This window comes from Erythrobacter sp. YT30 (genome assembly GCF_001542875.1).
GTDB lineage: Bacteria > Pseudomonadota > Alphaproteobacteria > Sphingomonadales > Sphingomonadaceae > Erythrobacter.
In genome coordinates this window covers 457,501-572,843 of record NZ_LMAF01000002.1, presented here as the reverse complement: position 1 = coordinate 572,843, position 115,343 = coordinate 457,501, and the positions used below count along the sequence as shown (strand labels likewise).

The following is a 115,343-nucleotide window of genomic DNA, read 5'->3' as shown; positions in this document are numbered from 1 at the left end:
CCGTTTTTTTTCCATTTGATAAGGACTGTGGCACGAATAAGGCGAAATGGTTTCACGAGAAAGCAAATTGTCACCGTTTGGTAGTGTAGCGGAACGCATCTGTGGCCGTTGACGATCACTCACCATCTCGGCGTGGGCGGAATGTCACCGCACGAAAACGAGCGCCCAAGAAGCGCAAGCCGCTGGATGAAACACGTCTGCGCGATCTGGCACTGCATTATGCCGCCCGGTTCGCGACCACAGGAGCAAAGCTCGAAGGTTATCTGGCGCGCAAGATCCGCGAGCGCGGCGTTATTGAGGACGAAGATGGACGTACGGTTGAGCTGGATGTCACTGGCCTTGTCACCAGGCTGATCGAACTCGGTTACGTCAATGATGATGCCTATGCACGGGCCAAATCGCGCGATCTTACCCATCGCGGATATGGCGCCAGGCGTGTGGAGCAAGCTCTATGGGCGGCGGGCGTTGAAGAACCGGTGCGCGAGGCACATGCACCAAGCGAGGCCGAAGCACGGCGTGCCGCAATTCTGCTTGCGAAGAAGCGGCGCTTTGGCCCTTTTGGCGCAGATCAGCCTGATGAGGAGCAGACTGATCGGATCGCAGTCCAAAAACTGCGAGACAAACAGATTGCGGCAATGCTGCGCGCAGGCCATGTCTTTGAGCATGTACGGTTCATCCTTGATGCATCGCGAGTGGATGAGATCGACGAATGGTTGGACGAGGCGCAAACGCAAGAGGCCGACGATAAATCGCAGGAGAGCGGGTTGTGGTGAGAGTTCTGTATCTTGGCGTTGCTTTCGCGGTTGCCGCGTGTTCGCCTGCTGAAAGCGGCGCGGCGTTGTCGCAAAACTCGCAAAGTTCACAAGCGGGCGCTGCCAAAACGGAGATACGACGCCATCCTGTTTCCGGCCTGCAGATCATCGACGTCACTGTGAAAAGCGGCGATGAGACAATCACTTTCGATACTGAGCTTGCCGACACAGCCGAGGCGCAAACGCGCGGACTGATGTTTCGAACCGAGCTTGCTGATGATGAAGCGATGATTTTCCCGACAGAAGTGCCGCAACAGCGCAGTTTCTGGATGAAGAACACGCCTCTTTCGCTCGACATTATCTTCATTGGCCCTGACGGAAAGATCACCAATATCGCCGCCGACGCTGTTCCCTATTCGCTCGAATCCCTGCCATCTGCAGGTCTTGCGAGCGCGGTGTTCGAGATTCGCGGTGGTCTTGCAGAGGAGTTGGGCATTAAGCCGGGCGATGAGGTGATGTGGGACGTTGATTGATTGCAGGCTGCTCGGTCACCAAAAGCGATAAAACCCATATTGGCGCGGGCCACCAATTGAGCTAGTGCGCACGCCCATGGGAATCTTCGGAAAAATCTTCACTTGGTGGGATGGTGCAACCATCGGCACGCAATTGTGGTCTTCGCGCAATGGAGAGCACGTCGGAACCGATGCGCAGGGCAACAAATACTATCGGTCTGCCAAAAAGTCGGATGCGCCATCAAATGGCTCTTACATCCAGCGTGAGCGTCGCTGGGTGATCTACGATGGCGCCAATGATGCGAGCCGCGTGCCCGCTGAATGGCACGGCTGGCTGCATGGTGCGTTTGACGATGTCCCCGAAAGCCATCTGCCGCCTGCCAAGATTTGGGAAGTCGATTACACTCCCAACGCCACCGGCACAGCGGCAGCCTATCGTCCGCAAGGCGCATTAGAGCGCGGCGGCAAACGAGCAGCAGCTGTCGGCGATTACGAAGCCTGGTCTCCGGGTGACGACGCTTAAGCCGGGCTAACCTTGCATCATGCGCTATTTGGCACCTGCCTTGATGATGAGCGGACTATTGGCGCTTACTGCGTGTTCAGAAGAAGCATCTGAGCCCAATGAGGTGGCTGCGGTCGAAGCTACGGCCAGCTCTGAGACTGCGCCTGCCGATCCTGCTAACAACACTTCTGGCAGCCAAGCTGCCGACGACATCGAAGCTGCTGCAGAAGACGGCACGCCAATGGAAGAGCGGGTTGCCACGATCGGCCTTCTCAATAAGCGCAACAATGTATCGATCGATCTTGAGATGCGGCCCGGCGAAACCCGTGAAGAAGGCCCTGTCATCGTGACGCTCGCCGCGTGCGAGCGCACCGCGCCTTGGGAAATGCCGCAGGAAACTGGTGCATTTGTGCAAGTCGATGTGCTTGAGCGCGGGCGGTCCAGTCACACCCGCGTCTTTTCCGGTTGGCTGTTCAAACGCTCACCAAGCTTGAACGTGGTGGAACATCCAATCTACGATGTGTGGGTCAAGGATTGCGCGATGCGCTTTCCTGGGGATGAGGCCTGAGGCGCATCAGTTCCGCCGTAAGCACTCGCGAAATGATCAAAAGCCTGACGCAAGGATAGGTTCGGATCACCGCGGGCCGCGGCAAGGGCTTTCAAATACATAGGTTGCGGCAACTCGGTTGCACCCATTGTCGCCAGATGATCGGTCATGAACTGGCAATCGAGCAATCTGAAACCCGCATGGCGCATCAGCGCAACGAGCCAGCACAAGGCGACCTTACTCGCATTGTCGGCGCGGCTGAACATGCTCTCTCCGCAAAACACCTGGTCAAACGACACGCCATAGAGGCCGCCAACCAGGCGGGGAGGCCCTGCATCGTCTTCTGCTCCGGCACGGCCATGCGCCCAGCATTCAATCGAGTGCGCATGGCCCGCGCGGTGCAGTTGGATGTAGCTTGCGATGATCCTTTCACTGATCCACGTTTCAGGATGTCCCGGGCGCGGATCAGCGCAGGCGCGGATCACCGCGTCAAACGCCCTATCGATGGTGACGGTGTAGCGATCTGAACGCAGGACTTTGCGCAAGGACTTGGAAACGTGCAGGCGATCCAGCGGAATGATGGCCCTGTCGCGCGGCTCCACCCAGAAGATTTCCTGGTCTTCGCGCTTGTCCGCCATCGGGAAAATGCCGCTGCGATAGGCAAGCAACAAAGTCTCAACAGGTATGGGGCTGCGCAACGGGGAATGCATGGCGGGTTCGTTGTATCAGCTTGGCGAACGGGGGCTAGTGCCAGAATGTCAAACACCTGTTGCACCCAGCGCCAAGGCGTTATAGAGGGCGCTGCTCCTGCAGGGGTGTAGCTCAGTTGGTAGAGCATCGGTCTCCAAAACCGAGGGCCACGGGTTCGAATCCTGTCACCCCTGCCATTTCCTTCTTAAGCGAAGATAGAGCTGCGCGAAGCGACCTTGGCTATGCGCATAGCCCATTCATAAAAATCTGTTTAAAAATTAACGAAAGCCGAACACCAAGCTCAGCTTTCTGGCAGCTGAGCCGTGCATAATCATCGCCGAACCGAAGCCAATCCTCGGTAAGGAGACAACGCCATGACCCAAGCAACCATCCGTTCTTCGCGTCCCGACAAATGGATCAGTCCGCGTCCTCCCATGGATCCGGCCATCCGCGCGTTGGCCTATGGCAAGGTCCGCCCAATGTACGAGCCAAGCTGGATTGAACGTCTGCTCGGAAAGCGCTAACAAGCACGCTGCCTGTCAGCCATTCCAACAACTCGCTCTTAGTATTCCTCGGGCTCTTCCGGGGTTTCGACATGGTGATCTTCGCCAGCGGACTTGTCCCCGCGCGCGATCTTGAACACCACGCCTGAAAGCAATGCCAGAGCCAGCAGGTTCGGCAGCGCCATCGCCGCGTTGGAGATATCGCCCAGACGCCAGACCAGTTGCGATGGCTGGGTCGCGCCGACGAAAATCGCCACACACCAGATCACGCGCCAGATGATGTGGAGGATCTTCTCCCCGCCGCGTGTTGATCCGGGAATGCGATCATAAATGAAGGTAATCGCGCGCTCACCGTAATAGCTCCATGTGAGCAAAGTGGTGAAGACGAACAGGATCAACGCCACGCTGACAACCAATGTGCCCAGCGGAACGCCTGCGATCAACGTCGGGAACGCGGCACTGTAGGCGGCGATGGTGGTCGCAACCCCAGCGGTTTCAACAGTCGAAAGATCCGATTGCCAGACATGCTCAACCGCTTGGCCCGCGCCAGTGAAATCGCCTTGTACCGTCAGGATCACAAGCGCCGTCATGGTGCAGATCACGATCGTATCGATGAATGTGCCCAGCATCGCCATGCGGCCCTGCTGTTCGGGATCATCGGTTTGAGCCACGGCGTGCGCGATCGGCGTTGAACCTTGCCCGGCCTCGTTTGAAAACAGCCCGCGCGCAACACCGGCACGGATCGCGATGATGATCGCCGCGCCGACAAATCCGCCTTCAGCCGCCTGATTGTTGAACGCGCCGGCAAAGATCAATCCGAATGTCTCAGGAAGATCGCCCGCGTTCAGGACAAGCGCGATGATCGCCAATACGATGTACGCCCCCGCCATGAACGGGATCACCTTTTCAGCGACGCTGCCGATTGATTTGATCCCGCCGATAATCACGACGAACACCGCAAGCGCGACGACAAGCCCGCCGATCCAGCGTTCAATGCCGAACAGTTCATAAAGACCCGTCGCAACCTCGTTTGACTGGATCGAATTGCCCGTCACCAGCGCAGAGAACAGCGTGCCAATGCAGAATATGATGGCAAGCCAGGTGTATTTTGGCCCCAAACCCATCATGATGTAGCTCATCGGGCCGCCACGTTTCACGCCATCGCTCGTGGTCTCGCGATAGCGAATGGCCAGCGAACCTTCAGCAAAGGCCAGCGCCATACCAATGAGCGCGGTAACCCACATCCAGAATACAGCGCCCGGTCCGCCCCAGGCAATCGCAAACGCAACCCCAGCAAGGTTGCCGGTGCCGACTTGCCCCGAAAGCGCGGTTGAAAGCGCAGCGAATGGTGAAATCTCGCCAGCCCCTTCGCCTTTGCGCCCGGCAAACAGGCCTTTGATCGCAGAGCCGAATTTGATGATCGGGTAGAATCTCAGGCCCACCATCATCCAAAGGCCGATGCCAAGCAGGATGATTGTCATTGGGGGGACGGGGATCCCTGCTATTTCAAGGATCTGTTCGCCTCTCCATTCACCACCCCAGATAAAGTCAGATACATTGACGACTTCATCGACGATTGTCGTCGATCCTGATTGTGGTGCGGCCATGTGTTGGAAATCCCCTGAATTCGTATTGTATGCTGACCCGCGTGCTTTGCGGCACGGTATCCCTCAAACCTGCATTGCTAAAGCGGCTGCCGCGCCTTGACTAGCCCTCAATCGTAACTCGGCGCGCCAAGTGCGTTGGTGTCACATTTTTGTTTGATCGCTCTTGTGCGGAGCGGGTGGCATGGTCTCGGAGAAAATCACTCCTTGCTTTCCGATCATGCGCGCAATAATAGCGAGGGCAATTCCACGCATCGGTAGTGTTTCAGCCCCCCGCAATCTTGTCCCGGGCGGCGATGGACCCTACCTCAAAGACTTTGGCGAGACGCGTTTGCAGCTCGCTCGGACAGATTAGAGGCTGCCAAGACCATGGCCGAGGAAAAGAAGACCAAGACGAGCATTCCGCAATTCGTGAACGAAGTGCGCTCGGAAACCCGCAAAGTCGTGTGGCCTACGCGCGAAGAGACGGTTCGCACTGCGATCTTCGTCTTTATTCTGATGGTGATCCTCTCGCTGTTCTTCCTGGGCGTCGACAGCGGTTTTAACGCCATCGTCAATTTCTTGCTGCGGCTTGCCTGACCGGCTGGCTGCTGGCTTACCCAAACATAAGAATTCTAAGGACACTCCATGGCTCGCTGGTACATCATCCACGCTTATTCGGGCTTTGAAAACAAGGTGAAAGAGGCAATCCTCGCCGAAGCAGATCGGCTGGGTCTGTCCGAAGGCGTCGAAGAAGTCGAAGTGCCGACCGAAACCGTCACCGAAGTAAAGCGGGGCAAAAAGGTGCAGGTCGAGCGCAAGTTCATGCCCGGCTATGTCCTTGCCAAGCTGAACATGACGGACGATGTCTATCACCTCGTGAAGAACACGCCCAAGGTCACCGGCTTTCTGGGATCAGGCAACAAGCCGCAACCGATCAGCGAAAAAGAAGCTGCGCGCTATTTCGGCGGTGTCGAAGAAGCGAAGGCCGCACCTAAGCAGGACATCAGCGTCGATTACGAAATCGGCGATCAGGTCAAGGTGCTCGACGGCCCATTCGCAAGCTTCAACGGAGTTGTCGAGGAACTCGATTTCGACAAAGCCAAGGTCAAGGTATCGGTTTCGATCTTTGGCCGCGCGACGCCTGTCGAGCTCGACTTTGAACAGGTTGAATTGGTGAAGTGATCGGTGCGCTCTAGCGAGCAGACCGAACGCCGACGGCACCTTCGATAATATCCCAAAGCTGGCCCGCCACTTTTTCAGGTGACGGGCGAGGCTCCATTTGCATCGCTGTGATCATCGTTGCGCGGACGGCGCCGATAATCGCGGCGCCTGCCAGCTCGCTATCGATCTCGGTTGGGATGTGGCCCCTGCGCTGGCCAGATCGGATATTGCGCGCAGCCTTGCCCACCATGTCGCGTTGAATTTCCCATTCCCTTTCGGTGACGCGCCTGTGCGCCAATGATCCGAAGACGGTTGGCGCAAAAGGATCGGCGTAAAGGAACGCGATGACCTCTTCGAGCCGCGCCCGTTCCCGCACAGACCAGGCAATGTCGGGATCTGTGGGCTTGTCGAGCACCAATGAATATCGCCGGTAAAATCGGTCAATCACGGCTTCGATCAGGCCGTCTTTCGATCCGAAATAATGATAGGCGAGGCCATTGGAAACGCCGGCCGCCTTTGCAAGATGGCTGATTTCAAACTCGCCGCCCGTTTCGATTGTCAGCTTTTCTGCCGCATCGAGGATCGCCTCGCGCCGCGCTGCTTTGCGGGTGCTGACTGCCTGGTTGGTTTTGAGTTCGTCCACCACATATCCATTTTTGAATTGAATTCAATTTAAGTGTGGAGTAGATCGTTGGGCAGCAGAACGCAAGCAGGGATTCGCGTTTTTGAGAGAGGACACCATGACACCAATCGACGCCGCAACCGAACAAACGCTCGCACCTTTCCTGGGTGGGCGTACGCTCGCCGAAACGTTCGAGCAGTTTGACCGCGAAGGCTACGTGATCTTTGAAAACGTGCTCGATGAAGCTGCAATCCAAAGGCAGATCGATGCGCTGGAGGTATGGCTTTCGAAGGACGTACGCGGGCGCAACAATTTTGAAGGCGCGGATTCCAATCGGATCTATGCGATGTTGGCCAAGGATCCTGTGTTCGCCGATCTGGTTTCGCATCCGCTGCAAATTGCCTTTGGTGAACGCGAATTGGGCCGCTCGTTCCTGCTCTATGCTTGCCTTGCGATCAATCTCCTGCCCGGTGAGACTGCGCAGCCCTGGCACTTTGATGATAGCCATTGCGGCCTTGCAAGACCGCGCGCGCCCTTAAGCATGTCGACGTTCTGGTCGCTGACCGAGACGACCGAGGCGAACGGCGCGACCGAGATTATTCCGGGCAGCCATCTGTGGGGTGAAGAGCGGCCCGAGGGCGCGTCAGGACCGCAAGACTTCCTCACCGGCAAGGTGGATGACGATCTGCCCGACGGCGCGCATCCCGATATGCTGAAAGCGACCATGCCCGCAGGATCGCTGATGATTGCCAAGGGGACTTTGTGGCACAGAGGCGGGGCAAACACGTCAGGCGATCGCCGACTGATCGTCACGCCGCAATTCTGCATGGGATGGTGCCGCCCGCTGGAGCAGCAATTGCTCGCCGTCCCACCGGAAAAGGCGGCAAAGCTGCCGTTACGCGTGCAGGAAATGCTCGGCTATTCGATCCACGAACCGTTCATGGGCTATGTCGATGGCATGCATCCCAAACGAGTGCTCGCCGACGCGTGAGGAGGGAGAGGCCCCGCTCCAAGCTGGTAGGACCAAGGGCCACGCTTTTAAACGGCGTTCCCGGTGAGTAGAGAAGCGGCGCGCGTAGCGTTGAAAGCCTCAAATACCCTGCGGGCCTGTCGCTGCAATCTCAGCAGTAATTTCCACCTCACCAGCCGGACCAAGGAGATGAAAATGCCTCGACTTGAGCTGGTGAAGTGGGAAGATGGAGCGTCGGTTACTTCGACTTGCGGCGTTTTGCTGAAGTAGAACCTGGACGCAGCGCTTCCAGTTCTTTCTCGATCAATTCCTTGCGGCGCAGCTCCTCTATGTCACGGCTCGCTGCTGCTTCGCTGATGCCTGGTGACACGTGATCGGTCGCGAATTCGGCACGCTTTTGCATCTTTGTGATCTTTTCGAGGCGCTTGTCAGTTTTTGACCCGCGCGCCGTAGTCGAATGCCCGCCAGCTGAAGCTGCCTGATCTTGCGCGCGTTGACGCGCATCTTCGCGCTTTATCTCAAGCTCTTCGATGGCTTCTTCAATTGCTGCAAGTTCGGTCTTTGCGATCTGGCCTTCGCGCTCAATTGACGAGAGAAGCTCGCGGCAGTCTTCGCGGGCCATCAGCGCCTGGCGGGCAAGCGATTCGTCGCCGCTTGCCATCGCTGTCTTGGCCTTGTCGCCCCAATCAGCCTCGCGCATCTCGTTTTGAACATAGTTCGCTTCCAAGTCTTTCAGGCGCCTTACTGCCTTTGCGCGGTCACCTTCCAAAGCCACAATCGATGCTTCGAATTCTCGCTGGAGATTGTTGAGCAGCTTTGCTGGGTCTGCGGCTGAATCCACCAGAGCTGTAACGTTACTCGAAATGATGTCCTTAAGTTTGATGGCTGCGTTTAGCACAAAGTCCCTCCTGGCATGTTCGATAAAACTGGTATCGAGATCCGAATAATAGTTACAGGTTAACAAGGAATTGTGGACGAAACGCTGGCTAATTTCTCACGCTGTATTATGCGCTGCTCGCCATACTAGCCGACGCTTGAACAAGGCGTGGGCGCGCTCCAAATAGCTTGCAATCGCGCGCCAAAACGCTATGTGCGCCGCTTCCCAACACATCGGGAACACCGTGCGGGAGGTTGGCCCATGGGCCAACTGCCAGACCGCTTAACATGATCCTTCGACAGGCTCAGGACAGGGCCCTGAAGGAAACAGTGCGAAAGGAGGCCCATCGTGGCCAAGAAAATCGAAGGCTATATCAAGCTGCAAGTGCCCGCCGGCACTGCAAACCCGTCCCCGCCAATCGGCCCGGCATTGGGTCAGCGCGGCGTCAACATCATGGAATTCTGCAAGGCGTTTAACGCCGCGACGCAGGACATGGAAAAGAACGCCCCGATCCCAACGACGATCACCGTCTATGCGGACCGCTCGTTCACATTTACCACCAAGACCCCGCCAGCGTCTTACCTTCTCAAGAAGGCCGCCAAGGTGAAAAAGGGTTCAGGTGAACCGAACAAGGACAAGGTCGGCAAGATCAGCCGCGCTCAGATCAAGGAAATCGCCGAAACCAAGATGGCCGATCTCAACGCGAACGATATCGATCAGGCGATGAAGATCATCGAAGGCTCCGCTGCCTCGATGGGCCTGGAAGTGGAGGGCTGAACCAATGGCTAAAATGACCAAAAAGCAAAAAGCTCTTGCGCAGCTCGACAACGAAAAGCTCTACACTGTCGATGAAGCCATCGCGACACTTCGCGAGCACAAAGCGAAGTTTGACGAGACTGTCGAACTGTCGATGAACCTTGGCGTTGATCCGCGTCACGCAGACCAGATGGTCCGCGGCATGATCTCGCTTCCTTCGGGCACGGGCAAGGATGTGAAAGTCGCCGTGTTCGCCAAGGGCGATAATGCTGAAAAAGCTGCCGCAGCCGGTGCTGACAAGGTTGGCGCGGAAGACCTGATGGAAGACATGCAGAACGGCAATCTCGACTATGACCGCGTGATTGCAACCCCGGACATGATGGGTGTTGTCGGTCGTTTGGGTAAAGTGCTGGGCCCCAAAGGCCTGATGCCGAACCCGAAGCTTGGCACCGTGACGCCGAACGTCGAACAAGCCGTTAAGGACGCCAAAGGCGGCCAGGTTGAATTCCGCGTTGAGAAAATGGGCATCATCCATTCCGGCATTGGCAAGTTGTCATTCTCTGATGACGCGTTGAAAGCCAATTTCGAAGCGCTGACGCAGGCCGTTGTCAAAGCCAAGCCGTCTGGCGCCAAAGGCAAATACGTTAAGAAAATCTCGCTCACATCGACCATGGGCCCCGGCCTCAAGATCGATATGGCAGAAGTCGAAGGCGCGTAAACGCCCGAAGGCTTCAACCAGAAGCAACAAAAGAGGGGCTGGCAGCACGACGCTGCCAGCCCCTTTTGCATTTGAGGCCTGTTCACGTCACACTCATTCGCCAAGCGTCACATTGTGATTAGGGCAGTCAGGGGAATTCTTCATGCGAGCGTTTGCGGTGGGTTTGGCAAGTCTTGTGACAGTCTTTGCGATGCCGGGGGCGGCCTTAGCGCAAAGCGCCGACGCACTGCCCATCTCCCGATCCGATCTGGAGACGAAAGCACGCGATGCCTGCAGCGGCGCCGTCACCCTTTCACCAACCGCGATCAGGCGCGCTGATCTCGACCGCGATGGCCGCAGCGACGTGCTGTTCGATTGGGCGCAGGTCACGTGCCAATCGGGAAGCGCGATGATGAAGAAAGGCGCTGGCTTTTGCGGCATGCACAATTGCAGCATCGATATCTATCTGTCTTCGCAATACCGCCCCGGCGACTGGCCCAAGCCCATTCTCAACCATCGCGAGATTGAGCCAACCCTTGTCGGAAACACACTGCGCACGTCCAGCCAGGGCGGTTCATGTGAATTTGCGCATGTGTGCAAGTGGGAATGGAGCTGGAACGGCACCGAACTGGAAAGCCGCGCGCTTAAGGCGGCCGATGATGCCTCAAGCCAGCCGATGGCAACCGCTTTGCCAGTTACCATTGCCAATCTCGCTGGCAATTGGGTCGAATTGGGCGATGGCTGTGCTAGTGACGTTGGAATGGCACTTAATGAGAACGGGGCGTTTTCAGCGTATGAGCAGAATGGCGATTGGCGCCTTCTCGGTAAGCGGATCGCGATTGTCGTTCGCGAAACCTACATTCTTGGTGATGCTGACAGTACAAGGCCAGTCACCGATCCCAAGCCGATCATGCTAACGGTTGAGAGTTTGACCGACGATCAGCTCACTGTCACTCGCACCAATGGCGCGCGCGTCGTGTTTCGTAAGTGCGGCTAATGAACGATCGCCGCAATTCAGCGCGACTGGCGACCTCGCCAGCAGACTGAAGCGTAACCAATTCCTGATTTCCGACGAACTGCCGGTGTGCGCCGACACACTGCAAGTTTCGGCCTCTTCAACAGCTTGAATTGGAACCGGAAAATCACATGTCAGTTTTAACCAAACCACGGCGCGCTATTTCCTTGGGCGCGATCCCTATTGATGGAGATACCATGTTCGATCCCAAATGGCTTGTGCTTGGCGTTTTTGTGGCCGCATTCGCCCTTCTGGCGAATTACGATACGCAGCTTGGCATAGCTGCAGGGACGCTGCTGGGCATTGCTGCCGTCATCTATTTCTGGGCGCGGCTGCGTTTGTGGATGGCCGATCATGAACCCGGCGACACGCGGCGCGCCATGGTGGAGCGCTTTCGCAAGCTCACCGATAATCGCCGCCGCGCCCGTGATAAGGAGCTTTCGGGCGAATAAGTCCCGGATTACAGGCAGAACTTGAGCGGCTTAGCCCGCGCTCCAAAGTTCCAGGTTAGATCCCGCCGGGCGTGAAGTCATAGCCGTTGGTGGCGAGACCATCGGTCAGGCTGTCGATCGCGCTCTGCACCGTTTCGCGGCTGGTTGACCGGATAACGAAATTGGCGCCCACTTTGCCTTCGCGAAAGAAGGGATAGGAGCCGATCTGGCAGCCTTCATGGGCCTGTTCGACTTCGCGCAGTAACTGGGCAATCTCGCTTTCCGCTACCCAGCTTCCCACCGTTTCGCTGACCAGTGGCGCGCCGCCTTCAAGCTTGCCGGTCAGCGCATCGAGCATCCCTGCCGTGATGTGAGGGACGCCAGCCATCAGGATCACGTTCCCTCGGCGAATGCCGGGCGCGCCAGACATGCGATTGGGGATCAGTTCGGCCCCGTCGGGCACGCGCGCCATGCGCAGGCGCCCCTCGCTCAGGCCGCCTTTGTCGGCATAGTATTTTTCGAGAATTGCGCGCGCTTCGGGATGGATGATCACCTCGACGCCCAGCGCCTTTGCGACGGCATCAACGGTGATATCATCATGCGTCGGCCCGATGCCGCCGGTGGTGAAGAGGTAATCATTGCCAGCTCGAAGCGCATTTACCGCCTCGACAATGTGATCTTCGTCATCGGAAACCACGCGCACTTCGGCAAGGCGGATGCCCTGCACCTGAAGCCACGTGGCGATTTGCGCGATATTCTTGTCCTGGGTTCGGCCAGACAGGATTTCATCGCCAATAATGACGAGGCCGGCGGTCCAGATTTTCTCGGAAGAGGTCATATCGCTGGTGATTAGGCAAACCGCCCCAAAGGCTCAAGCAAGAGTTTGATCGAATTGGGTGCGGAAGGGCGATCACTCAGCCGCTTCGAGTTCCTCTGCCTCGCTTGCCGCGTTGCCGCTTGATTGGGAGAATTCCAGCAATCCGTCATCCACCGGGCTTTCGCGCATTTGCTTGCGATCAACCACGTATTCCTGATTGAGCCACCAGGGGAAGCTCTTGCTGCTTTTCGGATTGATCAGTCTTGCGCGCTGCAGATAACCGCTGGAGAAGATGCCGTAGATGTCTTCGAGCTCAAGGTCGGCTTCCATTTCCGGGGTCAAAACGGGCTTCACGATATCGCATCCACGATCGCGCATCATGTTGAGGACGCGGCAGATGTAATCGGCGTTAATGTCCGCGCGCAAAGTCCAGCTGGCGTTGAGATATCCGAACACCACCGCGAGATTGGGCAGGTTCGAATACATGCAGCCCTTGTAATAAAACCGCTCTGAAAAATCGACGAGCTCGCCATCGACGCTGAATGTGATTTTCCCAGCGACAGCAAGTTTAAGGCCAGTCGCGGTGATGATCGCGTCGGCTTCGATGAATTCGCCTGATTTGAGGCGGATGCCGTTTGCTTCGAACGCTTCGATATGGCCGGTCGCGATCTCAGCCTTGCCTGAATTGATCGCTTCGAACATGTCGGCATCGGGCACCAGGCACAGCCGCTGTTCCCATGGATTATAGGGCGGGGTAAATGCGTCCTTGTCGTAATCCTTGCCCATCGCCTTTTCGAGGCCTTTGGTGAGGTTCTTCTTCACCTTTTCAGGCTTGTTGCGCGCAATCTTGTAGGTGAAATCCTGCATCCAGATATTGCGCGCCCGCGTGATCTTGTAGGCGAGGTTTTCAGGCAGGATCTTGCGCAGCGTGTTGGCGAACTTGTCCTTTGCCGGGCGCGATACCATCCAGGTGGGGGTGCGCTGGAGCATGGTGATCCGCTCGGCCTTTTCGGCCATGGCAGGCACGATCGTCACTGCAGTTGCGCCTGATCCGATAACGACGATCTTCTTGCCGGTGTAATCGGGATTGTCGGGCCAGAATTGCGGGTGCCACACATCCCCTTCGAAAGCGGACAGATCAAACCCGGCATCATGCGGTTCATCATAATCGTAATAGCCTGAACCGAGATAAACGAAGTTGGCGGTGACGCGGTGGCGTGATCCGTCTTCGTTCTCGATCTCGACATGCCAGCGCGCCTCGTTTTCGCGGAAATCGGCGGAAATCACTTTCTGGCCAAAGCTGATGTGGCGGCGGATGTCGCGTTCATCGACGATGCGGTTCAAGTATTCGAGGATTGCCGGCGCATCCGCGATGCTTTTTTCGTGCCGCCAGGGTTCGAAATCAAAGCCCAATGTGTGCATGTCACTGTCGGAGCGAATGCCGGGATAGCGGAACAAATCCCACGTCCCGCCGAGATTCTCGCGCCGTTCGACAATCGCAAAAGAGTGGTTCGGCGCTTTCATCTTCATGTGAGCAGCCATGCCGATGCCGGAGATTCCCGCACCGACGATGAGAACGTCGAAATCGGGTTTTTGTGTAATGGGCGCGTGTGCCGACATGGGGTCCTCTCTTTGGCAAGCTTTTGCTTGTTAACGCGCACGTAAACACACACTGAGGCGAAAAGCGAGTCTTGATAGCATTTTGCAACTGACTTTGACGGGGCATGCGGCTAGGCGCTGCGGCATGATCCGTTCTGCCCGATTTGTCGTTTCCGCTTCCTGCCTTGCTTTAACCGCTCCAATTCTGGCTCAAGACGAGCCCGTCGAGCAGTTCCAAGACAATGAAGAGAGCGAGATCGTCGTCACCGGCGAAGGGCTTGAACAGCCGCTTTCCTCTCTCGCCTATGCAGGGAATACGCTGGGGCGCGAAACCATCGTTTCGAGTGGATCGGGCCGCATCGAGGACGTGCTTGAAAACATTGCTGGCTTTCAGCAATTCCGCCGATCCGATAGCCGCTCTGCCAATCCATCAGCACAAGGGGTGACCCTGCGCGCACTCGGCGGCAATGCGACAAGCCGCGCGCTTGTCTTGCTTGATGGTGTGCCGATTGCCGATCCGTTTTTCGGGTTTATCCCGCTCAGCGCAATTGCGCCTGAAAGCCTTGCACAAATCCGGGTGACGCGCGGCGGCGGGTCAGGGCCTTTCGGCGCAGGCGCGCTGGCTGGCACGATCGAGCTTGAAAGCGCCGGGCCCCAGACGCTTGGCCCGTTTGCTGGCAGCGTGCTCGTCAATGACCGGGCTGAAACCGAGGCGAGCGCAAGCGTAACGAGCAATCTGGGCCGCGGTTTTGGCGTTATCAGTGGGCGCTGGGACAGGGGGCGGGGCTTTTTCACAACGCCCGATGATCAACGCGTTCCCGCAAGCGCAAGGGCAGCGTTCGACAATTGGCAAGTGGGCCTTCGCGCGGTCGCACCACTTGGCGATACAACCGAATTGCAAGCCCGTGTGAGCGCGTTCGATGACAATCGGACATTGCGATTTGAAGGCGCGGATTCTTCGCATCAGGGCCAGGACGCCAGCGTCAGGGTGATTGGGCGCGGGGATTGGGAATTTGATGCGCTCGCCTATGTCCAGGCACGCAATTTCTCGAACATAGTCATCAGTTCAACCCGCTTCACGCAGGTGCTGGATCAACGCAACACGCCATCGACAGGGCTGGGCGGAAAGCTTGAAGTGCGCCCGCCCATTGATGAAGCGCACACGGTTCGCCTCGGCGTCGATTATCGCCGCGCGGATGGCGAATTGCAGGAAGAAGCATTCAGTGCATTCACCGGAGCGTTGAGGGAACGCCGCCGTGCAGGGGGCACAAACAGCAATCTGGGCTTCTTTGTCGAAGACGATTGGCAGATAGGTCCGCTCATCCTGACGGGCGGCCTGCGCGCGGACTACACATCGATCGATGACGGTTTTTTCCGCGCGGTCGATGCCGCAGGTGCGCTGGTCAGCGAAACGATTGCAGAAGACCGATCGGATTGGGCGCTCAGTTGGCGCGCGGGCACGGTCTTTTATGCCTCACGCGATCTGGAGCTTCGCGGGGCTGCGTATACCGGGCTGCGGTTGCCAACGCTGAATGAACTCTATCGACCCTTTGTTGTCTTCCCCGTGGTCACGCAGGCCAACGCCGAGCTTGAAAACGAGCGATTGGAAGGCTTCGAAATCGGCCTTGATTGGAGAGCCGCGCGCAATGTGCAGCTGTCACTGACCGCATTCGATAATGAGGTTGAAAACGCGATTGCCAATGTGACGCTCGCGCCCAATCTGCGCCAGCGTCAGAACCTGCCCGCAATCGATGCGCAGGGGATTGAGGCAAGCCTTGCGGCCGATATTGGCCAGGTCAGCTTTGATGCCTCGCTCGCCTACACTGATGCCGAGATCGCTGGTGAGGGCGCTTCGATTGCGCTTGATGGCAATCGCCCACCGCAAACGCCCGAATTTGCAGCGTCGGCGACTTTGGCATGGCGACCTGCTGATGGCTGGCGTTTGGCGGGGACCTTGCGCCACGTGTCTGCCCAGTTTGAGGATGATAAGGAAACCGATCGGCTGGTGCCTGCGACAACACTCGATCTGTTTGCTGCCGCACCCATCACCAACCGCATCAGCGTGATCGTGCGCGGGGAAAATGTGCTCGATGAGACCATCGTCACGCGCAATGCGAACGGGGCGATTGATCTGGGCGTCCCGCAAACATTCTGGCTGGGCGTGCGTGTAGGCTACTAATCCTGACCCATCCGCCCAAAACACCGGCGCAAGAAATGATCTCAGACATGCTGCACTGCGACATAATGCTGCATTGCAACACGTATTGTTGCATTTTTACTACTCCACAGTAAAAGCGCACCGGGAGTCTTGTTAGGTAAGAAAGCGCTGATAGTCTCACTTTGTTAGAACACGAGCCGAATAAGGCCGGTCTAGAGGGAGAGAGAACAATGACACGTAAGCTTGTCGCTTATGCTGCCGGCCTTATGGCCTGCACGACATTCACAGCACCGGCATTCGCGCAGGACGCGGACGGACTGGAAGCCCCAGAGGTTGATGACAACGTTATTATCGTGACGGCAACCCGCCGGGCACAGGACGTTCAGGACATTCCGCTGGCTGTTACCGCGGTCGGACCTGCTCAGCTTGAGCGGCAAGGCGTCAACGAAATCCGCGATGTGACGGCGGTTGCGCCAAGCTTCTCAAGCACGACCGCGCAGATCGCATCAGGCTCCGTCGTGCTGCGTGTTCGCGGTGTCGGTACGACATCAAACAATATCGGGTTTGAATCGGCTGTCGGTATCTTCATCGACGGCGCTTACCAGTCGCGCCCCGGCGTTGCGCTTGGCGAGTTTGTCGATATCGAACGCGTTGAGGTTTTGCGTGGCCCGCAAGGCACTCTGTTCGGGCGCAACACGTCGGCTGGTGCATTGAACATCACCAACAAACGGCCAGACCTCAGCGAATTTGGCGGCTTTGCCAACGCGACCTATGGCCGCTTTGATGAGCTTGGCGTGCAGGGCGCGATCAACGTTCCTGTGGTCGAAGACACTCTAGCGCTGCGTCTGACAGGCGCCTATCGCGAGCGTGATGGCGCTCTCACGGTAGTTGATGCGGCTGGCAACGAAATCGGCGATACAAATGACATTGATCGCTATCTGCTTCGTGGTCAGCTCGGCTGGGAAACCGATACTGGCTTCAAGGGCCGGATCATCGCCGATTATGCCAAAAACCAGTCCAGCTCCGGCGCGGCGGTGCAGGTGTTTGAAACGCCACTGAGCCCGTTCTTCCCAGCCGTCGGGCTGGGCGCTACCGGCGGTCAACCGACCAACAATTTTGCGCGCGATCCGTTCGATCAACGAGCAATCAAGGACGCTGCGCAGGATCGCACAGTCGCGCTTAACCGCATTCCGGTTGCGGATATCGAAAACTGGGGCATTGTCGCTGAAATCGAACATCCGCTTGGCGATAACGCCGATGTGATCTTCATCGGTTCGTATCGCGAGTTTAGCGGGATTGAGGCCTACGATTCCTCGTTCTCGGCGATCGATATTTTGAATGTCGATCTCGACACACAGATCGATACATTCACGGCTGAGCTTCGCATCCAGGGTGAGGCGCTGGGTGGCCGCCTTAACTACATGATTGGCGGCTATTATTCGGACGAGCAGATTGAGGCTAACAACCGCTTCACGCTCGGCGAGGATTTCGGTGAGCTGACCGGCTTCCTATTTGCGGGCCTTTCGGGCGGCGCGACGCTCGGGACGCTTGGTCCAGAGCCGCTCACAACGCTAACCGGCGGACTTGATCCGGCTCAGTCGAGCAGCCTCAACCAGTTTACGCAGAGCGCGGAAAGCTGGTCGATCTTTACGCACAACACGTTCGAAATCACCGATGGGCTCGAGTTTACGCTCGGCGCGCGTTGGTCTGATGAGAGCAAGTCGGGCGGGTTCACCCAAATTGAAAACACCAATGACGTGTGCCCTGCATTCGTCGCCGGATTGACCGGTGGTGCGCTGCCTCCGCTTGGGCCTTTAGAGCCGCTTGCCGTTTTAACAGCCTGTTTTGGCTTTACCGCGCCAGCAGACCTTCCTGAATCGGCTATTCTGCCAACACCGCAAACCTTCCAGGACACATTTAAAGACGAAGAGCTGATCTACACGGTCAAGCTTGGTTATGAATTCAGCCCGGAAATCAACGCCTATGCAAGCTTCACGCATGGCTACAAAGCGGGCGGTATCAACCTTGATACAACCGCTGGCGTTTTTGGCGCGGACCCAACCTTCGAATCTGAAGAAGTTGATGCTTATGAAATCGGCATCAAATCGCGCTTCCTTGATGATGCGGTGACTTTGAATATCGCGGCTTTCCATCAGGAATTCACGAACTTCCAGGTGCTCGAATTCACCGGCGCTGCGTTCCAGTCGTTCAATGTGCCGGAGGCGATTTCAACGGGTATTGAGATTGAAAGCGTCATTCGTCCAAACGACAACTGGACGTTCAATTTGGCGACGACCATTTTGGACTCGCGCTATCCCGACGATTGTAATGGCGATCTGGTCAACGTGACGGTGATTTCGCTGTGCGGCAATGACCTGACCAATGCCGCAGGGCTGACCGCGATTGCGGGCGTGCTCTATGAAAATGAACTGACCGACAACCTCGATTTCTTCATCTCGGCACAGGGCCGCATGGTTTCGGATGAACGCACGTCAACGCAGGCAATCGTTCCGCCCACTGTTCCAGCAGGAGCGACCGAAGCGGAAATTCGGGCTGCAGTTGAAGCGGCACCTCTGATTGTGGGCGATGTTCAAGACGCGAACGTCAAGATCAACCTGCGTGCAGGGATCGGCGATGTTGATGATGCATGGTCGATCGAGGCGTTTGTGCTCAACGTCACCGATGTTGTGACTCGCGGTGTGACGTTCAATAACGTGCTGCGCGGTACAGGCTCAATCAACGCCCGTTCAAGCTTCGTCCTCGAACCGCGCACTTACGGTGTGACGGTGCGGACGCAGTTCTGATCTGAGCTGGACAAACTTCCGGCCTTTGGGAGAGGGCCAATAGAAAAGGCGGCTTGCTTACACAGCAGGCCGCCTTTTTTTGGTTTCGGTCGAGATATCGACGCCGAAGGCGTCGCAAGGCCACGCGGCCGCTCCGCAGCGGGCGCGGCTTGCCGCGCGTCTAGCGAGGACGTGCCCCTGGATTGGGGCACGCAAATCACAAATTACATCGAACGCGCGATCAACATCTTCATGATCTCGTTGGACCCGCCATAGATGCGCGCGATCCGCGTGTCGCGGTACATGCGAGCGATGGGGTAATCGTTGATGTATCCCGCGCCGCCGTGGAATTGGAGGCACTTGTCGACGACTTCGCTTTGCAGCTCCGTCACCCAGTATTTCGCCATGCTGGCGGTTGCCACATCCAGTTTGCCTTCGAGCAATTTGGCAATGCAATCATTGACGAAGACGCGCGCCGCCGTACCACGAGCCTTAAGATCCGCCAGAGTGAACTGCGTGTTCTGGAAATCCCAGATCGTCTTGCCGAAAGCCTTGCGGTTCTTGACGTAATCGACAGTGACTTCGAGCGCTTTTTCGACCCCGATCATCGCCTGCATCGCGATGACGAGGCGTTCCTGCGGAAGCTCTCCCATCAGCTGGTAAAAGCCCTTGCCTTCAACGCCGCCAAGGATGTTGTCTGCTGGGATAAAGACATCGTCGAAGAACAGCTCGGAGGTGTCCTGCGCATCGAGGCCGACCTTGTCGAGCTTTTTACCGCGCTGGAATCCATCTGCACCATCGGTCTCGAGAAGCAGCAGCGAAATGCCTTTAGCGCCCTCGGCAGGATCGGTCTTGGCAACAACAATGATGAAGTCGGCGATCTGCCCGTTCGAAATCCACGTCTTGGAACCATTGAGGCGGTAGCCATTGCCGTCTTGCAAGGCGGTGGTCTTGATGCTCTGCAAATCGGATCCGGCATCAGGCTCGCTCATCGCAATCGCGCTGACGAGATCGCCCGAGACGAGCTTGGGCAGGTATTTCTGCTTTTGCTCATCGGTACCGTGGCGCACGAGATAGGGCAGGATAATGGTGTTGTGGAGGCTCGCGGCAAAGCCTTCGACGCCTGCTTTCGCCTGTTCGTTGATGACGACCATGTCGTGGCGGAAATCGCCACCATGCCCGCCAAAATCGCTCGGCACTGAAACGCCGAGAAGCCCGGCCGTACCAGCCTCACGCCAGAATTCGCGTTCTACCTGGCCATCCTCGCGCCATTTCTCGACCCGTTTTTGCGGGGCCTTATCCGCGAAGAATTTGCCCACTGCATCGGCATAGATCGAGATTTCCTCGTCATCCATGAAAGCGGGCTGCGGAACGTCAATTACTGGCATCTTTTTCTCTCCATTTGGCCGAAGCCACCCGCTCCCTCCACCCTTCCACCCGGAGCCTACCGGATACCATCGGGGTGGAAGGGTGGAGGGAGCGGGTGGCTACGGCGCGCGCCCTAAAGCGCGCTCCAAATCAAAACCTTTTACTTACCCTTCCAGTTCGGCGCACGCTTCTCGGCAAACGCCGCCGCGCCTTCGCGCGCGTCTTCAGATACGAACACCGGAGCGATAAGCTTCGCCTGATTTTTATAGCGATCTTCCATCGCCCAACCGCGCGATTCCTTCATCACTTGCTTGGACACTTTGACGGCAAGCGGGCCGTTAGCGGCGATCTTTGCGGCGAGTTCTTTCGCGCCTTCAAGCGCAGACCCTTCGGTCACGCGGTTGATAAGGCCAAGCTCATAGGCGCGCGGGGCATCGATAAAGTCACCCGTCAGGGCAAGCTCCATCGCGATCCGTTCTGGAATTTGATCAGGCAGCATCATTACCCCGCCAGCCGCCGCCACAAGGCCGCGCTTTGCTTCGGGGATGCCGAATTTCGCACCAGCATTCGCAACCACCAGATCACATGCGATCATCAATTCAAGCCCGCCAGCCAGCGCATAGCCTTCCACGGCTGCAATAAGCGGTTTTGCAGGAGGCGCTTCCACCACGCCGCCAAATCCTCTGCCAGGCACACTGGGGCTTTCACCGCGAAGGAAGCCTTTCAAATCCATGCCCGAACAGAACGTCCCACCAGCCCCTGTCAGAATGCCTGCGCGCAGATCATCTTCAGCGTCGAGCCGGTCCATCGCCGCTGCAATCGCTTCGGATGCGGCTTTGGTCATCGCGTTCTTGGCTTCAGGCCGATTGATGGTGACGATCAAAACGCCATTATCAACTTCGGTCAGGACTTCTTCACTCACAGGTGCACTCCCATTTTTATTAGAAACTGATTGTTGTGCGTGGAGTGCAGTGGGTTTACGGATACGTCAACCGCAAATTGGAGAGGTAGTTATGGGCGAAGCTTACATCATTGACGCAGTGCGCACGCCGCGCGGCATTGGCAAACAGGGCAAGGGCGCGCTCGCAGAAGAGCATCCGCAGCATCTGGCGGCGACTGTTCTGAAAGCAATTGCGGAGCGTAACGGTCTCGATACCTCGACAGTCGATGATGTGATCTGGTCCGTTTCCACACAGGACGGCATGCAGTCGGGCGATCTGGGCCGGATGGCAGCGCTTGATGCGGGCTATGATATCACCTCATCAGGGACGACGCTCGATCGCTTTTGCGGCGGCGGCATCACGTCGGTGAACTTGGCAGCGGCCCAAGTGATGAGCGGCATGGAAGACTGCATCGTTGCAGGCGGCACAGAGATGATGAGCCTTACCGCCGCGATGTCGAAAGAGAAAATGCAGGCAGGGATCAAGCCGCCGATGATGGGCAGCTATAACGAGCGCCTCCAGACTGTTCACCCGCAATCGCACCAGGGCATTTGCGGCGATGCGATTGCGACGATGGAAGGCTTCACCCGCGAAGAGCTCGATGAAGTCGGATACCGCTCGCAGAAGCGCGCTGCTGAAGCAATCAGCGAAGGGCGTTTTGACAAGTCGGTCGTTCCCGTGACCGCCGACGATGGCACCGTCATCCTCGACCGCGAGGAATATCCGCGCCCTCAAACAACGATGGAAACGCTGGCCGGATTGGAACCTGCCTTTACCAAGATCGCGGATGTTCCGCTTGATGCGAAAGGCACGACGTTCCGCGGGCTGATCAATCAGAAATACCCCGATCTCGATATCCAGCATTTCCACCACGCGGGCAATTCATCCGGCGTCGTTGATGGCGCGGCAGCGGTGCTGGTATGCTCAAAGGAATACGCGCAAAAGCACGGCCTGAAACCCCGCGCCCGCATCGTGCAGACTGCGAATATGGGCGATGATCCAACGCTGATGCTTAACGCGCCCGTTCCAGCAGCAAAGAAGGTGCTCGAAAAGGCTGGCATGACCCTTGAGGATATCGACCTGTTCGAAATCAACGAGGCCTTTGCGGTCGTCGCCGCGAAGTTTGTGCGCGATCTCGGGCTCGATTGGGACAAGGTCAATGTGAACGGCGGGTCTATCGCACTTGGCCATCCCATCGGCGCGACCGGCTCAATTCTGATCGGCACCATTATCGACGAGCTTGAGCGCCGCGATCTTAAAACCGGCCTTGTGACAATGTGTGCAGCCGGCGGCATGGCGCCTGCGATCATTGTTGAGCGCGTGGACGATTTCGTTGACTGACGCGCCCTCTGCTTTTGGGGACAACACGCCGGTCATTATCGGCGTCGGCCAGTATTCAGAGCGTGTCGATCAGCCGGGTTATGAGGCGCTGTCCTATATGGACCTGGCTGGTCGTTCTCTAGCGGGAGCGATTGCCGATAGCGGGGCGACAGGATCGGTGGCAGGCGCGATTGATACGCTTGCCGCGATCCGCGCGTTTGAAATGTCGCGTCCGGGTAAAGAGCCGCCCTTCGGCGCGCCTAATAATGTACCCGGAGCGATTGCGAAGCGCGTGGGTGCCAATCCTCCCCGGCAGGTTCTGACGACAACGGGCGGTCAGACCAATCAGAAGCTGGTCGGTGAATATGCCCGCGATATCGCGAATGGTGAATGCCAGTGCGCCGCGATTGTGGGTGCAGAGGCGATTTCGACCGTGCTTGCGCTTTCAGCAAAGGGTGAAACGCCCGACTGGTCTGAAGAGATTGGCGGCGAATTCGAAGATCAGGGCTTTGGCCTTGATGGCATGATTGAGCCCGCCCTGTTCGCGCATGGAGCAGGGGGCGCGATCCCGCTTTATGCCATCGCCGAAAATGCGCGCCGTCATGCGCTGGGCAAAAGCCTCGAAGAATACCGCCGCGATATCGGGGAGCTTTTTGCGCCCTTCACGCGTGTGGCGGCCACCAATCCCCATGCAGCCGCTCCTGTTGAACGCAGCGCCGAGGAACTTGCGACCATCACAGAGCGCAACCGGATCGTTGCTGAACCCTATCCGCGCATGACAGTCGCGCGTGATCAGGTGAACCAGGCAGCAAGCATCATCATTGCAAGTGTTGGCAAAGCGCGCGAATTGGGTGTGCCGGAGGATAAATGGGTGCACATCCATTCCGTCACTTCCGCGACCGAATTGGAACTTTCCGAGCGGCCCGATCTGGCGGCCAATCCAGCCTCGATTGCCAGTGTCGAGACGGCCTTGACGCGGGCGGGCAAGGGGGTGGAGGATATCGGCTTTCTCGATTTCTACTCCTGTTTTGCGATCCCCGTCTTCAATCAATGCGATCATTTCGGCCTGTCGCATGACGATCCGCGCGGCTTGACGCTGACGGGCGGACTCCCGTTCTTCGGTGGGGCAGGGAACAATTACTCCGCCCACGCCATCGCCGAAGCGGTAGAGCGCGCGCGCTCCAAACGCGGATCCTTTGCGCTGGTCGGTGCGAATGGCGGCTGGATGAGCAAATATGCGACCGGCATCTATTCAACCGAGCCTGCTGACTGGTCCGCCAATGATCGGTTTGAAGAGCTGGCCAAGGCGGATGACGCGGTCGCCCGTTCGAGCGAGCCTTTCGATGCCGCCACGGTCGAAAGCTATACGATTAATCACAGCAAGAAGGGGGCGACTGCCATCTGGATTGGCCGCAATGATGCCGGAGAACGCGTCGTTGGCAATGCGGATTTGAGCGATGAAGCCACTCGCATTGCTTTCGAATCGGGCGAGCCATTCGGGGCGAAATTGAGCGTTTCGCGGACCAATAAAGGCCTCAACTTGGCGCGGGTTTGTTCCTGAAACCCATCCGAAAATAGAGGGGAGGGGGATTTTTGACAAAACCACTCGATTTCCCTATATAGTTTCAATTGTAACTATATCCCTCTCGCAAAGGCAAACCAGACATGACCGTTCAAGCTCCGATCTATCCCGGTGATCTTTTCGAAAATCCCGCTGGCCTTGATGGCTTTGAATTTGTCGAGTTTTGCGCGCCGGAAAAGGGCGTGCTTGAGCCAGTGTTTGAAGCCATGGGCTTTACGCTCGTTGCAAAGCACCGCTCGAAAGACGTGCACCTGTGGCGTCAGGGCGGCATCAATCTGATTGCGAACTACGAACCACGCTCTGCCGCATGGTACTTTGCGCGCGAACACGGCCCGTCAGCCTGCGGCATGGCATTCCGCGTACGCGATGCGGCCAAGGCTTACGATCACCTAATGGAACAGGGCGCAGAACCTGTCGCGAACGAGGCAGGCCCGATGGAACTGCGCATCCCGGCCATTCGCGGCATTGGCGGCGCGATCCTGTATCTGGTCGATCGCTATGACGGCGCGGAAGGCAAAAGCCTCACCATTTACGATATCGATTTCGATTACCTGCCCGATGTCGATCCGCACCCCGAAGGCGCGGGCTTTAAGCTGATCGATCACCTGACGCACAACGTCTACACCGGCCGCATGAAGTATTGGGCCGATTATTATGAGAGCCTGTTCAACTTCAAGGAAATCCGGTTCTTCGACATCAAGGGCGAATATACCGGCCTCACCTCCAAAGCGCTCACCGCACCAGACGGCAAAATCCGCATTCCTCTGAACGAAGAAGGCGAAGGCGGCAAAGGCCAGATCGAGGAATTCCTGAAGGAATTCAACGGCGAAGGCATCCAGCATATCGCTCTGATCTGCGATGATCTGGTTGCATGCTGGGATCGCCTTAAAGAGTTCGGCGTGCCGTTCATGACCGCGCCGCCAGAGACCTATTACGAAATGCTCGATGAGCGCCTTCCCGCTCACGGCGAAGATGCAGAAGCGCTCAAAATGCGCGGCATTCTGCTTGATGGCACGACCGAGGGTGGCCAACCACGCCTGCTCCTCCAGATCTTTGCCGAGGCGCAAGTCGGCCCCGTTTTCTTCGAATTCATCCAGCGCAAAGGCGATGACGGATTTGGCGAAGGCAATTTTAAAGCCCTGTTCGAAAGCATTGAGCGCGATCAGATCGCGCGCGGAGTGCTTGATGCGGGCACAAAAGAGCCGGCACAATGAGCCACCCCGTCAATCTCGCCGGTGTCCACCACGCGGCCTATCGCTGCAAGGACGCCAAGGAAACGGTCGAATGGTATGGCCGCGTGCTCGGCATGGATTATACGACCGCTTTTGCCGAGGATCACGTGCCCTCAACCGGCGCATATGATCCGTATATGCACGTCTTCCTCGATGCGGGAAATGGCAATATCCTTGCGTTTTTCGAGCTGCCCAATCAGCCCGAAATGGGAAGCGATCCCAACACGCCGCAATGGGTCCAGCACCTCGCATTTCGCGTGCCCGATGAAGCGGCTTTGATGGCGGCCAAAGAGCACATCGAGGGACAAGGCATCGACGTTCTGGGCCCGACGCATCACGGCATTTTCAAATCGATTTATTTCTTCGATCCCAACGGTCACCGCGTAGAACTCGCCGCCGATATCGGCACCGATGAGCAATACGCCGAGCTAAAGCGTGTGGCCCCGCTGATGCTCGATGAATGGAGCAAAACCAAAAAGGCACCGCGCCACGCCGACTGGCTTCATGAGATTGCCCGCAAGGAGCATGGGGCTCAGGGTTAGAACCCGCTCCCCAAATTCCGTTCATGCTGAGCTTGTCGAAGCATTGCCCTTCTTCTGGCGACTGACACAAAAGAAAAGCAGCCCTTCGACAAGCTCAGGACGAACGAGGTTGGCAAAAGTGTTTTATAACGCGTAGTCATGCCGCTAGAGGGACGTCGAAAGGGCCAGAGTTGTTCGAGAATTTCATCCACGCAGGACTGAAATTTGTGGCGATCTGTGCCACGTTTTTTGTGGGATACTCTCTCTATCGGCAATTTCTCACCGAAAGACTTTTCCTTCAATCGGAGCTTTCGTCTTCGGGTATCATCATCGCTCTTACCGCTGTCGGATTTTCGTGGTTCTTGGTTGTGATTTTCAGGCCTTGGATGAATTTCGTGAACAAGCTTTTCGACAAGCCTTAGACTAATCGGTCAGCGGAACTTCAAAACTCCCAATCACCGCACCCGCGAAGGCGCAACCAGAACGGCGTTCGCCACCAACAAGTCTAGCCCGTCCAGAAAGGCCCGCGTGGTCGGGTCCTGAGTGAAAGCAATTGCCATCCCGTCGCCCGTTTCCTGCGCGATCATGTAAGGCTTAAAGGCAATCTGGCGGCGGTTTTCATCCCACACATATCCGCTTGCAATCAGTGATCCGCTCGCGGCATAGCGGATGACATTGATACCCGCCTCGCGATCAATCGGGGTGTAAATGTCGGAGCCACTGGCGAGCACGACCGGGCCTTCATCATATCCTGCCGAGAGGAAGTGATCGGTATCGGAAACGGTGTTGAGCAAAGCGCCGGGCAGCGTATCTGGCAGCGCAGTCTCGTCTTGAATGGCGGCGCGGTATTCTTCCTCGCTGGTGAATTCTTCTGCTTCTGCCAGATCTCCGTCCTCTTCTTCCTCCGCTTCGCTGGGCGTACGGCCCAAGGCGGCCTCGCGCTTGACTGCAAGCAGCGCATCATCGCCGCTTGAGAAAGCGCGCAGACTATCGCCCAGCGCCACCAGCACGCCGCCGCGTTTGACGAAGTTCGTAATTGTCTCGCGTCCTGCGCGGCCAAGCGCGGATGCAGGTCTACCATCGGGCACGACGAGCACGTCGTAATCGCTCAAATCCGCTCCGCCAAAGCGGTTTGAGCGGATCGGGGCGACAGGCAGACCAAGGCGCTGCTCCAAAACATATCGCGCCGCGCCCGCGCTCAATTGCGAGACACCATCATCCCACACCATCGCGATTTTGGGCACGGTCAACCGCACAAATGCATCGCTGCCCAGATTGGGGCCGTCCTCAACCCAGCTCGTTTCCATCGCGACCGTGTGCGCGCCAATTTCGCGGGCGAGCGCATCGAGCCGCGCCATGGTCTCAGGCGTGTTTGCCGCGGCGGGGAAGACCACGGTGCCGCGCGGGAAGTTGCGACCGTTCTGGACAAATGCTTCGTCAGTGACGCGCCCTTCCAACCCTTCGCGAAGGGCAAGCGTCACAAGCCGCGCCTGCCCGCTATCGGTCCATGGGACGGCGACGGCGAAGGCTCCTTGCCCCTCGGACTTCGGCGCGATGGGCGCGCCGGCATCGAGCGGCGATCCGCCCACATTGCTGCCGCACAGCGATACGTCCACGCCTGACATCAGGCCGACTGACCAGGCGGTGACGTCGTAGAGTTCGTGCGGCAGATCTTGCGAGCGGCGGCGCTCCTGCTCGACAACGAATTGGCGGGGAAGCGGCGTGTCAGTGTCGAGAAGGCTGCGCACGAGACGCGCGGCTGGCTGAGCCTGCGGGACTGCGAGATAGCCTTGCGGATAGCTTTTCCCGCAAGCTGAAACAGAACCATCGCGGCGCAGCACGGTGATACCTTGCGCAGCCAACTTGCGCCCCATGTTTTCCGCATTCCAACGGCGCTTTGACAGATCGATAATGTAGCTTCCTCGGCCCGCCGCCCCATTGGCATTCGCCGCGCGATAGTCTGCATAACTCCGCAGAAAATAGCCGGCATTTTGCGCCACAGCCTCGGCGGTCGAAAACGCAGCTGTGAACTGATTGCGCACCGTGTCGGCATAGGTCAGCATCGTCCCATCGCGGCGTTCCAGCACCAGCGCGCGGGCAGAGCCCTGCTCATAGGTGCTGCCAATCGCGCCCTGATGCGCGTTCCACGTATCGCCATAGCCAGGGTAGAACAGGTCATAGACCTCGCGCGTGAAATAGGGCTCACCCAAGGCATCGAAATAACCCGCATTGTTGCGCCCGATGATTTCGTATCCGCGCCGCTGCTCGGCGGTGATATTGGGGTTGATGGGATCGGCGGCCGGGCTGAAGAAATAGGTGTCGTCTCCGCCCATTTCGTGGATGTCCTTGACGACAACGGGGTGCCATTCGCGGATCGCCGCAACCTTGCCGCGCGTTTCGGGCTGGCTGAGAGTGAACCAGTCGCGATTCAAGTCGAACAGGTAGTGATTGACCCTGCCAGAGGGCCACGGCTCGTCATGTTCTGCCGATTGCCGGTCAGCTTGCGGCGTCATGCCCAAAGCCGTGCGGAAGTTATGGACAAACCGCGCGCGTCCATCGGGGTTTTGCAGCGGATCGATAATGACGATGGTTTCGCGCAGGATCTGATCAACGCGCGGATCATCTTGCGCGGCGAGCAGATGGTACGCCGTCATCAAGGCTGCATCCATGGGCGAGATTTCATTGCCGTGGACGCTATGGGCAAGCCATGTGACGGGCAGCGCATTGCCATTGCCGGGCCGTCCGGCAGCGATGGTTGCCAGATCGGCCTTGATAGCTTCGATGCGCGCCATGTTCTGCGGCGCGGAGATCACCATGTAATAGAGCGGGCGCCCCTGCCAGCTGCGCGCATATTCAACCAGATCAACCCTGTCCGCCGCCGCCTCATCCAGCGCCTTCAGATAGCTATAACCCTCTTCGGGGGAGGTAATGCGCTCGCCAGGTTTGTGCCCGACCGTCTGCTCCAGCGTGGGGATCGCCGGATCAAATTCGCCTTCCATAAACGATTGCGCTGAAACGGGAGCAGGGCTTGCAAACATCGCGACTATTAGAGCGCAAAAGGTCGTCACAAAGGTCGAGCGCATGCTTGGATTTTCCATTCGTGAGAGAGGCAAAAGGATTTTGGGTATTCGGCAATCGCACGCTTCTGGTCAAGCGGAGTTGACTGCGAAAAAAGCGCGTTTTTGCACGAAAGCGAAGTCTGGGAGACGAAATATGAGTCATTTCGATGCAAATCTGCAACATAATTGCCCAATTCGTGACGGTTTCGTTGCAGAACTGCGTCTCCAGCTTGACCTTCTTCGCAGTTGCAGCATGCTCTGTGGGTCGCAACATAAATTGAGGGGCTCTATGCAAACTTCCCATCTCTCCCGCCCGGTATTCTCCAAGGCACTTCTATTCGCCGCCGCCAGCGCCCTGCCATTCGCAGCAAACGCGCAGGAAGCCCCGTCCTCAGAAGGCACTAACGCTGAAGAGGGAACGCCGATCGTCGTTACCGGCTCTCGCATTGCGCGCGATCCGAATATTGGCGCGCCTTCCCCCATCCTCTCAGTCACAGCAGAAGAGCTCACGCGAACCGGCACGCCCGATCTTGCTGACACTCTTCGCGACATCCCTGCGCTTTCGACATCAACCACCGCAGATGGGTCGATTGATGGTGTATTCAGTGCTGATATCGGTGTTGGCCAGTCAGTCCTCAATCTACGCGGCCTCGGAGCCAATAGAACGCTGGTCCTTGTCAATGGTCGCCGCCATGTTGCCGGTGTTGATGGACAGCAGGCAGTCGACATCAATTCTATCCCGACCGCTCTTATTGAACGCGTCGAAACGCTAACAGGCGGTGCATCATCAATCTATGGTGCGGACGCTGTCACGGGCGTTGTGAACTTTGTTCTCAAAGACGACTTCGAAGGGCTTCAGGCCAATGTCCAAAGCGGCATTAGCGGCGAAGGCGATGCTTGGCGCATCAATGGCGACCTCACTTGGGGCGTCAATTTCGCCGACGGTCGCGGCAACTTTGTCGTTTCAGGCGAATATGCTCGCGGTGATGAGATCCAATTTGGCGATCGCGAGTTCTCCCGCAACAACGGCATTTTCGATGACTATCCGAACCCTGCCTTCAATTTCCAGGCAGGCGATCTTGGAGCCGACACGCCAAACTTCAACGGCGAAGGCTTCAATGTGGGCGACGCCATCCCGACCGATGGTTTCAGCTTTACCCCTACTGCGGCTGAGCAAGCATTGATCGACCGCCGGTTGGGTGCAACCTCACGCTTCATTGCCGGCGACCCGCGCTTTGCAATTTCGGCGGCGGGCGGTCTCGTCGCGCCCGGCGACTTTGGCACTGGCCCTGATAACAATGGCAATGGCATTCCTGATTGCGACGAATCCTTCGTCGGCAGGAATGTTGGCGGCATCATCGGTGGTTGTGCCACTATCGTCGAAGGCGGCGGTGTGCAGATATATCAGGATGGTTTGATTGGTCGCCTTTCAAACCAGTTCGGTGGATCGGGCATCCCCAACAACTTTGATGTGAACTCGCTCATCCCGGAAACCGAGCGCTGGTCCATCAATGCGAACTTCTCATTCGAGTTTTCTGATGAGGCGGAACTCTTTTTCGAGGGTAAGTACGTCTCAAGCACGGCAGAATTTCAGGCCCAGCCAAATACGTTCTACGATTTGCTGACTGTGCGTTCGGACAACCCGTTCATCACCCCCGAATTGCAAGGTTATGTCACTGAACTGCTTGGTCCGCAGCTGGGATTCACAAACCCCGGCTATGATACGCAGTTCGACAATGGCCTTACCGATGGTTTCTACATCAGCCGCGATCCTAGCGACCTTGGTCCAAACCGCGACCGGGAAGAATACGAGACATGGCGTTTTGTGGGCGGATTGCGCGGCGCAATAACCGATCACTTCAGCTATGAATTCTCTGCAAATTACGGCCGTTATGAGCGCAGAAGCCTCGATCGCAACCGGGTTATCACTGATCGGTGGTTTGCAGCCATTGATGTGGTTGCTGACCCTGTAACAGGTCAGCCGATTTGTCGCTCAGATATTGATCCTACTGCGCCCACGACAACGCCATTCGGTATTCCGGTGAGCGATCCAGGATTTTTCACCTTCAATCCCGGTGATGGAAGCTGCCGTCCGGCCAACATTCTGGGCGGACCGGGCGCAATCAGCCAGGAAGCGATCGATTTCATCACGACCACGCTGGATGATCGCTTCACTCTCGAACAGTTCGTAATCAATGCGACATTCACGGGCGACACGGGCGCGTTCCTTGAACTGCCCGGCGGACCCATCGGTTTCGCTGGCGGCTTCGAATTCCGCGAGGAAAAGAGCGCAGCGGTGTTCGATCCGCTGATCCGTGGGGTCGTGCCTGTAACAACTCCGCAGGCAAACGAAGGTGATTTGCTCAGCGATCTTGGTTTCCCGCAGCAATCGCTGGTGTTCGACCCGGAAGTTCCGGCGCTCAATGAAAGCGGCGAATTCACTGTTTACGAATTGTTCGGCGAGCTTCGTTTGCCGATCCTTTCGGGTGTTCCGTTCGCAGAAACACTCGAAGTGAGCGGTGCTGCGCGCTATTCGAACTACACTTCGGTGGGTAATACGTTCACATGGAATGTTGGCGGTCTTTGGGCTCCGACGGAAGATATCCTCTTCCGCGGAACCTATGCTGAGGCGGTTCGCGCTCCGAATATTACCGAGCTCTTCGCACCGGCGCAGGGTACTACTTTCCGCCCAGATGATCCGTGCGACGCCAATGAGCTTGCAACAGCAGCGGACCCGGCGCTGCGCCAGAGAAACTGTGAGGCAATCTTCGCGGAATTGGGCTTTGATCCAACTCTCGGCACCGGCTCTTACGCGTACACCGACCCTTTGACTGCGCGTTTTACAGGTACGCTTGCCGGCAATCCGGATCTTGAGGAAGAAACCGCCACCACTTGGACGGTGGGCACGCAGATCACTCCTCGGTTCCTCTCGGGTCTTGTGCTCAGTGTCGATTATTACAACATCGAGATTGAGAACGCGATCGACCCGGTCGGTTCACAGGACATCGTTGATAACTGCGTCGATTCAGCATCCATTGACAACCAATTCTGTGCAGCTGTCGACCGCAGGCCTGACAATGGCGGCTTCCGCTTCCTGCGTCAGTCGGTGCTCAACTTTGCCCGGCTTGAAACCGCCGGGGTTGAGGCAAGCATCCGGTATCGCTTCGATCTGGGTGAGCACACATTCACTCTGGCGGGCAGCGGCACATGGGTGGACAAGATCGACGAGTTCTTTGATCCTGCCGATCTCACCAATGTTGATCCGGAACTTGGCGAATTGCAGCGTCCCGAATGGTCGGGCCGTGGGTCGGTCACTTGGGATTGGTCCAGACTCAGCGTGACGTACGGCGTGACCTATCTCGACTCAATGGGCCTTCGCGCCGTTGAGATCGAGACCGTGGGCACCGGCAACACCTTTGCCTACACGCCAGAGAACGGCCTTTCGGACGAGGCGTTCATTCACGACATCTCGTTCAATTTCGAGGCGACCGATCAATTCTCGATCTATGGCGGTGTCAACAACCTGTTCGATCGCGATCCATTCGTAACCGAGCAAGCCTATCCGGTGAGCCCAGTGGGCCGCTATTTCTTCCTCGGTGCGACTTTCAATATGTAAGCAGCGTCGCCGAAGTGAACTTTCAAAAAGGGGCGAGCTTCACGGCTTGCCCCTTTTTCGTTTGTGCGCCAATTCTACGTTGAGGATGAAGGGGAGGGTCTGGCGTGATCCCAAGACGGCAATTCATGGGCGGCCTCGTGGTCGCGACCGGGGCACTTGCAGCGTGCAGCGAAATGGGCGTCGAGGGCGGCGGACAAAGCGCTTCATCTACATCCGCAGTGCCATTGTCCGCGCAGGATCTCGAAGATGCCCTCGTTGGCAGCTCCTATCTCGGCACCGGTGGAGGCGGGAGCCTTGCCGCCGCGCGTGAGCTTGTCGCGGCTGACCTTGCTGCAGGGCATACCTTCAGCGTTTTGACCGTTGCTGAACTTGGAGATGAGGACAGCGTCGCTTGCCCGTATGGCCTTGCGAGCCTTGCTCCCATGAGCGCCGAGATGGAGGCCAAGCTCGAAGCGACGGAGAACCGCGTAGACGAACCTGTACAGGCGGCTTTCAGCGTCCTTGAGGAGCATTTGGGCACCAAGTTATCGGCGGTTATCCTTGGCGAGATTGGGCCTCTCAGTCTTGCCGAAGCCTTATCGACTGCGGCGCGGCTGGGCGTGCCCGCGCTTGATGCCGATACGGTCGGGCGCGCCGTGCCTGAGATCAACCAGCACTCGGTTAAAGTCGCAGGAATTCCTCTAACGCCAATTGGTGCTGCGACGCCATTCGGTGACAAGATGGTCGTCAGTGAATTGGGCGATCCCAGCCGCGCGGAAGATGTGCTGCGCGCTGTCGCCGAGGCCAGCCAAGTGTGCGGCGTAGCCGATTCTCCCATCACCGGCGCGCAGGCGAAGCAAGAAGGCGTCTTGGTAAAGGACAGCCTCACGCTCGCCCGCACAATCGGTGCTGCGGTGCGAGTGGCCAAGGCTGATGGCAGCGACCCTCTCGCAGCGGCTCTGAAAGCTGGCGGCGGCTATCTGCTATTCACCGGAACCGTGAGCGATTTTGATTGGCGTGATGAGGACGGCTTCTTGAAAGGCGATCTGACGCTAACAGGGACGGGCGATTTCGCGGGCCAGCAATTTGTCACCCAGTACATCAACGAACACCTGATTGCGCGCCGCGATGGAGAGGTTGTGGCGACGTGTCCCGATCTTATCAGCGTGATTGATCTTGAAACATATGACGGCCTTAGCAATCCCGATTTTGAGCGCGGAATGCCCGTCGCCGCGATCGGTTTTCGCTGCGATCCGTTATGGCGCAGCGAGGCGGGGCTTTCCGTCTTTAGTCCCGGCTATTTCGGCTTCGATGTGCCCTATGTCCCGATTGAAGAATTGATCTAGCTAAGCGCTCGCGGCACCTCAAAATCCATAAATTCTACCTCCTGCCCCGTGCATTATCGAATTTGAGACGCCTCAAATCGCGCGCGCGCCTATGGCCGCAATCTGTAAATTGTGCATACGGACAGAGTGGATATGGCTGGCGCTGAAGACTTGGTGATGAATTGGCGATCTGCGCTGATTGGCCTGACGATGGCCTGTTCGTTGATTGCGCTTGCTTATCTGATGCGCCGCGGGATTGAGCGGGCAGCGATCTTCTGGCTTGCCGTGTTTGTGATTGCGGCGAACATTTCTGCCGTGCCGATGCTGATCGGCTTCGCGGGCGCGTATGACATATGGCCGGGGCTGACTTTCCTGCCGACGCAGACTGCATTGCTCCTCGGGCCGGCAATTGCTTTGCACGGGCGGTCCTTGATGATCGGGCGATCTGACAGACGACTATTGTGGCTGTTTGCGCCGGGAATTCTTTACCTTCTCTATCAGCTCTGGGCTTTCACGATGCTCGGCGATTATCGGGCGAAATGGGCGTTTAACGACGCAGTGCATGAGCCATATGTCTTCCCGGCGGCGATGATCCTGGCGTGGGTAATGGTGGGGGGCTGCCTAATCTATGTGTGGCGCCTGCGCGCACGATATCTTGAGTGGCTGAAGCACAACCGGTCCGACGATGATCGCTTCAGCCCCGCTTGGCTCACGCATCTTGTTGTGTTGGCGGCGGTGTCCGCGCTGTTCTGGGCGATTGAGGTCACCGCCGCACAAGTGCTCGATTACAATTACTTTGAAATCTTCATCTGGGATTTCATCGCCCTGTTTGCGGTCTTCATCATCACGCTCGAAGCCCTCGCAGGGATTGATCGCCCATTTCCCAAGATGGCGGAGGAAACCGAGGACGATCCCACGCAGGCCGACATTCCGGCAGGCCGCGATTGGGTGCTCGAGGGTGCACGGCTCAAGGCGAAAGTGCTCGAGGAGAAATGGCACCTCGAGGCCGGGCTAAGCCTTCAGACGCTTTCGCGCCGATTTGGCACCAATCAGGTCTATCTCTCGCGCACTATCAATCAGGGGCTTGGCGAGAATTTCAGCACATTCATCAACGGTCTGCGCGTCGAATACGCGAAGCAGATGATCGAGCGTGATGAGCAAAGCATGATCGAGATCGCACTTGCTGCAGGGTTCGGATCGAAAGCGAGCTTCAACCGCGCTTTCAAACAGCATTCGGGCCAATCCCCGAGCGATTACAGAGCGGCACGTCACGAGATTTGAGACGGCGCAAATCATAAAAAGCGAGGCAAATTTCGCGATTTGCAGCGCATAGGCGGCTGCGCTCAGCCACCAGACTGGGCAAAGGAGAAACACCATGCATCTCAAGCCATTTGCCACCCTCTTTGCTGCCGCCAGCCTAGCTTATTCCGCTCCCGTTGCAGCGCAGGATCATCCGCGTGACAGGTGGCTGAGCGCTGATGAGGTCGCATCGGATATCGCGCTTGCGCAGGAGGCCTATTCGCGCATTCATCCCGGCTACACTCGCTATACAACGCCTGATGAGATGCAGGCTGCGTGGGCGGACATCACGCAGCAGGCCAAGGAAGATAACGGGATGCGCGTGGGTGATCTCTATCTCGCGGTGCAGTTGGCGCTCACCCATATTCGCTGCGATCACACCAAGGCGGAACTGCCTGCTGCCTTGCGCGATGCGCGCGCTGGTGAGCCGCTATACCTGCCTTTCCGGTGGGAGCTGATCGAAGAGCGCGGCTTGATCGATGTTTCGATGGAGGGAAGCGGCCTTTCGCGCGGCGAGGAAATCATCGCTATCGATGGCCGTGCGCTTTCCGATGTCGTGAACACCATTGAGCAATACATCCCCGTCGATGGCTACACCAATTGGGCGCGCGCGGGCGAAGTTGCACAATCGCTCGAATTCATGGGCGGAGGCGTTGATCACTTCGGCGTGCTTCTCTGGGGCGCCAAACCCCACGCCGAGCTGACCCTTCGCGCTGCCGATGGTTCTGAACGGACAGTCACTGCCAACCGCGTAAGCTATAAGGAATGGAGGGCTTTGGGCGAGGCGCGGCGGGCGAACTTTGCCGATGCGGTGTCGTTTGATCAGGTTGGCGAGGACACTGGCTATCTACGGATCGACACCTTCGTGAATTACCGCCAGCCTGTCGATCCGCACACACTGCTCGCGCCGATCTTTGAAAGCCTTGCTGAAGAAGGACGCGACCGGCTCATCCTTGATCTGCGCAAGAATGGCGGCGGCTCCACCGATGCAGCGCAGGCGCTCGCCTCCTATCTCATCACTGACGCGCAGCCCTTGAAGCGATCCATGCAGGTCGCAACGCTCGACGTGTCGGGCATCAAGGAGCATCTGAGCACCTGGGATCCGCGCGCGCTTGATCCGGACCCGCGCGGCTTTGTCGCCAATCCTGACGGCACCTACACATTGCGCGACGGGATCATGGAGGACACCAAAGTCATCGTGCCCGCTGATGCCGCTTTCGATGGTGAGCTGATCGTTTTGACCAGCACCGCCAATTCATCGGGCAGCACCAATCTGCTCGCCGTGCTGGCCGAACAATCCCGCACCACCTTGGTGGGAGAGCGAACGGGTGGCAGCGCGGAGGGGCCAAACGCCGGCTTGCTCTTCACGCTCACCTTGCCGGAAAGCGGCATCAGAACGCGCATTCCGCTGTTCCGTTATCGCAACAATGTGGCGTCATTTGAGGAGGGGCTGGGAGTGACGCCTGATATCGCCGCGCCCATGACCGTCAATGCCTTTCGCGACGGCCGCGATCTGGCTCTGGAGAAAGCGAAATCCTTGGCCGAAAACCCACAGCCCAGCGGGCAGGCAGTCGAGCAAACGCTCACCGCATCCACTGCAGATTTTGCGCCTCTCACTGGTGAGGATTGGGCGGGTGAGCTTGAATACCTCAATTATGGCAGTGACAAGCGCTCCATCATCCCCGTACGCATGATCGTCAAAGAGCCATCAGGGCGATCCATGGGGTATGGCTTTCTCTATCCGGGCGAAGAGGACAAGAACGCATCAAGCCGCATCCGCATTTCGCGCGATGGCACCAGGATTGATGGCTATGCGATCACGCGCAGATATCCCGGCGATGATGGGCGGCTGATTATCGTGACGGAAGGAAGCGGGCGCGACGACAATCGCCCGGCTGATATTCGCCTGACTTATGAAATCGGCGAAAACACTTTCGTCCTTCGCAAGGATGTCCGCTTTGAAAGCGGCGAGTTCTTCAATCGCAACGAATACCGCCTGACGCGGCCCTAGGCTTTAGCTCGGTGCCGTGATCATGGCGGGATCGCCAGAGATAACAGGCCAATACCAGACCAGCGCGGACAGGCCGAGCCATGCGGAAAACATCAGCAGGTAAGGCCAACGGCGGGGCAGCAGCCTTGCCACCAGCAATGTTGTCGCCGCAGTGCCGCCCAGCGCAATCAAAGGCGCAATTGCTGCGGTTGTGCCTTTTCCTGTCAACGCTGCCTGAAACGCCATATTGGCCCATTGCGCGGGCAGGAGGACCAGCAGCCAATCCGGCAATGATCCAGGTTCGACCCATGCGGTGATCAGAAAAGCGGCCTCTCCCGCCACCACGAAAAGGGCAATCAGCCATCCCTTGTCGAGCGCGCTGCGAGCAAACAGCGCGCCCCTCGCTGTGAAGCTTAGAGTGGCGATAACAATCGCAAAGCCCAAGAATAATGGCTGCAGCAAAGGCGGCATTCCCAGCGCGCCCGCCAGTCCAATCAGCCAGACCCCGCCCAGCAAAGCGAGCACCACGCCGACCCACAAACGTCCTGACGCCGCAGCAGCAATCATCCCGAGACCCATCAGCCCCAGCGCCAGTATCGGCCCACCAGCGTCCAACAATGGCTGCAGCGTTTCTGCCAGCGCAAGCAAGGCAATCGTCGGTGCCGCGATCCCAAGCAAGGCGACAGTCAGCCAGGCAAGGACAGGCCAGGCAGCGCGGTGCGCGTTTGTCGGAGAGTTCATAGGCCGAACAGTGTCAAAGAAAGCTGCGGATACGGAGGTATGAATTCGCAGAGCCTAATTTCCTGCCAAATACAATGGAATTAACGCTGGCGGCGCCTTGTGACTGCAGCGTCTCCCAACGAGTAGGATGTCACAGCGTATGATAATGACAGAGCAATGGAGCAGAGTTTGTAAATAGGGCTTTCACCCAGGGTTTTGATGCTCGCAGCGGCTTTCTGGATTTGTCGCTTCGCTCTCAAAAAGGAGGCATAGCGAGTGGCGCAATGCGGTGGATCCGCTCGCGCATCCCCGGCCCAGCATAAACTGTTTGTGCGGCTAGACTTGTTGCGGCTCGATCCATTGGAGTGCTACCATAGTGAAATGACGCGAGTATCTTCTGCGCCCACAGCTCTTGCCGAAAAGAAGGCTGGTCCCAAGCGACGTTATTCGCCCGAGGTCAGGCGCTCCATGATCCTCGATACCGCAGCCGAAATGGTCGCACGAGAGGGCATCGCCTCTTTGTCGCTTGAGAGGATTGCGAATGACGCTGATGTGAGCAAATCTCTGATTTATCGCTATTTCGATTCACTCAGCGCCCTGCTGAAGGAATTGCTCGATCGCGAATTGAAGACATTGCGGCAGCGTCAGGCGGCTGGAGCCGAAAGGGCTGAGACATTCAGCGACCTTGTGCGCAATGTGACGCACGAATATCTCGACTACATCAAACAGCGAGGCCTGATTATCGAGCGATTGCAGGCCGATCCGACTATTTCCAAGATGCACGATCCGACCGATTACTTGCGGCAGTCTTCCGTCGATTACATTGCGGAAATACTCGATCAGAATTTCGGTATTCCGCTCGAAACGGCAAAGGCTCTCACCGATATCTCTTACGGGCTGCCGGCATCGGCAGGGGGCTACCTTTTGCGCAATCCGCAATTCGACAGCCAGGAGCTGGAAGATCTGACCGTTGCGATGATCATCGGGGCTGTGAACGGTGTGCGCCAAGACTACATGATGAGTATGCGCAAGCTGAAGCGTTAGTCGGCTCGCTCGCGCTCAATCACCGCCCGAATTGCACGGGTGACTTCTTCCGATCGTTCAAAGTGTGGCCAATGACCAGCGCCGCGAAGCTCAAGCTCCGTCAAATCGTCGCTGCTTTCTTGCATCAGCGCGGCGTAGCTCGGCGAAAAGACCCGATCTGCATCCCCCCAGATCAATTGAGCGGGCATTTCAAGCCTGGCTGAACTTGATGGCCAATAGCTTGCCTCGGTCACCTCGTCAGGCTTTGGCAAGTTGGCGCGATACCAGTTGATGTGGGCATTGAGCCTCCTTGGATTGCCTGTCGCGTCGCGGAACAGCTTTCCCAATTCGGGTGACATATGGCCCGCATTGACGAGCGGTTCATAGGCTCCGCTCCAAACCCGCTTATGACCACCTGTGGCGACAATTAGGATAGGATTGGCACTCTTGAGGCGTTCGACATAGGCAGCGCGCTCTCGTGCCGCTGGATCGCGCGAAAGCGCTTCAACCAGCGCAATCTGCGAGGGCGCTCCAACACCCGTTACGCTCAGAACACGCTCCGGGTTTTGCTGGGCCAATCCAAAGGCAAATCCTGCTCCCCAATCGTGTCCGACCAGATGCACGTTCTGGATTGCAAGGTGATCAAGCAACGCCAATACGTGCTCGGCCATCGCCTGCAGCTCATACGGCTCTGTCTTTAGGGGGGCATCCGAGCGACCGGCTCCCAGTCCATCGATTGCGATCACCCGATAATCGGCCTTGAGCTCCTCCATCTGAGTGATGAAGGAAAGCCAATAGGATGGAAAACCGTGAAGAAACAGAATGGCTTCGCCTTCGCCAGCCTCGACATAATGGAGCGAATGTCCGTCCTTCTCGAAATAGCCTTCGCTAAAGGTGAAGGCTGATTTGCTAACCGCGTTGGCGTGCACGACAGCTGGGTCTGGCGTGCTGCGGTCAACGTCCACCGGAGTACGGGACCAAAGAGCAGCGAACACAAACGCCAACGCGACAATCGCGATTGCAACAGAAGCGATGCGAAGAGCGATTTTCAAATCAGGCTCGTTTTATTCATGCGCACCAAGAAACCGGGTGGAAGGGATGCTGCCAACTTTCAGCATCCCTTCCGGAGAGAACTGATGCGCTGCCTCACTCAAAAGCGGAACGTAACATCGACGCCGTAGGTCCGAGGCTCAAGCACGACGACTTCGCGGAAGCGTCCAACAAGACGGCCCGCCGGCAAGACGCGCGTGATGTCGTCATTGTCGAACACGTTCTTGACGTAACCGCGGATTTCGAAATTGCCCCCATCCGGCACCAAGAGCAGTTTTAGGTCTGTCTGGCTGTACCCGTCGAATGTATCGACCGGCTTGTTAAAGACCGTTCCGGTGAATTCGCTCTGCAAGTAGTGGTCAATGCGAGGCGTTGCGGACCACGTCCCGACCGGAATCTCGTACTGAACACCAATCGCCAGTTTCACATCGGGTGAAAAGGGCAGTTCATTGCCGTCGAGGTCCTGTACGACGCCGACGGGCGTGACTTCGGCAACCACAACACCTGGTGCGGTGCCAAATGGATCGGTTTCGTCGATCGACTGGAAATCCTGAATTTCCGTGTTGAGGTAAGACAGAGCCAGGTCCAATTGCAGACCATCCGCCGGGCGGATGAGAAATTCTGCTTCCGCGCCCCACACAACTGCATCTGTGTTTACTGTCAGCGCGGCGGTTGCCGATGTTTGGCCGATCTGAAGGTCTTCATAGTCATAGTAGAAGCCTGATACGTTGGCGCTAAACGTTCCATCAGCGGTCGTTCCCTTCAGGCCGAATTCGACCGCGTTGAGGAATTCTGGATCAAAGCCCGATGTCTCTACCCCAACTTCATCGGGATTGATGCCGCCCGCCTTATAACCGCGTGACAGGCTGATGTAGCCGAGCACATCCTCCGAGAAATCGTGATCGAGCACAACCCGACCGGTGAAAACACCCCGTTCGAACTCGCCAAAAGTGAATTCAGGTAAACTCAGATCGGGTTGCGGGTTGAAGAAGATTTGTCGCGTTTGGATGGTCTTGTCATCATGGGAATACCTCAGCCCCCCGGTCAGACGCGTATTCTGTGACAAATCGAAATAGACTTCGCCGAAAATCCCGAAGCTTTCGGTCGTGACCGGATTGGACTCAATCACCAAGGAATCAAAGGTGTCAGGCAGGCCCAATTGCTGTTGGCGGGCGGCAATGGTGACGTGCGTAAAGTCCGCCGAAGAGGAACTCCGCCTGTCGTAATAGTTCCCACCGATCAGGAAATTGAATGGCCCAGCAAAGCTCGATGCAAGCCTTAGCTCCTGAAACCATTCACGCGCGTCTGACAAATCGCGGCGACCGGACAGAATTGCTTCTGTGGTGACGCTCGTGCCATCGCCGAAGAAATCAAACGTGATTGGACCTGTTAACCCGAGCGAAGGGACGAGCCGGTCGAAATCCTTGAACAGCTCTCGCTCGATTTCCTGATATCCCGTTAGCGAAGTGACAGTCAGGTTGCCGAAATCATGGTTGACTTCAAGCTGCGCGATCCACTCCTCAGAGAAGTATTCCGGATCGACGTCTTCATTGAGCACTCTGATATCGTCCGGATTGAGCGTGTCCGCAAAGTAGTTGACCGCAGTCGGACCGAAACCGGTTGCGATAATCCCCGTCAACGCTCCAAACGTGTTGAACAGCGTACCCCTTGAATCAGGAGCTTCGAACGCGTTGTTCAGCGGTGAACAGCCCAGCGTTGCATCGGTTTCGCACAAGACTTTCGTGCGCAATGCGCGATTGTCGTCCTCGCGGAAATACTGGACCACGAGGTCGGCACGCGTATCACCGAATTCGAATTTCGTGCTGCTCCGCAGCGAGAACATTTCACGGTCGTCGATGTCGTTACCGGTGAAAAGATTGGTGGCGTAGCCATCGCGATCCAGGAAAAATCCGGCAAAGCGCGTCGAAATGTTGTCATTGATGGGCAGATTGATCGCGCCGCGCAGACGCACGGAATTGAAATTGCCATAGCCAGCGGTCAGATAGCCCTCGAACTGATCTGTTGCTTTCTTCGTGATGATATTGAGGACGCCTGCCGTCGTGTTGCGCCCATACAGGGTCCCCTGCGGACCGCGCAGGACCTCGATACGCTCAAGATCGAAGAATTCGGCTTCGGTGGCTGGCGAGCCCAGATAAACCCCGTTCACATGTGAGCCGAGCCCGGATTCTGATGTCGCCGAAATAGCAAGGTTGCCGACGCCGCGCAGCGATGCACCAAACTGATCCACGGTAAGGTTCGGCACGGAGAAGCTGAGATCAACAGCGTCATCGATCACTTTGTCTTCAACTAGCTGACCATCGAAAGCGGAAATGGCGATTGGCACATCTTGAAGGTCTTGTTCGCGCTTTTGCGCGGTAACGAAGATTACGTTCTCCGAGGCGTTTTCGTCCGATTCGTCAACTTCGGCCGCACTGACTTGCGCAAAGGCAGGATTCGCAGCGAGGGCGGCTGCAATGGCCACGGCGCTGCTAAGTCTACGAATCTGAATGATTTGCGATGCCCTCTTGGACATATTTCCCTCTCCCTATAAGTGAACTTTTAGTCCTTCTGATGCGGGTGATATGCCATAATATGCAAATCGCAAAGCTTTTAATTTGACTTAAAGTCCATTTAGAGGCAGTTTGAGGATGTAAAGACCGCTTTTCGACGGGATCGCGAAGCGGATGATGGGAGAGAAACAATGCCGAATGTCGCGCTTTTGCGCATGCGCATGGCGCAATCAGTGAAGCAAGCGCTTACGATTGCTTGCGGCTCGCTGGCTTTGGGCGGATGCGGCCTTATGGGTGGCGGCGCCCCGTCCGAAGTTCGGCCTGATAGCGTTATCGAAGGTGTCGGAATGGTCGGCATCCATGTGAGCGACGTGGCTGCGGCGGAAGCGTACTATTCCAGCGCTGTTTCGACACAGACCATTGATGCGCCAGCAATTGATCCAGACGGCGCTTTGGGAGGCCTTCTAGGCAATTCAGATTTCACGGGCGAAACGCGCCTTGTTCGCAGCGCGAACACGCAATTGTGGCTTATGAATTTTGGAGAGCAGCCATCTTCGAGCTCAAGACCGGGTGCAGTGCCTGTTCAAGGCCCCGGCATCGCGCATGTTTGTTTTCAGGTCGCTCGTTCTACCAATTCCTATGACAAAATTCTCGCTGCCGGCGCATCACCCATAGGTGCTGCAGACTTGGTCCAACTGTCCGACGAAAACCCGGTTCATTATGGCTATGTCAGCGACAAAAACGGCATCATCACCGAGATTGAGGAAGTCGACGTTGCAGAGCTGGGATTGCCAACTCCGCCGAAAAATACACACCGCATTCGCCACGTATCGCTCGCCACGCCCGATCTAGAGGCAATGGTCGATTTCTACAGGGTATTTCTTGGCGGACAGGAGCCGCGCCATGTCGGGAGCTGGATCAATGTGTCGGGCGAGAACATCGACAAGGTTTCCGGGCTGAAGGATAGTGCGATTGAAATGGCGTGGTTTCAGGTGCGCAATCTGGAACTCGAAATATTCAAGTATCACAGCCATCCGACCGAGCGCCCGGCAGAGCCGCGCCCGATCGATGCGCCTGGCTACAACATGATTGTCTTTGACGTATCCGATCTTGAAGCTGCCAGAAAGCGGCTGGTCGATGCGGGCGGAGAGCTGGTCACTGGGCCAGCGCGCTTTGCCGATGGCGAGGCGATCTTCGGGCGTGATCCCGACGGCAATCTGCTGGTGCTGCACAAGGTCGCCGCATCCTCGCCGTTCTCGGCCAAAAACTTCGCAGATAACGGTATTTGATCAGGATCTCAGGAGCTGGAATGTTCGATCTGACTGGAAAGGTCGCGCTGGTCACAGGCGGCAATGGCGGGCTTGGCCTGGCTTATGGACGGGGCCTCGTGAAATGCGGCGCAAAAGTCGCTGTTTGGGGGCGCAATGAAGAAAAGAACGCAGCGGCAGTGGATGAACTGCGCAGCATGGGAGGCGAAGTAGAAGCCTTCACCTGCGATGTGACCGACGAGGCCGATATCAAGTCGAATTTTGCGGCGACGATTGAGCGGTTTGGCCAGGTGGACAGCTGCTTTGCCAATGCTGGCGGCGCGGGTTTTCGAGGCATGTCGCATCTGACCAGCCGCGAAGCATGGCTTGGTGCAATTGATCTCAACCTGATGAGCGTCGTTCACACTTTCAGCGCGGTGACAGAACATTTGCTCTCACGCAAAGCTCCGGGCCGCTTGATTGTGACCTCATCGGTTGCCGCTATGGTCGGCACAGGCGGCGCCGCAGGATATTCAACCACGAAGGCTGCGGTCATCGGCTTGATCCAGTCGCTCGCCTTGGAGCTTGGTCAGGCCGGCATCCGTGCCAATGCCATTTTGCCGGGTTTCATCGAGACCGAAATGTCCATGCAGACCAGTCAGGAATTCAAGGATGCACAGCGCCGTCGCTCGGCCATAGGCCGGATTGGCAAACTTGAAGACATGGAAGGCATCGCGGTCTATCTTGCCTCGGATGAAAGCGACTTCATGACCGGGCGCTGTGTGATCCTCGATGGCGGACACACGATCCACCCCCTATAAGTCGCCGGGAGAACTACATGCGCAGCCTTGTCCATTGGGTGTATACAGTATTCCTGATCCTGATCGGCTTGCTGCTCAGCGTACCTGGTGGCTATCTGGCCTATCTTGGCGGCAGCGTTTATTATCTTCTTGCCGGTCTTGCGACGCTGGGCTGCGCTTTTTTCCTGATCCGCCGAAGTGTGAAAGCGATATGGATCTATGGCGCAATTCTGGCGCTGACTCTGGTCTGGTCGCTCTTTGAAGCGCAGCTCGATTTCTTCGCGCTTCTGCCACGGCTGGCGGCATGGCTTGTCCTTGGACTCTATTTCCTGACGCCGTGGTATCGCCAGTCGCTAAAGCCCGTTTCCGATCCAGCACCGAAACCGCTCAACCGCTGGATCATCGGTGGCCCTACCTTGGCAGCGCTCGCCGTCCTCGCAGTCGCTGCGTTGCCTGAATACACTCAGAACGGCAGTGGTACTGTGCGCGAAATCGATGAGACACTCGCGTCCGATTGGGAGCACTACGGCAACACGCCGGGTGGCACTCGTTTTGCGGCAATCGACCAGATCAACACGGATAGCGTTTCAGGCCTCAAGGAGATCTGGCGCTACCGAACCGGGCTTGAGGAGGATTTCAAGGCCACTCCGCTCGCAATTGACGGCACGCTTTACCTCTGCGGAGCGGCCAATGTCGTTATCGCGCTTGACGGTGAGACTGGCGAAGAGATCTGGCGGCACGATCCCGGTCTGACCCCGCCCGATACGCATCAATACGCGATTACGTGCAGAGGCGTTGCCTACCATGAAGCAGCAGAAGACTATGATGGCGAATGCAGCGCCCGCATTCTCACAGCGACAATCGATGCAAGCTTGATCGCGCTCGATGCGCAGACTGGCGAGTTGTGTGAGGATTTTGGTGAAGGCGGTATCGTTGATCTACGCGTCGGGATTGGCGAGCACTTGCCCAAGGAATACTACCACACCTCGCCACCGACCGTGGCTGGCAACAATCTGATCGTTGGCGGGCTGGTGCTCGACAATCAGAAGCTGGGCCTCCCCTCCGGAGTGATCCGTGCCTTCGATGCCTTTACCGGTGAACTTGCATGGGCTTTTGATGTCGGCAACCCAGGCAATCGCGGTCTTCCTGCAGAAGGTGAAACCTACACGCCAGGCACTCCCAACGTCTGGTCGATCATGAGCTATGACCCTGAGCTGGATCTTGTCTACGCTCCCACCGGCAATGCCAATCCCGACTATTTCGGAGGTGCGCGGCGCGAGTTTGATGATCGCTATTCCTCAGCGGTAATCGCCATTGACGCGTCAACCGGCGAGGAGCGTTGGACCTATCAAACAGTCAAGCACGACATCTGGGATTATGACGTGCCCGCTCAGCCTGTGCTCGTCGATGTTGAACGTGACGGTGAACGCGTCCCGTCCATCGTCATTCCGACCAAGATGGGTGAGCTATTCCTGCTGGATCGCCGTGATGGCACTCCTGTCTATCCGATCGAAGAGCGGCCCGTTCCGCAGAGCCCTGAACTTGGCGAATACCTCTCGGAAACGCAGCCTTTCTCACCGCTTCCAAACTTCCACCCTTACCGGCACGAGGCCGACATGTGGGGGCTTACTCCGATCGATCAGATGGTGTGCCGGATCGAATACCGGATGATGCGCTATGAGGGCATGTATACGCCGCCCACGACAGGCGGTACGCTGATTGCGCCGGGCAACTTCGGCGGGTTCAATTGGGGCAGTGTATCTGTCGATGCCGATAACGGCCTGCTGGTGGCCGCGCCCATGTTGCTTACACACCGCCTGTTGCTGGTAACTCCCGAGCAGGTCGCTGAAGCCGGACCATTGGGCGGCAGGCTGCTTGGCGAAGAGCACCCCGCCGTGCGCATGACGCCTGACGCCGAAGGTCCAAGCGTCGATCCGGACGATCCCTACAATTACGAGCAAGTGCGCTATTATGGATTGCCCATGCCATTCATGTCGCGTCTTGGCACGGCCATCCCCTGCTTTGAACCGCCATGGTCGAGAATTGCCGTGATTGACCTCAACACGAAAGAGCTGCTGTGGAGCCGGCCGGCTGGCAATATGCGCGATGCAGGGCCTTTCAACATGCGCAGCGGATTGCCAATCGATGTTGGCACGGCAGTGAGAGCTGGCACTATGACGACGCGCGGTGGCCTTGCATTCCTCAGTTCCACCATGGACCGCACGGTCCGCGCATATGATGTGAGGACCGGGGACGTGCGCTGGTCAGCTGATCTTCCGGGCAACGGCCAGTCCACGCCAATGTCATTCGTTTCCCCGCAATCGGGGCGGCAGATGATCGTGGTCACAGTGCCCAACCCCTCGTGGCGTTATCCGCGCGACCCCGTTACCAACGAGTACCTTGATTCCCAAAGTGTTCGCGATGGCCAAGGCGGCTATGTTATCGCCTATGCGTTGGGAGATGACGCCGACACCGCTGCGGAGTGAGGATCGTCTATGGTCCTGAGATCGTTTTCATGGATCTGGGCAATCCATCGCGTGATGTGCACGAAGAGTGTTTTGCCGTCAGCCGGGCAATGGACCGTTCGATTTGGCCAGAACGCGATTGTCCAGAATTTTGCTGATCCGGTGACCTATGGAGTGCGCTTTGGCGCGCGGTATTGAACGCGCATTGCTTCGCTAGGGCAGGTAAGGACCAAACTCCTCGCCCCAAGACATTTGCGATACCAATTAAACCTTCAAAAACGCGGAGGTTTTGAGCGGTTCTCGATATCGTGCTGTTGCGCGAAGCGGCGGATTTCTTGCGACAAAATCATCAGGTTTTTGGGACCCGGACAAGCTTTGCACCGTTGGGTGTGTGCAAGCACAGTTGCACAGGCCGTGTCTGGCAAGAACTGCCGTGCAGCTAAAGCTAGACTTTGGTGGATCGTTGAGCGTTTTTCGTACGGGGCAACAAAAGGATTTTCGCAGTTCCCGCCTCCTTCTTTCCATACGAAATGGCCAATATGCTCGCTCTCGATGAGACCATGAAGACGGTAATATCGGCTAATCACGACTGAAGCTTAGTCTTATGCAATCCCCTCATTTTGAAAGACTTTGGGCGCTTGCACGCAGCGTCTATGACGCGCCGCAGGGTGCCGGGCGCAAGAGCGCCGCGCTTCTGGCGGGTGTAGCTGTGCACCTTGCGTTTGCCGCTGGCGTCGGGGCGATGGTCGTCGCGATGTTCTTCGGGATGAGCAGGAGTTTCGGAACCGTAGCTTGGCCTTATGCGGCAATCGTCAACGCTCTCTTGGTCCTTCAATTCCCCGCGCTCCATTCATTCCTCTTATCCGAACGCGGCCGCGCGATATTGTCCAATCTGGTGCCCGGAAAGTATGGCGGCACACTCGGGACATCGGCATTCGCTTTTCTGGCCTCCATCCAGCTCCTGATGCTGTTCACACTCTGGACGCCGTCAGAGATTATATGTTGGCGCGCCGAAGGATGGACGTTCTACGCGATCTCCGGGGCGTATGCCTGCGCTTGGATGCTGGTTGCAAAGTCAACCTGGGATGCGGGCATCGAAGTGCAATCGGGCGCGCTTGGGTGGCTCTCAATGCTGGCGAAACGCAAGCCCGTATTTCCCGACATGCCAACCACAGGCCTTTTCAAGATTATTCGTCAGCCAATCTACGTATCATTCGCGCTGACCTTGTGGACGGTACCCGTCTGGACCCCTGATCAACTGGTGCTCGCCATCAGTTGGACTGCCTACTGTCTTGCCGCTCCAATCCTCAAGGAGCGCCGCTTCGCCGCTCGCTACGGCGATGAGTTCCAAAGCTACAAACAATCCGTGCCCTATGCGTTGCCGCTGGGGCGAATGAAGGACGATGACAAATGAACAATCCGGCCCGAAACAACCTGGAACTCTATGACGAAGTTGCAGAAGACTGGTGGTCTGATGATGTGCGCTGGATCCGAACGCTCAAAAACCTCGTGCCAGGCAGGCTCGGCTGGTTTGAGAAGCATATAGATTGGAACAGCAAGACCGTTCTTGATGTCGGCTGTGCGGGCGGCTTTATGACTGAGGCGATTGCCCAAAAAGGAGCGAACGTCACGGGCATTGATCCGGCACAGGATGCAATCGCTGCAGCGCGGTCGCATGCCGAACAGTCCGGCCTGTCTGTTCGATACGACGTTGGTGTCGGAGAACAACTGCCCTATCCCGACGATAGCTTCGACGCGGTCGTTTGCGTCGATGTTCTTGAGCACGTGTCCGACCTTCAAAAGGTCATCAGCGAGATCGCTCGTGTGTTGAAGCCGGGCGGAATGTTCCTGTTCGATACGATCAACCGCAATCCGATTGCGCGACTTGCGACCATCACGATTGCCGAGGACGTGCTTGGCTTGTTGCCGCAAGGCACGCACGACCCAGAGATGTACATCCGGCCAAAGGAATTGCTTTCAGCATTCTCGAAAGTTGGGCTTGCGCCCGGGCCGATGACCGGCCTCGGCCCACGCGGCATTAATCGCCGCGGAGACCTCACGTTCGGCGCCCTGCCATTCAAGGCGATCCTCTACATGGGCGTCGCAGTGAAAAAAGCGAATGATGGATGATCTAGTTCGCACTGCTGGTGACAGCGCTGATGTTCGGGGCAACAGTTTTATATGCATTTGGATTTGCAGCTTTTGTCTTCTCGGCGCTTCCTGCTGAAACGGCGGGCCCTCTGATCCGGCGGGCGTTTCCTCACTTCTACCTATTTGTATTCGTTACTTCCGTGCTTGCCGCAGCAACGAGCGCGGCGGCGGATCAGACCGTTGCTCTTGTTTTAGGCGCAATCGCTGTCACGACACTTGTCGCAAGGCAAATGATCATGCCTGCTGTTAATGCAGCGACGGATCGGGGAGCGAGTGGTCGTTTCAAAGTGCTACATTCGCTTTCGGTGGCAATCACTCTGGCGCACATTGTCGGTGCCGGTTTTGCCATCGTCCTGCTCGCGGCCAAGGTCTGAAAGAGTGGGGCGAAGCTAACAATGGCTATGACAAGCACAGTTGAACTTACAGGGCTCAGGCTGCCAGTGGACCTTGGGACGTACGGCCCAGGAGATGTCGTCCCGGATGCGCATTTCCTCGACATGTCCCTGACGATTGATGCCTCGCTTGTGCTCGTCGATGGGGACTCGATGGCGAAGGTCTTTGATTACGATCCGCTCATCCGCGAGATCGAGTGTTTGGCCAGCGACGGCCACTACAAAACGCAAGAATGGCTCATGTCCAAGATCGCAATGGCTTGCGCCAAGTATGCTGCGATTGAGGCAGTGGAGCTCAAGGTATACAAGACGCCCGTGCTTGATGGGACGGGGACTCTAGGTGTGCAGCTTTCTATCGATCAAAACGGTCTCTCCAGATTAAGGGCAATAGTGGGATGATCGGATTTTGATGAAATCAGGCCGATAGGATTGCTGGTTGCTAGTCCGGTGAAACAGGCCACACGGGGCAGGTAGCCTCCTTCCGCCGCAAATCCAGCTTTCCGCTTCCTGAATACGTGTGCCCTTCGTTTGGGGGATCGACCCCATTCAGCTCGCCCCTGATCGCTGCGACAACACTCTCACATTGGGATGACCCGAATGAGGAGAGTGTTGATGACCTGCCTGACTGCAAAGAGACTGAGCTTGGTGGCCGTGGCAAGCCTTGCCTTGGGAGGCATTGCTGTACCCGCGCCCGCTGATGCTCAGGTCCGCGCGATGTTGCCAACGATCGATCAGATGGAACCGCTTCAAGCGCTGCCCATCGATGGAATGTGGGAAGTCCGCGAGATCGGCAAGCGCATCGTGATCGAAAACGGGCACGCCTATGCTGAAGACAGCTGGGTGCACATGATGCTCTTTCGCATCGAACCCGACCAGGTCGTGATCAAGAACATCCGCGAGCTCGCCGATGGTGGCTTTGTCGGACAGGACTTGCCGCTGATGGCGGGGGTGACGTTCGAATGGATCGATGAAGAAACGCTGCAGGGTCGCACCGATGGTTCAATCCCTGTCGTCTATCACCTCGACCGCGTCGATGGCTTTGATGCCGAATACTCGGACAATCCGTGGGACACGGACACGTCAGAAGAAGACGACGTCCCTCTGATGGAACTGCCCGAAAACGACAATGACGAAGAATACGTGGAGCCGTGGTGAGAGCCCCGCGCCCAATTGCAATGCCAATCGAGACGCAATTCAAGACAAGGAGAAAAGCCATGTTCAAGATGATGATGAAAGCGAGTGCTGTTTTCTCAATGGCACTGGGAGCGACGATGGTTGCACCTGCAGGACCGATCGGCCCAAGCCCAGCCTATGCCGGAGTATTCGGCAAGGACTGCGGGGGACTGGGACAAAAGACCTGTATCAGCTTCAACAAGGACAAGCGCTGCAACCCGGGACTGGTCGAACGCCGTCAGTCTGGTCGCAATATCTGCGTGCGTAAGACTGCGGACCGATCGAACGAGCGTGATTGTGGGGGCCTCAACCAGAAGACCTGCATCAGTTTAAGCAGAGAAAAACGCTGCAATGCCGGGCTCGTCGAAATGAGCCGTTCTGGCCGTAACATCTGCGTTCGCCCAACCACACCGCCGCCTGAGGAAAAGAATTGCGGGGGTCTGAACCAGACGACTTGCATCAGCTTTAATCCGGCCAAATGGTGCGATACGGGGCTCACGGTTCTGCGCCAGCCTGGACGCAATATCTGCATTCGCAAGGCTGATCTGCAACCAGGATCAGATAAGTGCGGCGGAGCCTATCAGCAGCGCTGTCAGAACATCAATCCGGCCAAATGGTGCGATGCGGGCTTCCGCAACAAGGTCCAGTTTGGCAAGCCAGATATCTGCGTTCCTGACCGGGTTCGTGATGGTCGGCCATGCGGCGGAGAAGGTGAGGTCGTTTGCAAGAGCATCAACCCTGCAAAGTGGTGCGATGACGGCTTGAAGAAAAAGATCCGCTGGGGCCAGCCTGATATCTGCATCAAGAAAATCACCAACAAGGATCGCTTGGACGTTGCAGGCGCCGTTATCCGCGAGATCGGCACTGAGAACCCGCTCGCAAGGCTCACCAAGTGTGTCAAAAACCCACGCAAGCTGGCGAGCCTAGAACTCGCGATCAGAGAGCGTTCCAACAATGGCGTGAACCGCTTGCTGAGCGAGTGCGGCGCGAACCCAAATGCGCTGCAGGACATGGGCAAGCTGGCTTCGCTCAACAACGGTGTGCAAGGCGGGAACGACAAGAAGTTCAAGACGCTTTCGATCACAGTGGGTGCAAGCGGCGCAGCCGGTGTTGCAGCCGCAGGCGGAGCTGGCATCCTGATTGAGCTCAAGAAAGGCCCCAATGCGCGCTGGTTCTTCACCGGCGGTGTGGGTGGCGGCCCGAAAGCCGAAGTGGTTGGCGACGTCACTGTGGGCCTGTCGCGTTCCACGATCCCGACCAGACGCATAGGCCTTGATCACGGGATCGGCGCGGTTGTCTCCGGTCACTACATCGTGGGTCTTTCAGGCGGCGTCGAGTTTGAAGGCAATTCGCTCGACTTTGCAGGGATCAGCTTTGGCGCCGGTGGCGGAGCAGGAGTTGGCGGAGCGGTTTACAAAACCGGTGCGATCTTCCCTTTCAAAGACCTTTGATCATACCCCGAAACGAGCCCGGCCAGCGTCTTCATTCGCTCGCCGGGCATTTGCCATGAATAGCCTTGAATCAACTCGCATTCGGATCGATCAGCCCTTCGCGAAGAGCATGGGCGATCAACTCGGCTGCGTTGCGCGATCCCGTTTTACCCATCACGCTGGTGCGGTGGCGATCGACCGTTTTGATACTGATACCCAACGCCTCACCAATCTCGCGATTGGTTCTGCCAGTGACGACCTGGCTCAGCACTTGACGCTCCCGATCGGTCAGCGGTTCCAGATCGACCCCATCTTCCAAAAGCCGGGTAAAGCGGCTGCACACAATTCTCCCGCCTTCAAGGATGCGCGGAATTGCGCGAATGACCTCTCCCATATCGTCGGCTTTGCAAAAGACACCGTCTGCCCCGATTTCTACAAGTTCAGCGATCTTCCCGCGCGCCTCGATGCCGGTAAAGATGATGACGCGGGTTTCAGGAGACCACCGGCGCGCTTCGAGAAGGACTTCGGTGCCGCCCGCATGCGGCATGGTGACATCGAGCATCAGCAGGCCCGGCCTGTGTTTACGCACTGCGACAATGGCGTCGATCCCGTTATTGACTGCTTCAACAATCTCGATCCTCGCGCCCTGAAGCGCGTCCTCATTGCCCAGCGAGGACGTCAGCGCATCACGAATTATCGCATGGTCATCCGCGATGACCGCACTTGTAACTGTTCCGAATGCCCCCATTCGCGCCACGCAGATATTGCCCCCAAGCTCTTCGCCTTTTTATTCGCGCATCGTATACGAAAGGTGGACGGGGGAAAGAGCGGTTTGAAATTCGTTAGAAAAGCGCTTTTGGCATGGATCATTTTGCTGGCGACTTTGCTTGCGGCTCCGGTGAACGCTGAAGCTGGGTTTCCGCTTGCAGTTGAACCGGGCCGCAGCCAGGAGATGGTCGAGAATTCCGCCCGCTATCTCGTCACCGCGCGAGATGTGGAGATCGGTTTCGAAGAGGCTCGCGCCCGCTATCACGATGGCGATTTTAGCGCCCAATTTCAGTCGGATAAGACCGGTGCGTTTCACGACTGGCGAGTTTGGGCTGCGCTACCTTTTGAAAGCGCAGCGCATTCGGGCTCGCAGCCCATGCGCCGGGTCATTGGTGTGGGCGGCGTATTTGTGCGTCCGCCGCGGGTGTATCTGGATTGCGAGGGTGAAACGCCGCGAGAAATCCTCGCCACGAGGACCGGGGAGGGCGGTCCCTTAAGCGCGCGCTATTTTACTTATGTGCGCTCGCAGAGCTTCACAATCGCGCCGGGCCAGAGCTGCCTCGCGCTCATCAACATGGCGAGCTCGGACAACCCCAATCTGGGCATTTTCCGCGAGGGCGAACTGGGAACGCGGCAGGTCGTTGCGGTGCTGCTCAAAGGTGGGGTGACGGCCACTTTGCTGATTATCGGGTTGATCCTCGCGATCGTCTCCTACCTCACATCGCGCCCTCTCGGCCTGCTTTTGGGCATCACTTACGCGCTCGCAATGGTCCAGAACGAAGCGTCGTTATTCACTACCACTTTCATGACCGATCGTTTTGCCGCTCGGGAGCTTTGGGAAAACATCACGCTCCTGACCATTTTCGCAATGGTCTACACCTTCTTCTATGGCTTCCGGGACGAACTGCGGCTGCGAAATGGTTGGTTGCGGTTTGGAGTGGCTCTCGCGCTTGTAGCACCCGTCTTCGCAATCGCGCGCAGTTCAAATGAAACACCCGATTTCATCTGGGCGCTCTATCTCGCCCTGTTTCTCTTTGCGATCACAGTTACCTTCCGGTTCGACATTGCGCGCCCCTTGAGGCTGATGGCTGGATTGGTCTTGCTCACCAGCGCGGCGGGCGCGTTTGTCACTGAACCCTACATTTTCGGGCGGTATCTCTCCGATCTGACGATCGAGTGGTTTCGCGACCTGTTTCGCCTTATCGCTGGGCTCGGCATTCTTGGGTTGCTGCTGGTCGACGTATTGCGAACACGGCGTGAGCGGGCCCGGATGGTGGCAGAGCGGATCGAAGCGCTTGAAGTGCAGGCCGAAACCGACCGCCGTCTTTTGGAAACCGAGCGGGAATACGTCCGTGCGCGCGAGGCGGCGACCCGGACAAAAGCGCAGCTCGCTGCAGCCAGCCATGATATTCGTCAGCCGATTGTCGGCCTTCGTGCGGCTGTACGCAGCGAGGCGGAGCGCCTCTCGCCAGGACTGCAAGATCGCTTGAGCGAGGCGATCGACTACCTGGAAAACCTGACGCGCGAATACTCCAATCGTGATGAGGTGCTGGGCGAAGCGCGGCTTGGCCCAGAGGAGACAGAACCTTATTCGCTTCACCTGATCACGAGTGCGGTCGAAAACATGTTCGCAGGTGAAGCAAAAGAGGCGGGAGTTGAGCTGGACGTTACAGGATCGGAGCTCCTCACGACTATCCCCGCCCTCGCGCTTATTCGGGTCACCAGCAATCTGGTCGCCAACGCGCTGCGCCATGCCGATCCAAGCAAGATCGAAGTGTCAATCACCGAGCAGAATGGCCATTGCCAGATCAGGGTGCGCGACGATGGAAACGGCATGGATGCAGCCACCCTATTGAGAGTTCAGGAAGCGGGAGCCAAGTCGGACACATCGGATGGAGACGGCCTCGGCCTTGCTATCATCCACGACTTAGCCGCCCGACACGGATTTGAATTTCACCTTCATTCGCAGCCCGGGGCAGGCACGGAGGCGACAATCACGCTTTCGAGTACTGGTGATCATGCGCATGAGAGCCGCTCCGTCTAACGAAAAATATCGTTTACGCGGCTGGTCAGACGATGCTCTTTGTTCCGAAAGCTTAGCGTGAAATCACACGTAGATCATCACAATGGACCGGCTGACATCGGGCGATGAGTTGAAACTTTGGAATGGGATATCAGGTGCTTGGTTGCAGTGCATGACAATGCGCGATCCTCGCTCCCTTTACGATCCATTGGGGGTAGTTAGCCTGAAATCATCAAGCTCTCGGACTCCCGCAAGAGCGACTGCCTGAAAGCGACAACGATTGCAGAGGAGACGGATGGCGGACACGGAGGTGGCAAGCCGAAAGCCATAAAGGTCTGATGCCAAAGTGTAAAACTCGGCGCAACTCGATGCTGCTCCCACAATAGCTCCCACAGGTGGAGGCAGTCGAACCGAAACTCGTCTCCGTTCGAGCGTCCGCTATGCGACCACATCCAAGACGTAGGCATCCAACTTCTTTGTCGCCGAAAGCGGACATCTCACAAGTAAAATCCTGCTTAGTGTGCGAGATGACTGGCGAAGGTGCCCTAACGTGAGACTTGCTTAGCGAAGTCTGGATACGGGTTCACTTTGCACCATCAACTCTCGCCAATCAGCGTAAAGGTTACTTGTTCCGGAGTCATTCGTCACTTGATTGGCTGAAGAGCTTGCGTCTCGACGCCCCGTGCTAATTCTATGCCATATCCTTTGATCGAAGCAGTTGATGGTTGGCCTGCTGCGCGGGGACGGTCTCTTTGAAGTCGGATTTCAACGGGGCCAGAACACCGACCATCTCGATCGAACTGAAGGCTTCCGACCGATCGATCCGTCTTGATAACCACTTGCAGCACGCCCCTAGCTCGCTGTGCGCAGTTAAACGACGGAGCCTCCCCCGAACATGCGCCATTCCCAAATACGCCTGCTCCGTGCTGTTGCCGCCATATCCATCTCGAGCCTCGCGCTGATGCCCTTTCAAATCCACGCTCAGACCGTTGTCGATGGTGAGGCTAACGGACCCGTGCGAACATCGCAGGCCGGCGATGTAGAAGTCACCGAGGATGGCGTCGTCAGGGTAGATTCCGGCCCTGCAATTATCGTCGACAGCAGTTCCGATGTCTTCAATGAAGGTGAAATCGCTGCCGGCGAAGACGATGGTGCGACCGGAATTCGCATTCAAAACGGAACCAGCGGATCGATCATCAACGACGGCGATATCGAGGTTCTGGAAGACTTCACGGGTGAAGACGATGACCAAAATGGGGTCGCCGACGGAACGATCGCACGCGCCTCGGACCGCCATGGGATCTACGTCGAACCGGGAGGGACCTTTAACGGGCGGATCGAAAACAATGGCGACATCCTAGTCGACGGCCTCTCGTCTGGCGGGATAGTAGTGGACTCGCGCCTCGCGGGAGACATTCTGCACGGGCCAGACGGCAGCATCTTGGTAATCGGAGACAATTCGGTCGGCATTGGCACACACGATGTCACCGGCGAGATCGAAGTCCGGGGCGATATCACCGTCATCGGTCGAGCGTCCAGCGCAATGGTCAGCGAAGGCCATGTCGGCGGTACCATCACCTTGCAGGGATCGATCGCTCAGCGAACCAACTTGGTGACTGATGACGATACCTCACTGTCGTTATCGCGCGATGATTTGCGCGCCGGAGCCCCAGCAGTTGCCATGCGCGGCAAAGTCGATAGTGGTATCATCGTGGCTGCACCGCCGGAGGATGCGGACGGGGAGATTTCGGGCGACGACACCGACGGCGATGGTATCGATGATAACGAGGAAGGAACCGGCTCCATTGTTGGTTTCGGCGCGGCTCCCGCGCTTGAGGTCGAAGGGGCTGACCCCATCATCATCGGCGCAAGCACCACTGGCTACGCTTTGCAGGTCGATAGCACAATCAACGGCAATGGTTCCAGCAGGACGATCGATGCGGTCGGGGTGAGCGTCGGCGGACACGGCGGAGTGGTCGATCTTGAGGGAGGGATTGGCGTAACCGGCCGCATATCAGCGACAACGTTCGACTCTGTGGCGACTGGAATACTCATCGGAAAAAACGCCCGCGTGCCCGAACCCAATATCGGCGAAGGCGGCGTCGTAAACTCCTCGATTTCGTCGACAGGCGACGGTGAATCCTACGCGGTAAGAGACCTTTCCGGTACGCTGACCAGCGTTCGTTCTAACGGTTTCATAACCGCCAACGGCTCTTTCGAAGACGTGACGGTGGCACTCGATCTCAGCTCCAACACTTCTGGAGTAACGATAACACAGTTCTCGCCCCCAGACGAAGACGAGGACGAAGAGGAACTCATAACAACTGCGATCACAGGCGACATCCTGACAGGTTCCGGAGACGACCTGCTCGATGTGAGCGACGGTCAAATCCCCGGAGACAGCTTCTTCGGTAGCGGAGATGACCGCGTGCTTCTATCCGGCGATGCGATCTACTCGGGCGACATCGATTTCGGCGAAGGGCTGGCAACGCTCGATATCGACGACGAAGCGACCATGAGCGGCGCGATCGAGATCAACAATCAGATCGGTGCCATCACCATCGCTGGCGACGGCGCTTTTCGCGGGCAAATAAGCGGTGGCGATGCGCTCAGCGTCGATGTTCAATCGGGTTCGTTCGGCGCGGAAGATGCCGACGTCATAGCTTTCGATACTTTGAATGTCGGCGCGGACGGTTCGTTAGTCGTTTTCGTCGATACCGATACCGGCGAAAACTCGTTGTTCGACGTCGGAACAGCGAATTTCGCCGAGGGTGCGACTATCGGTGCCGACATCTCCTCGCTTGAGTTCGAGGAAGGAACTTATCTCGTTTTGGTCGGTGACGATATCAGCGGTTCGCCGGACTACAACACCGAAAGTACAGATCTCCCATTCCTGTTCGACGGTGATGTCTTTACCGATACTGCCGCCGGTGAGATCACTCTGCAGGTTCAACGAAAGTCTGCTGTCGACCTGGGACTTGATCCTGCTCTGGACTGAGCTTTGACAGCAATACTTGATGCGGCAGGCGGCGACACGGCAATCGAAAACAGCCTGCTTGAAGCGGATGACGAAGAGAGCCTGCAAACACAGATACTGGGGCTTACACCTGAGTATTCGGGCGGCAATTTTGATCTTGCAACGTCGAGCTCCAGGCTGGCAGCGGCCCATCTGTACGATCACGAGACGATGTTCTCGGTCAGCGACACGCGGATTTGGGTCGAAAGCTATTATCTGAACGGTGACTACGATCCTGATAGCATCGCAGGCGGCTACTCGCTCGGCAGTTTCGGCCTCACCGGCGGCTACGAAGCGGGTACGCCGTTTGGGCGCGTCGGCCTTTCGGCCAACATCTCGTGGGGCAGCAATTCGAACGGCACAGTGGATGCAGAGGTCGACGCATCGCACTATGAAGCCGCCCTGCATTGGCGCGAACAGTTGGGCGGCCTTCTCATGTTTGCGCGCGGCAGCTTTGCCTATGTCGGATATTCAAGTGAGAGGACATTCGAAGGCGACCTCGACGGCACTGCAGACGATGATGAGGATGATGACGAAGCAGGGTTTTTGCGGGTCGCAAGCGGAGACTTCGACGGCTTACTCTACAGCGGCTTGGTCGGTGCTTCCTACCAGGCAAAACTGGGGCAGCGTTTTACGCTGACACCTCTGGTTTCACTCGAGTACTTCCGCCTCGACGAAGATGGATACGAAGAAACGGGTGGCGGCGATGGCATGAACCTGATCGTCGAGGATCGCAGCAGCGACTCGCTCTCGATCAACTCCACTCTGGCGCTCGCCTACGCAATCGGACCGCAACAACCTGACATGATCCCGATGTCGATCGAAATCGAAGCCGGGCGCCGCACAGTGCTGAACGGTTCGCTCGGAGACACGATTGCGGAGTTCGAGGATGTGGGTGACAGCTTTCGGCTGATGGCACCTGATATCGAATCTGCCTGGCTCGGCGAAATCAGTATAATCGGCGGTGGCTATGACTTTCTTTGGTCGGTGAATGCCGCGGCGGAACACGAAGGCGATCGAACAGTCTACTCTTTGAGAGCCGGGCTGGGGATCGCGTTTTGATGCCCTGCCTCGTGCTGTCTCGTTCACTAAACGGGCCCGAAATCGAGAGCGCAGGGCCACGGCATTTGTCCAAACTTGCTTTGCTCGTCGCATTACTGGCGACAAGCGCGCTGTGCCTGCTATCAATGGCCATCGCGGCGCAGCAAGAAGATCAGACGCCTGCGGCATCGAGCGAAGCTGCGGGCGATCTGCGCGTTATCCAATCCATCAGCGTGATCGGCTCCGAACGGCTCGAAGCTGGGACCATCCTTTCCTATGTGCGCTTGCGCGTCGGCCAGACCTACACCGTTGCGCTCGGCGATGAAGCGCTCAAAGACCTCGCCGCCACGGGACTGTTCGCCGACTTCTCTATCCGTTTCGAACGCGGTGTGATCACGCTCACCCTGACGGAAAATCCCGTCATTAATCGCATCCTTCTGGAAGGGAACAAACGCATAAAACAAGACAAGATTCTCCCTGAAATCAAGCTTGCTCCAAGACAGATATTCACGCGCAGCAAGGTGCGTGCGGACGTGAATCGCATCATTGAATTGTACAAGCGCCAAGGACGCTTCGCGGCAACTGTGGAGCCCAAGCTGGTGGAGCTGCCGCAGAATCGGATCGATGTAGTCTTCGAGATCAGAGAAGGGCCCAAGTCCAAGGTACGCAAGATCAACGTCATCGGAAATGCCGTTTTCAACGACGAGACGATCAAGGAGCAGATGGTCACGCGTGAGAGCCGAGCCAAGAATCTTCTCAGCTCCAACACCAGCTATGATCCGGACCGCCTTGCGTTCGACCAGCAGAAGCTGAGGCAATTCTATTTGACTGAAGGCCATGCCGATTTTCGGGTCGTTTCAGCCGTGGCCGAACTGACCCCGGACCAGCGGGACTTTATCATCACTTATGTCGTCGAAGAGGGCGAACGCTACAGGTTCGGAGATGTCTCGACCCGCGTCGAATTGCGTGATTTCGATGAGGAATTGCTCGGAAAGCGACTGCCGATGCAGGCCAGCGACTGGTACGATGCAAAACTGGTCGAAGATACCGTGGAACAACTCGGCGAACTGGCTGGAACCTATGGCTATGCCTTCACCGATGTTCAACCGCGCTTTACCCGCAATCGCGAAGCGCGAACGATGGACATCGCTTTCGTGCTGCGACAAACGCCTCGCGTCTATGTTGAGCGGATCGACGTGAATGGCAACACGCTCACGCGAGACAAGGTGATCCGGCGTGAGTTTCGGTTAGCCGAAGGCGATGCCTTCAATTCCCTCGCTCTTCGTCAATCATCAAACCGCATCCGATCGCTCGGCTACTTTCAGGAAAATTTCGAGATCGAGCAAAAGCAGGGCAGCGGGCCTGACCGGATCGTGCTGGAAGCAAATGTTGAAGAAAGGCCAACCGGCGAGTTGGAGTTTTCAGCAGGCTTCTCATCGGTCGAGAACTTGATCCTCGCAGCGTCGGTCCGCCAACGCAATTTCGGTGGCCGCGGGCAGACGGTCGGCCTTGGCGTGAATTATTCCGGCGCGAGCCAGTCGGCACAATTTAGCTTCACCGAACCCTTTCTGTGGGACCGCAATATCTCGTTCGGTTTCAACCTTTATCAGCAGAACTACGACGATGGTTTCTTCCGCGATGGTGACACGTCTTACGAGCAATCTACGACTGGCGGCTCATTTCGGTTTGGCGCCCCGCTTACTGATTACTCTTTACTGATCCTCGGTTATACGTTGAATTTCGAACGTGTTACGCTTGATGAGAACGTGTTCTTTGCCGACCTGGATGGAGATGGGGTTGATACATGCGAGCCGCTTCTTGCAGGACGCTTCATCTGCGACGCCTTAGGAGATCGCACCGTATCGATCGGCAGCCTTTCATACATTTTCAGCAATCTCGACAACAATTTTCGCCCTACGCGCGGTTTACGATATTCGGTGACAGGCGAGGTTGCTGGTCTTGGTGGGTCGGTTTCTTATCTGCGTTTTCGTGGACGCGCTGCCAGCTTCTGGAATCTTGGAGGCGGGCTTATCGCCAGCGCACAGGCGGAGGGCGGCTACATCCACAGCCTCGATGAGGAAGAGACACGCCTTACCGACCGGTTTTTCCTCGGCGATCCGCAGTTTCGTGGTTTCGATATTCGCGGGCTCGGGCTAGCTATCGAACGGGTCACGCTTATTGCCGATGAAAACGGCGATGAAGAGGACGGGCCTACGAGTCGTGAAGCTCTGGGTGGAAACGCATATTATCTGGGCCGCCTCGAACTCGAATTGCCATTGTTGAACGGGGCGCGCGAATTGGGGCTCAGGCCCTCTTTGTTCCTTGATGTTGGCTCAGTCTTTAGCCTCAATGAGCCGCAGCTTTCGCAAAGCCCGTTCCCGGATGGAGCATTCATCGCAACCCGCGATGATGAGGGTCGTGCCCTGTATTCCCAAACATTCGACGTTGATGGGGACGGTCTAGTCGAAACGGTCACGACTATCAGCCCGATCGCTCCCGATGGCACGGCAAACTCTGCACTTGGCAGTATGATTGCACCATTTCGCGAGGACTATGTCGGGGACACATGGCGTCCGCGCATGACCGCCGGGGTGGGTGTAAACTGGAATTCGCCGTTCGGCCCGTTCCGGCTCGACCTTGCCTTCCCGATACTGACAGAAGAGTCCGACGAAACGCAGCTGTTCTCTTTCAATGTTGGAACGCAGTTCTAATTCATCGATCATTTCGACCAATCAGGAAATCGCGCCTAAACCTTATTCAGACGAAGGGGGAGGCGTCGGACCGCCTGCGAAACCTTTACCAATGACCGGATTGACGTTCATGTCGATGCCAAACCCATTTCGCGAAGGTTCTTCCACAGGGCCATAGACTTCAGTTGGGCCGTCATCCGTATTGAGAACATATTGAGATGGTGCGACTTCGTTCGCTGCCAACTGTTCACCCATATCCTCGATAGGACGGTCCGCTTCGTTCGGTGCAACGGGATCAGAAGGTTGAGCAATTTCGCGTTGGGCCGCCGGCTTCGCCGGTTTGTCAGCTTCTTTCTTCGAAGGTGCGTCAGGACCAAGCCGAGCGAAAACAGGCGGGTTGGAGGGCTGCGTGGACGGCAGGGACGACTGCTCCTCTGGCATCGACGTATCCCGGTCCGGTGCAGATGTAGCCAGCAAATCAACTTGAGCCGCTTCGTCCTGAACTGCGAGCCGCGCTGTTGCCTCCCCTTGGCCGCCAAATTGTACCAATGTCGAAACTGCGACAACCGCAGCGGCGCAGGCCGCCAAAGCTGCGAAGCGAAAGGAGCCACTTCGTGTCGGAGAGACTTCCTCTTTGATCTCGCACTCGCGGAGGTCCTGCCCCGTTTCCTCTGCAATCACAGACATTGTAATCCGGCTCGCAAGGTTGTCGGGTACCTGAGGATCGACACCGGATTTCAGAACTCGGCTCAGATCGGCATCGCTGATATTTGTGCTGCTCATCCGACAGACCTTTCGAACGTGTTTGCCGGAGTGTAATCGGGTTCGAGCATCGATGCCAGTGAACATCGCGCTCTGCGGAGCGTCGACTCGAATGCCTTAATGTGAAGACCCATGCGCTCTGCGGCGTCCTTGTTTGAGAGTTCTTCGAAATACGTCAGCACAACAGCAATACGTTGCGGTGTACTGAGCGCTTCGAAGCATCGTGCAATCGCGTTGCGCATCTCTTCTTCTTCTAGAATTGCATCTGCCGCCGGCGTCTCGTCGATCATTTCGGGTAGTTCTTCGACTAGCACGGGGCGCTTTTTTCTGAGGCGATCGAGGCAGATGCGCGTGCAAACCTGGCGCAGCCAGCCCCGCAAGTTGGTTTGCGGCCTTGCTGAGGTGTTCGCACATTTCCAAAGCTTCGTGAAGACATCCTGGACGGCATCTTCGGCCTCTTGGCGATCAAGTAGTAGGCGAAATGCAAGCTTATAAAGGGTCGGGGTGTAGCGCTCGACGAGCGACGAAAACGCCAGCACGTCGCCACCTGCGGCGCGCGCCAACATAGCATTCGAGGAGCAATCGAGGCGTTTCATTTGCGACTCTCTTGGCAGCGCTTTCGGGGGCAGAAGCACCTTTAAGCATGGCTGCCGAGGCTGAACGACAGATGACTAAGACGGCCCCAAAAAAAGATTCAGAAAGTGGGGAGGGTTTAAGCAGGTCGATGCGTCTGAGGGGGTATGACGTCGAAAAACGCCAGTCGACAAAGACCTTGCAAGTATGGGTCCAACTCCGTTTTATCGGTGACCTGTTACGAGTTCACTTGGTGGTCAAGAGTCCGTGATCGGATTGCAGCCCCTCTGCCGCCGTTCGGGCGAGTTGGACATTGGTCGGCAACAATGGCTTTTGGCGTCATGCTTTGCGTTCTTGTGACTGCGACTTCACATGAAGCGTTGGCGCAAAGCGCGCCCCTTGGCGGCATACCGCAAAGTGCTGGTACGCCGCCGGGAGGCGCAGCCAACCGCATTCGCTCTCGAATGCCAAAGGCTCCTGATCCCATCCCGGTCGCCAAATTCGACAAAGCCGTGGCGCGCCAGCATCGGGAAGCGGATCTGGATCGGGATGGCTACCTCACCATCAAAGAAGTCCGCTTGAGCATTGATCGTCTTGCCGATGAGGCGATCGCAATTCGCTTTGCCGCTATCGATACCGATCGCAACCGGATCATCGAATTTGAAGAGTTCGCCGACTGGCAAAAAACCATGGGATCGCGTGCGCTTTCCGATCTCTCCGCGGCATCCATTAATCAGTCCATGGTGCCCAGCGAAGTTCCCTTTCATGCAGGCGATGACTTTAAAGGTCGTATCTTTGGTCGCATGATCCGCCCTCTCAACGCGTCGCTTGTTGCTCAGGCCGATGCTAATCTCGATGGCAAGGTCGATGTTCTGGAACTGCAAACTATCCAAAGAAGGCAGTTCGCCATGCTGGACGCCAACTCCGATGGCTTTCTTGTGATGACAGAATTCCCAAATGCACGAGGCGATCGTGCCGGGGGGACGGCAGAAGACGCCCCGCATAACCCACTGCCGCCCTCCCGAACCCCTTCGCCACCCCCAGAAACGGCGCGTGCCCGCATCGCAGCCCAATTCGCCGAGGAAGATTGATGAAAGCGCGTGCAATTATCTCTTTTGCTGCCGCCTGCGCCGCTCTTGTGGCTCCTGCGGCGTTGGCAACGGAAGCAGGGTTCTCATCGGGTCAGTGGGAGGTTACGCGAACGGTAACGGGCGGACCAAGGGACGTCCCGGCGCAGACGGCAAAGGCCTGCATCTCCGCCGAAGCGATCGCACAGAGCAGTACAGCCCCTATCCAGCTTGGTGTTGTCCGCAGCGACGAAGGACCCGATTGCACGATCTCAGAGGCCGCACTTGCCGCAGATGGCTCGGCGAGCGCAAGCATGGTGTGCGAAGGACGGATTGGGAAAATGCGAACCATGCTCTCCGGCCTCGCATCGTCCGAAAGCTTCGACATGAGTGGCAAGCTGAAGGTCGCTTTCTTCAGCGCCAATGTAAGATACTAGGGCCGGCGGGTCGGCGCTTGCCCATAGTCCTGAACTCAACGCAAGATCTCCTTCATGGGCATATTCGATTGGCCCTTTTCGCTCGTCAGACTTGCAATTCGTTCGAACGAATGATAACGAATCGAACATGCGAGAAAGATTGATCGAAGTTGCGATTCGGCAGTTCGGGGAGCTCGGTTTCGATGGGGCGAGTACCCGCGAGATCGCGGCGGCCGCCGACACTACCATGAGCAACATCACCTATCATTTCGGCGGCAAAGAGGGGCTGTACCGCGCTGCCGCCAAAGCCATAGTCGATCGTTTAGCATTGGTTGTTGGACGAGAACCGATACCCGTGCTCAGCAAAGACGCTGAAGATTCAGCGCGTGTCGAATTGATCTGCGCGATCTTGCGGCGCATCGGCGAATTCATGCTGAGCAGTGAAGCCGCTGCGATGGCCCGGTTTGTCGCTCGAGAGCAGCAAGACCCCAACTCATTCATGCGGGAATTGCTAAGCAACAGCGTCTTACATGCCGGGGTCATTTTCGAAAATGAGATCGCTCATTTGCGTCCTGAACTGGATGAGCGCGAACGCCGGGCAACAGTCTTTTTTATGCTTGGTATGGCCATATCACTCCGCAGCTCGCGTCTTTCGCTATGCGTCTTCATGGACGTTGAGGATATAGACGATGCAACGGCCGATTTCCTTGTCGGACAGCTTGAACGGATGGTGCGGGACGTGTTGCTCGCCACTCCCCATGCATAGATCGGTCCTCACGACTCTCGGCCTGTCGCTGCTGCTTGGAGGCTGTATCTCGCTCGCACCGGATCGAAAGGTTCCGGCCAAAGCTGCGGACATGCCTTCCGACTATCGCGTGGGCGAGACCTCGGGCGATTATCGACCCGAAGCGTGGTGGTCAGGTTTCGAGGATCCGGTCCTGGATGCACTGGTTGATCAGGCTCTCCGTCAGAATCTCGACATTGCCGAAGCGGTGGCCAGGGTTGAGCAGGCAAGCGCGCAGGCGAGGCTTTCGCGCGCAGCATTGCTTCCCACGCTCGATGCAAGCGGCGGGGCCAGCTTCTCCAGCACCCCTCTCGAAGGCAGCGCGTTCGGTGATCTCGGCGGCGGCGCGATCGATCGGATCGAAAACGAGACATTCACGCTCAGTGCCGGAGCAGCTTACGAACTCGATCTTTTTGGGCGCGCGAGAAACGACTTCGCGGCCGCGCGCCGAGATGCTTTGGCGACGCGATACGATCTGCAGGCGGTACGGCTTGCGGCTAGTGCCGAAACGATTTCCGCCTATTTCGACGTGGTCGATACGCGGCGCCAGATAGAGCTGACGCTGAAGATCGTCGACATACTGGAGGATCGGGCCTCCAGAACCGACGATCGATTCCAGCGAGGTCTGATCGACAGCTTCGAACTCTACCAGATTCGGCAAGAGCTGCGCTCAACGCAGGCATCCTTGCCACAGCTGGAGAGCGGACTGGCCGCATCGACGGGGCGACTGGCTGTCCTGCTCGGTACATACCCGGATGAAATGGAGAAGCAGCTAGCGCAGGCGCTCATGCCGCGACTGGTTTTCGACCCGGTTCCGCTAGGCCTTCCCGCCGACCTTCTCGACCAGAGACCGGACGTTGCTGCTGCATGGGCGCGGCTTGATGCCGCACGACTGCGCATCGGCGCTCGCAAAGCCGAGCGTTTCCCTCGCATCAGTCTGTCCGGGTCACTTGGAACACAAGGTGGCCAGCCCGAAGGCGCTTTTGACTTTGCCGATAACTGGACCACTTCATTGGCTGCAAGCATCGTTGCGCCGATCTTCGATGGCGGCCGGATCTCAGCGAACATCCGCAGCGCGAGGGCCGTTTATGATCAGAACGCAGCCGCTTATGCGCGTACGGTCATCACGGCATTCCGCGAAGTCGACAGCGCTATCGCCGACTATGAAGAGCAGCGCCAGCGCTACATCCTCATCGCGGAGCAGTTGAGCGAGGCACGGTCATCGCTTGAACTTCAGCGCAATCGCTTTGCGGCAGGGGTCGGCAGCTACACCGCTTGTCTCGATGCACTGCGAACGGTCTATCAGGTAGAAGCCAGCCTTTCGTCCGCGGCACGCGCGACGGCATTGGCACGTCTGGGCATTCATCGTGCTTTGGGCGGTGATTGGGCACCCAATACGGAATTCAAGGAAATAGACATGCGACCGGCTGAAGAGCCCGCGATGAAACTCGCGCCCACAATCGAGGGAGAACGCCCATGAGCACACAGGTGAAATGGTCTCTCGGCATTCTCGCCGCCGCGCTTGCTATCGCGGCTCTGATGATCCTCTTGCGCCCCGATCCGGTCGAGGAAGAGCGTGTCCAACAGGCTCCGCTGGTCGAAGCAATCGCGTTCGAGGCGGCATCGGGCGAAATTCCCGTTATAGCGTCCGGCACCGTTGGACCGCGCGAAGAGGTAGTGATCGGCGCGCAAGTCTCGGGCCGGTTGAGCTACGTTAATCCATCTTTTCGCGAAGGGGGAGTCGTGGCCGCTGGCGCGACGCTATTCCGGATCGAAGCGGCTGACTTCGTCAATCAAGTCCGCATTGCACAAGCCGATGTCGCAGCGCAGAACGTCTCGGTTCTGCAAGCTGAAGAAGAAGTCGCGATCGCAACGGACGAATTGCGGCGCTTCGCGCAACGCGACGGCGCAGCGGGCGGGCTCTCTTCTGTCATCGATACGAATGATCACGCCGCCCGCATTCTTCCCCCTGCAGACATGGAAGAAAGCGTGACCGCTCCCAGGGCCGGCAGCAGCGAGGAAACGAAAGACATTGCAGGCCTTGCTACTCGCGAACCGCAACTGCAATCGGCGAAAGCGGCGCGCGATCGGGCTGCGGCCAACCTTGCCGTCGCTGAACTCACACTGGCTCGAACGCGGGTAGCATCTCCGTTCCGAGGCTTGGTACGCGAGGAAAGCGCTGCCGTCGGTACGCTTGTCCAGCCGGGACAGTCACTTGGTTCAATCGTCGCCAGCGATGCCTTCGAAGTCAGGCTTTCGCTAACTCAGGATGAGGCTGCGCTTATTCCAGGTCTTCTGCGTGGATCGAGCGGCAGGATTCAGGCGGACATCTTCTACGATTACAGCGGGTTGACCTATCGCTGGCCCGCTTTTGTAGACCGAGCGGACGCGATCCTCGATTCTGCGACACGCAATGTCGAGGTGTTCCTGCAAGTGCCCGCGCCGCTTACCGGCGGGCGACTTGCCGACCAGGAGAATGTCGACACAGTCGCGCAGGCGCCGCCTCTTTTGCTGGGCGCTTTTGTCCGCGCGGAGATCGCTGGAACCAGTCTCGATAGCTATGCGGTGATCCCGGCGGTTGCACTTCGCCCGGGGAACGAAATCTGGGTCGTGCGCGATGGCAAGATGCGCATTCTCCCGGTGCGGGTGATCCAGCGGACCGATGATCTCGCCTATGTAATTGCTCCGAGGGTGGAACTTGGCGGCCTGCTTGTCACCAGCAGCTTGACCGCTCCGACCGATGGAATGCCAGTACGAGTTTCCGGAAAGCAAGCTCAATGAGCGACGACGAGACTTCGGGCGCAGAGAACGGCCGCCCCCGCGATCGCTTTGGCAATGTCTCAGGCGATCGTGCGCGCGATCGCACCGGCGTCATCGCCTTTATGGCGCGCAATGGCGTCGCGGCGAACCTGTTGATGATCTTCATGATCGTCGCCGGGTTCGTCTCCTATGGTCGTATTGTTCAGGAGGTATTTCCCGAAAACAGCCTCAATACAATCGCCGTCACGGTATCCTATCCCGGCGCGACGCCTGAAGAGATCGAGGAGTCGATCGTTCAGCGCGTCGAAGAAGCTGTTGAAGCTATCGAAGGGGTCAAGGAGATCACTTCAACTGCGTCGGAGGGCTCAGGGACAATCAACGTAGAACTCGAACTCGGAACTGACGTCGCACAAGCACTGGACGAAGTGAAGTCCGAAGTCGACCAGATCAACACCTTCCCAGTTGAAGCCGAAGAACCCGATATTCGAGAACTAACGACGCGACAGGTGGTCATGCGGATCGCGCTTTTCGGCGAAGTTTCGGAGCACACGCTGAAGGAAAGCGCCTATGCGCTAGAGGATGCGATCTCCAGCTTGCCTGAGGTCAGCTACGTCCAGACCAGCGCGGTGCGCGACTACCAGATTTTCGCCGACGTGCCGCAAGACCGCTTGCGCGCTCTCAATCTGTCGCTGACAGACATTTCGCAGATCGTCACCGCAAGCAGCCTCGACAGTCCCGCTGGTGCGATCGACACGGCGACCGAAGAAGTCCGCGTCCGCACAGTGGGTCAAAATTATACGCAGCAGGATTTTGAAGACATCGTGCTTGTCAGCTCAGGCGAAGGTGCTCTGCTGAGGCTTGGCGACGTGGCCGATATCGAGGACGGTTTCGAAGATGCCGACCTGATCACACGCTTCAATGAAAAACCGGTCGCCTTCGTCGATGTTTACCGCACAAGCGACGAGCGCGTGCTGGACGTGGCTGATGCCGTGAAGGAGTTGTTGGCGGAAGACTACCCGCTCCCGCCCGGCGTTAGCCATGCCGTATGGGACGACAATTCGGAGCTTCTCAACGACCGACTGTCGCTTTTGCTGGAAAACGCAGCATTGGGCCTGTTGTTGGTTCTCATTTCACTCACACTATTCCTCGATCTGCGGCTCGCATTTTGGACCGCCATCGGGATCGGTGCGACTTTCACCGGCGCGATTTTCATCCTCGAATACGCTGGTTCGAGCATCAATATGTTCTCGCTGTTCGGGTTTATCCTCGCGCTTGGATTGGTGGTGGATGACGCCGTGGTGGTCGGCGAGAACATCTACGCCGAACGCGAGCGTGGCCGGACCGGGATCGGCGCTGCGATTGCCGGGGCGCAGCGCGTTAAGGTCCCGGTGATCTTTGCCGTGCTTACTACAATCACAGCCTTTTCGCCGTTGTTGGCGGTAGGCGGTTCGATCGGAAAGATCCTCGCCGATGTTCCCTTGGTCGTCCTCGCTGTCCTGAGCCTTTCACTAGTCGAATCGATGCTCGTCCTGCCGCACCATCTGTCGCATCTGCCAGCCGCGGGCACTGCTGCCACCAATCGCGTGACACGGTTCTTCGAGCGCGTACAGACGACTGTCGATGACAAGCTTCGTGCATTCGTGGACGGCCCGCTGGACCACGCACTTCGCTTTTCTGTCAAGGCGCCTTACGTGATCTTGTCGGCCGGAGTTGCCCTGCTCATCGTCTTCGTAGCAATGCTGCCTGCGGGCATAATCAAGTTCACTTTCTTCCCGGATATCGAGGCCGACGTCGTCACCGCATCGGTCGAGATGCCAGCAGGGACAACTATCGATCGTACGTCCGAAATCGTGCGCCGGCTAGAAAGCGCCGCCGACCGCGCCGTCGCCAGGTTTGCAGGCGATAATGATGGTCAACCGAGCTTTGTCGAAGCAACTTTTACGACCGTCGGACTTCGTTCCACCCAAAGCGGGCCGGGCGGTCCTGATCAGCAATTCCGTCCCAACCTAGCCGACGTACAGATTGCACTGGTTCCGTCGAGCAATCGCGAAGTGTCGGCAGCTCAGGTTGAACAGGCCTGGCGCGAGGAACTGGGAGAGATTCCGGAAGCGGACTCGCTCACGATCAGCTCGACGCTCCTTTCCTTGGGCGATCCCGTCAATGTACAGATCTCGCACCCTGATGAGGCTGCGCTCGATCAAGCGCGTTTGCGGATCATGGACCAATTGCAGAGGATCGGTGGTGTCTTCGACGTCGAAAGCGACCGCGATGCCGGGATGCGAGAGATCGAGTTGCGGCTTAAACCTTCCGCACGGACCCTTGGCGTAACGCTCCAGGATGTCGCGAGCGAGGTCCGCGCCGCCTTTTTTGGGTCTGAAGCCGTCCGGGTGCAGCGCGGTCGCGAAGACGTCAGAGTTTATGTTCGCCTGCCGGAGGATGAACGAGATTCGATTGCAGATATTGAACGCTTCCGCATCCGTGTACCTGGCGGCTTCACCTCTCTGGGTGCAATCGCGGAAGCGTCCTTCACCGAAGCGCCATCCCAAATCCGGCGTGAAGGCGGACGTCGGATCGTGACAATCAGCGCGGATGTTCAGGAAGACGCGATCACCGGTCAGGAAGCAACCCGAGTGCTCCAGGAAGAAGTTCTACCGTTGGTTGCCGCCGACTATCCGGAACTCCGCTACAGCTTCGGCGGTGAACAGGAAGAACAGCAGGAAAGCTTTGCTGATCTAGGATCAGCCTTCGGCCTCGCACTGATCGCGATCTACGCCCTGCTCGCCATCCCGTTCAAATCTTACACTCAGCCGCTTATCATCATGGCCGCGATCCCATTCGGATTGGTCGGCGCGCTGCTCGGCCATCTCCTGCTCGGTATTCCGCTCGGCATCCTTTCGATCTTCGGCATCGTCGCGCTTTCGGGAGTGATCATCAACGGCTCTCTCGTCCTGATCGATTTCCTAAATGAAAACCTGGCCGCGGGTATGCCGCACGACGAGGCCATGATCGAAGCGGCCAAGTCGCGCTTCCGCCCTATCATGTTAACGGCTGTCACTACGTTTCTGGGCGTCGCGCCTATCACCTTCGAAACCAGCCTTCAAGCGCAGTTCCTGATCCCGATGTCGGCCAGCCTTGGTTTCGGAGTTCTGTTGGGAACTGCTTTATTGATGCTGATTATCCCGGCGCTAGCAATTCTGCACCTCAGGGCCAGGGACGCAATACGTGATTGGTTCGGGCGCGAACAAACCAATCCACAAATCGCATCCGCGATGTAATGAACCGCTCGGCGGGCATGACACGTTGATCCAAAACGGGCGGACCTCATTCCAGAAATCCGATGCCAGTTTTATGCACAACTTGGCTTAGAAGCGGACAGGCCGCAATCGGCCCAAAAGCTCACATTAGATCGTCAAGCCTGATGGGCAGATCCCTCACACGAATGCCCGTCGCGTTGTAGACCGCATTCGCGATCGCGGGCGCTGTTCCGACTGTGCCGAGCTCACCGATGCCGCGTGCTCCGAACGGATTGAAATCGTAATCCGGCTCGTCGATAAATTCGACGTCAATGTCGTGTATATCGGCGTTCACCGGCACGTAGTATTCGCCGAGGCTTGGATTGATAAAGCGCCCGCTTTCCGGATCGACGAATGTCTCTTCCAGCATCGCCATGCCGACGCCAAAGATCATTCCGCCGATCATTTGGCTACGCGCGGTCTTCGGATTTAGTATCTTGCCGGCATCAAAGACGCCGACGAGGCGCGGGATACGCACGATGCCGAAATCCTTATCAACGCGCACTTCGGCAAAGATGGCTCCAAAGGACAGGAAGCTCTTGCCCATGTCGTTGTCGCCGCCAAATCCAAGCGATTCCTCGCTTCCTGCCTCGGCAGAAATGGCTTCATCGCCCGATGCCTGCGCGCGCTTTTCCTGCAGAGCGTCACACGCCGCGGCAACGCCGCCCGAGACACTGGCAGTTGTCATCGACCCGCCGGCCAGCGGACCTTCCGGCAAGTCAGTATCGCCGATTTCGACTGCGACATCTGCGGCCTCTAGACCGAGCTTTTCGGCCACCATCTGAGCTAGAATTGTGTAGAGCCCGGTGCCGATATCCTGCACAGAAATCTCGACCTTGGCGGTCTCGTCAGGAAATAGCGTGACACGCGCAGCCGCGGGGCTTCGATAGGCAGGATAATAAGTCGTCGCCACTCCGAGCCCGACGAGTTCATTGCCTTCGCGCCATTGGCCAGGGGATTTGCGACGTGACCAACCTATGCGCTCAGCGCCGCGATCGAGACATTCGGGATGGTTGAACGTTGACCATGGACGAGAGTTGCGCGGGTCCATTTGCGAAGCGTTACGCTTGCGCAGTTCGACCGGATCTATCCCGAGCTTTTCTGCCAGCTCGTCAACCGCACTTTCGAGTGCGAAAGCGCCTGACGCTTCGCCCGGGCCGCGCATCGGAGTGGGCGAAGGGCGGTTCAAAACGCGATTGGAATGGGTGACCACCAGATTAGGGCAATCATACAGAACCATCGAGGGCATTCCGCACGGTTCCATATGGTCGCCGATTGGAGAGCGATGCGAAAGCGTCTCATGCTTGAGGGCGGTAAACGTGCCGTCCGACTTGGCAGCCAGCGTGATCGATTGCCTGGTCTGCGGTCGATGCCCGCACGATGTATACATATCGGACCGCGAGAGAACCAGACGCACCGGCCGCCCAGTAGCTCGCGCAGCTGCGGCAGCAATCAGCGAATGCGGCCAGGCATATCCCTTGCAGCCAAAGCCGCCGCCGATGAACGGGTTGAGAACACGCACCTGATCCTTGGCGAGACCCGTGCCTGCTGCGAGGTAATTCCGGTCGTTCACATTCCCCTGTGTGGCATCATAAACCGTTAGGCGATCGCCATCCCATACCGCTGTCGTCGCAGAAGGCTCGATCGGATTGTGGTGCTCGACCGGGGTTGTATAGGTGGCCGAAACGCTCACGTCTGCGTCGGCCAGGCCCTCATCGAAGTCGCCGCGGTGAACCTGGAGGGCCTCACCGGTTCCGCTCGCGTCAGGTTTGTCGAGATCAGAGTCCTCGTCATCGAGCGCAATATGCCGGGAATCTTCTTCATACTCGACAAGGATGGCAGCGGCCGCCGCTTCCGCTACCTCGAGGGTCTCCGCAAGCGCGAGGCCGATGTGCTGGCCAACGAAATGAACCTGGTTGTCAATGAAAGGCGTGCGCTGCTCATTCACTACAAAGCTATCGTCGTTTGGCGCATCGATCCGGTAAATGAGGTCACCATCCTCATAGCTCAGGAATCGAACGAAGCCGGGCATCTGCTTTGCTTCGGCGGTATCAAAGCCTGCGATATATCCCGCAGCGACGGTGCTCTTTACTAATACACCGTGTAACAACGCCCCATCCGATGACTTGCGATCTCCGGAATAATGCGCACCGCCGGTGGTTTTCAGGACACCATCGATCCTTGAGACGGGTTTGCCGATCACGCGGGTCTGCTCGGTCATTTGGCGTCTCCCGACAGTTCGGAGAGAACGCGCACGATCGCGCGCTTTGCAAGGTCGATCTTGAAGCCGTTGCCGCTGTAAGCTTTTGTTTCGCGGAAGATGATCGCAGCCCCGGCAGAAAAGGCTTCTTGCGTAGCTGGCTGGCCCACCATCGCGGCTTCGGCCTCCTCGTCGCGCCAAGGAACAGTGCCGACGCCGCCGACTGCAAGGCGCACCTCGCTGATGATGCCATCTTCCACGCCGATCGCGGCTGCGACGGAAACGAGTGCAAAGGCGTAGCTGGTTCGGTCACGCAGTTTGCGATAATGTGAGTTGCGCGCGATCGGCGACGGCGGAACCTCGATCGCGGTGATCATTTCGTCATGCCGCAGGTCGACCTCGTCATAAGGTGTATCGCCCGGAAGCTTGTGAAGCTTTTCGATGGGTATCGCCCGCTGTCCATTCGTGCCCTCAACATGGACGATGGCGTCGAGTGCGCGCAGCGGCAGACAAAGATCTGAAGGGTTCGCTGCGATGCAGTGTTCGCTCGTGCCGAGAACCGCACACATCCGATTAATGCCCTCGATAGCGTCGCATCCCGATCCCGGCTCTCGCTTGTTGCAACGCGCGTTTTCCTCCGGGTAGTAAAAGCAACGGTTCTTCTGAAGCAGATTGCCGCCCATTGATGCCATGTTGCGGATCTGGGTCGTCGCTCCTGCAAGAATAGCCTGAGAGATCATCGGGAAATGCTCTTGAACATCGGGATGCCATGCGACCGCACTGTTCGACGCGAGCGCACCGATCATCAGTCCGCCATCATCGCTCATGGTCACATCGCGTAGGCCTGAGATCGCGTTGATATCAATGAGTGTTCCGGGCGTCTCCACGCCCTCTTTCATGAGATCGACGAGATTGGTGCCTCCCGCGATCAGCTTGGCATCTTCATTCGCAGCGAGGCTCTTCGCCGCATCGGCCACGCTGGCTGCCCGAACCAACTCGAATTCACGCATCAGGCTGCTCCTTGGCGATCTTGGCCCGCGCTTCCTGAACCGCGGCAACAATGTTGGGATAGGCGCCGCAGCGGCACAGATTGCCGCTCATCGCCTCGCGAACCTCGTCGTCGCTCTCGCCCCACGGCTCCTTAGCCATAGCCACGGCAGACATGATCTGACCTGACGTGCAGTAACCGCATTGAAATCCGTCATGCTCGATAAGGGCTTTTTGGACTGGATGAAGCTTATCGCCATTGGCGAGCCCTTCGATGGTGGTGATCGATCTGCCGTCGCACAGCGCCGCAAGGGTAAGACAAGCGAGCGAGCGCTGACCGTCGATCATAACCGTGCACGCTCCACATTGACCGTGATTGCAGCCTTTTTTTGTGCCGGTGAGATCAAGGTGTTCGCGCAAGAAGTCGAGAAGCGTCGTTCGAGTGTCGAACTCTGCTGAAATCCTAGTGCCGTTTACTTCGAAGCTTGAGGTAGTTCGCTTCATTTATTCCTCCATCGATACAGATGGTAGAGGGGCAGGAAGCGACATCGACGCGGCGTCTTACTTGGGCGCACTGTCCGCTTGGCTTATCGCTCGAAGAACTAATGCCGATAGACGTGACTGGTTCCATGCTTGCCAGGTGCTTGGGTCCGCCTGGTCGATACTATAGAGATTGAGACGACTGCTTCTTGGGTCGCCGCTCCAAAAGCGGACGTTCACCAGTTCTGAGTGACAAGGCGTGGGCTCTAAGCTAGTCGCGTGGCTCCATGGATGCCGGCCCGAATCTTGCTTTGTTAAGACGCTTTGTGACCTTCGCGGTCATCTCTTTAGTGATTCTCGCCAGCGCAATGGTCCCTCGCGGCTACATGATTGCGCCTTCCGAGGCGGGTGGATTGCAAGTCACGGCCTGCCCAGAAACCAACCCGATTGCACGCGTGATGGCGCACCGCCTCGGCGAGGAACAGCGCTTGGCTCACGCGGCGATGGGCCACGATATGGACCACGCTGGAGGAGAAGCTCCTTCCACGAGCCAGACCGGCGGTGATTGTGCATTTGCAGGGTTTTCAGCCCAAGGTATCGCGCAGTCAGGGCACGTCTGGGATGCTCCGTTTGATGCCTGCGTTGCATTGACTCCCCCTTTCATCGAGGAACGAACCGAAGCGGGCCCCTTTCGGCTGCGTCCGCCCTCGCGAGGGCCGCCAAACCGCGTCTGACCCACTCCCGTTCAGATACGTGCGCTACCCCTGGGCGGGCGCACGATGGCCCACGCAAACTTCGGATATATCACAATGGCATTCCATCTATTTGGCAGGGCGCTTGCGCTCGCCTCCCTCTCGCTCATTCCATTCCAAGCCGCATTGGCAAACGAAAGCTTAGCCGCCGACGGCTCTGATCCGGGACCCGATGATCCGGTCCTGACTGACACAATTGTCGTCAGCGCGCTTCGCTCGGATTCCGCATTGCGGCTGAGCCAAGACAATTTGGCTATGCCCGAGCAGATCGCGCTCCCCGCTGATGCGACTGCCATCGCAGCGCGCGTTCCGGGCGGTGCGTTCTTCGGAAACGGGGCTCTGTCGGGGCAATTATCCTATCGCGGTCTTGCCGGACAACGCGTTTTGGGGCGCGTCAACGGCCAGCGCTTTGCAACCGGGGGGGCCAATGCGATGGACCCGCCCTTCCACTATGCGCCTTCGGTTCTGGTGGAACGCATTGACGTGGCTCGGGGGGTCGCACCGGTGTCGCAAGGTCCTTCGCTGGCCGGAGCCGTCAACGCGCAATTGTTCGAGACGCAATTCGGCGATAGCGTCAGTTGGTCGCCAGACCTTCGTTTCACCAGCCAATATCGCAGCGTCGACAACAGCTACGCGGTGGGCTCCATGGCTGGCGTCTCGAATGAGAACTGGCGCTTCGGGGTAATCGCTAGTCGCGAAGAAGGCGATGATTACGAATTCCCCGGAGGCACGGCGGTCGGCACGTCGTTCGAACGCAACCTATACGGCGCGCATGCCGGTTTCCAGGCCGGGGCAGGCGAATTGTTCATCGAGTATCGCCGCAGCGAAACCGACCCCACTGGCAACCCTCCGTTCTTTCTCGACATCGTGTTCTTCGACACCGATTTTGTGCAAGGCGGATTTCGCGGCGAGATCGCGGATGACGTGCGGCTCTCACTCAGGCTGGGGCACGTCTCCATTGCTCACCTGATGGACAACCAGACCACCCGCAATCCAGTGGCCCCGCCCAACCGCGCGCGCGCAACCTTCGCTGATGCCGATACAAGCACTGCTGAACTGGCCGTGCGGTTTGGCAAGGCGAACTCCCATATTCAGATCGGTGCTGACGCTGAACTTACCGACAAGTTTGTAACGATTACCAACCCCTTTAACGATGCGTTTTTCCTAGAATCGCAACCCAACGTTCAAGCTGAGCGCGTCGGCGCGTTCGTGCAGTGGAGAGGCGGTTTTGGCCAAGCGCAATTCGAACTGGGCGCACGGATCGACAGCACGTATCAGTCTTCCGGAGCTCCCCAGCTTGGCGCGGCGGTCCCCATGGGACCGCGGCGGCTTGCCGCGGCCTTTACCGCCGCAGATCGCGAAACCCGCCAGACGACCGTGGACGCTGTGCTGCGCGCATGGATGCCAATGGGCGCCATTACCCCGCGCGCGACGTTGGCGCGAAAGGAGCGGGTCGCTAGCCTGCTTGAAAGATTTGGCTGGTTGCCAACCGAAGCAAGTTTTGGTCTGGCCGATGGCAACATCTATGTTGGCAATCTGGATCTCAAGCCAGAGACCGCCTGGATTGCGGAGCTCGGCTTCGATCTTGAAACCGACACTTTTTCGCTACGTCCCACAGCGTTTTACCGCCGCGTCGACGACTTTATTCAAGGTGTCCCTTTCGATGATACGATCGGCGTGATTGACAGCCCGGTCGAGATGATAGCCTCGATGAACGGAGACCCGACGCCCCTTCGCTTTGGTAACGTAGATGCAGAGCTGTTCGGGATTGATCTCGACTTTGTTCTTCGCCCCGTAGAACGTATCGAACTGAGCGGGACAGCAAGCTTCGTCAGGGGCAAGCGCCGCGATGCGGACGACAATCTTTATCGCATCCCCCCGGCAAACCTCCGTTTGTCGGCAGCCTATCAAGGCGACGGCTTTTCCTTTGGCGCAGAGTTGTTTGCAGCGGCCGACCAGAACGACGTGTCAGCCTTTAACGGTGAGCAGACGGCTCAGTCCCTTGCGGTGGTTGGCCTGTTCGCACGGTATGGGTTGACCGAGGGTCTCGCCATCGAAGCTGGCGTCGAGAACCTTTTTGACGAGTTCTACCAGCCCCACCTCGCTGGGCGTAGCCGGTTCGGTGCGTCCGACGTGCCGCTTTTCGACCGGCTGCCCGGTCCAGGCCGCGGTGTGTGGGCGCGGGTCACAGGGCGTTTCTAACGAAGCGCATTGGGGCAATTTGTCGGGGCCGATAGAGGAAGGGATCAATGTCGGGAACTGGGGTCGTTGGCTGAACGGCTGCTTTGACACTCGTTGTGCTCCGAACCGGTCAGCCCGCTTTTCGGCCTAGGTCAAGCCATGGCTCACTCACCGAAGCGGAGATTAAAGCTGACGTTCCGTTCTCCTTGCTAAATTCCAGAACCAAAGTCCTCGGTGCGGTTGATAGCAAGCGTCAAGAATTGAAGCGATGTGTGCATATCAGCGCTTTGCATTTTGGGGCTTGTTATCCTCGTTCCGCTGCTCAGCCATGAGATTTGGCATCTCGATTTCTGAGCCCTTTTGACTCAGATCAATGCCTGCTGAATCCGCGGCGCTCATCAACTGAACTGGGATCAAAGTGGCAGGGCTGGCAGGAGGCGTTAGCAAATCATGCGGATACTTTTTGTACATCCCAATTATCGCTCTGGTGGAGCAGAGATTGCAGGGACTTGGCCGCCTGCGTGGGTTGCTTACTTGAGCGGTCCGCTCAAGCGCGCTGGCTTTACCGACATCACATTTATAGATGCGATGACTGAAGAGGTGGACGATGATGAACTCGCCCGCCGCATTGAGGAGTCGCAGCCCGATGTCGTGGGGACAACCTCTATCACCCCGTCGATCTATGCCGCCGAACGCGTGCTCGAAATCGCGGCTCTTAAAGCGCCAGGAGCCATCCGCGTGCTGGGCGGAGTGCATGCAACATTTATGTACAAACAAGTCCTCACCGAAGCGCCGCATATCGACGTGATTGTGCGCGGCGAGGGTGAGAAGATCGCGGTCGAGCTGTTCAGCGCGATCAAGGAAGGCCGTTGGCCGGGTGACCGGGCGAAGATCAAGGGGCTAGCCTACCGCGAGATGGACAAGATCATTGCGACCCCTGCGGCTGATACGGTGAAGGATATGAGCACGCTGAAGCCCGATTGGGATGTGCTCGATTGGAAGCTTTACACCTATCTGCCGTTGGGCACGAGGGTGGCGATCCCGAACCTGGCGCGCGGTTGTCCGTTCACCTGTTCGTTCTGCTCGCAATGGAAGTTCTGGCGCGACTACCGCGTTCGCGATCCCAAAGACGTGGTCGATGAGATTGAGGTTTTGCACGAGAACCACGGTGTGGGTTTCTTTATCCTCGCCGATGAAGAGCCGACGATCAATCGCAAGAAATTCATAGAGTTTTGCCAGGCGCTGATTGATCGCGGCCTTCCGGAAAAGGTCAAATGGGGCATCAACACACGGGTCACCGACATCTATCGCGATAAGGATCTGCTCCCGTTCTACCGCGAGGCTGGCCTTGTCCATGTAAGCCTTGGCACAGAGGCTGCTGCGCAAATGAAGCTCGACCGTTTCAACAAAGAAACCAAGGTTGATGAGAACAAGAATGCCATTCGGCTGCTTCGTGAGGCGGACATTTTTGTCGAGGCGCAGTTTATCGTCGGGCTCGACAATGAGACGCCTGAGACGCTAGAAGAGACGTACAAGATGGCATGGGATTGGCAGCCAGATCTCGCCAATTGGGCGATGTATACCCCTTGGCCGTTCACCCCGCTGTTTGAGGAGATCAAGGATCAGGTCGAGATCCACGATTTTTCCAAGTACAACTTTGTCACCCCGATCATGAAACCCGAAGCGATGGAGCGCGGTGAACTGCTTGACGGGGTGATGAAGAATTACCGGCGCTTCTACATGCAGAAGGCTCTGTTCCATTATCCGTGGCGTGGGACGGGGTTTAGGCGGCGGTATCTCTTGGGATGCCTATACGCCTTCCTTCGCGCCGGATTCAAACGCACCTTCTACGACCTTGGGAAGGCAGGATATTGGGGCCCTCAGACTAAGAAACAGCTTGATTGGCACTTTGATGAAAGCCGCGAGGTAGCGGCTGATGCTGCGACTGATTGGCAGACCAATGCTGACAAGGCCGCGCAAGCAAAAGCGCGGCGCGAGGCTGTACGCAAGCAAATGAAGGAACGAGGAAAATCCCGTGCTCAAAAACGCGAGCGGGACAGGATTGATGTCGATTGAAGGTCCCATCATAGCCAATCGCTCTGTCGAACTGAGCGATGTTGAACGTCCTGCACTGGTTGGGCCCCATGCTGTCATCCACGCGGTTGATGTGATGCGCGAATGCCTTGACTCTAGGACTTACGCCCAAGTCCTCGCGGACGCTCAGCTTGAGCGGGTGCCATCGGGCCTTGACATGATACCCGAGATCGATGTCATTCGACTTCACCGCTGGCTTGCGACGCACGAGCCAGTTGCTTGTTTTCCCATCGCAGAGGAAGCCGCCAGACGAACAGCAGATTACATCATCGCAAATCGCATCCCGAAACTGGCCACAGCGCTCTTGCGTATCCTCCCAACCTCCCTTTCAGCTATCTTGCTGATGAAGGCCATCAGGAGGCACGCATGGACATTCATTGGCGCCGGTCGCTTCGACCCGTGCGGTGGATGGCGTTTCACGATTGACCGGACACAGGCGAATGACGCTGTAATTCCGCCAGCAACACTGTTTCGATGGTATGCCGGAGTGTTTGAAACACTGTATCGTCGGCTGATTTCTCCAGGATGCCGATGCTCCTTCAGGCCTATCAGAGGAAGGGAGTCTTGCACGGGAGATTATCTTATCAGGCCAAATTTAACGTGAGACGCAGTGCGGTCTTCATCCGCAATTGGGGAGTGAGCAGTACAACAGCTTTCCACGTTCTTGAAAGCAAATGCTGAGTTTCAGCAAACGGTCCAGCTTCAGACCAGCCATGACGACTGAAGCCGAGCCTCGTTACACTCGCCATTTGGACTAGGTTTAGTATAGGTCCTACTGCCTCGCCCTTCTAGCATGGCTGAACAGCTGTAGGTAAACCAAATCCGTTTTTTTGCTCAGTCGATTACATGGGTGGTCTGATCATGCCAGCAGCAACCAACAAATCGGACTTGCTTGCGGTCTTCGACAAAGACCTGGCAAAGCTTCGCAAGACGCTCACTACCATTGACGAGGAAATGTCACTGCTTTCGGCGCCAGATGACATCACCACGATAAGAGGCATCCTGGCGCACCGAACCCATTGGATGGGAATGCTCCATACCTGGTACAAAGATGGCATTGCGGGGCGAGAGGTTTATGTGCCTGCAAAAGGCTACAAGTGGAATCAGCTTAAGGAGTTTAACGCGCCGATCTACGCAAAAGGTAACGAGACCTCCTGGAAGGAGCTTCTAGCGCGGTTCGAGGCCGCCTGTGACGAATTGCGCTCCTTCATTGACGCACGAGACGATGCCGAACTCTACACTGTTGGTGAGCATTTATGGACCGGGAAATGGACGCTTGGGCGCTATGCAGAGGCATCCGGTCCATCCCACTTTCGATCCGCAAACACTTACATCCGAAAGGCTCTGCGCGGGGCCCCAGAGTGAAGTCCGCGCATCTAATCGATGGCAAGCGCTGGGAATGAGGTTTCTTGTTTTGATAGGACAAGGAGAGGTTTCGATTCGATCGCTTTGGAGGCGATGCAGCAGGTGCAAGCAATCGAACCAGAGAACCGGGTTTGTGAGCTCTTCAATACATCGACCGGCATCGTTCGTGTTCCCCTTCGACAAAGGCGCGGGCCTCCGCTCCCTCGCCCGCACCATCATATAGCCCAAGCTCCCGAGCCAGAATGAAGAAGCCCGGAGCCGGCAATCCTCCCCGCGCTTTCGACACCACAAAACTAGCAAGCTGCGGTTCGTTGCTGGCAGCTTGGCTATGCATCAGGTCTTCGATCAGAAGTGCGGCCTTGTGAATCGTATGCGGCGGTGGAAGCTGAAGAGACCTCGCGACCTCGGCATAAGTCAGTGTGCGGCCTGATCGCGCTGCATCCATCAACAAGGCCCAGAGCGCCTCGCGCATCAGACCGGCCAGCCTTCCAGTCGGTAAGCGCTATCCCAGAACAACCACTCAAGCTGGGCTGAACGGCGGTAAGCAAAGTGCATCCGCTCGATATTGCGCGCCGAGCATTCGGCGGCGACGCTGTCGAGCGTGGCAATGACTGCATCGACGGCTTCGGAAAAGTCTTCACCCGCATAGGTTTCAATCCAGACGCTGTAGGGATTGTCAGGAGTGGCACTTGAATGGATCGCTGTGCCCACTTCCCAATAGATCCAGAAGCATGGCAGAAGCGCAGCGAGGCCAATCTCGAACGGCGCCTGCGCGCAGTTGGCCTTTAGAAAGCTGACATAGTGATTGCAGGCTGGGCTGAGTTCGGCCGATGCGAAGTCTTCTAGTGAGACACCGAACCGCTCGAAATACTCGCCATGGAGCTCTCGCTCGACTAAGATCGCCACCTCAGCCGCCTTGGCAAACTGGACAACGTGATCTGCTTCCCATCCTTTGGCGGCGACCAGCGAAAGGCTGCGCGCAAAGCCTTCGAGATAATGCGCGTCCTGAATCATGTAGTGCCGGAACTTCTCAGGCGGTAGAACGCCCTCGGCGAGCTCGCGATTGAATGGCATATCGCGGGTGGTTTCGAATAGCGGCAGATTGGCCTGCCATGCGTCATGGGTAAAGCTGCTCAACGGAGACTCCTTCCGCAAATGATAAACTCGAGCATATTCGGCCAACTCGCGCTTGCCTTGTGCCCTAGCAACCGGTCTTCGAACAGCGTCCTGAAGTCCCACCAAGGGTCAAGGACCAGACCAAACAGTTAACGTCTGCTGTCAGCGCCTGCGAGCCCAAAATCGGATCGACTGGTCCCTGCCAAATTCTAGGCCGTGAATTCGGCTTTCTTCGGCAAAGGAAAGTAGGTGGCAAATCGCTGCAAGACTTCCTTGTCGCCAACAATCAGCAATCCGCCTCGCTCTGCCTCCTCAATAGGCATACCGCCATATACCATTCCAGCTAGTAGATTGGGGTCTCCTTCGACCGCCACATCAGGAGAGTCGATCTCTCCAGTCTCGGCAGTGAGCTTTCCGCCTGCTATTCGAGCGAAATGCGGCACGCCTTCGAAGATGAGCGAAAGCGAGATTTCGGCATCGCCCGCCAGTTCTGGCGAAAACATCGTGCGAAAAGAGAGCAATACCGAGGCCGCGCTCATCGGTTTGCCGGGTTCGAGCGATGGCGAGCGGGCCGCCCAGCGTCCGATATCCTTGATCAGTGGCTCGAGGTCCGCACCCCATTCGGTCAGTTCATAGACCTGCGAGGCGGCAGGCGGCGGAAGCTGACGACGGACAAGGATATGGCCCGCCTCGAGCTCTGACAGACGGGTTGTGAGGATGTTGGTGCTGATGCCGGGCAGTGCTGCCTTGAGGTCGCTGAACCGCTTGGGTCCAGGGACAAGCTCGCGCACAACTAGGAGTGCCCACCGTTCCCCGATGAGATCTAACGCATGCGCCGTCGCGCAGCCGTCATTGTAAGGCTTCTTGCGTGCCATTCGTCCGATATAGAGCGCGGGTCAGAACAATCTAGTTGTTTTTTTGAAGTATAGCATTCAATATATGATTCGCAGTAGAGAGAGGTATTGCGATGACCCAGAAGATATTCGTCAATCTGCCGGTGTCCGATCTTGAGCGTTCCACCCGCTTCTACAAAGCGCTCGGCTTCACTCCCGAACCGCGCTTCACCGATGAGACCGCCGCAGCAATGGTCGTCAGCGAGACGATCCACGTAATGCTCCTTACGCATGCAAAGTTCAAAGAATTCGCTCCTTTGCCAATCGCCAACACGGCGGAGACCACCGGGGCGCTCATCGCGCTTTCACTCGAGAGTCGCGAAGCTGTCGACGAGATCGTCGATCAGGCGGTCAGCGCTGGCGGCTCGACCGGGTGGAAGGAGCCGATGGATTTCGGCGTCATGTACAGCCGAGCCTTCCAGGACCCGGACGGCCATGTCTGGGAGCCGATGTGGATGGACGAAGCAGCGATGGCTCAGGAATAACATTGGACACGGGGAGGAAGATGATGGAATTCAAATCGAAGGTTCGCACCTGCTTGTGGTTTGAGAAGGGAGGCCGCGAGGCCGCCGAATTCTACGTTTCGGTCATCCCGGACAGCACGATCGACAATGTGCTCGAACACGGCAACGCCGAAGACCCAATGGTGGTCGAGTTCACGCTCGCCGGTGCGCCGATGATGATCCTGACAGCAGGGTCACACTACAAGCTTACACCTGCCGCTTCGATCAGCGTCCTGACAATGGACTAGGAGGAAACCGACCGGCTTTGGCACGCGCTGCTTGCCGATGGCGGCGATGAAAGCATGTGTGGATGGCTGACCGACCGTTTCGGTGTGTCGTGGCAGATCGTCCCGGAGGCACTTCCGCAGCTCATCAATCAACAAGATCAAGAAGCCGGCAAGCGCGCTCAGCAGGCAATGATGCAAATGCGAAAGATCGATATCGCCGCAATCGAAGCGGCAGCAAGGGCGCCGGTATGATGAAGCTTTACGGAACTCCGCCGACGAGAGCGATCCGCGCCATGTGGCTCATCAACGAGCTGGACCTCGATCGTGAGATCGTCACGGTAGATATGGGTATTGGCGAGCATGCAGGCGCCGAGTTGCGGGCGCTCAATCCAGCAGGGAAGCTCCCTTTTCTTGTCGACGGTGAAGACGTCATCTCTGAGTCATGCGCGATTCAGCTTTACCTCGCTGAGAACTACAGCGATGGCGAACTGATGCCGCGCGACCTAAGCGAGCGTGGCCAGATCTATCGGTGGATGTTCTTTCTCGCGACCGAAATCGAGCAGCCATTGTGGCGCATTGCCTTGCATACAGCAATGTACCAAGAAGAGGATCGTCTTGCTGCCGAGTTGCCTCTCGCGACGCGCGACTGCAAAGCCATGCTTGCGGTCCTCGAAAACCACATGAAGGATCGCCGATTTGTCGTCGGTGACAAGCTGACGGTGGCCGATTTCAACGCGGCCTACACTCTGGATTGGGCACGTGAGGCCGGAATGCTTGGCGAGTTCCCAACACTCACGGCATACGTTGAACAGATGTACGCTCGCCCCAAGGCCCCCGTAACCATTGAAGAGGGTTTTGCTTAGCTGCGCGAAGAAACTGCGAAGGCTGGATGACGACTTTCCGCATCTACACGGCCATGAGCGGACAGTCGGCTTACGGCCCAATTCCAGACTTTACTGCAATCAAGCGGTGAATGACTGTATTTGGGCCGCAAGCGGACCGCCTGCTTTTATGGGAAATGGATACGAAAGCGGACGTTCGGCATCCGAGCTAGACTTTTATCTTTAGAAGTGTTCGAAATTTGCATAAAAACTGGCAATGTCTAGCGCTGTTTTCCCTAGATGCCTGATTGTCGCAATATTGCTTAGTTGCGTCGCGCTGGCTGCGTGCACACCCACGGAGCAGCAAGAAAGCGAGCAGGAGATACAGTCTGAAACTGTTGTGCCAAATCCCGTGTTGCATTTCGAAATCCCAGTTAACAACATGGATCGTGCAGTGGCATTCTACGAGCATGTTTTTGGTCTGAAATTAAGAAGACAGCAGGTGGACGGCTATGACATGGCGTTCTTCCCCGGAAATAGCATAAGTCCAGGAGCCAGTGGCGCTTTGGCTTCTGGTGAGGTCTATCGGCCATCAAAGGAAGGTACCGTTGTCTACTTCGATGTTCCTGATATTGACGCCGTCCTTGCTCGTGCAAAAGCACGCGGTGCTAGCGTGCTCTATCCCAAAAAGTACATCGGCGAGGCGGGCTTTGTGGCGGAATTTGAGGACACCGAGGGTAACCGGATCGCGCTTTCACAAATAGCTAATCCAGAATAGTCGAAATAGGCCCTAGCTTCCTTAAGAGTTGCCTTATTGCTTTCTCAAATACACATCAAATGACGCCGATATTTTCGCGTGCTATTGCGATCTGATGAGAAGTCCATCCTGCTTATCCAAGTCCTTCATTGGCAGTCTTTGCAAGGATCGAACTAAATCCCTTGAAATGGAGTCTACTGACACATGCCGGCTGGCCTTGAGAGGTGAGTAGGCCAAGGCACAGAACGGTACGCACGCGGGCTCTCTCTATAAGAGCGGACTTTGCACTGTCCGTGCGCCCATCACATTGAACAGAGAGAACCAATTAGAGAAAATTCAGGAGGGCTTGGCGAAAGCCTCGCGGATTGTCCAAATTCGCGAAGTGACCCGCATTTGGTATCATCTGGTAGTGAAAGGCAGGCTTGTCGCTCAACGCGGCCAACGTAGGCGCCAGCTTTTGATTGATGCCCCTATCGTTGTCGCCGGTGAGGAGCAGGATCGGCCGATTCCACTTACCTGCGATGCTTCGGTAATCATATTGGCCTACATTCATGCTCACCAATCGACCGATGTCGTTTGGGAAGCTTGAGAACATTTCCCGCACGATCTCGCGCGTATGCTGGTGTCGCGAGCTACTTTTGGCGACGAAATACGCCAATGCCTTTCGGCCCAATAGGTATGATGTCACATTCTGGATAGAGACCATCCATCCTGGGATATCGAGTTGGTAGGTTGTGCCGAACGTCACGAGCGAGGTCAGCGCGTTTGGCCGAAGGCGGATGATCTCAAGACCGATGACCCCGCCAAGAGAATTTCCGACAAAATTGATGGTACGTAACTTCGTGCCATCCAGAATTGCGATGATATCGAGCGCCAGTCGCTCGAGTGAATATTGCTCCAGCGTAAGTTGAGGAGGTCGAGACGACTCTCCAAAGCCTCTCAAATCCACGGTCACGCAGTCGTATCCCTGTTCAGCGAAGAACACGGCATCGCTGGCGAATCCGACCTGGGTAGCGCCGAGGCCCGGACAAAACAGAATCGTTCCGCGAGAATGCTTGGCGGCTTGATAAAAGGTGACTGACAGTTCGACTTGCCGGTCGACTTGCACCATGCTTGAATTTATGAACATCGCAGACCTACCGATGAAAATATCTCGACTTTTCAATTTCTTGATTTGGTTACTGCGGCGCGAAGTCGTGTGAGCACCAGTACATTGACGGAATGATCAGCCGGTAGCCTTGAACAAAAATGCTTTTTTGTGATCGCTGCCCGAAATCGGTTGCTGGATCGCCGCATATGAGCATAATTGACGCTGCAGGGGTGCGCAGGAAGTGGATCGGGATGTCTAGCGGACCTTGTCAGAAAAAGAGGATGACGACCGACCAGGATCGCAATCCCTTGGAACAGGCTTTTCTGGACCAAAGAGAAATTTTGATGCGTTTCCTGTCAGCTCGGGGCGCAGGAAATGAAGCTGAGGATCTGCTGCAAGAGCTGTGGCTCAAAATTCAGCGAACGACCCCGAAAGACGTGCAGTCCCCCCATTCCTATCTCATGCGTGCTGCAAACCATCTAATGATTGATCGCCATAGGTCTCGGACCCAAGCCGAGAGCCGAGATCACGCTTGGCTCGAACTTGTCGCAGGTGTCACGTCCGAGACGGAGCCAACTCCGTTACATGATCGAAATATCCTCGCGCGCCAACAATTGGAAATTGTGGAGAATGAGCTGCGGGCGCTCGGGGAGAGACCCTATGCTATCTTTCGGCGGCACCGCGTTGATGAAGTGCCGCAAAGGGCGATTGCCGAAGAGTTCGGTATAAGCCTTAGCACGGTCGAGAGCGACTTACGACGATGCTACGCTGTTTTGGCGACTCTGAGGGAGCGACTCAATGAGGCTTAAGAAGTGGGTCTCCGTCATTGGGGCAGGAGACGTTTGCAATGACAGCTGACGACGCAATCCGCAGTGCAGCTGCAGCATGGGCAGTCCGCACGCGCGATCCCGAGTTTGACGACTGGTCGGCGTTCACCGCGTGGCTGGAAGAGGACCAGAGGAACTCGCGCGCTTACGATAAAATGATGCTCGCGGCTGACGATGCGGCCAGACTGATGAAAGAAGGCGTTTCTGCGCCTCCTTTTCGCACGATAAAGGCTGATGAAGTCCCGATTGCCTCCAACGATGATGGCTACAAACCATCCTGGTCAGTCGGCCGCAGGTGGTTAGGCGGAGCGATCGCTGCCTCGGTTGCAGGTGTGTTTGCCTTTGGACTGATGTCTCCTGAAACCCCTCCTACACAATATGCAACGAACCCCGGAGAAACTCTTGTCATCGATCTCGAAGACGGAGCGAAAATTGAACTTGGGGGTGGATCTGAATTATCACTCTCCGGCGACAACAACCGACTTGCGACCTTAATCGACGGACAGGCAACATTTTCGGTGGCACCCCACAGCCACTCTTCTTTTAAAGTACGGGCCGGTTCCGATACAATCGTCGATATCGGGACGGTTTTCGATGTGAGACTCGATAACAGCCAGCTCCAAGTGGAAGTTTCGGAGGGCGCAGTTGTCATAAATCCTGAAACACAAAATCTTCGCCTCGATTCTGGCAAGTCTTTGACGAAATTGGGAAATTCCTTTTCTATCGAGGAAGTAAACATAGAAGCGGTGGGAGAATGGCGCACCGGACGCGTCACATTCAAATCCGCAACGATAGACGATATTGCATCGAGACTGACCCGTGCGACAGGCATCAACTTTTCTGCGGACACTTTAAGCGACGCACGCCTCTCCGGGAGCGTGCTTGTCGAGCCAATTAAGGCGGATCCTTCTTCGGTGGGACCGCTTCTCGATCTCGAAGTCGAACAGACCGGGAGCGGCTGGGTGCTTTCGAAGCTTTAGAAATGCGCTCGGCTCTATTCCTGCCAGTTGTCACTTTGTGCGTGATGGCTACACCCGCGGCCGCGCAGACGGTCGAAGTTTCAGTGCCATCGGGTAGTTTGGCCCAGGCTGCAATTAGTTTGGCCCGGCAAACCGGAACAAGCATTGTCTTGGCTGGAAATGTCGCGAGAGACCGACGTGTTTCAGGGTTTCGCGGGCGAATGTCAGTAAAGGCAGCAATTGTTCGACTGGCGCGCTCTGCGGACATGCATGCTGTTGAGATTGCTCCGAATTCATGGCGGCTGGTTCCAAGGTCGAAAGCAGCACCCTCAAAAACTCAGCGAAAGGGCCAAGCGCGGCCGCTGAGCATCTCTCGGAGAACATCCTCTCCTCCGCCCCCACCAGAGCCCGAGCCCAAGCCGATCCTCGTCGTGGCAAGCAAGCGTGATCTTCGTGTTGACCAGATTGCTGGCCCGGTTGCCGTTATTGTGGGAAGCGAATTGCAGATTGGCGGGGTGGGCGGCAGCGAACGAATTGCTCAGCGAGCGACCGCCGTTACGTCAACCCACTTGGGCAGTGGTAGGAACAAGTTGTTTATCCGCGGGATTGCTGACTCAAGCTTTACTGGTCCGACACAGGCGACCGTTGGACAGTATCTTGGTGACCTGCGCCTCAGCTACAACGCGCCAGATCCGGACCTTCGGCTCTCCGATCTTGAGCGAGTGGAGGTACTCGAGGGCCCACAAGGCACTTTGTATGGCGCTGGCTCCCTGGGCGGCATAATTCGCCTTGTGCCACGCACGCCACAGATAAATGAAACGAGCGCTGAGGTGTCGGGTGGGGCATCGTTTACACAGGATGGCGCGCCTGGAGCCGATTTCAACCTGACATCAAACCTACCGCTCGTTGAGGACAAGGCTGCACTGCGCCTCACGATCGATGCGGCAAGTCAAGGTGGTTACATCGACAAGCCTTTGCTCCATCGTAAAGACGTGAACCGCAATCGGATCCTGTCGGGTCGTCTCGCCGCAAAGCTCGAACTTACTTCAGACTGGGAGCTGGACCTGCTGACTCTGGGACAAATCACCCGTGCGCGAGACAGCCAATATGCGACAGGAACTGACGGAGGGCTTCAGAGCCTGGCCAGTGTTCGCGAGGGTGCATCCGCTGATTATCTACATGGACAATTGGCGATCAATGGCGATTTTGGCGACCTAAAGCTTCGTTCTTCGACCGGCTTCTCCACCCAAACCCTTGAAGAGCGCTACGATGCCACGATGCCGGATGATGAAGAGGTTGTCTTTACCCAGAGAAACCGAACTCGCATGTTTGCGCATGAGACACGCTTGTGGCGACCCATGCGTGACGATATCGGGTGGATAGTTGGTGTAAGCCTGACAGATAATCGCACCAATCTGACCCGCGCATTCGAGCGCCCGGATAGCGAAAACACATCGGCTGGCGTACTCAATACAGTCTTCGAAGCGACGGGTTATGGCGAAGCCAGTGTACGCTTCTTCAACTTTCTGACAGTAGGTGCTGGCCTGCGCGCAACATATTCGAGCCTGGGGGGAGGAGGCGATGACATTCCTTTCACCTTGATCGATGTTTTAGGAAGCATAACCGCCACGCGAGAAGAGTTCGAGCTCCTGCCGTCGGGCTCAATAATTGCCGATGTTGCGCCTTCCGCGCGACTTTTCGCCAGATATCAGGAAGGATTTCGGCCTGGAGGATTGTCCGTTGCCGCAGACCTAGTTCAGCGTTTCAAAAGTGATCGCACATCAACCCTTGAGATCGGCATCGGGGTCGGTGAACTCGACAAGGCTGGTCCAACGATCATCGGAAGTGTTTCGCGTACTCGCTGGCGTGACATACAAGCCGACTTCATCGATTTTTTCGGGCTTCCTTCCACTGCCAATATTGGCGACGGCCTCGTCTGGACTGCCAGCCTGAATGGCAGCATGGAGGTTTGGCCCGGCCTTGATGTTAAGGCGGGTCTTGCCTTCAACGAAAGCGAGATTGATGATCCTTCCTTCATCCCCACGAGCCGAACAACGACGATACCCAATATTGCCCGCTGGTCAGGCCGCGGAGGTCTATCGTGGACTTACGATTTCGATGATGGGACAATCCTCGATGCCGATCTATGGGTCAGCTATATTGGGCGATCACGGCTTGGCATAGGTCCCGAGCTTGGCCGTGAGCAGGGTGAATATCTGGATAGCGGCGCGACGGTCAGGATCGAGACACGTGGGTTGGGTATGTCGCTTTCGCTCTTCAATATCGCGAATGTGCGCGGAAACCGGTTCGCTTTGGGCACACCCTTTGCGATCGGACGAGAACAATCGACCCCACTCCAGCCTCGCACAATCCGCATCGGCGTCGACATGCAATTTTAGGCGGGCGAAAAAATAGCAAAAGAGATTCAAGGCTGTGCGGGACTGCTTCCGTCCTTCTCATGAAACACGAGGAGGAAATATGACTAAAATGCTTTTGGCGGCCTCTTTTCTAGCAGTATTTGCACCGGCCAATCCTGCGTCGAGCCAGACGAAGGCGCGACACATACCGTTCCCGGTACCTGCCATTTCATGATTGCCGTCCAAGGTAGGCCGGTGAGATCAAACCTAATGTGCGCGACACCATGCGACGAAAAGGTGAGCGCACGCGCGGAGCGGTAATTGCCCCCCAAACGAGCCGCTCCGCGCAAACCTTTTGGCCCCCGGGTGCAAATGGCGTCTCATCCAATCCCACGCGTAACGAGGAATACGGAGTTACTTATGACACATGAATTAGCCAAAGCGGTTTTCGGCACCGTCATCATGATATCGGTCGGCGCGTGTTCATCGACCACCATCTCTCGCAGTAGCGGAGGCATTGGTGCGGGCTTCACCCCGTCTGCCGAACTGGTAACCCTTGCCGAAGACGGAAGCATACCTGACCAAAACTTTCAAAACACTGGAACCAGAGGCAGCTTTTCGGATCTGCGAAGCCAAAACGGCCGAGTGAGTGGTTTTGCTTACCAATACGGCCGTGTCGAAGGAACCAATCGCTTTCTCGGGGTAGCAGGCATTGCGCCAAATACCGATGCTGGGGCGGCTCCCACGACTGCGACGGCGACCTACACCGGAGATTACGCACTCAGTTATGTTGACAGGGATCGAGCGGAGAACCGTAAGGGGACAATTTCTCTCGATGCAGACTTCAACTCTGGAACTCTTGAAGGCCGCGCTGGAGCTCTGGACGTCGCAGGAACTATTGACGGCCAAACAGTAGGCGGAACAGCCAGCTATCGCGGTGTCGAGGCTGATATGACAGGTGTGATCGGTTCAGAACGCACGGTCACAGCATTTGCCGGCAATAGCGATGAGGCTGTGCTTGTCGGAGGCATCAACGCGGAAATCGACGATTGATGAACTTCGAAGGTGAGTGCTCAGGCTTCATCTTGCCGCGCGACGCGGATGGTATGCGGCATTTTATTGATCGCAAGCGCATTTTCAGGGTCAGCGGCACTTAGTGAAGTGGGAACGAATGGCGGTGGTGATGAGAGCTTCGATCTGTCGATCAGCTCAGCGGATCACCAGCTGTCCATAGGGATGTCTGTCGACGGGGAGCACGAGGTTATTTCCGACGCTGCAATTGTCGATCTGATAGCGCAAGGCAGGATTTTGCAAGCCCGGGCACTATTTCAAAGGGCAGTGCCAAGTGAGCCTGATTGGATCTTCTTCGATGGTCGCGTCGCGAAAGCCAAGGGGGACTTTGGTGCCGCAGAAAGAGCCTTTCGCGAAGCTATCAGGCTGCGACCATCTCATTTGAGCGCACGGCGCGAGCTTGCCCACACCCTGTTGCTTGCAGGTGATCTACGGGGTGCAGAACACCACTTCCGAACGTTGCTACGGACAGACCCGGATGCCGAGTATCGCCGTGGCTACATCCGCCTTTTGCGGCGGATCGATCACCTCCGACCGTTTTCGGTCACCGGGCATTTCGCTCTGGTATCTTCTAGCAACATAAATCGGGGAAGCTCCGAAAGCGAATTTGTCCCTGGGGTCCCGGACGTTCCGCGTTTCGATATCACCAGCCGAGCGGAGGGAGGGACCGGATTGGAAGCGGGTATTGCCGGGCGATACCGCGTGAGCACATCCGAACACGGAAGGTTGACAGCTGATGCAGGTCTTTTCGGGCGCAAATTCGATACCGGTGATTATGACAACGCAACGTTGTCGGCGCGTCTGCGATTTGGAGAGTTCAGAGAGAAAAGCCGTTGGACAGTGGGTCCATTGGTTCGTGCAACAATCAGTGCCGATGACAACGACAGCGTAGTGGCGGGTTTGGCTGCGAATTATGAGCAGCGCATCGCAAAAAGGCTCGATGGTTTTGTTTCTGCAATTCACCAGTATCGCTGGAGTTTGAATGATAAAGGGATCGACGCGCCGTTCACATCGATCCAGACTGGCATCGCAAGGCCAATCAAGAATGGGACCGTTGCGTTCGGGCCTCGATTGGTGTTTTTCCGACCGGAAGAGAGGCATCAACGGTATGATGGCCAAGCCTTGTTCTCTCGCATTTCCCGCTCATGGCGCGGTGGCCTTAGCGCCGAGTTGGGCGTCGAAGTCGGCAAGCGCAGATATGCCGATGATTTCCCGCTAGCAGGTGAACCTCGCAAAGACACCTTCTATCAGATTACGTTGACAGCGCAGCACGAGCAGGTCCGGCTTGGTCGCTTCATGCCCACGATCAATTGTATTCTCGGTGCAACCGACAGCAACATCGCGTTCTTCGAACATTCTGTCCAGGAATGCTCATTCGGTGTGACGACTAGGCTGTGATCGGATCTGAAGTAAACCTTTGCTTTGGAGCGAGTGCAGGACGCACTAAAATCCGTGCCTTTCCGAGACGACCATTCCTATGACCAAGGCGCAACAAACACTTGTCCTTCTCCACGGCGGGGCGATGTCAGGCGCATCGCTTCGCCCAATCGCAAAGCGTTTATCGCATATTCGATGTCTGACCCCCGATTTGCGCGGCCATGGCACAAAACGCTCGCTAGCGTTCTCCAACCTCGAGCAGTGTGCGGATGACATTGCATGTCTCATCGCTTCTGAGACGGATAGGCCGGTTCACCTATTTGGCCTCTCACTTGGAGGCTATGTCTCCTTGAATCTCTTGGCGCAGCAAAAGGTGCCGATCGCCTCAGCAATCATTACCGGCGTAGCGTTCGCCGATATCAGAGCAAAGTGGTTGCTGAGACATGTGATTGGGTTGGTCTACCCGATGCTGTGCCTTAAGAGCACACGCGAGATGGCTGGCCGGCTCACCGGTATAAACGACGCCAAGCTGATGAGCGACCCCGGAAGCCGGGGCTGGGCCAGGCCTTCCACCGTGCGGGACTTAGCACGGGACATTCTGCGATGCAGCCCTTTGGACTTCGCAAAGAGAGTTTCTGCACCTTCCGTCTTTTTGGCTGGAGCCTATGAACCATCTGCGGTCAGGAGGGGGCTTGAGCTTGTGCGGGCTGAATGTGCCAGTGCAAGTGCAGGAATAGTCGAGGCAGGGAGCCATGGGTGGTGCATCAACGATCCCGACTTCGCAGCGCTTGTAATAGAAAGATGGCTTCGTGGCGAGCCGCTGCCGCCTGGCATCGACTTGACGGGATCAAGGTTCGATCAAATCTAGAAAAACGCCCCCGACGCTCCTGCGCGGTCGTTTTATGAGCCGCTCTCCAGAGTTGATCCACTCCAACGTCGTCTGGCATTTTTTTAAGCAAAGTGCGCCTGAACTAACACGTTCCTGCAAAGGATTGTCTGGCATTGCCGAATTCTTTCACGAGGTGCGCGCACGCGGAGATGGCAGTATCCTCATCCAGCCACTCAGGGCATGGGCTTTCGGCGACGAGCTCGTAGTGGTTCAAACCCGCAACAATCTTCGCAGATGAGCCGGCGCGATAGCGTTCGACGTCGTGTTAGTCTGGCGCATCATTGACGGGCAGGTCCGGGAGGTATGGGATATTCCCGCAGCACGATCGCGCTGAATGCGCTGCGACACCGTACTGTGGCGCTGGCGATTCACTTTGAGGCAAGCGCAACAGTTTTGTCAGGCACTCGCTATCGCTTGACCAAATTTCGAGCTCATTAGCGGCTCAAGAACCGGCGCACCAAGGCCATCCAGAACTCACTCCGTCTTCCTCGTGAAGCCTGTCGCGGAGACTGGCTTGGGAAGCGACCTAGCCCATTAGGATCTCTTCCCAACGGCTCTCCGCTCAGGCGTCACAGCTTGAAGAAAGGAAAGAGAATGAGAGCAATTTTGTTGGTCGGTGCCGCAAGCCTTGGTCTTGTAGGCACTTCGGTCTCGGCACAGGACCTGTCCGGTTTGCGTATCGAAGGCCGCCTGGGCTGGGACCAGGTGGGTGTCGAACAGAGAATCCCCGATCCTGACGAAGAAGATGATTTTCTCAAAGGTTCTGGTGACGACGACGGCGTCGCCTTCGGGGGCGAGATTGGTTATGATGCAATGATCGGAGACAGTCTCCTCATCGGTGCTTATGCCGGGGTCGACTTTTCTGACAATGAGATTTGCAATGAGCTCATTGAAGATGATCTTGCATGCACTGATCTTGACCGGACTTTCTCATTCGGATTGCGTGCAGGTGTTCCGATCGGCGGGACATCGCTGATCTACGCCAAGGGCGGTTATTCGATCGGCAGTGTCGACGCGGCCTACGATCCTGATGTTACCGATAATGGCGACGACGATCCTGGCGAGATCGCAGAATTTTCGGACGCTTGGGGTGGCTTTCACGCCGGTGCAGGTATCGAATTGGGCTTTACCGACAGCTTCTATGGCAAGGTCGAGTATGTCTACACCGATTTTGGTACCGATTCCTACGAGATCGATGAGGACATTGGACCGCTCGATATCGGAGTGGATCGCCACCAAGTCATGGTCGGCGTGGGCCTTCGCTTTTGAGGTGCGTAGGGGCGGAAGGACCTATCGGTCCTTCCGCATCCACGACAAGGCAAGGCTTCTCGCGCGATCAAAACTGAGCGCGGGATTGGACATCCCACGAAAATTATTAGCTATGAAAAGAACGGAACGCACAAACCTAGCAATCATCATTGCAATCGCCGTAGCCATCTTCGTGGCTATAGCGCAGAGCGATTAGCGAAAGTACCAAATCGTTGGGTCGAGCAGGAGAGCACCTAGCGTTGTGTAGTCTCACATATCGTGCATCGGATTGAGGGCTTCAGGCCGATTATGCGGTTTTGGGCGCAGTAAAGCCAAGAGTGCACATCCTAGAAACGCTTAAACCAAGCCTGCCCTTAACGAAACAGGTATCAGGTTACGATGCTTGCGGTAGCGTTACTGTAGATATTCCAATCGAAGGTACGTTCTGTGACGTCGTGGAAACGGTGACGCAACTCTATGAGAAACGAGAGACATTCGACGGCGAGTTAATGTTGCGACTCAACGAAAGCCTGAGTCGCCCGCCGAACACGGCCATACTAGTGTCAAGGCAGTATGATGACTGGAGCTCGATGGCATCCGATTTTAAGCAGCAGATTCAAAGTGTGAGTACGCTATTTTCAATCTTTTGCGGCGGAAGGGCCGTGGAGTACGTCCGCTATCGGGAGCTAAGATACTGGATCGCTGCGTCTGATATGAAGGCGCAAAGCGGACATGAAAAATTTAAAGCTATCTACGAGATTTGCCGCATATATCCGCTGCAAGCCGCCTTTATTCACCACCCAGTGAGGGGATGATTGTGGGGCTAAGCGGATGATAATCTCATAAGATTATGGAATAAATAGAATTTATAAGAGTTTTTGGCGGAGACGGAGGGATTCGAACCCTCGATACGCGGTATGCGTATGGTTCCTTAGCAGGGAACTGGTTTCAGCCACTCACCCACGTCTCCACTGGCGCAATTCGGCTGCGAGGGGGCGCTATAGTCGGGCTTGGGTTGGGCGGCAAGGTCGCTTTCGAGAATTTTGCGGCTCGCATTTCAAAGCCGCTTTGCTTGCACACGCACTTCGCCTCGTTGCAGCGTCAATTCGCGCGAGGTTCAGATGCGAAGGTCTACTCCGATTCGCCTCACCGCGTTTTCGATTCGGTCCATCGCCTTTTCGATTGCGGGGCCCCGCGCATTCGATTCTGCTTGCGCGTGCATACGTTCGCATATTTGCTGCCAAGAGGTTGTCCCATGGTATCGCGTTTCATCAAGGCTCGCTCAACTCTTTCGAATATTGGCCTGCACCTGCTCGCCGCGCTCGCGCTGGTCAGCACGGGAACGGTGGCGAGCGCGCAAGGCGTCGAAACCTTCGATCCTGACGAGATTTTTGAGGTTGCAGAGCCAAGCCCTGACAATCCCGAAGTGTCAGCAGCGCCCGGATCAGGAGGAGCGATTGATGCAGACCTTGCTGATCCGAATGCACCGCAGCCCGTTTACACCGTCCCCCAACCAGTGCCCGAAGGCACAAATGGCCCCGCACAGGTCGAAACGAACACACCATCGGGCTTTGATCAGGAATTCGATGCCTATTCTGCTTATGGCTCGGCTGATCCTGCTGCGAACCAGCCCGCTCCGGGCGAGCCCATCGACATCACTCCTGCCGCGGTGAACGACAACAGCACTTATGGCGAAGATGATCTGATCGGTGCTGCCGAAGGCGTGTTCGGCAAAGGCGCAGAAGGCCTGGCAAAGATGATCCAGGATTTGCTCAAGGATCAGGGCCAGCCCAATGGCTATATTGTCGGGCGCGAGGCTGGCGGCGCATTCGTGTTCGGCGCGCGCTATGGCTCGGGCACGCTGCATCACAAGATCGAAGGCCAGCGCAAGGTTTACTGGACCGGCCCATCCGTCGGCTTTGATGCCGGCGCCAATGCAGCGAACACCTTCATCCTGGTTTACAATCTCTACGACACCCAGGAGCTCTTCAAACGCTACGCCGCTGGAGAGGGTCAGGCCTATCTGGTTGGCGGTCTCCACGCGAGCTATGTTCGCAGGGGTGACAAGGTGCTGATCCCCATCCGCATGGGCGTTGGCGCGCGGCTTGGCATCAACGCGGGCTACCTCAAGTTTTCGGAGAAACAGCGCTGGCTGCCGTTCTAAAAGGCACCATTCGCGCCCACCGGGCGGGGTAATTTGCATTCGTCGATAAAAGGCGGTTGCAGCGCGCCGCCTGTCACGGCATTGCGTGCGCGCTATGCTCTCCAACCTTGAACCCCAATCGCCCGATGCGCTGCTCGCGCTGATCAAGCTCCACGCCGCAGATGAGCGGACCGACAAAATTGACCTTGGCGTCGGTGTCTACCGGACCGGGCAGGGCGATACGCCCGTCTTCGGCGCGATCAAGGCAGCAGAGCGCAAGCTTCTCGAAGAGCAGACTTCCAAAAGTTATCTCGGCCCTGAAGGTGACATGGGCTTTGTCACAGCATTGATGCCCTACATTTTTGGCGCAGACCCGACGATGGGCGGGCGCATTAACGGAATGCAGACACCGGGCGGAACGGGCGCGGTGCGCCTTGCATTAGCACTGGCGCAAAAGGCTGGTGTCAATCGCCTCCACATGGGCACGCCCAGCTGGCCGAACCACGCGCAGATCATCAACGATCTGGAACTTGAACTGGTCGCGTTTGATCACGCCAATACCGATGGCACCGCAAATCTCGACGCACTGCTCGGCGCCATTCGCGGCGCGGGTAAGGGTGAGGCAGTGCTGCTCCATGGCTGCTGCCACAACCCCACCGGCATTGATTACTCCGCCGAGGATTGGGAGGCGATTGGCGATGCGATTGCCGAAACCGGCATCTTCCCGATCATTGATACTGCTTATCATGGCCTTGGCCACGGCCTTGATGAGGATGTCGCAGGCCTTCGCAGCGTCCTTGCCAAAGTGCCTGAGGCTTTCATCGCCTACAGCTGCGACAAGAATTTTGGCATGTACCGCGACCGCGTCGGTGCGTTTTACGTGATGACTGAAGACACCGACGTGCTCGACAAGGCGTTCTCCAACGCAAACGCTCTAGCGCGCGCAAGCTGGTCCATGCCGCCCGATCACGGCGCTGCGGCGGTCCGCCTGATCCTGCGCGATCCAGACATGACGGCGCAATGGCAGGATGAACTTACCCAGATGCGTGATCGGATGCGTCAGGTGCGTAGCACGCTCGCTGAGGCCGGCATGGCAGGTAGCGTCGATCTTACTCCGCTCGGCACGCAGAACGGGCTTTTCTCCGTCCTGCCCGTCAGCAAAGAACAAGTCGTCCAATTGCGCGAAGAGCACGGCATCTACATGGCCGGATCAGGCCGCGTGAACATTGCCGGGCTTACCATGGGCAATATCGAGAAATTCGTGAACGCCATCGCGGCTGTTACGGGATAAGGCGTGAACCGCCAGCCCACTCTCGAAGATGAGCGGGTTCTTGTAAGGCCGCTGGCGCGTGATGATTGGGATTCCCTTTACGCCGTGGCGAGCGATCCGGCGATCTGGGAACAGCACCCCATGCACGATCGCTGGCGCGAGGATGTGTTCCGCGATTTCTTTGAGGATGCCCTCGCCAAAGGTGGCGCTCTCGCCATCATCGACAAGCGCAATGGAGAGATCATCGGCTCGTCGCGCTATCAAGCCTATGACGAAGAGGACGGCGGCTCGGTCGAGATTGGCTGGACTTTCTTTGCGCGCAAATGCTGGGGGAAGGGGCTCAATCACGCTGTGAAACGACTGATGCTCGCTCACGCCTTTGAAAGCGTAGCGCGGGTCGATTTCAGAGTGGGCGAGACAAATTACCGATCACGCATAGCGCTTGAAAATATCGGCGCAGAGCGCACCCGGCGGACAGAACTGGACCGTTATCAGGGCAAACGCGTCGTCCACATCGTCTACGAAATCACGCGAAAGGGTTTTGCTGACGGGCCGCTATCGCGTCAGGATTGAGCAGCCAGCCCTTGCATCCGCTTCAGATACCGCGCGAGGACGTCGATTTCGAGGTTCACCTCATCGCCCACTTTCAGCGCGCCCAGAGTTGTAACCTCGCCCGTGTGCGGGATGATGTTGAGGGCAAAGTCGCAGGTTTTATCGGACTTGTCGCGCACGTCGTTGACGGTGAGCGAGACGCCATCGACTGTGATGGAGCCCTTTTCGGCGATGAACGGAGCCATTTCGGCGCGCGCTTTGATAACAACTTTCCAGCTGTCGCCTTTTTGCTCGGTCAGAACGACAGTGCCGATATCATCGACGTGGCCGGTGACGATATGACCGCCGAGTTCATCACCCAGCCGCAGTGATGGCTCAATGTTAAGCTGGCTTCCCTGTTGCCACATGCCTTTGCACGTGCGGCTTACGCTTTCGGCGCTGACATCGACATCGAACCACGCATCGCCCATGCTCCCGCCGCGATCCACCACCGTCATGCATGCGCCTGAACACGCTATAGAGGCGCCGATATCGATCTGCGCCGGATCGAGCGGAGCTGCGACGCGCACGCGCAGGTCTCCGCGTTGATCGGTGGATTGAATGGTGCCGATGGCGGTGACGATACCGGTGAACATTTGAGCGTGCTTTCTCTTATTTGCGCTGCCGCAGATAGGCCTCGAACGTGTCGCTGCCAAGCATGCGGCGCACATCAAGCGCCCAGCGCCCATGCGCAGCTGCCAGATCATCAAGCCCGAGAGGCCCAAGAGCGCGCAAGCCATCACCGATGACGAAGGGCGCGCGGTAAATGTGAAGCTCGTCGACGAGGTCGGCTGCGAGGAAGCTCGCCGCGGTTTGCGCGCCGCCTTCGACGTAGAGGTAGTGGGTGTTGGCGAGCGTGCTGATCGCTTCTGGAGAAGCGAGGGCGATCACGCCATGGGGCATGGCTGCGCTGGTCAGCACCACCCGATCCGGGCTGCGCGCTTCAAGCCCCGGCAATCGCACATCGAGCCGCGGCTGATCGCTGCGCCATGTGCCGCCTCCCACCAGTATCGCATCGTTTTTTGCCCGCACAGCATGCACGTGCGCGCGAGCAGCCTCGCCGGTGATCCATTGGCTCGTCCCATCGGCAAGCGCGATGCACCCGTCCAGCGACATGGCGAGTTTTAGCGTCACGTAAGGGCGGCCACGGCGCTGGCGCGAGAGAAAGCCTGCAAGGCTGCGCACGGAGGCGGTATCGCCAAGCACTTCGGTTGCAATGCCAGCTTCGTCCAATGCCGCAATGCCTTTTCCGGTCGTGCGCGGATCGGGATCGATCTGGCCGATCACTACGCGCTTGGGTGAAGCGGCAGCGACGACATCGCAGCAGGCCGGGCCGCGCTCAGATTGGTGCGCGCAGGGCTCCAACGTCACATACATGGTCGCGCCTTTCGCTCCGCCATCGGGCAGATTTTCGAGCGCATATTTTTCTGCATGGGGGCGGCCACCAGCCTGCGTCCAACCACGCCCGATCAGTGCTCCATCGCGCACCACAAGCGCTGCAACGCCAGGATTGGGCCGCGCGATAGGGCGGGTGCGCGTGGCGAGCCGCGCTGCGGCGGCCATCCAGTCATGATCTGTGGGGGCGAAGGCAGCTATTGCTGAGAGCCCTGCTGCGCGGCGTCTTCAGAAGTTTCGGCAGAACTCCCGAAAGCGTTTTCAAGCCGCTGCTGTTTGGCTGCTTCTTCAGCCGCGCGTTCCGCCTCGGCGTCTGCTTCCATTTTATCGACGTCGAACCCAGATGCCGCGCCCAGCGTCTTGTACATCTCACGCTTTTGCTCGGCGAGCCGCGTTTCTTCGGCTTCACGCAAATCCTTCATCTTTTGATTTTCCGCATTGGAAGCGGCGATCTGCGCATCGGTTCGATCAGGATCGAAAGTCGTGATGTAAGTGATTTGCGGGCTTTCTGGCGTTTTGTAGACGCTTTCGGACGCCGCCCAGCCGATGATGGTGATTATCGGAAGCACCGAGACTGCAAGCATCGGCCAGCGATAGGGATTGGGCTTGCGAAACTCAGACCAGAAATCTGCAACGCCTGCCTTGGGATTAAAACGCGATATGAATGCCATGGCGGGGAATATAGGAACAGGGGCGCAGGCTGGCTAGGGAGGTTTTGTCAGTGGGAGACTTGCTTACGTTAGCAAGTGTCTCTGCCAAGCACGGGCATTCGCGCGCGGTCCTAACCAAACAACGCGTAGAGTGTGCGGCCTTTTTCTTTCAACCACCGATCTGCAACGCTGATATCTTCTTCATAGATATTGCCCAACAGCCTGTGAAAAGCGGGGCTGTGATCGAAGTGGACAAGGTGCGCGACTTCGTGTGCGACGACCGAGCGGCGGACAAAATCGGGCGCTTGGATCAGCCGCCAATTGATGCGGATGCGGCGCGTGCCGTTCTCGCCCCCGTCAGAACAACTGCCCCAGCGTTTTTGCGCGCGAGAAAGGCCTACTGGCACCGGGTCGAGTTCTGCGCGCTTGCAATAAAACGCAAGATCACCTTCGGTCACGTCCAAAGCCTCTCGTTCCAGCCAGCGTTTGAGGCGCGCCTCAAGCCCCTCGAGTGGACCGCCAATGCGCACGCTTTTCTCTTCTAGCAAGGGGCGCCGCGCATTCGCCTCGTCCCAATTAATGGCGAGGCTGCGGCCACGAAATTCGAGCGTTCCGCCGGGCCCCGGTTTCTCCCGCGTTGGAATGCGCGCGCGTTGCTGCGCCAGCCAATCGGTGCGAGCATGGGCAAAAGCGAGCGCTTCATTGGAATGCGCCCATTGGGGCAGAGTAATGCGCACTTCGCTGCCGTCTGGGGCCAGCCGCAGGGTTAATCGCCGCGCGGTCTTGTGACGGCGCAGCACAATTGGGATGGTGTCCCCATCCAACGTGATTTCCGGGTCGACGACTGCGCGTTTGAGCCAGTCAATCATGCGCGTATCCCTTGGCGGCCTCTATTCCGACCTAGTTTTGGGAAGCTACCTCATCGACATCATCTGCGTCCAGTCGGGGTAAACCCCATTCCACGATATGATGTTCAAGCGGGCCAGCCTCGGTTTCGCTCACCACGCGGCCGGCGACCGAAACGCCAGCGCGCACGACATCTTCGCGGTCGCCGCTGATGAGGTAATGCCAATGCGGCAAAGGGCGGCCAGCAGCGCGAACGCGATAGGCGCAGGTGGAGGGGAGCCATGGCACATCCTCGACAATGGAGAGCGTCAAACGCAGGCAATCAGGCACAAATGCTTTGCGGTTGCGGTAATCGCAACATTGCGCCGTATCGGTATCGAGCAGCTTGCAAGCGACGTTGGTGTGCTCGATTGCGCCTGTGTCAGCATCCTCGATCTTGTGCGTGCAGCATTGGCCGCACCCATCGCACAACGCTTCCCACTCTGCGCGAGTCAGTTCGGCGAGCGGAAGCTCCCAGAATTTCTCTCTCAACTCACCCATTTTTGGATTTCAGCTGCGACCGCTTCTGGCCCCTCGTCCACCGGCAGGGTGGCAAGCGGCTGACCATCCTTGTCGAACAGATAGACGATATTCGAATGGTTCATCAGATAGCTGCCGTCGCCGGTCGTTTCGCCGCGTTCGTAATAGACTTTGAATGCGTCGGCTGCCGCACGGACTTGTTCAGGCGTGCCGGTGAGGCCGATAAGATCGTCTGAAAAGGCGTTCGTAAATTCGTCGACGATTTCGCGCGTGTCACGATCCGGATCGATCGTAATGAAGATGGGGGTGATGGACGCGGCCATCTGGGGCTCATTTTCGCCCAGCACTTTGAGACCCTGTGTCATGCGCTGGACGTCAGTGGGGCAGATATCGGGGCAAAAAGCATAGCCGAAATAGACGACGCGACATTGCCCATCGAAATCCGCCCAGCGCACGGTTTCGCCATCGGGCCCGACAAGCTCGAACTCACCGCCAATACTCGCGCCTGCAAGCGGTGGTTCTTCGGTCGGTGCAGGATCATTGGAGCATGCAGCAACCATCAAGGCGCAAGCCGCAAGAGACGCAGTGGCCAATCTGTGCCATGGACGCAGTAGTAAATGGGAAGGCTTTGCTTGGGTGTTCATGCTCTGCTAACTGGCTTTCACGCAAAGGCTGCGGGGCAGGGCCTCGCATGGCCTTAACAGGGTTGATTTGACAGATAATCGAAAGGGATCAAGGCTTGGCTGTCTCGATTTTTCGTAACCTTGCCCGGAATATGGGGCTGGCTTTAGCGATTGCTACTGGCACGACGCTGGCGGCGGTTGCAGCGCTGCCCGTTGCGGCGCAGCTTTATTCGCCGGGCTATGAGTTTTTGAAAGCGGTGAAGGATCGTGATGGCGACGCGGTTACAGCCATGCTGAATGAGCCGGGCACCACTATCATCAACACGCGCGATATCACTTCGGGCGAATCCGGCCTCCATATCGTCGTCCAAAGGCGTGATACGCTGTGGGTGCGGTTCCTGATCCAGCGCGGCGCCGATCCAAATTTGCGCGATAACAAGGGGCGCACGCCGATCCAGATCGCGACGACTTTGAACTTTGTCGATGGCGTGGAAGAGCTCATCAAAGGCGGCGCGCAGATTGAAGTCGCCGATAGCCAGGGCGAAACTCCGCTGATTGCTGCGGTTCACCAGCGCAGCGTTCCACTGGTCGCGCGCTTCCTCAAAGAAGGTGCCAATCCTGATCGCAACGACAATTCAGGCCGCAGCGCACGCGATTACATGGAGTTGATGCAGGGCAATTTCCTGATGAAGCAGGAATTTGAAGCAGCAGACGCAGATCGCGAAAAGTCGGGAACCCCAGAGCAATACGGGCCTTCTTTCTAGTATGACAGAAGCCCAAGATTTTGCCGACATGACTCTGGAAGAGCTGCGCATCGCGCTTGCTCCCGATATCGCCGCATCCGCCATCTTTGATGGCTGGAACGAAACCGCGCTTGAAGCGGCGGCTGAAATGGCCGGCGCCGACATTGATATCGCAAAGCTCGCTTTCAAAGGCGGCGCCATGCAGATGATTGAGGCGTGGATTGCATCGGTCGATCAGGCAATGGAAGCTGAATGGCCAAAGGAAAAGCTGGCCGAGCTCAAGATCCGCGAACGCATCCGCACTCTGGTCGCGTTTCGTCTGGAAGCGGTGGCCGATATTGATGAGGCCGTGCGGCGCGCGCTTTCGGTGATGGCGATGCCGCAGAATGCCCCGCGCGCCTTGCAATTGGGCTGGAATACGGCCGACATAATGTGGCGCCTCGCAGGCGACACCGCGACCGATTACAACCACTACACCAAGCGCGCGATTTTGGCTGGGATTTACTCGGCAACCTTGGCCTATTTCGTGAACGATGACAGCGAAGGCAAAGCGAAGACTTACGAGTTTCTCGATCGGCGGATTGATGGCGTGATGCGGTTCGAAAAATTCAAGCACCAGCTGACCAGTCGCGACGTTGAATTGCCCAGCCTCACGCGGTTTTTGGGGCGCTTGCGTTATCCAAGTAGGTAGCGTGCCAGCAAAAACCCTTCCATGAATATCCAGTAATGGCGTGGAAAACAGCGTGCGCGAATAGCCTCGCCAGCGCCCCTGTCCTATGGTCGCGCCAAGAATCGCACGCTGACTAAGGAATTTTCGAACATGGCAGGCTCGCTCAACAAAGTGATGCTCATCGGCAATCTGGGCGCGGATCCGGAAATCCGCAGCTTTCAGAACGGCGGGCGGGTGGCGAACCTGCGCATTGCGACATCAGAAAACTGGAAAGACAAGAACACCGGCGAACGGCGCGAAAAGACCGAGTGGCACACCGTCGCGATCTTTTCCGATGGTCTCGTCAACGTGGTTGAGCGCTATCTCAAAAAGGGCTCCAAAGTCTTTGTCGAAGGTAAGCTGCAAACGCGCAAATGGCAGGATCAAAGCGGCAATGATCGCTACTCCACCGAAGTGGTAATCCAAGGGCTGGGCGGCACGCTCACAATGCTCGATGGGCGAGGTGATGGCGGCGGCGGTGGAGGCTATGGCGGCGGCCAAAGCTCAGGCGGCGGTTACGGCGGCGGCGGAAGCCAAGGCGGCTCTGGCAGTGGTGGCTGGAACCAAGGCGGTGGCGGATCAGGCGGCGGGGGCGGTTATGACGACCTCGACGATGATATTCCGTTCTAAAGATCGGCGGACATCGAATTTGACCTATCACTCCCTGTGTGTATTAATACAGCAATACACACAGGGAGTTTGCTATGAGGTGCATTAAAGGTCTGGTCGGAGCTGTCGGTCTTTTGGCGGCCACCGCCGTCAATGCTGAAGAACCTACTGAGCCTGAACCTGTGCAGGTTATGGTCCTAGGTCTCTATCACTTCGACAACCCCGGCCTCGACGTGGTCAATCCAACGATAGATGATATGCTCGCGCCCAAACGTCAGCGCGAGATAGAGCGATTGGTAGATAGCCTTGCCAATTGGGCACCAACGAAAGTCGCGGTCGAAAACGAAGCTTCTGCTCCCTCGTTTGAGATTGAAGACTTTGCCCGCGCCGACGAACTCATGACCTCATCGCGAAACGAGACAGTGCAGATCGGATTTCGATTGGCGCAACAGCTCGGCCATGATGCGGTTTACGGATATGATGAACGCAGCGGCGAGGGGGAACCAGACTACTTTCCAATCGGGAAGGTGCAAAAGAGCGCGGCCGAGAACGGTCAGTCAGCGATAATCGAGCAATTGCTGGACGAAGTGCGCGAGGAAACAGCGCAGCAAGATGCCCAGCGCGAGCAGCAAACCGTGGCGCAATCACTCATCCCGCACAATGATGGCGAACAGCTCGCCGCAAAGCACGACAGGCTGTATTATTCGCTTATCCAGATCGGCGATGGCGATGCGCAGCCGGGGGCAGAGCTCAATGCCTATTGGTACATGCGCAATGCAAAGATGTTCGGAAAGATCGACATGATTGTAGAGCCAGGCGACCGGGTTCTCGTCATAGCGGGCAGCGGCCACGCCACATGGCTCAGGCATTTTGCTGAGCGTATGCCGGGTTATGAATTGGTTGAAACGATGCCGTATTTGATCGGTGCAGATACCAAATCTGAAGCCGAAGCAAACTAGGGTTTTACCTCTTCTTGAGCGCTTCGCTTAGCGCGCTTGCCAGCGGTCCGCTTGGGGTACTTTCATCGACCAGCTCCGCCTCTTGTCGCGCTTTGTCGGCGTTGGGACCTTCGGCGTAGGGATCGATAGCAAGGCCAAGCGACTGCGCCACTGCTTCGCCCAGATCGAACGTGTCGCCTGAATAGCCAATTTCCTCAGAGTCTTCTGCGAACAGATCAACCTCGATTGCGCCTTCCTCGTTCACCTCACCCGCCTCGCGCGCGGCAAGGACACTGTCCTCGACGAACAGCAAGTCCAATTCCTCGGCGATGGTGACAGGGAAATCCTCACCCGACACGGCGCAAGCTTGTGTGATGTCAGCTTCCAGCGAACCTGTGGCAGCGATGCCTGCGCCGGTTTTCTCAAGCGAAACCTGTGCTTCCAACCGCTCAATCGCGACGATGCCAAACCTCGTCGCAAGGGCAGCGCGTTCGTTCTCATTAGCGATAACCGCTATTGACTCGCCGGGCAGGGCGCGCGTTTTCACCATCCGATGCAATTCGGGCGGAGACGTTTCGCCTGAAGGTCCGTTCTCGCTCACCAGATGCCGCTGGCCTTGATCAGCTCTTCATCGCTGCGTCCCGCGAGGCGCTCTGACAATTGGAGAAGTTTGCCCGATACACAGGCGGCGGCCTCGTCTTCGTTCGCGTCTTCGGTGAAGGTCACATTGCGCTTCACAGCCTCGGTCAGCTTGTCGGCATCCTTGTTCACAAGCGCGCTCCGATAGGCGCCAAGCCTGCCGCCCAGAACGCTCATCAATTTGCCGATCCGCTTGCCCACAACGACATCATTGACGCCGAATTCGCGCAATTGGCCGTCCATATCCTCAACGAACAGCTCTGCGAGAAGCGCGCTTTCCGCCCGCATTTCGGATGCCTCGACACGCACCATCATCGTGCACAAAACGGCGGTGATCAGATCAAAACGCCCCCCAACCGTATCGGCCACGCCGCAGGTGGAATAGAAGGAAGGCTCACGCGCCAATTCCACCACGCGGTGCCAAAGTGGGCGAATGGTCTCGCGCGGATCAGGAGCGGTGCCAAGCAGACGGGATAGAAACGACATCGGAGCTTTCTTGAATCTTTTGCGAAATTGAAAATAGTCAAAGGAAATACGCGCCTCCAGGTTTTGAAGACGCAATCCCATGACGCAACCCATAAACGCGCCGATCTGTTCCGCACAATAGTGCGCCGCGCTAACGCCTTGTTCACTCGCAATTCAAATGCGCGCAGCCAATTCGTGCCCGGACCCATTCTGTGCTCAGAGTATCCCGGCGCAGCGATTGCAACGCGGCGGTGGGCGCACTAAGAGCGGGTCTGGATCAATGGTTGAGGCGCCCCCGGTTCGATTGCAAAGGCATGGCCGGGGTATACGCGTTTGGAGGAATTTCGGCGAGTGATGATGAAAAAAGCAGCCCTTTCGTGTCTGGTGCTTGGAGGCGTGGCCGCCCTGTCGGGGTGCTCCTCCATCCGGGAGACGCGCGGCTACATCACCGATAATGTGCTGCTCGCAACGGTGCAGCCGGGGATCGACAACCAGCGCTCTGTCGAAGGGACGCTTGGCCGCCCGACTTTCGAAAGCCAGTATGGTGAGCCGACCTGGTATTACGTGTCGAGCGTGACGGGCCGCAAACCGTTTGTCCGCCCAAAGATTGATACGCATGGCGTCCTTGCGGTAAAGTTTGACGAGGCTGGCAATGTCGCAGCGGTTGAGCGCAGCGGGATCGAGGACGTTGTCTACCTGCGCCCCGATGGCGACAAGACACCAACGCTTGGGCGCGAGCGCACCTTCCTCGAGGACCTCTTCGGCAATATCGGCCAGGTTGGCGGCGTCGGCGGCGGCGCTGGGCCCGGTGGCCCCTGAACTCGGGCAATGCCTGCTTGCGCTTGACCGCGCAGCCTAAGCGCCCATATCGCGGGCCATGAACACATCAAACGACAGCCACGGCCTTGTCCAGTGGCACGGCACCACCATTGTCGGAATCAAACGCGGCGACAAAACCGTGATTGCGGGCGATGGCCAGGTCTCCATGGGCAACACCGTGATGAAGCCCAATGCCCGCAAAGTCCGCCGCATTGGCGAAGGCGGTAAAGTGATCGCCGGATTTGCAGGCGCAACTGCCGATGCATTTACGCTGTTTGAACGGCTTGAGGCGAAGCTCGAACAATATTCCGGCCAATTGTTGCGCGCAGCAGTGGAGCTGGCAAAGGATTGGCGCACCGACAAATACCTGCGCAATCTTGAAGCATTGATGATCGTCGCGGACACAGACACGCTGCTGGTGCTCACCGGCAATGGCGATGTTTTGGAACCCGAAGGCGGCATTGCGGCTATTGGATCGGGCGGCAATTATGCTCTCGCCGCCGCGCGAGCTCTGGCTGATTATGAAGAAGATCCCGAGCAGATCGCGCGCAAGAGCATGGCCGTTGCGGCCGATATCTGCGTCTTCACCAATGGCAATCTGACGCTCGAAACCGTCTAATTCTATTCTTCCGAAAGCACACATGACAGACACTAGCACTCCCGATGCTCCTACAGCCGATGCGCTGACGCCCAAGCAGACTGTGGCGGCGCTGAATGAACATATCATTGGCCAGAAAGACGCAAAACGCGCGGTCGCTGTGGCGCTGCGCAACAGGTGGCGCAGGCAGCGTCTTGGCGCGGATTTGCGCGATGAGGTTACGCCCAAGAATATCCTGATGATCGGCCCCACCGGCTGCGGCAAGACGGAGATCAGCCGACGTTTGGCAAAGCTTGCCCAGGCTCCGTTCGTCAAGGTCGAGGCGACCAAGTTTACAGAAGTTGGCTATGTCGGGCGCGATGTTGAACAGATCGCCCGCGATCTTGTCGAAGATGCGATCCGGCTGGAGAAGGAACTGCGCCGCGAAAAAGTGCGTGAAGCAGCATCCGAGGCTGCAATGGAGCGCCTTTTGACAGCGCTCGTCGGCGACAACGCATCAGAAGCAACACGCGAGAGCTTTCGCCAGCGCATCGTCCAGAACGCGATGAACGATGTCGAGGTGGAGATCGAAGTCACTGAAGCGCCTTCAACCCCGTTCGACATGGGGAACATGGGCGGCAATATGCAGATGATCGACCTGTCAGACATGATGGGAAAAGCATTTGGCAAGACACCCACCAAAAAGCGCAAACTGCGCGTGCCCGATGCGTGGGACAGGCTGGTCGATGAGGAAGCCGACAAGCGTCTTGATGATGACGATGTGAATCAGGCTGCGCTTCGAAATGCCGAAACAAACGGGATCGTTTTCCTTGATGAAATCGACAAGATCGCCGTCAGCGATGTGCGCGGCGGCAGTGTCAGCCGCGAAGGTGTGCAGCGCGATCTGCTACCCCTGATCGAAGGGACGACGGTTGCGACCAAGTACGGTCCGATGAAAACCGATCATGTCCTTTTCATCGCGAGCGGAGCGTTCCATGTTGCGAAGCCTTCCGACATGCTGCCTGAATTGCAGGGCCGCCTGCCGATCCGGGTGGAGCTGCGTGCTCTCACAGAGGAAGATTTTGTTGCGATCCTTTCGGACACGCGCGCAAACCTTGTCGAACAATATCGCGCCCTGATCGCGACCGAGAAGGTGGAGCTTGATTTCAAGGAAGACGCCGTTCGCGAAGTCGCCAAGATTGCAGCAGCCGTCAATGAAAGCGTCGAGAATATTGGCGCGCGGCGATTGCAGACAGTCATGGAAAAGCTCCTGGAAGACATCAGCTTTGATGCCGAAGATCACGAAGGCGAAACCGTGACGGTCGACGCTGCTTATGTGCGTGAACGGCTGGAGGGCGTTGCCGAAGACACCGATCTGTCGAAGTATATTCTGTGAGCGAGACCCCCGTCAGCGCGCCGGTCACCGCATTGGCCAATATGTTGGCGGGGATGGACCCGGAGCTTCACGCGCTTCCCCATGTCTTCATGCACGAGGATCGCTGGACCGATTTCTCTTTAGAGATCTCGCCGATGTTCGCCTCCATCCATGAGGGTGATGAAGGCACGACCTATGTCTATGCGCTCGAACAGGAATGGCCGATGGCGGAAGGATTGCCGAGGTTTGCGCGGATCACGCTGCAAGTGCACTCCGATCTTGAAGGCGTGGGGCTCACAGCGGCGGTCGCAACTGGCCTCGCGGATGAAGGTATTGCCTGCAATGTGATTGCCGGGCTGCATCACGATCATCTGTTTGTACCGTGGGATCGTCGCGGCAATGCGATGAACGTGCTCAAGCGCATTTCGGACGAGGCGCGGGGTTAGGGCCCTTTCCTACGCGAAACGCGATTGGCAAAGAAATCTGCGCTCTTTGTCATCGTCGTTTCCTCGCTTTTCAAAGCGCTTTTTGCGCCCCAAATGCGTCTATCGCACCAGAATATCCCGCAAGAAAGGCCTTGCCCCCGTGTCCGTCACCCGGGCCAAATCCAATCTTAGATCTTGAAAAGTTTATATAAATTGCTTCTGGCGGTGGGTGACACAGTGTAACCTTTGTCACCTTTGAGCAGGCTTACTCTGCCGCCTCGGCTTCGGTCTCGCGCGCTTCGCTCGCTTGCTGCGCCCACATCTCGGCATACAGGCCGCGTTTCGACAGCAGTTCTTCATGCGTGCCGGATTCGGCAAGCTGGCCTTGGTCGAGCACTAATATGCGGTCTGCATCGGCTATCGTTGAAAGGCGGTGCGCAATTGCCAGCGTTGTGCGTCCTTCCGCAATACGATTGAGCGTGCCGAGGATTTCCTGCTCGGTCCGAGTATCAAGTGCGCTTGTCGCTTCATCCAGCAGCAGGATCGGCGGGTTCTTCACCAGCGTACGAGCAATCGCGACGCGTTGTTTTTCACCACCCGACAATTTGAGGCCGCGTTCGCCCACCATCGTTTCAAATCCATCGGGCAGGCGATCAATAAGCGGCATCAGCGATGCGTCTTTCGCAGCCTGACGAACCTGCTCTTCAGTCGCGCCGTCCGCACCATAGGCAATGTTGTAGGCGAGTGTGTCATTGAACAGCACGCTGTCCTGCGGAACGATGCCAATCGCGGCACGAACGCTGTCTTGCTGTACGGTGGCGATGTCTTGGCCGTCGATCAGGATGCGGCCTTGCTTGGGATCGTAGAAACGGAACAGCAGCCGCCCAATCGTGCTTTTGCCTGCGCCCGACGGGCCAACTATCGCAACGCTAGAGCCGGCGGGCACTTCGAAACTGAGGCTGTGCAAAATGGTGCGTTCGGCTTCGTATCCAAAAGTCACATTCTCAAAAGCGAGCGAAGGCTTGCCCACCACCAAAGCTGGCGCGCCTGGCACATCGTGCACTTCAATCTCTGTGTCGATCAGTCGGAACATCTCGCCCATATCGACCAGGCCCTGCCGGATCGTGCGATAGACCCAGCCGAGCAGATCGAGCGGGCGAAACAGCTGCATGAGATAAGTGTTCACAAACACCAGATCGCCGACGGTCAGCTGCCCCTTGCTCCAGCCCCATACCGTGTAAGCCATCGCGCCTGCCATAAGCGCATTGGTGATACCCGACTGCGCGATGTTCAAAAGCGCGAGCGAATTGTCTGATTTAACCGCCGCATTGGCATAAGCGCGCGCTGCATTGCCGTATCGTTCCTCTTCGCGCCGCTCGGCTCCGAAATACTTCACGGTTTCAAAGTTCAGCAGCGAATCAACCGCGCGGTGCAGCGCCTGACCATCGAGATCGTTCATCTCACGCCGCAGCTTGGTGCGCCACTCGGTGATCCAGCGGGTGACCATTATATAGGTCACCACGGTAAAGGCGGTCGCCGCGACCAGCTCCCACCCGAAATTGAGATAGAAAATGACGCCGACAGCGATCAGCTCAATCGCGGTGGGCGCGATGTTGAAAAGCAGGAAATAGAGCATCTGGTCGATGCTTTTGGTTCCGCGTTCGATGATCTTGGTCACTTCGCCCGTACGCCGGGTCAGGTGAAAGCGCAGGGATAAACGGTGCAGTCTGTGAAACACATCTTCGGCAAGCGACAGCGTTGCCATTTGTCCTACACGCTCGAATGCGATGTTGCGCAGATTGTCGAACATGAGCGAGGTGAACCGGCCAAGGACGTAAGCTGCGACAAGCGCCAGCGCGACAGTCGCGCCTGTGTCGAGAGCTTCGGCAACAGGGTTGCCCTCCATTGCGTTGACTGCGCCTTTGTAGGCAAAGGGCAGGGCCAGGGTGACAGCCTTCGCTGCCAGCACAAGCGTAAGCGCAATGACAATGCGCCAGCGCAGACCAGGATTATCGCGCGGCCAGAGATAGGGCAGGAAGCGTTTTAATGTGTGCCAGCCTTCGGCCTCTGGCGGAGCGGTTTCATTGTTCGAAGAGAGCGCGTCAGGTGGCATGGCGAAGTGCCATGTGGGCGCGCCTATGGCTTAGGGCAAGGGAAGGGCGGTTTTCGCCCTTCGGCTAAAGTGCGTTCAGAAGCTGTAAGAGTTACGCCGCGCCCGGCGCATTTCGCGGGCGATATCGCGCGGCACATCGAACAAAATGCGCTGGCGTGAAAAATCAATCGCGACGCGGTCAAACATCTTCAAATGTTGCATGCCGAGCGAAAGAACGGGCTGATCTCTGAGCCCCAACGCATCAAACGCCGGAGCATCAGCAAAGGTCAGCGGGACATTCGTTAGCGATAGCCCCCCAATCGTCATTGAGCGCATCACCGACATCTGGCCCGTCATGCTCACGCCGTTCACGTCCGTCGTCTGTACTTCTGTCGCGCGCTTTCTTCTGATGCGTTCGCGAAGAGCGTTGTTGGCAAGGCTCATCTGCGCGCCGGTATCGATAATGACGGTCGCCCGAACCCCTTCGACCACTGCATCGGTAATTAGCAATTGGCCAAGTTTCGATCGTGCGCGCACGACGATTTCAAAGCCGCGGCTCGACGCCTTGCCACCGGTCACATCTTCCAGCGCGATTGTCTCATCGCGAAAATCCATAAGGACGCGGAAATCTTGCAGGCTATCAAGCCCGATGATTCCGTCGGCGCCGACATGCTGACGGTCGAGTACGGGCGCTTCAAGATCTTCGATGGTGTAGCTGCCAACAGTCAGGTTGTTTACCTCGACAACGCTCACCGGTCGGCGGCTGGCCATTCCGATCAAAGTCGCTGTGCCCAGCGGTGTCAGCGAGAGGCCTTCGTTGATCTGGTGCGTGACAGCCGTCGCCTGGCTGCCGGTGTCGATCATGAAGTCAAACGGGCCGGCCCCTTCGATCATCACGGGGATTGTGAGCCGCTGATTGCGCTCTTCGTCCAGGTCGAGAATTTCGGTGGTCGGGTCCGCGAAGTTTGGCGTGATTGGCTGGGTATCTAGCGCTGCAACGGGATGCTTTGCTTTTTGGGCAGGCTGAATGAAAGCGGGCGAGCTTTCGGCAAGCGCGCTGGTTGCGAATAGAGCGACGCCGATGGCCGCTGCGGTAGTGTGTGCTTTCATGGTCTTCCCATCCCGTTTGCCCCGCAATCGTGGGCTGCGGGTATGAACGCAAGATTACCAGACATTGGGAGAATGCCCAAATAGCTTGCGGATCAGATTGAGGTGGCGGGGATTTCGTTGGCATTGCCCGCCGCATCGCCTTGTTTTTTCTGGCGCAACATCTCCCAGCTATCGCGCACGACCTGGGGCCAGATGAACCAGAGCAAAGCACCGTATACAATCGCGCCAAAAGGAACGATCGCGGCGAGCCGCCACCAAGGCGTCCAATCGGGTATCGCACTCAATGCTATATATATAGTCGCGCCCATAAGGGCAGTCGAAGCGATCGCGGGTAGCCAGGCTTTCACAAGCTCTATCACGTTGAGTTTTAGAGCTGGCAGAGTTAGCGCCAATGTGACGAGAAGAAGAACCGGAGCCGCTACCCACCACGCATAGGTCAATCCCTCGGGGCCGTACGCGACGCCAAAAGCAAAACAGCTCGCAAATGCAATCGCTCCGCAAATCGATGTGGTGAGATAAATCCAAGGCTTGCCCATCGCGTTGGTCGAAGGGGCGCACACGATCTGCACGGCAAACACCGGCATGATAAGCGCAAGATTGGCGAGCAGCGGTGCCATCTCAATCCACTTAGGCCCAAAGACGGTAGCGACCGCGTCATGCGCAATCAGGGACACACCTATATATAAAGGCGCTACCACAAGAGCGACGGTTCGCTGGACCCGCGCGAAATAGGGCGCGAGATCCCGGCCCTTATTATAAAGCTCAGAATAGGCCGGGAAGGATACCTCGTTGATCGGCGGCAGAAAGCGCCCCGTGACGATCAGGGCGACAAACAGCGCTTCTGAATAAAGGCCAAGCTCGTAAGTCTCAAACTGGCGGCCGGCGATGAAGATGTCCGATTGGCTCTGGATGATCCAGAAGAACTGGCACAGCGTAAGCGTACCGCCAAACGTGATGATCGCGCGCGCGCCCGATAAATTGAAGCGGGGCAGTGTCATGATCCTGGCCGCAAAGGAAACCACAGCCGCGCGCACGGCGAATTGCACGATGGGCGCATACACAAGCGCCCACACCCCATAGCCCAAATAGGCGAGGGCCAGCGCGACACTCGCGCCGCTCACCGCACCGCTCATGCTGGCAATGGCTTGCGGGCGGAACAACAGCTTTCGCGCGAGCATCGCCTCGGGCAGGGCCATAAATGGTACGATAAGGAACAGCACCATCTGTATGCGGAGCAGCTCAGCCAC

102 protein-coding genes, 2 tRNA genes and 1 pseudogene (1 of these 105 running past the window's edge) are annotated in these 115,343 nt (G+C 57.3%); 71 read left to right on the top strand and 34 right to left on the bottom strand.

What is annotated here, in order from left to right; all coding sequences use genetic code 11:
• Positions 1-101: 101 nt before the first annotated feature.
• The 4 genes from AUC45_RS07355 to AUC45_RS07340 all read left to right on the top strand — a co-directional run bounded on the left by AUC45_RS07355 (position 102) and on the right by AUC45_RS07340 (position 2,334).
• Positions 102-773: a regulatory protein RecX gene (locus tag AUC45_RS07355; protein ID WP_067600498.1), complete on the top strand. Its 672-nt coding sequence runs from the start codon at positions 102-104 to the stop codon at positions 771-773.
• On the top strand, positions 770-1,285 hold the full coding sequence (locus AUC45_RS07350) for a DUF192 domain-containing protein (RefSeq protein WP_067600495.1): 516 nt from the start codon (positions 770-772) through the stop codon (positions 1,283-1,285). Before AUC45_RS07355 ends, AUC45_RS07350 begins: the two co-directional genes overlap by 4 nt.
• A 76-nt stretch (positions 1,286-1,361) precedes the next feature.
• The gene (locus tag AUC45_RS07345) at positions 1,362-1,787 is read left to right on the top strand and encodes an NADH:ubiquinone oxidoreductase subunit NDUFA12 (protein WP_067600492.1); all 426 of its coding nucleotides are present in this window, start codon (positions 1,362-1,364) and stop codon (positions 1,785-1,787) included.
• A 19-nt stretch (positions 1,788-1,806) separates the two neighbouring features.
• Positions 1,807-2,334, top strand: a complete 528-nt coding sequence (locus AUC45_RS07340; RefSeq protein ID WP_067600489.1) for a DUF2155 domain-containing protein — start codon at positions 1,807-1,809, stop codon at positions 2,332-2,334.
• Here the strand turns inward: AUC45_RS07340 and aat are convergent.
• On the bottom strand, positions 2,280-3,023 hold the full coding sequence (gene aat / locus AUC45_RS07335; protein WP_067600487.1) for a leucyl/phenylalanyl-tRNA--protein transferase: 744 nt from the start codon (positions 3,021-3,023) through the stop codon (positions 2,280-2,282). The two genes, AUC45_RS07340 and aat, sit on opposite strands and share 55 nt — an antisense overlap.
• A gap of 101 nt (positions 3,024-3,124) precedes the next feature.
• Between aat and AUC45_RS07330 the strand changes: the two genes are divergently transcribed.
• Positions 3,125-3,200: transfer RNA gene (locus tag AUC45_RS07330), tRNA-Trp, on the top strand.
• A 177-nt stretch (positions 3,201-3,377) separates the two neighbouring features.
• Positions 3,378-3,527: a hypothetical protein gene (locus AUC45_RS15725; protein ID WP_156423789.1), complete on the top strand. Its 150-nt coding sequence runs from the start codon at positions 3,378-3,380 to the stop codon at positions 3,525-3,527.
• 38 nt (positions 3,528-3,565) lie between these two features.
• On the opposite strand, the gene AUC45_RS07325 is transcribed toward AUC45_RS15725, so the two are convergent.
• Positions 3,566-5,113 (bottom strand): sodium:alanine symporter family protein, encoded by a 1,548-nt coding sequence (locus tag AUC45_RS07325; protein ID WP_067600484.1) that lies wholly within the window; start codon positions 5,111-5,113, stop codon positions 3,566-3,568.
• A 366-nt stretch (positions 5,114-5,479) separates the two neighbouring features.
• Between AUC45_RS07325 and secE the strand changes: the two genes are divergently transcribed.
• Both secE and nusG read left to right on the top strand, forming a co-directional pair.
• On the top strand, positions 5,480-5,689 hold the full coding sequence (secE, locus tag AUC45_RS07320) for a preprotein translocase subunit SecE (protein ID WP_067600480.1): 210 nt from the start codon (positions 5,480-5,482) through the stop codon (positions 5,687-5,689).
• A gap of 48 nt (positions 5,690-5,737) precedes the next feature.
• Complete coding sequence (gene nusG, locus AUC45_RS07315) at positions 5,738-6,274, top strand: transcription termination/antitermination protein NusG (RefSeq protein WP_067600477.1); 537 nt, start codon at positions 5,738-5,740, stop codon at positions 6,272-6,274.
• Positions 6,275-6,284: 10 nt separating this feature from the next.
• On the opposite strand, the gene AUC45_RS07310 is transcribed toward nusG, so the two are convergent.
• Positions 6,285-6,896, bottom strand: a complete 612-nt coding sequence (locus tag AUC45_RS07310) for a TetR/AcrR family transcriptional regulator (protein ID WP_067600474.1) — start codon at positions 6,894-6,896, stop codon at positions 6,285-6,287.
• Between the two features lie 97 nt (positions 6,897-6,993).
• Between AUC45_RS07310 and AUC45_RS07305 the strand changes: the two genes are divergently transcribed.
• A complete protein-coding gene (locus AUC45_RS07305) occupies positions 6,994-7,866 on the top strand; it encodes a phytanoyl-CoA dioxygenase family protein (protein ID WP_067600472.1) in 873 nt (290 codons plus the stop codon).
• Positions 7,867-8,083: 217 nt separating this feature from the next.
• Here AUC45_RS07305 and AUC45_RS07300 read toward each other — a convergent pair whose 3' ends face one another.
• Positions 8,084-8,743, bottom strand: a complete 660-nt coding sequence (locus tag AUC45_RS07300; protein ID WP_197409529.1) for a PspA/IM30 family protein — start codon at positions 8,741-8,743, stop codon at positions 8,084-8,086.
• A 327-nt stretch (positions 8,744-9,070) separates the two neighbouring features.
• Between AUC45_RS07300 and rplK the strand changes: the two genes are divergently transcribed.
• The 4 genes from rplK to AUC45_RS07280 all read left to right on the top strand — a co-directional run bounded on the left by rplK (position 9,071) and on the right by AUC45_RS07280 (position 11,642).
• Entirely contained in the window at positions 9,071-9,499 is a 429-nt protein-coding gene (rplK, locus tag AUC45_RS07295) for a 50S ribosomal protein L11 (RefSeq protein WP_067600465.1), read from the top strand.
• 4 nt (positions 9,500-9,503) lie between these two features.
• Positions 9,504-10,196: a 50S ribosomal protein L1 gene (gene rplA, locus AUC45_RS07290; protein WP_067600462.1), complete on the top strand. Its 693-nt coding sequence runs from the start codon at positions 9,504-9,506 to the stop codon at positions 10,194-10,196.
• Between the two features lie 142 nt (positions 10,197-10,338).
• Positions 10,339-11,172: a hypothetical protein gene (locus AUC45_RS07285; protein WP_067600459.1), complete on the top strand. Its 834-nt coding sequence runs from the start codon at positions 10,339-10,341 to the stop codon at positions 11,170-11,172.
• Positions 11,173-11,321: 149 nt separating this feature from the next.
• The gene (locus AUC45_RS07280) at positions 11,322-11,642 is read left to right on the top strand and encodes a hypothetical protein (RefSeq protein ID WP_156423788.1); all 321 of its coding nucleotides are present in this window, start codon (positions 11,322-11,324) and stop codon (positions 11,640-11,642) included.
• 55 nt (positions 11,643-11,697) lie between these two features.
• On the opposite strand, the gene AUC45_RS07275 is transcribed toward AUC45_RS07280, so the two are convergent.
• Both AUC45_RS07275 and AUC45_RS07270 read right to left on the bottom strand, forming a co-directional pair.
• Positions 11,698-12,459 carry a molybdopterin-binding protein gene (locus AUC45_RS07275; RefSeq protein ID WP_067600453.1) on the bottom strand — a complete coding sequence of 254 codons (762 nt, stop codon included), beginning with the start codon at positions 12,457-12,459 and terminating at the stop codon, positions 11,698-11,700.
• A 72-nt stretch (positions 12,460-12,531) separates the two neighbouring features.
• A complete protein-coding gene (locus AUC45_RS07270; RefSeq protein WP_067600450.1) occupies positions 12,532-14,058 on the bottom strand; it encodes an NAD(P)/FAD-dependent oxidoreductase in 1,527 nt (508 codons plus the stop codon).
• Between the two features lie 124 nt (positions 14,059-14,182).
• On the opposite strand from AUC45_RS07270, the gene AUC45_RS07265 reads away from it, so the two are divergent.
• Together AUC45_RS07265 and AUC45_RS07260 are read left to right on the top strand one after the other, a co-directional pair.
• Positions 14,183-16,216, top strand: coding sequence for a TonB-dependent receptor (locus AUC45_RS07265; RefSeq protein ID WP_067600447.1), 2,034 nt, complete (start codon positions 14,183-14,185; stop codon positions 16,214-16,216).
• 209 nt (positions 16,217-16,425) lie between these two features.
• Positions 16,426-18,999 carry a TonB-dependent receptor gene (locus AUC45_RS07260; protein WP_067600444.1) on the top strand — a complete coding sequence of 858 codons (2,574 nt, stop codon included), beginning with the start codon at positions 16,426-16,428 and terminating at the stop codon, positions 18,997-18,999.
• A gap of 203 nt (positions 19,000-19,202) precedes the next feature.
• Here the strand turns inward: AUC45_RS07260 and AUC45_RS07255 are convergent, their stop codons facing one another.
• Together AUC45_RS07255 and AUC45_RS07250 are read right to left on the bottom strand one after the other, a co-directional pair.
• Positions 19,203-20,366, bottom strand: coding sequence for an acyl-CoA dehydrogenase family protein (locus tag AUC45_RS07255; RefSeq protein ID WP_067600441.1), 1,164 nt, complete (start codon positions 20,364-20,366; stop codon positions 19,203-19,205).
• A gap of 140 nt (positions 20,367-20,506) precedes the next feature.
• Complete coding sequence (locus tag AUC45_RS07250) at positions 20,507-21,268, bottom strand: crotonase/enoyl-CoA hydratase family protein (protein WP_067600439.1); 762 nt, start codon at positions 21,266-21,268, stop codon at positions 20,507-20,509.
• Between the two features lie 91 nt (positions 21,269-21,359).
• Between AUC45_RS07250 and AUC45_RS07245 the strand changes: the two genes are divergently transcribed.
• The 4 genes from AUC45_RS07245 (at position 21,360) to AUC45_RS07230 (ending at position 25,963) form a co-directional block, all read left to right on the top strand.
• A complete protein-coding gene (locus AUC45_RS07245) occupies positions 21,360-22,628 on the top strand; it encodes an acetyl-CoA C-acetyltransferase (protein ID WP_067600436.1) in 1,269 nt (422 codons plus the stop codon).
• A complete protein-coding gene (locus AUC45_RS07240) occupies positions 22,621-24,168 on the top strand; it encodes an acetyl-CoA acetyltransferase (RefSeq protein ID WP_067600433.1) in 1,548 nt (515 codons plus the stop codon). Before AUC45_RS07245 ends, AUC45_RS07240 begins: the two co-directional genes overlap by 8 nt.
• 104 nt (positions 24,169-24,272) lie before the next feature.
• Positions 24,273-25,403: a 4-hydroxyphenylpyruvate dioxygenase gene (gene hppD / locus AUC45_RS07235; RefSeq protein ID WP_067600430.1), complete on the top strand. Its 1,131-nt coding sequence runs from the start codon at positions 24,273-24,275 to the stop codon at positions 25,401-25,403.
• On the top strand, positions 25,400-25,963 hold the full coding sequence (locus AUC45_RS07230) for a VOC family protein (RefSeq protein ID WP_067600427.1): 564 nt from the start codon (positions 25,400-25,402) through the stop codon (positions 25,961-25,963). The genes hppD and AUC45_RS07230 overlap by 4 nt, the downstream gene beginning before the upstream one ends.
• A gap of 434 nt (positions 25,964-26,397) precedes the next feature.
• Here AUC45_RS07230 and AUC45_RS07220 read toward each other — a convergent pair whose 3' ends face one another.
• On the bottom strand, positions 26,398-29,025 hold the full coding sequence (locus AUC45_RS07220; RefSeq protein ID WP_233998575.1) for a M14 family metallopeptidase: 2,628 nt from the start codon (positions 29,023-29,025) through the stop codon (positions 26,398-26,400).
• 265 nt (positions 29,026-29,290) lie between these two features.
• On the opposite strand from AUC45_RS07220, the gene AUC45_RS07215 reads away from it, so the two are divergent.
• From AUC45_RS07215 to AUC45_RS07200, 4 genes are all read left to right on the top strand, one after another.
• Positions 29,291-32,617, top strand: a complete 3,327-nt coding sequence (locus AUC45_RS07215) for a TonB-dependent receptor domain-containing protein (RefSeq protein ID WP_067600417.1) — start codon at positions 29,291-29,293, stop codon at positions 32,615-32,617.
• Between the two features lie 104 nt (positions 32,618-32,721).
• Complete coding sequence (locus AUC45_RS07210) at positions 32,722-33,942, top strand: DUF917 domain-containing protein (protein ID WP_156423786.1); 1,221 nt, start codon at positions 32,722-32,724, stop codon at positions 33,940-33,942.
• Between the two features lie 132 nt (positions 33,943-34,074).
• On the top strand, positions 34,075-35,202 hold the full coding sequence (locus tag AUC45_RS07205) for an AraC family transcriptional regulator (RefSeq protein ID WP_067600411.1): 1,128 nt from the start codon (positions 34,075-34,077) through the stop codon (positions 35,200-35,202).
• A gap of 94 nt (positions 35,203-35,296) precedes the next feature.
• Positions 35,297-37,231, top strand: coding sequence for a S41 family peptidase (locus tag AUC45_RS07200; RefSeq protein ID WP_067600407.1), 1,935 nt, complete (start codon positions 35,297-35,299; stop codon positions 37,229-37,231).
• A gap of 3 nt (positions 37,232-37,234) precedes the next feature.
• On the opposite strand, the gene AUC45_RS07195 is transcribed toward AUC45_RS07200, so the two are convergent.
• Positions 37,235-37,951: a hypothetical protein gene (locus tag AUC45_RS07195; RefSeq protein ID WP_067600404.1), complete on the bottom strand. Its 717-nt coding sequence runs from the start codon at positions 37,949-37,951 to the stop codon at positions 37,235-37,237.
• Between the two features lie 360 nt (positions 37,952-38,311).
• Between AUC45_RS07195 and AUC45_RS07190 the strand changes: the two genes are divergently transcribed.
• Positions 38,312-38,974 carry a TetR/AcrR family transcriptional regulator gene (locus AUC45_RS07190; RefSeq protein WP_067600401.1) on the top strand — a complete coding sequence of 221 codons (663 nt, stop codon included), beginning with the start codon at positions 38,312-38,314 and terminating at the stop codon, positions 38,972-38,974.
• Here AUC45_RS07190 and AUC45_RS07185 read toward each other — a convergent pair.
• Both AUC45_RS07185 and AUC45_RS07180 read right to left on the bottom strand, forming a co-directional pair.
• Positions 38,971-40,005, bottom strand: a complete 1,035-nt coding sequence (locus tag AUC45_RS07185; protein ID WP_067600398.1) for an alpha/beta fold hydrolase — start codon at positions 40,003-40,005, stop codon at positions 38,971-38,973. The two genes, AUC45_RS07190 and AUC45_RS07185, sit on opposite strands and share 4 nt — an antisense overlap.
• A gap of 98 nt (positions 40,006-40,103) precedes the next feature.
• On the bottom strand, positions 40,104-42,536 hold the full coding sequence (locus tag AUC45_RS07180; RefSeq protein ID WP_082701022.1) for a TonB-dependent receptor: 2,433 nt from the start codon (positions 42,534-42,536) through the stop codon (positions 40,104-40,106).
• Positions 42,537-42,704: 168 nt separating this feature from the next.
• Here AUC45_RS07180 and AUC45_RS07175 point away from each other — a divergent pair, with 168 nt between their 5' ends.
• The 10 genes from AUC45_RS07175 to AUC45_RS07130 all read left to right on the top strand — a co-directional run bounded on the left by AUC45_RS07175 (position 42,705) and on the right by AUC45_RS07130 (position 52,192).
• Complete coding sequence (locus AUC45_RS07175) at positions 42,705-43,802, top strand: VOC family protein (protein WP_067600392.1); 1,098 nt, start codon at positions 42,705-42,707, stop codon at positions 43,800-43,802.
• A 20-nt stretch (positions 43,803-43,822) separates the two neighbouring features.
• Positions 43,823-44,581, top strand: coding sequence for an SDR family NAD(P)-dependent oxidoreductase (locus AUC45_RS07170; protein ID WP_067600389.1), 759 nt, complete (start codon positions 43,823-43,825; stop codon positions 44,579-44,581).
• A 17-nt stretch (positions 44,582-44,598) separates the two neighbouring features.
• On the top strand, positions 44,599-47,046 hold the full coding sequence (locus AUC45_RS07165; RefSeq protein WP_067600386.1) for a PQQ-binding-like beta-propeller repeat protein: 2,448 nt from the start codon (positions 44,599-44,601) through the stop codon (positions 47,044-47,046).
• Between the two features lie 54 nt (positions 47,047-47,100).
• A complete protein-coding gene (locus AUC45_RS16085) occupies positions 47,101-47,223 on the top strand; it encodes a hypothetical protein (RefSeq protein WP_255356287.1) in 123 nt (40 codons plus the stop codon).
• A gap of 406 nt (positions 47,224-47,629) precedes the next feature.
• Positions 47,630-48,439, top strand: a complete 810-nt coding sequence (locus tag AUC45_RS07155; RefSeq protein WP_067600379.1) for an isoprenylcysteine carboxylmethyltransferase family protein — start codon at positions 47,630-47,632, stop codon at positions 48,437-48,439.
• Complete coding sequence (gene ubiG / locus AUC45_RS07150; protein WP_067600377.1) at positions 48,436-49,155, top strand: bifunctional 2-polyprenyl-6-hydroxyphenol methylase/3-demethylubiquinol 3-O-methyltransferase UbiG; 720 nt, start codon at positions 48,436-48,438, stop codon at positions 49,153-49,155. Before AUC45_RS07155 ends, ubiG begins: the two co-directional genes overlap by 4 nt.
• Before the next feature lie 17 nt (positions 49,156-49,172).
• Positions 49,173-49,550: a DUF4149 domain-containing protein gene (locus AUC45_RS07145; RefSeq protein WP_233998573.1), complete on the top strand. Its 378-nt coding sequence runs from the start codon at positions 49,173-49,175 to the stop codon at positions 49,548-49,550.
• Positions 49,551-49,571: 21 nt separating this feature from the next.
• A complete protein-coding gene (locus AUC45_RS07140; RefSeq protein ID WP_067600374.1) occupies positions 49,572-49,967 on the top strand; it encodes a dihydroneopterin aldolase in 396 nt (131 codons plus the stop codon).
• Between the two features lie 213 nt (positions 49,968-50,180).
• On the top strand, positions 50,181-50,723 hold the full coding sequence (locus AUC45_RS07135; protein ID WP_067600372.1) for a hypothetical protein: 543 nt from the start codon (positions 50,181-50,183) through the stop codon (positions 50,721-50,723).
• Between the two features lie 59 nt (positions 50,724-50,782).
• On the top strand, positions 50,783-52,192 hold the full coding sequence (locus AUC45_RS07130; RefSeq protein WP_156423785.1) for a hypothetical protein: 1,410 nt from the start codon (positions 50,783-50,785) through the stop codon (positions 52,190-52,192).
• 70 nt (positions 52,193-52,262) lie between these two features.
• Here AUC45_RS07130 and AUC45_RS15715 read toward each other — a convergent pair whose 3' ends face one another.
• Positions 52,263-52,919, bottom strand: a complete 657-nt coding sequence (locus tag AUC45_RS15715) for a response regulator transcription factor (RefSeq protein ID WP_067600368.1) — start codon at positions 52,917-52,919, stop codon at positions 52,263-52,265.
• A gap of 84 nt (positions 52,920-53,003) precedes the next feature.
• Here AUC45_RS15715 and AUC45_RS07120 point away from each other — a divergent pair, with 84 nt between their 5' ends.
• The 4 genes from AUC45_RS07120 (at position 53,004) to bamA (ending at position 61,730) form a co-directional block, all read left to right on the top strand.
• Positions 53,004-54,983, top strand: a complete 1,980-nt coding sequence (locus tag AUC45_RS07120) for a HAMP domain-containing sensor histidine kinase (protein ID WP_197409527.1) — start codon at positions 53,004-53,006, stop codon at positions 54,981-54,983.
• A gap of 874 nt (positions 54,984-55,857) precedes the next feature.
• Entirely contained in the window at positions 55,858-57,960 is a 2,103-nt protein-coding gene (locus tag AUC45_RS07110; RefSeq protein ID WP_067600362.1) for a hypothetical protein, read from the top strand.
• Positions 57,961-57,963: 3 nt separating this feature from the next.
• Positions 57,964-59,040: an autotransporter outer membrane beta-barrel domain-containing protein gene (locus AUC45_RS07105; protein WP_067600360.1), complete on the top strand. Its 1,077-nt coding sequence runs from the start codon at positions 57,964-57,966 to the stop codon at positions 59,038-59,040.
• A gap of 125 nt (positions 59,041-59,165) precedes the next feature.
• Complete coding sequence (gene bamA, locus AUC45_RS07100; RefSeq protein ID WP_233998811.1) at positions 59,166-61,730, top strand: outer membrane protein assembly factor BamA; 2,565 nt, start codon at positions 59,166-59,168, stop codon at positions 61,728-61,730.
• A gap of 42 nt (positions 61,731-61,772) precedes the next feature.
• On the opposite strand, the gene AUC45_RS07095 is transcribed toward bamA, so the two are convergent.
• Both AUC45_RS07095 and AUC45_RS07090 read right to left on the bottom strand, forming a co-directional pair.
• Positions 61,773-62,492 carry a hypothetical protein gene (locus AUC45_RS07095; RefSeq protein ID WP_067600357.1) on the bottom strand — a complete coding sequence of 240 codons (720 nt, stop codon included), beginning with the start codon at positions 62,490-62,492 and terminating at the stop codon, positions 61,773-61,775.
• A complete protein-coding gene (locus AUC45_RS07090; RefSeq protein ID WP_082701019.1) occupies positions 62,489-63,067 on the bottom strand; it encodes an RNA polymerase sigma factor in 579 nt (192 codons plus the stop codon). Before AUC45_RS07090 ends, AUC45_RS07095 begins: the two co-directional genes overlap by 4 nt.
• A 303-nt stretch (positions 63,068-63,370) precedes the next feature.
• Here AUC45_RS07090 and AUC45_RS07080 point away from each other — a divergent pair, with 303 nt between their 5' ends.
• The 6 genes from AUC45_RS07080 to AUC45_RS07055 all read left to right on the top strand — a co-directional run bounded on the left by AUC45_RS07080 (position 63,371) and on the right by AUC45_RS07055 (position 71,346).
• Positions 63,371-64,135: an EF-hand domain-containing protein gene (locus AUC45_RS07080; RefSeq protein ID WP_067600349.1), complete on the top strand. Its 765-nt coding sequence runs from the start codon at positions 63,371-63,373 to the stop codon at positions 64,133-64,135.
• The gene (locus AUC45_RS07075; RefSeq protein WP_067600346.1) at positions 64,135-64,548 is read left to right on the top strand and encodes a DUF3617 family protein; all 414 of its coding nucleotides are present in this window, start codon (positions 64,135-64,137) and stop codon (positions 64,546-64,548) included. Before AUC45_RS07080 ends, AUC45_RS07075 begins: the two co-directional genes overlap by 1 nt.
• 127 nt (positions 64,549-64,675) lie before the next feature.
• The gene (locus AUC45_RS07070; RefSeq protein WP_067600343.1) at positions 64,676-65,293 is read left to right on the top strand and encodes a TetR family transcriptional regulator; all 618 of its coding nucleotides are present in this window, start codon (positions 64,676-64,678) and stop codon (positions 65,291-65,293) included.
• Complete coding sequence (locus AUC45_RS07065) at positions 65,286-66,791, top strand: efflux transporter outer membrane subunit (protein ID WP_067600341.1); 1,506 nt, start codon at positions 65,286-65,288, stop codon at positions 66,789-66,791. Before AUC45_RS07070 ends, AUC45_RS07065 begins: the two co-directional genes overlap by 8 nt.
• Entirely contained in the window at positions 66,788-68,092 is a 1,305-nt protein-coding gene (locus tag AUC45_RS07060; protein ID WP_067600338.1) for an efflux RND transporter periplasmic adaptor subunit, read from the top strand. The genes AUC45_RS07065 and AUC45_RS07060 overlap by 4 nt, the downstream gene beginning before the upstream one ends.
• Positions 68,089-71,346, top strand: coding sequence for an efflux RND transporter permease subunit (locus AUC45_RS07055; RefSeq protein WP_067600335.1), 3,258 nt, complete (start codon positions 68,089-68,091; stop codon positions 71,344-71,346). The genes AUC45_RS07060 and AUC45_RS07055 overlap by 4 nt, the downstream gene beginning before the upstream one ends.
• 121 nt (positions 71,347-71,467) lie before the next feature.
• Here AUC45_RS07055 and AUC45_RS07050 read toward each other — a convergent pair whose 3' ends face one another.
• Genes AUC45_RS07050 through AUC45_RS07040 form a run of 3 tightly spaced genes read right to left on the bottom strand, consistent with a single transcriptional unit; the run spans position 71,468 to position 75,055 of the window.
• Positions 71,468-73,585 carry a xanthine dehydrogenase family protein molybdopterin-binding subunit gene (locus AUC45_RS07050; RefSeq protein WP_067600332.1) on the bottom strand — a complete coding sequence of 706 codons (2,118 nt, stop codon included), beginning with the start codon at positions 73,583-73,585 and terminating at the stop codon, positions 71,468-71,470.
• Positions 73,582-74,574 carry a xanthine dehydrogenase family protein subunit M gene (locus AUC45_RS07045; protein ID WP_067600330.1) on the bottom strand — a complete coding sequence of 331 codons (993 nt, stop codon included), beginning with the start codon at positions 74,572-74,574 and terminating at the stop codon, positions 73,582-73,584. Before AUC45_RS07045 ends, AUC45_RS07050 begins: the two co-directional genes overlap by 4 nt.
• A complete protein-coding gene (locus tag AUC45_RS07040) occupies positions 74,567-75,055 on the bottom strand; it encodes a (2Fe-2S)-binding protein (RefSeq protein WP_067600327.1) in 489 nt (162 codons plus the stop codon). The genes AUC45_RS07045 and AUC45_RS07040 overlap by 8 nt, the downstream gene beginning before the upstream one ends.
• A 302-nt stretch (positions 75,056-75,357) precedes the next feature.
• Between AUC45_RS07040 and AUC45_RS07035 the strand changes: the two genes are divergently transcribed.
• The 5 genes from AUC45_RS07035 to AUC45_RS07010 all read left to right on the top strand — a co-directional run bounded on the left by AUC45_RS07035 (position 75,358) and on the right by AUC45_RS07010 (position 81,423).
• Complete coding sequence (locus tag AUC45_RS07035; protein WP_233998572.1) at positions 75,358-75,765, top strand: hypothetical protein; 408 nt, start codon at positions 75,358-75,360, stop codon at positions 75,763-75,765.
• 45 nt (positions 75,766-75,810) lie between these two features.
• Positions 75,811-77,985: a TonB-dependent siderophore receptor gene (locus tag AUC45_RS07030; protein ID WP_067600321.1), complete on the top strand. Its 2,175-nt coding sequence runs from the start codon at positions 75,811-75,813 to the stop codon at positions 77,983-77,985.
• 429 nt (positions 77,986-78,414) lie between these two features.
• Positions 78,415-80,040, top strand: coding sequence for a magnesium-protoporphyrin IX monomethyl ester anaerobic oxidative cyclase (bchE, locus tag AUC45_RS07020; protein WP_067600315.1), 1,626 nt, complete (start codon positions 78,415-78,417; stop codon positions 80,038-80,040).
• Positions 80,030-80,662, top strand: a complete 633-nt coding sequence (gene bchJ, locus AUC45_RS16165) for a bacteriochlorophyll 4-vinyl reductase (RefSeq protein WP_067600313.1) — start codon at positions 80,030-80,032, stop codon at positions 80,660-80,662. The genes bchE and bchJ overlap by 11 nt, the downstream gene beginning before the upstream one ends.
• 257 nt (positions 80,663-80,919) lie before the next feature.
• Complete coding sequence (locus AUC45_RS07010; protein ID WP_197409525.1) at positions 80,920-81,423, top strand: ClbS/DfsB family four-helix bundle protein; 504 nt, start codon at positions 80,920-80,922, stop codon at positions 81,421-81,423.
• 142 nt (positions 81,424-81,565) lie between these two features.
• Here AUC45_RS07010 and AUC45_RS07005 read toward each other — a convergent pair whose 3' ends face one another.
• The 3 genes from AUC45_RS07005 to AUC45_RS06995 all read right to left on the bottom strand — a co-directional run bounded on the left by AUC45_RS07005 (position 81,566) and on the right by AUC45_RS06995 (position 83,414).
• Positions 81,566-81,895 carry a hypothetical protein gene (locus AUC45_RS07005; RefSeq protein WP_067600307.1) on the bottom strand — a complete coding sequence of 110 codons (330 nt, stop codon included), beginning with the start codon at positions 81,893-81,895 and terminating at the stop codon, positions 81,566-81,568.
• Positions 81,895-82,560 carry a thiaminase II gene (gene tenA, locus AUC45_RS07000; protein WP_067600304.1) on the bottom strand — a complete coding sequence of 222 codons (666 nt, stop codon included), beginning with the start codon at positions 82,558-82,560 and terminating at the stop codon, positions 81,895-81,897. Before tenA ends, AUC45_RS07005 begins: the two co-directional genes overlap by 1 nt.
• A 188-nt stretch (positions 82,561-82,748) precedes the next feature.
• Entirely contained in the window at positions 82,749-83,414 is a 666-nt protein-coding gene (locus AUC45_RS06995; protein ID WP_067600301.1) for a helix-turn-helix domain-containing protein, read from the bottom strand.
• 92 nt (positions 83,415-83,506) lie between these two features.
• Between AUC45_RS06995 and AUC45_RS06990 the strand changes: the two genes are divergently transcribed.
• The 4 genes and pseudogenes from AUC45_RS06990 to AUC45_RS16075 all read left to right on the top strand — a co-directional run bounded on the left by AUC45_RS06990 (position 83,507) and on the right by AUC45_RS16075 (position 85,761).
• Positions 83,507-83,917 (top strand): VOC family protein, encoded by a 411-nt coding sequence (locus AUC45_RS06990; RefSeq protein ID WP_067600298.1) that lies wholly within the window; start codon positions 83,507-83,509, stop codon positions 83,915-83,917.
• Positions 83,918-83,937: 20 nt separating this feature from the next.
• Positions 83,938-84,414 (top strand): annotated as a pseudogene (locus AUC45_RS16080) (VOC family protein).
• Entirely contained in the window at positions 84,411-85,025 is a 615-nt protein-coding gene (locus AUC45_RS06980; RefSeq protein WP_067600295.1) for a glutathione S-transferase family protein, read from the top strand. Before AUC45_RS16080 ends, AUC45_RS06980 begins: the two are co-directional and overlap by 4 nt.
• Positions 85,026-85,260: 235 nt before the next feature.
• Entirely contained in the window at positions 85,261-85,761 is a 501-nt protein-coding gene (locus tag AUC45_RS16075) for a VOC family protein (RefSeq protein WP_082701018.1), read from the top strand.
• Between the two features lie 304 nt (positions 85,762-86,065).
• Here AUC45_RS16075 and AUC45_RS06970 read toward each other — a convergent pair whose 3' ends face one another.
• Positions 86,066-86,869 (bottom strand): alpha/beta fold hydrolase, encoded by an 804-nt coding sequence (locus AUC45_RS06970; RefSeq protein WP_082701017.1) that lies wholly within the window; start codon positions 86,867-86,869, stop codon positions 86,066-86,068.
• A gap of 242 nt (positions 86,870-87,111) precedes the next feature.
• Here AUC45_RS06970 and AUC45_RS06965 point away from each other — a divergent pair, with 242 nt between their 5' ends.
• The 7 genes from AUC45_RS06965 (at position 87,112) to AUC45_RS06935 (ending at position 95,579) form a co-directional block, all read left to right on the top strand.
• Positions 87,112-87,639, top strand: a complete 528-nt coding sequence (locus AUC45_RS06965; protein WP_067603623.1) for an RNA polymerase sigma factor — start codon at positions 87,112-87,114, stop codon at positions 87,637-87,639.
• A gap of 38 nt (positions 87,640-87,677) precedes the next feature.
• Positions 87,678-88,637, top strand: coding sequence for a FecR domain-containing protein (locus AUC45_RS06960; protein ID WP_067600290.1), 960 nt, complete (start codon positions 87,678-87,680; stop codon positions 88,635-88,637).
• A gap of 410 nt (positions 88,638-89,047) precedes the next feature.
• Positions 89,048-91,015: a TonB-dependent receptor gene (locus tag AUC45_RS06955; protein ID WP_233998569.1), complete on the top strand. Its 1,968-nt coding sequence runs from the start codon at positions 89,048-89,050 to the stop codon at positions 91,013-91,015.
• A gap of 378 nt (positions 91,016-91,393) precedes the next feature.
• Positions 91,394-92,026, top strand: coding sequence for a hypothetical protein (locus AUC45_RS06950; protein WP_067600283.1), 633 nt, complete (start codon positions 91,394-91,396; stop codon positions 92,024-92,026).
• 66 nt (positions 92,027-92,092) lie between these two features.
• A complete protein-coding gene (locus AUC45_RS06945) occupies positions 92,093-93,442 on the top strand; it encodes a surface lipoprotein assembly modifier (protein ID WP_197409523.1) in 1,350 nt (449 codons plus the stop codon).
• Positions 93,443-93,521: 79 nt separating this feature from the next.
• Positions 93,522-94,289: an alpha/beta fold hydrolase gene (locus AUC45_RS16160; RefSeq protein ID WP_067600278.1), complete on the top strand. Its 768-nt coding sequence runs from the start codon at positions 93,522-93,524 to the stop codon at positions 94,287-94,289.
• A 615-nt stretch (positions 94,290-94,904) separates the two neighbouring features.
• On the top strand, positions 94,905-95,579 hold the full coding sequence (locus AUC45_RS06935; protein ID WP_067600274.1) for an outer membrane protein: 675 nt from the start codon (positions 94,905-94,907) through the stop codon (positions 95,577-95,579).
• A gap of 858 nt (positions 95,580-96,437) precedes the next feature.
• Here AUC45_RS06935 and AUC45_RS06920 read toward each other — a convergent pair.
• A tRNA-Ser gene (locus AUC45_RS06920) sits at positions 96,438-96,528 on the bottom strand.
• A gap of 285 nt (positions 96,529-96,813) precedes the next feature.
• Between AUC45_RS06920 and AUC45_RS06915 the strand changes: the two genes are divergently transcribed.
• The 3 genes from AUC45_RS06915 (at position 96,814) to AUC45_RS06905 (ending at position 99,544) form a co-directional block, all read left to right on the top strand.
• Positions 96,814-97,722, top strand: a complete 909-nt coding sequence (locus AUC45_RS06915) for a DUF1134 domain-containing protein (RefSeq protein ID WP_067603622.1) — start codon at positions 96,814-96,816, stop codon at positions 97,720-97,722.
• 94 nt (positions 97,723-97,816) lie between these two features.
• Entirely contained in the window at positions 97,817-98,992 is a 1,176-nt protein-coding gene (locus AUC45_RS06910; protein ID WP_067600265.1) for an aromatic amino acid transaminase, read from the top strand.
• Between the two features lie 3 nt (positions 98,993-98,995).
• Positions 98,996-99,544 (top strand): GNAT family N-acetyltransferase, encoded by a 549-nt coding sequence (locus AUC45_RS06905; RefSeq protein ID WP_067600262.1) that lies wholly within the window; start codon positions 98,996-98,998, stop codon positions 99,542-99,544.
• Here the strand turns inward: AUC45_RS06905 and AUC45_RS06900 are convergent.
• From AUC45_RS06900 to AUC45_RS06875, 6 genes are all read right to left on the bottom strand, one after another.
• A complete protein-coding gene (locus tag AUC45_RS06900; protein ID WP_067600258.1) occupies positions 99,535-100,158 on the bottom strand; it encodes a riboflavin synthase in 624 nt (207 codons plus the stop codon). The genes AUC45_RS06905 and AUC45_RS06900 overlap by 10 nt on opposite strands.
• Before the next feature lie 16 nt (positions 100,159-100,174).
• Positions 100,175-101,125, bottom strand: a complete 951-nt coding sequence (ribD, locus tag AUC45_RS06895; protein WP_067600255.1) for a bifunctional diaminohydroxyphosphoribosylaminopyrimidine deaminase/5-amino-6-(5-phosphoribosylamino)uracil reductase RibD — start codon at positions 101,123-101,125, stop codon at positions 100,175-100,177.
• Between the two features lie 29 nt (positions 101,126-101,154).
• Positions 101,155-101,628, bottom strand: coding sequence for a hypothetical protein (locus tag AUC45_RS06890; RefSeq protein ID WP_067600252.1), 474 nt, complete (start codon positions 101,626-101,628; stop codon positions 101,155-101,157).
• A 110-nt stretch (positions 101,629-101,738) separates the two neighbouring features.
• The gene (locus tag AUC45_RS06885) at positions 101,739-102,476 is read right to left on the bottom strand and encodes a M48 family metallopeptidase (protein WP_067600250.1); all 738 of its coding nucleotides are present in this window, start codon (positions 102,474-102,476) and stop codon (positions 101,739-101,741) included.
• A 31-nt stretch (positions 102,477-102,507) separates the two neighbouring features.
• A complete protein-coding gene (locus AUC45_RS06880) occupies positions 102,508-102,993 on the bottom strand; it encodes a YcgN family cysteine cluster protein (protein WP_067600247.1) in 486 nt (161 codons plus the stop codon).
• Positions 102,981-103,565 carry an SCO family protein gene (locus tag AUC45_RS06875; protein WP_369815224.1) on the bottom strand — a complete coding sequence of 195 codons (585 nt, stop codon included), beginning with the start codon at positions 103,563-103,565 and terminating at the stop codon, positions 102,981-102,983. Before AUC45_RS06875 ends, AUC45_RS06880 begins: the two co-directional genes overlap by 13 nt.
• A gap of 146 nt (positions 103,566-103,711) precedes the next feature.
• Between AUC45_RS06875 and AUC45_RS06870 the strand changes: the two genes are divergently transcribed.
• From AUC45_RS06870 to AUC45_RS06855, 4 genes are all read left to right on the top strand, one after another.
• Positions 103,712-104,359, top strand: a complete 648-nt coding sequence (locus AUC45_RS06870; RefSeq protein WP_233998567.1) for an ankyrin repeat domain-containing protein — start codon at positions 103,712-103,714, stop codon at positions 104,357-104,359.
• Between the two features lies 1 nt (position 104,360).
• A complete protein-coding gene (locus tag AUC45_RS06865) occupies positions 104,361-105,029 on the top strand; it encodes a COQ9 family protein (protein WP_067600237.1) in 669 nt (222 codons plus the stop codon).
• A gap of 129 nt (positions 105,030-105,158) precedes the next feature.
• Positions 105,159-105,677 carry a single-stranded DNA-binding protein gene (gene ssb, locus AUC45_RS06860; RefSeq protein WP_067600234.1) on the top strand — a complete coding sequence of 173 codons (519 nt, stop codon included), beginning with the start codon at positions 105,159-105,161 and terminating at the stop codon, positions 105,675-105,677.
• Positions 105,678-105,751: 74 nt separating this feature from the next.
• Entirely contained in the window at positions 105,752-106,615 is an 864-nt protein-coding gene (locus AUC45_RS06855) for a DUF5694 domain-containing protein (protein ID WP_067600231.1), read from the top strand.
• Positions 106,616-106,619: 4 nt separating this feature from the next.
• Here the strand turns inward: AUC45_RS06855 and AUC45_RS06850 are convergent, their stop codons facing one another.
• Positions 106,620-107,195, bottom strand: coding sequence for a DUF177 domain-containing protein (locus AUC45_RS06850; RefSeq protein ID WP_233998565.1), 576 nt, complete (start codon positions 107,193-107,195; stop codon positions 106,620-106,622).
• The gene (locus tag AUC45_RS06845) at positions 107,192-107,719 is read right to left on the bottom strand and encodes a ubiquinol-cytochrome C chaperone family protein (RefSeq protein ID WP_067603621.1); all 528 of its coding nucleotides are present in this window, start codon (positions 107,717-107,719) and stop codon (positions 107,192-107,194) included. Before AUC45_RS06845 ends, AUC45_RS06850 begins: the two co-directional genes overlap by 4 nt.
• 333 nt (positions 107,720-108,052) lie before the next feature.
• Here AUC45_RS06845 and AUC45_RS06840 point away from each other — a divergent pair, with 333 nt between their 5' ends.
• From AUC45_RS06840 to AUC45_RS06825, 4 genes are read left to right on the top strand one after another with little or no spacing between them, the layout of a single operon-like run.
• Positions 108,053-108,517: an outer membrane protein assembly factor BamE gene (locus AUC45_RS06840; protein WP_067600225.1), complete on the top strand. Its 465-nt coding sequence runs from the start codon at positions 108,053-108,055 to the stop codon at positions 108,515-108,517.
• Between the two features lie 58 nt (positions 108,518-108,575).
• Positions 108,576-109,136, top strand: a complete 561-nt coding sequence (gene hslV / locus AUC45_RS06835; protein WP_067600222.1) for an ATP-dependent protease subunit HslV — start codon at positions 108,576-108,578, stop codon at positions 109,134-109,136.
• A gap of 22 nt (positions 109,137-109,158) precedes the next feature.
• A complete protein-coding gene (gene hslU, locus AUC45_RS06830; protein ID WP_067600219.1) occupies positions 109,159-110,490 on the top strand; it encodes an ATP-dependent protease ATPase subunit HslU in 1,332 nt (443 codons plus the stop codon).
• A complete protein-coding gene (locus tag AUC45_RS06825; protein ID WP_067600216.1) occupies positions 110,487-110,915 on the top strand; it encodes an ACT domain-containing protein in 429 nt (142 codons plus the stop codon). Before hslU ends, AUC45_RS06825 begins: the two co-directional genes overlap by 4 nt.
• A gap of 244 nt (positions 110,916-111,159) precedes the next feature.
• Here AUC45_RS06825 and AUC45_RS06820 read toward each other — a convergent pair whose 3' ends face one another.
• The 3 genes from AUC45_RS06820 to AUC45_RS06810 all read right to left on the bottom strand — a co-directional run.
• Positions 111,160-113,007, bottom strand: coding sequence for an ABC transporter ATP-binding protein/permease (locus AUC45_RS06820; RefSeq protein ID WP_067600213.1), 1,848 nt, complete (start codon positions 113,005-113,007; stop codon positions 111,160-111,162).
• Positions 113,008-113,082: 75 nt separating this feature from the next.
• Complete coding sequence (locus AUC45_RS06815) at positions 113,083-114,096, bottom strand: aspartyl protease family protein (RefSeq protein WP_067600210.1); 1,014 nt, start codon at positions 114,094-114,096, stop codon at positions 113,083-113,085.
• A gap of 92 nt (positions 114,097-114,188) precedes the next feature.
• Positions 114,189-115,343 carry the 3' portion of a lipopolysaccharide biosynthesis protein gene (locus AUC45_RS06810; protein ID WP_067603620.1) on the bottom strand. Its footprint extends 405 nt past the window's final position, so the window shows 1,155 of its 1,560 coding nt (coding positions 406-1,560); its start codon lies beyond the right edge, outside the window — the gene reads right to left on this strand; its stop codon occupies positions 114,189-114,191.

What these genes read in the sequence shown, in the direction of transcription:
- AUC45_RS07345 (WP_067600492.1), top strand. Translation starts at nt 1,362, where the DNA reads ATGGGAATCTTCGGAAAAATCTTCACTTGGTGGGATGGTGCAACCATC.
- AUC45_RS07340 (WP_067600489.1), top strand. Translation starts at nt 1,807, where the DNA reads ATGCGCTATTTGGCACCTGCCTTGATGATGAGCGGACTATTGGCGCTT.
- aat (WP_067600487.1), bottom strand. Translation starts at nt 3,023, where the DNA reads ATGCATTCCCCGTTGCGCAGCCCCATACCTGTTGAGACTTTGTTGCTT.
- AUC45_RS15725 (WP_156423789.1), top strand. Translation starts at nt 3,378, where the DNA reads ATGACCCAAGCAACCATCCGTTCTTCGCGTCCCGACAAATGGATCAGT.
- AUC45_RS07325 (WP_067600484.1), bottom strand. Translation starts at nt 5,113, where the DNA reads ATGGCCGCACCACAATCAGGATCGACGACAATCGTCGATGAAGTCGTC.
- secE (WP_067600480.1), top strand. Translation starts at nt 5,480, where the DNA reads ATGGCCGAGGAAAAGAAGACCAAGACGAGCATTCCGCAATTCGTGAAC.
- nusG (WP_067600477.1), top strand. Translation starts at nt 5,738, where the DNA reads ATGGCTCGCTGGTACATCATCCACGCTTATTCGGGCTTTGAAAACAAG.
- AUC45_RS07305 (WP_067600472.1), top strand. Translation starts at nt 6,994, where the DNA reads ATGACACCAATCGACGCCGCAACCGAACAAACGCTCGCACCTTTCCTG.
- rplA (WP_067600462.1), top strand. Translation starts at nt 9,504, where the DNA reads ATGGCTAAAATGACCAAAAAGCAAAAAGCTCTTGCGCAGCTCGACAAC.
- AUC45_RS07285 (WP_067600459.1), top strand. Translation starts at nt 10,339, where the DNA reads ATGCGAGCGTTTGCGGTGGGTTTGGCAAGTCTTGTGACAGTCTTTGCG.
- AUC45_RS07280 (WP_156423788.1), top strand. Translation starts at nt 11,322, where the DNA reads ATGTCAGTTTTAACCAAACCACGGCGCGCTATTTCCTTGGGCGCGATC.
- AUC45_RS07275 (WP_067600453.1), bottom strand. Translation starts at nt 12,459, where the DNA reads ATGACCTCTTCCGAGAAAATCTGGACCGCCGGCCTCGTCATTATTGGC.
- AUC45_RS07270 (WP_067600450.1), bottom strand. Translation starts at nt 14,058, where the DNA reads ATGTCGGCACACGCGCCCATTACACAAAAACCCGATTTCGACGTTCTC.
- AUC45_RS07265 (WP_067600447.1), top strand. Translation starts at nt 14,183, where the DNA reads ATGATCCGTTCTGCCCGATTTGTCGTTTCCGCTTCCTGCCTTGCTTTA.
- AUC45_RS07260 (WP_067600444.1), top strand. Translation starts at nt 16,426, where the DNA reads ATGACACGTAAGCTTGTCGCTTATGCTGCCGGCCTTATGGCCTGCACG.
- AUC45_RS07255 (WP_067600441.1), bottom strand. Translation starts at nt 20,366, where the DNA reads ATGCCAGTAATTGACGTTCCGCAGCCCGCTTTCATGGATGACGAGGAA.
- AUC45_RS07245 (WP_067600436.1), top strand. Translation starts at nt 21,360, where the DNA reads ATGGGCGAAGCTTACATCATTGACGCAGTGCGCACGCCGCGCGGCATT.
- hppD (WP_067600430.1), top strand. Translation starts at nt 24,273, where the DNA reads ATGACCGTTCAAGCTCCGATCTATCCCGGTGATCTTTTCGAAAATCCC.
- AUC45_RS07230 (WP_067600427.1), top strand. Translation starts at nt 25,400, where the DNA reads ATGAGCCACCCCGTCAATCTCGCCGGTGTCCACCACGCGGCCTATCGC.
- AUC45_RS07220 (WP_233998575.1), bottom strand. Translation starts at nt 29,025, where the DNA reads ATGCGCTCGACCTTTGTGACGACCTTTTGCGCTCTAATAGTCGCGATG.
- AUC45_RS07215 (WP_067600417.1), top strand. Translation starts at nt 29,291, where the DNA reads ATGCAAACTTCCCATCTCTCCCGCCCGGTATTCTCCAAGGCACTTCTA.
- AUC45_RS07205 (WP_067600411.1), top strand. Translation starts at nt 34,075, where the DNA reads ATGGCTGGCGCTGAAGACTTGGTGATGAATTGGCGATCTGCGCTGATT.
- AUC45_RS07200 (WP_067600407.1), top strand. Translation starts at nt 35,297, where the DNA reads ATGCATCTCAAGCCATTTGCCACCCTCTTTGCTGCCGCCAGCCTAGCT.
- AUC45_RS07195 (WP_067600404.1), bottom strand. Translation starts at nt 37,951, where the DNA reads ATGAACTCTCCGACAAACGCGCACCGCGCTGCCTGGCCTGTCCTTGCC.
- AUC45_RS07190 (WP_067600401.1), top strand. Translation starts at nt 38,312, where the DNA reads ATGACGCGAGTATCTTCTGCGCCCACAGCTCTTGCCGAAAAGAAGGCT.
- AUC45_RS07180 (WP_082701022.1), bottom strand. Translation starts at nt 42,536, where the DNA reads ATGTCCAAGAGGGCATCGCAAATCATTCAGATTCGTAGACTTAGCAGC.
- AUC45_RS07175 (WP_067600392.1), top strand. Translation starts at nt 42,705, where the DNA reads ATGCCGAATGTCGCGCTTTTGCGCATGCGCATGGCGCAATCAGTGAAG.
- AUC45_RS07170 (WP_067600389.1), top strand. Translation starts at nt 43,823, where the DNA reads ATGTTCGATCTGACTGGAAAGGTCGCGCTGGTCACAGGCGGCAATGGC.
- AUC45_RS07165 (WP_067600386.1), top strand. Translation starts at nt 44,599, where the DNA reads ATGCGCAGCCTTGTCCATTGGGTGTATACAGTATTCCTGATCCTGATC.
- AUC45_RS16085 (WP_255356287.1), top strand. Translation starts at nt 47,101, where the DNA reads ATGTGCACGAAGAGTGTTTTGCCGTCAGCCGGGCAATGGACCGTTCGA.
- AUC45_RS07155 (WP_067600379.1), top strand. Translation starts at nt 47,630, where the DNA reads ATGCAATCCCCTCATTTTGAAAGACTTTGGGCGCTTGCACGCAGCGTC.
- ubiG (WP_067600377.1), top strand. Translation starts at nt 48,436, where the DNA reads ATGAACAATCCGGCCCGAAACAACCTGGAACTCTATGACGAAGTTGCA.
- AUC45_RS07140 (WP_067600374.1), top strand. Translation starts at nt 49,572, where the DNA reads ATGGCTATGACAAGCACAGTTGAACTTACAGGGCTCAGGCTGCCAGTG.
- AUC45_RS07135 (WP_067600372.1), top strand. Translation starts at nt 50,181, where the DNA reads ATGACCTGCCTGACTGCAAAGAGACTGAGCTTGGTGGCCGTGGCAAGC.
- AUC45_RS07130 (WP_156423785.1), top strand. Translation starts at nt 50,783, where the DNA reads ATGTTCAAGATGATGATGAAAGCGAGTGCTGTTTTCTCAATGGCACTG.
- AUC45_RS15715 (WP_067600368.1), bottom strand. Translation starts at nt 52,919, where the DNA reads ATGGGGGCATTCGGAACAGTTACAAGTGCGGTCATCGCGGATGACCAT.
- AUC45_RS07110 (WP_067600362.1), top strand. Translation starts at nt 55,858, where the DNA reads ATGCGCCATTCCCAAATACGCCTGCTCCGTGCTGTTGCCGCCATATCC.
- bamA (WP_233998811.1), top strand. Translation starts at nt 59,166, where the DNA reads ATGGCCATCGCGGCGCAGCAAGAAGATCAGACGCCTGCGGCATCGAGC.
- AUC45_RS07095 (WP_067600357.1), bottom strand. Translation starts at nt 62,492, where the DNA reads ATGAGCAGCACAAATATCAGCGATGCCGATCTGAGCCGAGTTCTGAAA.
- AUC45_RS07090 (WP_082701019.1), bottom strand. Translation starts at nt 63,067, where the DNA reads ATGAAACGCCTCGATTGCTCCTCGAATGCTATGTTGGCGCGCGCCGCA.
- AUC45_RS07080 (WP_067600349.1), top strand. Translation starts at nt 63,371, where the DNA reads ATGGCTTTTGGCGTCATGCTTTGCGTTCTTGTGACTGCGACTTCACAT.
- AUC45_RS07075 (WP_067600346.1), top strand. Translation starts at nt 64,135, where the DNA reads ATGAAAGCGCGTGCAATTATCTCTTTTGCTGCCGCCTGCGCCGCTCTT.
- AUC45_RS07070 (WP_067600343.1), top strand. Translation starts at nt 64,676, where the DNA reads ATGCGAGAAAGATTGATCGAAGTTGCGATTCGGCAGTTCGGGGAGCTC.
- AUC45_RS07065 (WP_067600341.1), top strand. Translation starts at nt 65,286, where the DNA reads ATGCATAGATCGGTCCTCACGACTCTCGGCCTGTCGCTGCTGCTTGGA.
- AUC45_RS07060 (WP_067600338.1), top strand. Translation starts at nt 66,788, where the DNA reads ATGAGCACACAGGTGAAATGGTCTCTCGGCATTCTCGCCGCCGCGCTT.
- AUC45_RS07055 (WP_067600335.1), top strand. Translation starts at nt 68,089, where the DNA reads ATGAGCGACGACGAGACTTCGGGCGCAGAGAACGGCCGCCCCCGCGAT.
- AUC45_RS07050 (WP_067600332.1), bottom strand. Translation starts at nt 73,585, where the DNA reads ATGACCGAGCAGACCCGCGTGATCGGCAAACCCGTCTCAAGGATCGAT.
- AUC45_RS07045 (WP_067600330.1), bottom strand. Translation starts at nt 74,574, where the DNA reads ATGCGTGAATTCGAGTTGGTTCGGGCAGCCAGCGTGGCCGATGCGGCG.
- AUC45_RS07040 (WP_067600327.1), bottom strand. Translation starts at nt 75,055, where the DNA reads ATGAAGCGAACTACCTCAAGCTTCGAAGTAAACGGCACTAGGATTTCA.
- AUC45_RS07030 (WP_067600321.1), top strand. Translation starts at nt 75,811, where the DNA reads ATGGCCCACGCAAACTTCGGATATATCACAATGGCATTCCATCTATTT.
- bchE (WP_067600315.1), top strand. Translation starts at nt 78,415, where the DNA reads ATGCGGATACTTTTTGTACATCCCAATTATCGCTCTGGTGGAGCAGAG.
- bchJ (WP_067600313.1), top strand. Translation starts at nt 80,030, where the DNA reads ATGTCGATTGAAGGTCCCATCATAGCCAATCGCTCTGTCGAACTGAGC.
- AUC45_RS07010 (WP_197409525.1), top strand. Translation starts at nt 80,920, where the DNA reads ATGCCAGCAGCAACCAACAAATCGGACTTGCTTGCGGTCTTCGACAAA.
- AUC45_RS07005 (WP_067600307.1), bottom strand. Translation starts at nt 81,895, where the DNA reads ATGCGCGAGGCGCTCTGGGCCTTGTTGATGGATGCAGCGCGATCAGGC.
- AUC45_RS06995 (WP_067600301.1), bottom strand. Translation starts at nt 83,414, where the DNA reads ATGGCACGCAAGAAGCCTTACAATGACGGCTGCGCGACGGCGCATGCG.
- AUC45_RS06990 (WP_067600298.1), top strand. Translation starts at nt 83,507, where the DNA reads ATGACCCAGAAGATATTCGTCAATCTGCCGGTGTCCGATCTTGAGCGT.
- AUC45_RS06980 (WP_067600295.1), top strand. Translation starts at nt 84,411, where the DNA reads ATGATGAAGCTTTACGGAACTCCGCCGACGAGAGCGATCCGCGCCATG.
- AUC45_RS16075 (WP_082701018.1), top strand. Translation starts at nt 85,261, where the DNA reads ATGTCTAGCGCTGTTTTCCCTAGATGCCTGATTGTCGCAATATTGCTT.
- AUC45_RS06970 (WP_082701017.1), bottom strand. Translation starts at nt 86,869, where the DNA reads ATGTTCATAAATTCAAGCATGGTGCAAGTCGACCGGCAAGTCGAACTG.
- AUC45_RS06965 (WP_067603623.1), top strand. Translation starts at nt 87,112, where the DNA reads ATGACGACCGACCAGGATCGCAATCCCTTGGAACAGGCTTTTCTGGAC.
- AUC45_RS06960 (WP_067600290.1), top strand. Translation starts at nt 87,678, where the DNA reads ATGACAGCTGACGACGCAATCCGCAGTGCAGCTGCAGCATGGGCAGTC.
- AUC45_RS06950 (WP_067600283.1), top strand. Translation starts at nt 91,394, where the DNA reads ATGACACATGAATTAGCCAAAGCGGTTTTCGGCACCGTCATCATGATA.
- AUC45_RS16160 (WP_067600278.1), top strand. Translation starts at nt 93,522, where the DNA reads ATGACCAAGGCGCAACAAACACTTGTCCTTCTCCACGGCGGGGCGATG.
- AUC45_RS06935 (WP_067600274.1), top strand. Translation starts at nt 94,905, where the DNA reads ATGAGAGCAATTTTGTTGGTCGGTGCCGCAAGCCTTGGTCTTGTAGGC.
- AUC45_RS06915 (WP_067603622.1), top strand. Translation starts at nt 96,814, where the DNA reads ATGGTATCGCGTTTCATCAAGGCTCGCTCAACTCTTTCGAATATTGGC.
- AUC45_RS06910 (WP_067600265.1), top strand. Translation starts at nt 97,817, where the DNA reads ATGCTCTCCAACCTTGAACCCCAATCGCCCGATGCGCTGCTCGCGCTG.
- AUC45_RS06900 (WP_067600258.1), bottom strand. Translation starts at nt 100,158, where the DNA reads ATGTTCACCGGTATCGTCACCGCCATCGGCACCATTCAATCCACCGAT.
- ribD (WP_067600255.1), bottom strand. Translation starts at nt 101,125, where the DNA reads ATGGCCGCCGCAGCGCGGCTCGCCACGCGCACCCGCCCTATCGCGCGG.
- AUC45_RS06890 (WP_067600252.1), bottom strand. Translation starts at nt 101,628, where the DNA reads ATGGCATTCATATCGCGTTTTAATCCCAAGGCAGGCGTTGCAGATTTC.
- AUC45_RS06885 (WP_067600250.1), bottom strand. Translation starts at nt 102,476, where the DNA reads ATGATTGACTGGCTCAAACGCGCAGTCGTCGACCCGGAAATCACGTTG.
- AUC45_RS06880 (WP_067600247.1), bottom strand. Translation starts at nt 102,993, where the DNA reads ATGGGTGAGTTGAGAGAGAAATTCTGGGAGCTTCCGCTCGCCGAACTG.
- AUC45_RS06865 (WP_067600237.1), top strand. Translation starts at nt 104,361, where the DNA reads ATGACAGAAGCCCAAGATTTTGCCGACATGACTCTGGAAGAGCTGCGC.
- ssb (WP_067600234.1), top strand. Translation starts at nt 105,159, where the DNA reads ATGGCAGGCTCGCTCAACAAAGTGATGCTCATCGGCAATCTGGGCGCG.
- AUC45_RS06855 (WP_067600231.1), top strand. Translation starts at nt 105,752, where the DNA reads ATGAGGTGCATTAAAGGTCTGGTCGGAGCTGTCGGTCTTTTGGCGGCC.
- AUC45_RS06845 (WP_067603621.1), bottom strand. Translation starts at nt 107,719, where the DNA reads ATGTCGTTTCTATCCCGTCTGCTTGGCACCGCTCCTGATCCGCGCGAG.
- AUC45_RS06840 (WP_067600225.1), top strand. Translation starts at nt 108,053, where the DNA reads ATGATGAAAAAAGCAGCCCTTTCGTGTCTGGTGCTTGGAGGCGTGGCC.
- hslV (WP_067600222.1), top strand. Translation starts at nt 108,576, where the DNA reads ATGAACACATCAAACGACAGCCACGGCCTTGTCCAGTGGCACGGCACC.
- hslU (WP_067600219.1), top strand. Translation starts at nt 109,159, where the DNA reads ATGACAGACACTAGCACTCCCGATGCTCCTACAGCCGATGCGCTGACG.
- AUC45_RS06820 (WP_067600213.1), bottom strand. Translation starts at nt 113,007, where the DNA reads ATGCCACCTGACGCGCTCTCTTCGAACAATGAAACCGCTCCGCCAGAG.
- AUC45_RS06815 (WP_067600210.1), bottom strand. Translation starts at nt 114,096, where the DNA reads ATGAAAGCACACACTACCGCAGCGGCCATCGGCGTCGCTCTATTCGCA.